Genomic DNA, 115,343 nt, shown 5'->3' on the forward strand with positions numbered 1-115,343 from the left:
AATTACTAGGTGTAGATTGTTTTGTAAAGTATGTCGAAGACTTAAATGAAGCTGTTGGAATTAAAAAAGGATTATCAAACTATGGTGTAACAGCCATAGATATTGACCAGATTGCAGATATTGCTCTTACGGATACTTGCCATTTATCAAACCCTAGAAAAGTATCAAAAGATGATTTGGTAAATATCTTGAAGGCTAGTTTATGATTAAAATAGGAATAACAGCCTGTATAATGCCACCAGATAGCACTCGTGCAACATTTTCAAAGAAAGATCTTTTCTATGTTGAGTCAGATATGGTCCATTATCTAAATACGGATAAATCAATACCGTTGATGATTCCAAATTTTAAGCAAGAAAAAGATTTACATAGATTTATAGATCAGCTTGATGCAGTTGTTATTCATGGTGGTGTTGATGTATGTCCACTTTCTTATGGAGAGGATTACCTTGATAAAGCTTTATGGCCAGGTGATAAGGTTCGTGATGACTATGAGCTAGCTGTTATAGATTATGCTTTCAAACAAGGTAAACCTATACTAGGTATTTGTCGTGGTTTTCAGCTCTTGAATGTATATTTTGGAGGTACACTTTACCAAGATATAGCTACACAGTTAGAGACACCGATAACTCATGCAAACAGACCTATTTATGATCAAAATTATCATGCTATAGAGTTTTTAGACGACAGCTTATTAGCAAATATAATTTATGCTAACAGGAGCCAAAAAGGTTTTGTAAATAGTATCCATCATCAGTCAATTAAAAAGTTAGGTGAAAACCTAAAAGTAGAAGCGATATCTCCGGAAGATAAAATCATTGAAGCCTTTAAATATGACAATGATGATAATTTTATTTATGGAGTACAATGGCATCCAGAGTTTAATCATACTTTAGGTGATAAGCTTATCGGTGCAAATTCATTACTAAAATATTTTATTTCCCAAATTTTAAAAAAATAAGCAAGGAGCAAAAATGGATATTATAAATCCTGCGACTAACAAAGTTATAACTTCACTTAAATCGGACACTAAAGATAGTGTAAATGTAAAAATACAAGAATTAAAATCAGGTCAATCTAAATGGGCAAAAACTACGCTAACTCATAGACTAGAATGTATAAAATCTTTTCGTGATGATTTACTGCAAAATATTGATAAATATGCTAATGATTTGACTCAAGAGGTAGGTAAGCCGGTATTTGAATCAGTCAATGAAATTAATGCAGCTTGCGAAAGAATAGATTTTTTTCTTAATAACTTAGAAAAAGTGCTTCAAGTTGAGAGTTTTGCTGAAGATACTGCAACAAAAGAAGAGTTAGGCTACGATCCACTTGGAGTTATTGCAAATATTTCTGCGTGGAATTATCCGTATCTAGTAGGTGTTAATGTATTTATTCCTGCAATATTATGCGGTAATGCCGTTGCATACAAACCATCAGAATACTCCGCACTAACAGGGCGAAATATCGAGCAAGCGCTTTATAACTCAAAAGTACCTCAAGATGTATTTAAATGCCTTGTAGGTGATGGTAGTGTGGGTCAAGCATTGTTGGATTCAGACTTAGATGGCTACTACTTTACTGGTAGTAAACAGACTGGGGTATATATCGCTCAACAAGTGGCTTCAAAGCTTGTACCTATTGGTTTAGAACTTGGTGGTAAAGACCCTGCCTATGTAACGCAAAATATTAGTGATGTTGATGGTGTTGCTGAAGGGTTAGTTTCAGGAGCTTTTTATAACAATGGTCAAAGCTGTTGTTCAGTTGAAAGAATATATGTGCATGAAAGTCATTATGATAAGTTTGTAAAAGCATTTGTGAAACATACACAAGAGTTGGTAGTTGGCGACCCTCAAGATTCAAATACTACAAATGGAGCAATCACTCGTTCTCAGCATTTAGCATTCTTAGAATTTCAAGTTAAAGATGCTGTTTCAAAAGGTGCTAGTCTTCTAACAGGTGGTAAAATTATAGAAGCGGATGGTAATTTCTTTGAGCCAACTGTACTTGTAGATGTAAATGAAGATATGTCTGTAATGGTTGATGAAAGCTTTGGTCCTATAATAGGTATACAAAAGGTTTCTAGTGATGAAGAGGCTGTAAAACTTATGAATGCTAGTGAATTTGGTTTAACTGCTAGCGTATTTACAGAAGATGAGTCACAGGCTAGAGATTTGATGAGAAAAATCTCTGCAGGGAATGTTTATATGAATTGCTGTGATAGAGTGTCACCTAACTTACCTTGGGCTGGTAGGAGAATGTCTGGTTTAGGGGCTTCACTTTCTAAACATGGTATCTATGCATTTACTCAAACAAAAGGTTTTCATTTTAGAAAATAATTAGATAGATACTCCAGTTTAAGTAATCAATTAATACATAAAGGATAATTTGTATGCAAAGTAACTACCAGGTTTCAATTTCTAAGTTTGTTTTTATAATGGTTGGAATGGTTATTTCAGGTCAGTACTTTGGTTGGAATAGTGGTGTAACAGCTTCATCGACAAACTCTTATATCTTAGCAGTACTTTTGTTAGTGGTATTCTTTGGTTTCTTTATATTTGGTTGTGCTATTCTTACCCACTATTTTATGGGTTCAGATAAGTCCATAACAGAGTTAGTGGGTAATGTGTTAGGTATTCGGGTCGGTATCTTTACTGGGCTAATGTGCTATTTAGAATACTGGTTTGCAACGCCTGCTATAGCAATAGCTTTTGGACTGTATTTAGAGTCATTGTTGCCATTTATACCTTATCACTTTGCGGTACTCATAGGCTTTATAATAGTTTTTATGGCAAATCTTGGTAGCTTAAAGTATGTCGCTAAAATAGAATCTATAGCAACTATTATTGCTATATTGGGTGTGTTTTGTTTTTATTATATAGGCTTTAAGCATCTTGGTGTTGTAGATAATTCTATAGTTCAAGACTCTATCTCAATGTCAGCTTTAGGCAAAGGCATAGCATTTGGAGTTTGGTTATTTTTAGGGATAGAGGGTGGTATAACACTTATGCATGCTATGAAAAATCCTAGAAAAACAGGAAAAATAGCAATTTTAATAGGCTTAATGGTTTTGTCATTGCTAGCAATATTTACAAGCGTTTTATTTATAGAGTTGGCTCCAACTAATTTGTTATTAGACTCAAACCCATTACCAGCATTAGCTCAGTACCTTGGACATAGCACTTTATTTGAAATATTAGCAGTAACTGGAATTATAGCGATACTAGCTAGCTTTAATGGGTTAACAATAGGATATAGTCAGCAATATGAACTATTGGCAAATAACTATAGGTTCAAAAATACAAAATTCTATGCAATGAATTTACCTTTGCTAGTAGCGCTAATTTGTAGTTTATCTAATGATTTATCACAAGGGTTTGTGATACTTAGTGTTTCAAGTGCAATAGTAGTTTATGCACTTGTTTGGATTAGTGTTATAAAGCTAACTTATTCATTAAAAAGATATGTTATATGCGCAAGTTATACTTTAGCGTTACCACTTTTATTAGTTGTTGGAGGTTGCACTTACTATTATGGAGCTCTAACAACTAGCATAACAATTTTTGGGATTAAGATTTTAGCAGCGTATCTGCTTGTAGTACTTATTGTTATAGCAATGTTTATAGCGTGCTTTATCTATAGAAAAAAGAGTTAGGATTTAACTGGGTTCGTTAATTTGTTTTTGCGAAACTAAGCGTTTATCTAATATAGCCATGCTACCAAAGAAGTTATTATATTGTTGTTTTACACTACCATACGGTCTTGTACCAAAATATCTATCAGGCTTAGCACTTTTTAGATTATCATCATCAATTTCTAATGAAAAGATAGTGAAACTAGATAAATTTACTCCCCTGATAGTTTTGAGTTTGTTTATTCTGTTATTAAGCTTACTAGATTGTTTCGTATCTAAAATAAGCTCATATTTAACACCATATTTATTAGCTATATTTATAGCATTCTTAATATCTTCAAATTTTGGAGAGTCTCTATCATAAGAGTAAGCAGGAAATAAAATTTTCCCTTTATTTTTGATAGTTTTCATAAACAGCTGTAATAGCTCTTTGTCTTGTTTTTCTAGTAAGACAAGATTTTTGGGATTAATATATACTGAGATTTTTTTGTCTTTTAGATTTTTAATAAAGGCTATATGAAAATCAACATTATTTATTTTTCTCTCATAAAAGGGCTCACAGTCTAAAGAAATTTCTTTTATTGAGTCATAGTATTTATTATCGTTTTTAAGTTTTTTAATGGCATTTTCTGCATTTTGTGGTTTTAATTTTACTTGATCAGATTCAATAGCACCTATATAACCATAATTATCAAAAAACAGATGACAATCCCAGTTATAATAATCACCATTTTCTTCAAAGCCTCCGATGCCACAAATAATATTTTCAGGGCTTAGAGGGCTTTTATCTAACATCTTTTTTAACTTTTTTATATCTTGTGAAGATTTACCGTGAGCATAAGCATATATTGAGATATTCTTATCATTTCCAAAGCTTTTTTTCATAGGCAAAAACATACACAATACAAAACTTATAAATAAAAATAAACTACGGGTATTTATAACGTTTTTCATTTTAGGTAGGCTCTTATACATTTTTATCAGTTTTATATTAATAGGGTAGCATTATTTTAGATATAGTGAAAATATTTAGCTTTGTACTATTCTGTAGTTTTAAGCTGTTGAAAGTTTCTGTAAAAACTTAGTTACTAATAAATAGAAAGTTTTTTTATTTAAGCATATTGGTTAAATAATCATAGCCATTTATATTAATATTAGTTATCTTTTTTAATATCATCTAATTGTTTTTTTCCTCTATATTTTATTAAAAATAGTACGGAGAAGATCTATGGTAACTATAGTAGATAGATTTTTAAATAGGAGTTGATTTTGAAAAGATATGATGTAATTGTAGTTGGTCTAGGAGCTATGGGTGCTTCAAGCTTATATCAGCTATCTAAAGAACAAGACTTAAAAATACTTGGTATAGAACAATTTGCTAAAGGCCATGAAAATGGTTCTTCACATGGAGAGACAAGGATTGTAAGGCAGGCTATTGGTGAAGGCAATGGATGTTATACTACCATGGCAAAAAGATCATATGAAATCCTTGATGAGATTGAATCTAAGTCAGGCAAAAAATTTGCAAAAAAGCAGGGACTATTGCTTTTATTTAATGATAGTTTAAAGCCTAAAGGTGGCAAAGATGATTTTCTTGCAAAAACTATACAGCAAGCGAAATTATATAATATAAACCATCAGATATATGATGAAAATCTAGTCTACCAAAAATTTCCATTCTTAGTAGAGCAACCAGAGCTTGGTAATTATTTTGAGCCAGGAGCAGCTTGTATATCTCCAGAGGATGCCATACATACACAGCTAAAGTTGGCTACTGAAAATGGTGCAAATATAAACTATCATGAAGAGGTATTAAGCTTGGTCAAGCAAGAAAATACCACCATAGTTAAAACTACAGTAGCCGAATACGAAGCTAAGCATGTAATTCTTACAGCAGGAGCATGGTTGAAGAACTTTGTTGAACCAAAATATAAAGATATTTTAAAAGCATTTGTACAAAAAATATATTGGTTCGAGGTTGAGCCAGAGTATGAGGATATTTTTGATAAAACGGGACCATTTTTAATTGGTGACCCAGTAACGAATAGTTTTATATATGCCATGCCGTCATATAATAAAGGGTTAGTGAAGTTTGGCTTTGAGGAGTTTAATGAAGAGTTTAACCTTGTAGATACTCCAATAATTGATGAAAAAGATATATCAAATATTTATAAAAATCATATTAGCCCAAATATTAAAGGTATCAAGGGGGTATGTGATAAAGCAAAAACATGCATTTATATTATAACTCCAGATTACAATTTTATCATAGATGATTTATCTCATTATGGCAATGTGACTATTATATCTGCATGCTCAGGACATGGTTTTAAACATTCTTTTTCTATAGGTGAAGCTATGGCCGATAAGGTCTGTGGTAGAAAGATGAAAATTCAGTTAGATAATTTTTCTATAGATAGATTTTAAGAGAATTTTTGAAGATTATTATAGAATGAGAGAATGATTATTATTTAATAATAACGCTTGGAAAATGATGTTTTACACACTTACCATAATCACCTTGCGTAAATGCTGAATAAGGTGTTTGATAGCCAACAAGTTTACAAGCAAAAGATTTACCTTCTGGATTTTTTGCGTTATAACTAAAATCTTGCTCCCAAAAAATATTTGTAGCTCCAGCACCTTGTGCATCAAACTGTTTCATACCTTTACAACCAAGTACTTCATCGTTACTTATGTTTACTCCTAGGTGTTTGGTAAAATTATCATAATAAGAAATACGATTTACGGATTGAGCAACTTCAACGCTACCACCACATTCAACTCCACCATTAATAATTTGAGTAGTTACACCAAAACCAGGAGTTAAACCATTTGCTTTATCTGATGCGTTTGGTTGCCAAGTACCATCAATTACATGAAGCATAGATGGTTTAGGTGGTTGAGGATATACAAAGAAAAACACAGCAGAAGCTAAGTTTAACCATGTATCAGCAACAAGCTCTGGGTTATTAAGTAGTACAGTTACATCACCATATATTGCTTGAGAGAATGGTCCGTAATTATAGTTATAGCTTAATTGTTTTGCACCTCTACCAAAGTATGACTTAAATTCACCAGTATTAAACTTACCACAAGGCCATGTTTGACCTTGCCATACATTAGGATTACATTCGCCATTATATCCTCCCAACATTGCTTCATTCCAGCCCATTTCTCTGACATGAACTAGAGCTTGACGCCATTCAGGAACATCCCAGTGAGCTGTGTGACCACCTGTTTCTTGAGCAAAATGTGCAAACATAGTTGCTAGAGATTTTTTACAGATTGCATCAGAATCTCTACCATCAGTATATGTACCACAAAATGCAGGAAACTTAGCAACAGCTTTTAAGAAATTGCTATATGTGTATTCTGGAGCTCTTTCAGGGAATAAATATTCCCAATCTTGACTAGAAACTATGCTCTCTACACGCTTAACATTTTCTGGATTATTCGGTAAACCGGGCTCTACAGCTTCTACAACCTCATTTGGGATAGTACGAATGGATTTTTTCACCTCTTTCATTACAGGTCCACTTGTGAGTTCACTTTCTTTTTGATCTAACTCAGCTTGTGTAATAGTAAATACATCACTAGGCTTAGGATTATCTGGATTAGTCGGGTCTACAGGATCTACAGGGTCAACTGGTTCATCAGATGTATGTAGGCTCCACGCTTGATCCCATGCAGTGCCTGTACCTGGAGCATAAGCCCAAGCAGCAGATGAGCACCAAGCACCAACAGCTTCTTTACATTTATATAGTTTGCCTTGGTTTTCTACAATATCACCACTTTTATATGCGTTACCTTCTTGATACAGAGGGTAATCACCACTAGGTTTAGGTGGGTCAATAGGATCTACTGGATCAGTTGGATCCACTGGGTTAATTATAGGGTCATCAGGTGTACTTGTAGAGTTGTTTCCTACACTAAAACTAGCTAAGCTAAATTCGGGTTTACTCGGTGAGAATGAAATAGTTGCTGATTGATTCGCTTTTAGTATAGTCCCTTCACCTTCTGGCCACCATTTTTCTACTGTTATTGATGTCGTGTTACTATTTTTTGAGATATGTGTCTTACCATTTAATCCCCATACACTACCTATACTTGCATTATTTGAAAGTTTGATTTTAATAGGGCTTTTCATTAAATCCATGTCTTTATCGCAACTAAACTTTACGCTACCACTCCAACCAGTCTTTACATCTTCGATTTTACAATCAGCGAATGCAACTGAGCTTAAAAGAGCTAATGTTGTTGTATAAATTATATTTAGGTTTTTCATTTTGATTCCTTATAGGTTTGCTAAAAATACTTACATTAATCGAGAACTCGATTACGATATCTATATTAATCGATATTTTAATATTTTTATGCAAGTTAAATTTAATAAGGACTATCAAAAATTACTAGGTAAGCCGTGTTTAGCTATTTATGGTAAGGGTGACCTTCAAGGATTGTGTATGCTCTATAAAGTTGTTCAGCAATTATGATTCGCACAATAGGGTGAGGGAATGTCATTTTAGAAATAGATATTTTTTCTTTAGCGATATTTTTTATACTTTGATCTATACCGTCTGGTCCACCTATTAGGATTACAACATTAGGGTTGTTAAATTTCCAATTTTGCATTTTATCAGCCAGCTCTTCAGTCGATATAACTTTTGATGCTACATCTAAAATAACAAGATGTTCATTAGGGCTCAATTTGTTTAATATGGTCTTAGCCTCTTGTTCCATCCATAGTTTTGGGTTGCCTGTCTTTGAGCGTTTAGCTATAGGTAGCTCTATAAGTTCTAAAGGTATAGATTTGCTGAGGCGTTTTTTATATTCATCATAGCCGTCAGCTACCCATTTTGGTGGTTTTTCACCTAGTGATATGATTTTTATCTTCATAATTACCTTGTAAAGCAAATTAGATTTTTATTAGAGAGTTCTTGGTTAAAACTATATCCAGCAATGTTAAATTTTTTAATATCCTCAGTAGATTCGATTTTGTTTTCTAAAATATATCTACTCATTAAACCACGGGCTTTTTTAGCGTGAATACCGATTGTTTTGAATGTACCATTTTTATCTTCTTTGAAATCAATATCAAGCCAATCAGCCTTGAGAGACTTCTTGTCAATAGCTTGGGAATATTCGTTAGAAGCTAAGTTGATTAGTGTTTTATTTTCTTGGGTGTTAAACAACTCGTTTAATTGAGCTGTAATTTTATCTTGCCAGTATTTATATAAGACTTTATCTTCTATCTTAATTTTAGTGCCCATCTCTAGCCTATAAGCTTGCATTAGATCAAGAGGGCGGATAAGTCCATATAAACCCGAAAGCATTAGTAAATGATTTTGGGCGTATTTTACTGTATCTGAGTCTAAAGAGCTTGAATCTAAACCTTTGTAAACATCACCACTAAATGTAAAAATAGCAGCCTTAGAGTTTTCTAAATCGTACTTTGCAGAGTTAAAAGAGTTATGTTTATCAAAAACTTCTGTAGCTAACTTTGGACTAATTTTCATAAGCTTTTCTATTTCTGGTATTTCATAGTGTTTTAGTTTATTGATAAGTAGCTCTATCTGATCTTTAAAGAGAGGTTGGGTAAAGTTATATTTGTCATCAATAGGTTCAAAATTTTGGCTTTTAGCGGGAGATATTACTATAATCATGATCTTAAAGAAATTTATTATTTTATTGGTTAAATAATACCAATTTATCAACAATAATGGAATTTTGATTTAGGCTATAAATGTTTTAACAGCTGATTCAACAAAAGCTATTGATTTTACCGCTAATGAAACTATAATAGTAGTTCTATACTCGCATAGCTCAGTTGGTTAGAGTACTACCTTGACATGGTAGGGGTCACTGGTTCGAATCCAGTTGTGAGTACCAATAATTCAATGTTTTCAGAGTATCTTTTTAAATGTCATAATCTCTTAAGATGTAAATAATGTAGAAAGTTTATAAGTTCTAATATATAAAGAGATATATGAAAAGCATTTATGTTATATAAATATTGTAAGTGTTTTTTTATTAAAATAGAGTATAAATAAAAAATATAATTAAGAAAAACTTTTGAGTAATCACTTTATAAATAAAGTGAAATACTAAAAGTGGTGCGGTCGGGGAGACTCGAACTCCCACAGATCTCTCCGCTGGAACCTAAATCCAGTGCGTCTACCAATTTCGCCACGACCGCAGTTTCTGGGGTGATTGATGGGGCTCGAACCCACGACAGCCGGAATCACAATCCGGGGCTCTACCAACTGAGCTACAACCACCACAACAACCCTTTATTATGGCGCGTCTGGCAGGATTCGAACCTGCTACCCTCGGCTTAGAAGGCCGATGCTCTATCCAAATGAGCTACAGACGCATCAAAAAATGGTCGGAGCAGAGGGATTTGAACCCCCGACCCTCTGGTCCCAAACCAGATGCGCTACCAAGCTGCGCTATGCTCCGACAATCTTTTAAAATGGTGGCCTGAGACGGAATCGAACCGCCGACACGAGGATTTTCAATCCTCTGCTCTACCGACTGAGCTATCAGGCCAATGTCGTATATTATACCTATACAACTGCTTTTAAGTCAACAGGTTTTTACAACAATTTTTCATCGTAAAAACTTTTACTAATCTTACCATCAGTGTAAGCGTATAAGGTTTGAGCTACTTTTGTTGATCCACTACAGATATTTCCTTCTTTATCTATAGCAATTAGGCCAACATAGTCTCCTAATTCATCACTCTCTTTTATGGATTTATTTACTGCTGACTCTAGTGACATGCCGTCTTTTACACGAGTAGAAATTTTTGCTGCCACTGATTCATTGTTTATATGCTCGCCTATGCCCGTACAAGATATTCCCATAAATTCATTTGCAAAATTACCTGCAACAGTAGGGCTATCACCAACTCTACCTGGATATTCAAAGCCTGCGCCACCTGTTGAGGTAGCAGCACATATTCTACCATTTGAATCTAGTACAACAACCCCAATTGTTCCAGTGAAGCCTTTTTTGAGCTCAAGATATTCTTTATATCTTTTTTCTGTCATAGGGTTATATTTAGGCAGTTGCATTACGTTATGAGCAAACATAGTTGCTGGCTCACCACCCAGTACACTATGATGTTGCTCCATAAGCCTATTTGCAACTTCAATAGGGTGTTGAATATTCTGAACGTTTATCACTCCAGCAAATTTTCTTCGCTGACTATCCATGATAGATGCAGACATTCTGATTTGGCCATCTTGCTGTACTCGAGATCCAGTTCCAGCATTAAAGATTTCGTTATCCTCTAGTAGCTTAGCTGCATATACAGCGGTTTTATTAGCATCATTTGTAGTTTTAAGGTAATCAAAAGCTTTATTTACTATAGGGATTAGTTGTTCATGATAGTCAGTGAATGAAGTATTCTTGTCTTCTCGAGCCCCACAGCCACCATGTATGATTATTTTTTGCATAAGAGATTTCCTTGCATTAGAGAAAGTGTATTTGAATATTTATTTAGAATTCTACGAGAGTGGTGTTTAAGTCAAACTTTTGACCTTCTAGTAGCATATGCATACGGATATCAACTAAGCTAATAGGAGCGTTGTTACGAGCATTGTGTAAAGAAGAATGCTTTAAGTGAGAAAAGTCTATTACTGTAACCATTCCAGAGCCAACCACTTCTACTATGTTATTATGATTTAAAAGAGCGGCCGTATCTTCATCAATTCCCACACCAACCATATATGGGTTATAAGAAAGTGCAGACAATAGTCTACCAAGTCTATCTCTCTGTGAAAAATGTTGATCTACAAGTAGTTTATTTGTAAGACCAAGTCCCGGTGCTAAATTTACCATGTTACAACGAGGCATAAGACCAGCTTGACCACCTGCTATCATAAATCCAGATATAAAAGCAGCACCGGCAGATGTTCCTGCAACATTAACCCCTTTAGCATTTAATCTACGAATTAGTTGAGCAATAGGTGTACCACCAAGTGTTGTTGAAAGTAAAAGTTGATTACCTCCAGTCATAAAAATCCCAGTACACTTTGAAAGAGTGTCTTGGTATTCTTTATTTGTTGTTGCTTCAAGACGACTCTCTATTTTTAAATTATGGGCTTCTTTGACCCCCATTTTTTCAAAAATATCAACATATATGTCGCCAGTGTCTGCAAGCTTAGATGCTGTTGGTATTACTGCTATAATAGCATCACTACCACCAGAAAGTTCTATGAATTTCTCTAGAACTGTTGGACTTGCAAACTTATCTTCACCACCACCAATTGGCATTATGAAGCCACGATGGTTTTTAGAAACAGGTTTAGAAGGCATTAACTCTCTCCCTTATATATTTTGTAAAATGTTAATCGCACAAAACCAATAATACTAATTAATGACTAATTTTTCTATATAAAAAAATTAATTTTGCCAATAATACTTGATGTATCCATATATATTTAATGATATTCTATTAGGCATATTTTGATATAAACTTTAATGCTTAAAGAATGAAGAACAATATAAAAGCACTTACTATTGGTGGTGCAACACTCGATACTATTATCCAGTATGAAGAGATGTTCACAATGAATATGCAAAAAAAAGATGTTACTCAATCTTATATGCTTTTAGAAGAAGGAGCTAAAGTAGAGGTTAAAGAACATAATTCATTTTCTGGTGGTGGTGCAACTAATGCTGCAGTATCTTTTAAAAAGCAAGGTATTAATGTTAGTTTTTTTGGTAAGGTTGGTAAAGATCTTGCGGGTGATAAGATTGTTGAGGAGTTAAGGGACTTTGGTATAGATACAGGAAATGTCCGATATTCGAGTAGCTACGGGACAGCAACTTCTTATGTAATTCCTACTTTGAGTGGTGATAGAACTATATTTGCATATAGAGGAGCAAATAAAGATATATTGAAAGATGATCTTCCCGAACAAGCAATTGCAGATAGTGATTTTATATACATAACCTCTTTAAGTCAGTCATCAGCAGCAAGACTTCCTGAAATTGTTGATTTAGCTACTAAAAGCGACACTAAAATAGCTATAAACCCAGGTTCTTCACAGCTTAGTATTGGTGAAAGTTTTATTAAGGAGTCTATGCCGGGTATAGATATACTTGTCTTGAACTATCAAGAAGCACAAAAACTAATGTTATCGTTATTATCTTTAGATGATGAAGATGTAGCAAAATCAAAAGATAGATTAAAAACAAGTCATGAAACTGATAATAGTGATTTTCTAAATGCTACATTTAGACTGCCAGACTTTTTTAAAATTTGTTTAGATTTAGGTGTTAGGTTGATTGTAGTAACAGATGGGTCTAATGGTGTTTATGCTGCCACTAAACAAAAAATATACCATAGTGAATCGCTTTATATTAAGAATGTTATCAATACTTTAGGCGCAGGTGATGCGTTTAGCTCAACATTTTGTGCTAGTATTTATAAAGGTTTCTCTGTGGAAGACTCTATAAAATATGCTTTAATTAACGCTAGTCATGTTATTCAGTATCCAGATGCAAAGTTTGGACTTCAAAGCTTTGAAAAACTTAATGAAATAAAGTCAAAAATGAATACTGGTTTAGATAATAAAATTACAGTATCTGACTGGTAAATCAACCGTAGGTAAATGTTTTTTTGACAGTTTGAGTTATTTTTTGATACTTTAGTGCTTAAAAAAAATGTTATACTAAAAAGTAATTCTTAAAAAATATTGTAGGTAAGATTAGTGGATTTTTGGCTGATTTTAGGAGCTCTTGTAGTATTGTGCCTATATTTGATAATAGAAAATATAGTACATAACGCAAGTATTAAGAGTATTCCTGTAAGAATACATGTTAATGGGACTCGCGGTAAATCTAGTGTTGCAAGACTTATAGCTGCTGGTGTTAGAGCAGGTGGTTATAGAACTGTTGCAAAAACCACTGGGACTTTAGCACGATATATAGATGTAGATGGTTCAGAGACGCCAGTTTTTAGAATAGGTTTTAGTAATATTGCAGAGCAAGTTAGAATTATGTTTAAGGCAAGAAAAGCTAAAGCAGACGCTATAATTATAGAATGTATGGCATTACAACCGTTATTGCAATCTTTATGTGAGCTTAAGCTTATAAAAGCTACTCACGGAGTGCTTACAAATGCTAGGCCAGATCACTTAGATGTTATGGGTCCAACAGAAAGAGATGTCGCTAAAGCTCTTGCTGGAACGGTACCTGTAAATTCTAAGTATTTTACTGCTGAAGATATTCATTTAGATTTTTTTGAATATGCTTGTAAAGATAGAGGTACTGAGCTTATTGCTGCAACTGAAGAAGATGCTAATTTAGTTTCTGATGAAGAGATTAATAGTTTCGTGTATTCAGAGTTTAAGATAAATGTTGCATTAGCTCTTAAAATCACAGATGATTTGGGGATCCCTAGAGATGTGGCGTTAAAAGGTATGTGGGCAGCCACTCCAGATCCAGGTGCTATGACAGAGTACACATTTACTGTAAATAAAAGTCAAATCAATTTTGCTAATGCTTTTGCTGCTAATGATCCAGTATCTACAAAGATGCTATGGGATAAACTTTATACAAAATACCTAAGTTGTGATAAGAAAGTATTAGTGGTGAATTGTCGTGCAGATAGAGAAGATAGATCTAAGCAAATTGCAGAAGCTATTTTAACCTGGGAAAAACCTGATTTAGTTGTGCTTATAGGTACAGGTACTGATGTGTTTGTTTCGTTCTACAAAAAATACGCTAAATCATTGGAAAAAAATATGGCCCAAACTGTTGTTTGTGAAGGGATGGAACCAATAGAAATACTTGAGAAAATGGCTTCTGCACAACCAGCCAAATCATATATGTTGGTAGGTGTTGGTAATATCAAAGATATTGGTATGGAACTTGTTGATTTTTGTGACGAAAGTCATAAACAAGAAAATAGTTTATAAAAAAATAGGAGAAAAAATGGATCCTTTAACGCTCTCGATAGGTATAGGATTAATCGTTGGATTGATTTTTGTATCATTATTAGGACTATCTACAGGTGGTATGGTTGTACCAGGGTATTTCGCATTAGAAATGGGCGCTCCTGATAGAGTAATTGTTACACTAATAATATCTATTGTTATATTTGCTATAGTAAGACTTTTATCAAAATTCATGATTATTTATGGCAGAAGAAGAATTGCTATAACAGTGTTATTGTCGTTTATACTAGGAACTTTGTGTAATACTTTTTTAGCGCAACACTTAACATCAAGCTTCTATTCTGACCAAGTACAGGTTATTGGTTATATTATCCCAGGGTTAATAGCGCTATCTATAGATAGGCAGGGTTTAATAGAGACTATAGGTTCTTTACTTATAGCTTCGATAGTTATTCGCTTGTTATTAATTGTTTTAATCGGACCACAAATAGTAGGAATTTAATATGAAATCTATATACTGGCACCGCAAGTTTTTATCGCGTTACATAATTTTATTTCTTACCGTGTTTATGCTTATATCGTTGTATATTGTTGAGAAAAATCTTGTGGTTGAAACTAAAGGCTATAATCAAAAGATTGAGGCTGCAAATACCGCAAGTACAGCTTTTAAGCTAACAAAAAAGTTTTTTGTGTCAAAAGGATATCTTTGTAAGGATATAGGAGATGTTTCTTGTACTGGGCTTATTGGTCTTTCTATGACTGAGATAACCACAGATTCTGGTGATTTATATGCAAAAAGATCATCTGTTAATCCAAATATGGCCGCTATTTTTGTTCAATGGTTAAGTGAACTTAAGCTTAAGAAAGGCGATATTGTCGCCGTACAGCAGACAGGATCTTATCCAGCTTTAGATATTGCAATGTTATCAGCTATTAAAACACTTGAGCTTAAACCTCTAATTATATTTTCTGTTGGAGCATCTCAGTTTGGTGCAAATAGACCTAGCTTTACATGGCCAGATATATACAAGCATTTAGTAAATGAAGGCTTGTTTAGCTATGATGTCTTAGGGATAACTCTAGGTGGATCAAGAGATAATGGTTATGGTATGACTCCAGCAGCTATTTTAAAAATGAATGATGCGATAAAAAGAAATGGCTATGAAACTATTAATGTTCCTTATCATTACTCAACAACATCTTCTATTAAAACTAGGATGGAGATGTATAAAAAAGCCGCTGGTGATGAAAAGATACAGGCATATGTAAATGTTGGTGGTAATATGGCATCGATAGGTTTAAAGCAGCCGAAAATTATAGCAGTTGATGATAGCAAAGGTGGTAAAAAAAGTGTGAAGAATAATGTTCTTAAGCTTCCTAGCTTCCCTTCTGGTGTAACTAAGAAGTTGCCAACAGGTTATGAAAATGTACGATCTGTGGCTGTTAATTTCTTAAAAGAAGGTGTTCCTGTTATTAATATTAGGGATATTGGGTCTTCTCTAATTAAGAAGTATGGCCTTATATATAACCCAGCGTCAGTAAGCCAACCAGGTCAAGGTGCTGCATTCTCACAAAAAAATTATAATACCAAACTAGCTATAGTATTATTAATTATTGATATTTCATTAATTATCTTTATGGCTTCTATCTCAAGAAAATATCTAATTTCTTTTAAACGCAAGTAATAATTGCTTTGCAAAAAAAATCAATTTATCATTTAAGTAAATTCACTATATTCTTGTATGATAATGTTTTGTTTTTATGAATTAAATAAACTGATTTCAAAATACCTTCCGGAAGAGGAAAGGTTGAAAATTTCAAAGGCGTTCATATTTGGTGCAGATGCGCATGAAACTCAAGTGAGAAGTTCAGGAGAGCCATATTTTACACACCCTGTAGAAGTCGCCTGTATTTTAGCTGATGTTAGAATGGATGTTGACACTATAATAGCAGCATTATTACATGATGTGGTTGAGGATACTGAATATACGGCTGATGATATTACAGAAAGATTTGGTGAGAAGGTCTCTCAACTCGTTGAAGGTGTGACCAAGCTTACGCAAATTAGACATAAAAATAGAGCCGAACAACAAGCTGAAAATTTTCGTAAGATGCTTATGTCTGTAACTAAAGATGTACGAGTGATATTTATCAAGCTTGCAGATAGACTTCATAATATGCGAACACTGGCACCTCTTAAACCAGAGAAAAAGCGTAGAGTTTCTCAAGAAACACTTGATGTGTTTGCACCTATTGCTCATAGGTTAGGTATAAATACCTTAAAGGAAGCTCTTGAAACCTTAGCCTTTGAGGGTATATACCCTTATAGATACCATATTCTTGAAGAAAAGGTTAAAAAAGTAGAAAAAAATAAGGAAAAAGTTTTCTATGAAGTTAAGCAATCTTTAGTAGATAGGTTGGATGGGCTAGTTACTGAAGACAATATCAAATCTCGTAAAAAAACCTTATATAGTATCTATAATAAAATGAAGAAAAAAGGTCTTTCATTTGAAGAGATAATGGATATGTATGCTTATAAGGTTATTGTGCCATCAAGAATCGATTGTTATGTTGCTTTAGGCAAAATACATGAGCTTTATAAGCCAGTACCTCAAAGATTTAAAGATTACATAGCAACACCAAAAGCTAATGGTTATAGATCTATCCATACTGTGGTGCTAGGTCCTTATAATATTCCTCTTGAGATACAAATCAAAACTGAGCAGATGGATCGGCAGGCAGAATATGGTATTGCAGCACATTGGAGCTATAAGATTGGAGAAAAGACTGATAAGGCAATACAAAGGTGGCTTAACAAAATTTCTGACATACAAGTTTATACTGCAAGCTCTGTAGAATTTCTAGAAAATGTAAAAACAGATATGTTTAATAGTGATGTTTTTGTATTTACACCACAAGGTGAAATTGTTGAGTTACCTAAAAATTCCACATGCATAGATTTTGCGTATTTTATTCATACAGATATTGGTAATAAGTGTATAGGTGCGAAAGTTAATCGTAAATCTGTACCTTTAAATCACAGGTTGAGTCAAGGTGATAATATTGAGATCATAACTTCAGCTATAGCTGATCCAAATCCTTCTTGGTTAAAATTTGTTGAAACTGGAAGGGCGAAAACAGCTATTAAAGACTTCTTGAAAGATCAATATAAGAATATTGATTATATAAGAGGTAGAAACATTGTTGAGGGTGAGTTAAGGCTTGCAGGGATAGAGCTAAGAAATATTCCAAGTGAAATTGTCGATGGAGCTTTGTTTAACTATGAAGGTATAGAGACTATTAATCGTTTTTATTTAGATACAGGTTTGAGTTTGATAGACCCAAATAATTTCATAGATTTTGTTACAAGATATGTGAATGATGTACAGAATTCATATAATAATTCTGAGTCTGCTAAGGTGCAGATTCGCTATGGAGATGACCCTCGTATAGCTGACTGCTGTTTGCCTTTGCCAAATGATGAGATTACTGCTATATCAAGTGCTGAAAGCGTAGTTGAAGTTCATAGAAGTAGCTGTAACGAGCTTTATGCCTCTCTAAAATCTGAGAATGTTAATAAGATAGCGGCTGATTGGTTTGTTAATGCTACTGATGAACCTAGTTTTAGAGCACGAATTGCTATTAGTTTAAAGAACATACCTGGAGCAATAGCAAAAATAACGACAAGCTTAGCAAGAGAGGGTGTCGATATTAGAAGTTTTGATATGATTATGGTAGATAATGATCTTGCTAAGTTAGCGGCTGTAGTTGTTGTTAGAAATAGGCGAGAGTTATATTTATTACTTCGTGTGATTAGAAAGCTTGATACTTGTGTAGGTGTAGAAAGGATTTTGAATAAATAATTCCTTTTTAAAAGGATCTATATCTAAAATTATACATTTGTTCGAGCATTGAATGCGTGAAGAAGTGTTTGTTGGTCAAGATATTCAAGTTCTCCACCAAATGGAACACCAAAACCTATTCTTGAGATTTTAATATTTTTACTAATCATTTGTGATATAAAGTGAGCTGTAGTTTCCCCCTCAACTGTAGGGCTTATTGCTAATATAACCTCATCTATATCTCTAGATGATATTATTTGTTGTAAAGTATCTAATTTAAGCTCATTAGGGCCTATGCCATCAAGAGGGGATATCCTACCGTTTAATACAAAATATTTGCCTTTGAATATTCCAGCATCCTCTATAGCAATCATATCAAGAATATTTTCAATAATACATAATCTTGTATTATCTCGGCTATTACTATTACATATATCACAGGTTTCTTTTTCTGTTAAAACTTGGCATTCACGACATTTAGAAATATGTTTGGTTGCATCAAGAAGTGAGTTTGCTAATGCAATCGCAGTTTCTGGAGATTTGTCTAAAAGATGTAAAGCAAGCCTTTGAGAGGACTTTTTGCCGATAGTAGGTAGCTTTCTTAATGATTCAACTACAGCTGTAATTTTTGGTGAAAAAATTATACTCATTTTAAAACGGAAATTTAACGCCATCAGGTAAGTTTATACCTGCTTCTTCAGCCATTTTCTTCATATCTGGAGAAGATGTGTTTTCCTCTACTTTTTTAACTGCACCATTTACAGCAGCAGCTATTAAGTCTTCTAGCATTTCTTTATCTTCACTCATTAAAGAATCATCGATGTTTACAGATTTCACGTCATATTTACCAGTCATCGTAATTTTAACTAGTCCAGCACCAGCTTCACCAGTAACTTCTAAGCTATCTTTTTGTTCTTGAGCTTGTTTCATTTGTTCTTGCATTTTTTGAGCTTGTTGCATCAATTTAGACATATCAAAATTCATTGTTTAATCCTTGTTTTTTATTTAAGACTTTTGTTTAAGCACTTCATATATATTATTCAATATCTGTTCACTAGCATCATTTTTCAATGCTTTTTTTGCATTATTCGAAAGGGTAGCTAGTTTGTTCGTATCTTTTACTAAAGGATTAATTATATCAAGTAGGTTATTAACATCCATTTCATTTTGTTCTAAACAAAAACTAGCATCGTGTTTCACAATATTTTGAGCGTTGAAAAACTGGTGGTTATCCGCAGCTATTGGTAGTGGAATATAGATTGCAGGTATTCCAGCTATAGCACTTTCTGAAACTGTCAAAGCACCAGCTCTACAAATTATTAAATCAGCCCACCTATAAGCTTCAGCTATATTTTCGATAAATGGTGATATCTCTTTTATGTTTGAGTCTGAAATTTCTTGGTACTTTTCTTTTGTTTTATCAAAGGTTAATGCGCCTGTTTGATGCCAAACTTTAATACTTATTCCTTCATCGGTAGCTTTAACAATAAGTTCAGGTATTATGTCATTAATTACTTTAGCTCCTTGGCTACCACCTAATATTAATAGTTTTAGCTCATTACTAAATTCTTTAGTTTCTTTGTTTAATGCTACTATATCTTTTCTTACTGGATTGCCAACAATTCTAGTTTTTTTTAGTTGTTTTTCTGTGAAGTGATTTTGAATGTCATCAATATCAAAAGCTAGGCATATTCTAGAAGCTAGTTTTGCTAATACTCTATTGGTTAAACCAATTTTTGCATTTTGTTCATGGATTATAATAGGAATACCTTTTGACTTTGCTGCTAGACAAATAGGTCCAGATGCAAACCCCCCAAAGCCAACCACAAGGTCAACTTTGATTTTTTTTAGCATTGAACGAGCTTTAATAGTATTTAATGCCAGTTTTACAGGAAAGCTTATTTTTTTCACTAAACTTTTATTCCTTATACCAGAGGACTTTATGTATTGAATATTAAATTTTTTAGGGACAATTTTAGATTCCATACTATTTGGCGTTCCAACCCAAGTAACTGTAGCACCATTTTCTGCTAGTAGTTCAGCTATTGCTATAGCAGGGTAGATATGCCCTCCAGTTCCACCAGCTGTTATAATTATATTAGTATCTTTCAAATCCATATTTTTTTATCAATTAGAGGTTATAGCAAATTAATTTTAAAGGATTTTTGTGCTATTATCTATGAGCTTATTAGAAATTACTATTTAGGAATTTTATATGTCTAAAATTAATCAAGATTGTTTGTACACAGAAACTAACGAATGGGTCTCCGTAAAGGGCGATCATGCAAGAATTGGTATTGATGATTACTCTCAAAATGAATTTGGAGAGATTGTTTTTGTTGATTTGCCAAAAATTGGTCAAGCTTATTCAAAAGAAGATGAAGTATGTGTGGTTGAGTCAGTAAAAACAGCATCAGATATTTATACTCCATTAGCAGGAGAAATTACTGCAGTAAATGATCAGCTTGAAACTAATCCTAAACTTATAAACCAATCTTGTTATGAGAGTGGTTGGCTTTTTGAGATTAAAATAGCAAATAAAGAAGAGCTAGCTACGTTGATTAAAGCTGATGATTATAAAAAGATTATTTCATAAAAAAAATACAGCACTAATAATTTGTTTATTTACCTTTTGTGCTAATACTGCTCAAGCAGAGGAGTATGTTAATTTTTGTAAAGTTTATAATCCTAAAAAAGGAATAGAATATGAAACGCATACAAAGATTACCAAAGGCTTTTGTGAATATTACTTAAAAATCTGTAACGAAAAATATAACAATAAGTGTCATGCAAAAATGAATGCTTATCAAGGGTTATATAATACCAACCCTTCCTTAGCTTTTATGCATGTTGCTTATAGAAAGGATTTTGATAAAGATTAAGTTTGAAGAATATTTAAGAAGGACCTTTTTTTATAATTTTAGTTATCTTTTATTTTACATGTAACACTGTTTAAATTACCAGATACTATGTATGTAATGTCATCTTGACCATTTGAAGGTTTAGGGCAATTAACATAATCTGAGGCACTATTACCACTAGCTTGACTAGCTTTAGACCAAGGCATGATTCTAACTTGTTCATTACTAAAGTTTATTGTACCTAAGTCTGCATACCAGCTTCGAGGTGTTACAGTGTCATTTTTATTAACTTGATAGAAAGGTATGTTTGATGAAATATCTACACTAGCATTTTTATCAACACCAGTATTTGTATCATCACTGTCATTTCCTTCAACATTAATATCAAGAGCTTTTTGCCATGCTTCTGCACCAGTCATTTCACTAGAGAAGATTAGTTTATATTGGCCTACAGGTAAGTTTTCAATCTTCCAAGCTAAGTCATATGTTGCCATAGGTTCTATCATTATATTATTTTGACGCTTAACAGCTTCACCATTTTTATTTTGTAATACTACAGAAACATTTGTTTCTTTAGAGCCGTGAGACATTATTTTCGCATTTAAGTTTAAATCCCCATTACTATCAGTAGTATACGTTTCTTTAAGATCCATTAAATGAAGCATGTTTTTTAGGTTATGATCGGCTAATTGATGAGTTATGCCTATTTCAGTAAATGGTTTGTTAGCTGTTTGGTATATTTTTAGGTCATCACTGCTATTAGCAATGCTGCCGCTAGTACTTTTAATACCAGCCATAAATTTCTCATTAAACTTGGATTTGCTAAGTTCATTAATCTTATTGGTCAAAATATTTATAATATCAGCACTAGTCATACCTTTCTCAACAGTCATTAGTTCATATTCTTGTTGTGAGTCTGGAAATATGAATAATCCAATTTTATCACCCGCAGAAAAAGAATCAGGGTTAATGTTTAGCTGACCAATTTGATCTGGGTAATTGTCATTAGGATTTACGGGTGGGTTATTTTCATCCTTACCAATCAACTTCCATGGACCATATAATTCACCAGGTTCTTGACCAGGGTTTACATACCATTTAGACTCATAAACATTTCCTTCATAGACTACGCGAATTCCACTATCTCTATATGTTTTACTAGAGTCATAGGTTGGGGTGTCACTGCTATCAGTATCCCCAGAAGATGATCCATCAGGTTTTATTATAGTGCCTGCAGGCACATCGTTAGTGAAATCAAGATCAATTAGGTTGTAGAAGCTAGCCGCGGTATCATCAACGTCCCACACTGCCATAATTACTTGATATCCTGCTCTTTGGGGCATTGTGCAAGTAAATGTTAACCCATCCATCGGTGGTTGGTTTGGAGCTACCCATGCTGGCTGAGGGTTGTAACAGTTAAGAGGAGTACTTTCAAAACTATCTCTCGTTAATAGCTTATCTGGATCCCAATTAGGCTTAGTAATATAGAACTCAAAAGTTTTTGATTTATGGTTTGCAGTAAATTGCCATTTTATGTCAAGAGGTTCTCCAGGTCTAACAGCTGTTTTAGCCCAACGAGACTGTTCTTGTTCATCAAGGGCTTCAAAACCTGTTACACCAGCACTCCCTATATTGTTGTTTAGTAAAGAAAGAGGCTCACCTGTACTACTATTGAACTGGAAGTCAGCAGCCTCCACTGACTGTGGTTCATACCTTGATCTACCGCAGTCGGTATTGTTGCCTTGTTTACACATAAAGTTTCTTGATTCTGGGCTTTCAACATAACCGTGAGAAAACGCTTGGGTTGAAGCTAACATTGCTAAACCTGTTAGTATTGTTATTTTGTTAAGTTTCATAATAGAACTCCTATTTATATTTTAAACAAAAGCAGCTAGGTACCTTAATATTCCCAACTACTAATTTCATCGTATATAATAAGAATGTAAAAACCAAATTTATTTATTTTAGAAGGTATTTTCGTTTAAAAGGGCTTAAAGCATACAAATTAATATGGAATACCTTTCATACTGTGGTATAGAAGAAGTTTTGTTTTAGTTAAAAATAATAAATATTGATTGCATGAAAATTATCTTGACAAATGGGTTTTAGGTTTTAATTTGCATAATTATATGCTATGACTATGATCTGATCTATAAGAAAAATGTTTACCGATAAGTATCAAAGACTAATTTGCAAAATTTTTAGTATCTAATATAATATCTCGGTTAATATTCAAAACTATATAAGATCTAAGCTTATGATAAAAATTACATTTCCAGATGGTTCTATGAAAGAGTTTGATAGTGGTGTTAATTCACTGCAAATAGCAAAATCAATCTCACCAGGATTAGCAAAAGTTACAGTTGCTGCTTATATTGATGATAAGCTTTGTGATGCAAAAGATGCAATTATAACTGATAGTACTTTAAAGCTAATTACTACAAAAGATGAAGAGGGACTAGAGATACTTCGTCACTCATGTGCGCATTTATTAGCTCATGCAGTAAAAGAGCTTTATCCTAGTACGGAAGTGACTATAGGCCCTGTTATTGATAATGGCTTCTTTTATGATTTTTCATTTAAAAAACCAATTGGTGAAGCAGATCTTACAACTATAGAAAAAAAGATGAAGCAATTAGCTAAAAAGGGCTCGCCTGTAAGCTATGAAACTGTATCGAAAGAAAAAGCTATCGAAATATTTAAAGCTCAAGGTGAAAACTACAAGGTTGAGATAATCGCTAGCATTCCAGATGAGAATGTAAAGATATACACACAAGATAATTTCTCAGATTTATGTAGAGGTCCGCATATTCCTAGTACTGCGGTATTAAAAGCATTTAAGCTTACTAAGTTGGCTGGTGCATATTGGCGTGGTAATTCAGATAATGAAATGCTTACTAGAATATATGGTACTTGTTGGGCTACGAAAGAAGATCTTGAAAATTACCTAACTATGCTTGAAGAAGCTGAAAAACGTGATCATCGTAAGATTGGTAAGGTTTTGGATTTATTTCATTTCCAGGAAGACTCTCCAGGGATACCATTTTGGCATGATAACGGTACTAGAATTTGGCGAGAAGTTGAAGACTATATGCGTGCTTCAAACAACAAGTATGGTTGTAGTGAAATAAGAACGCCACTAATTGCAGATTTTTCAATGTGGGAAAAGTCTGGTCATGCTGATAAGTATGCAGATAATATGTTTGCAACTAAATCAGAAAATAGAGATTTTGCAATTCGTCCAATGAATTGCCCAACTTGCGTGCAGGTTTATAACACTAAACTACATAGCTATAGAGATCTACCTGTTAGAATGGCAGAATTTGGTATAGTACATAGAAATGAGCCGTCTGGTTCGTTACATGGACTTTTACGTGTTAGAAGCTTTACTCAAGATGATGGACATGTGTTTTGTACTTCTGATCAGGTTGAAGAAGAAGTTATTATGATGGTTAAGCAGTGCTTTGAAGTCTACAGTGATTTTGGCTTTAATGATTTCTCTGTAAAGATAGCTTTACGACCTGAGCAAAGAATTGGTGAAGACGATGTTTGGGATAAGTCTGAACAAATGCTTAAAAATGCTTTAGAGGCAAATAATGTTGAGTACGATCTTTTACCAGGTGAAGGTGCTTTTTATGGCCCTAAGATTGAGTTTCATCTAAAAGATGCTATCGGCAGAAGCTGGCAGTGTGGCACGATACAGCTAGATTTCTCTATGCCTGAGAGATTAGGAGCTACTTATATTGATAAAAATGGTGACAAACAAGTTCCTGTGATGTTACATCGTGCTATAGTTGGGTCACTAGAGAGATTTATTGGAATGCTTATCGAGCATTATGCTGGAAATCTACCGTTATGGCTGGCACCTGTGCAAGTTGTTGTGGCTGGTATTAGCAATTATCAAGATGATTATTGTAAGAAAGTGCATCAAACACTTGAGAAAAGTGGCATAAGAGCTAATTTAGACTTGAGAAATGAGAAGATAGGGTTTAAAATACGAGAGCATACTCTTTCGCGTGTACCATATTTTGTAATTCTTGGTAAAAATGAAGAGGAGCAACAGATTATATCTGTAAGAAAACATAATGGCGAAACTCTAGGTCAAATGACTGTAGAGGAGTTTTGTGAGTTCTTAGATAAAGAAATTAAAAGTAAAGAATAGCAAATTTCTCAGGAGGAATATAGTTATTAAAGCAGAAAAGAAAGCACTAATTAATGATCAAATAAGAGCAAAAGAAGTGCGTCTAGTTGGAATTGAAGGGGAGCAATTAGGTATTGTTTCTCTTAACGAAGCATTAGCGTTAGCAGAAAAAGCTGGCGTTGATTTGGTTGAAATGGTAGCAAATGCTAAGCCACCAGTTTGTCGTTTGATGGACTATGGTAAATACTTATTTGATTTAGGTAAGAAAAAAGCACAAGCTAAAAAGAACCAAAAGAAGACACAGGTCAAAGAAGTAAAGCTTAGACCTGTGACTGATGTCGGGGATTACCAGGTAAAACTACGCAACCTGATAAAATTCCTAAATAACGGCGATAAAGTAAAAGTTACTCTAAGGTTTAGAGGCAGAGAGATGTCACATAAAGAATTAGGTATGGAAATGCTTAAGCGTATGGCAGCTGATGCACTAGAGCACGGAGTGGTGGAACACCAACCTAAGATGGAAGGTCGTCAGATGATAATGGTTCTAGGACCAAAGAAAAAATAACAACAATAACAGCAACAAATGCGGAGTATTTGAAAAATGCCAAAGTTAAAATCTAAGAGTGGTGCTTTAAAGCGCTTTAAAAAGACGGGCAAGGGTGGTTTTAAACATCGTTGTGCAAATCGTGCTCATATCAACACTAAAATGACAACTAAAAGAAAGCGTCATTTAAGAGGTATGAATCAAGTAGCGAAAGTTGATACAGCTAGTCTAAATCAACAAATGCCTTACGCATAGATTAACAAATTTTTAAAGTGGAGAAATAAACCATGTCAAGAGTAAAAAGAGGCGTTACGGCGCGCGCAAGACATAAGAAAGTCTTAAAACAAGCAAAAGGTTATTATGGTGCTCGTTCAAGGGTATATAGAGTAGCTAAACAAGCGGTAATTAAAGCAGGTCAATATGCTTACAGAGATCGCAAAAATAAGAAAAGAACATTTAGATCTTTATGGATTGTTCGTATTAATGCTGCAGCTAGACAACATGACATTAGCTATAGCCAATTAATTAATGGTCTTAACAAAGCTGGTGTAGAACTAGATCGTAAAGCATTAGCAGAATTAGCTGTATACAACAAAGATGCATTTGGTGCAGTTGTTGCAAAAGCAAAAGAAGCATTAGTTTAAAGAATATTTCTTAAAGAAAATCTAACAGTGAAATCTCACTATCTATTATTTATGAAAAGACTACTTTTAGTAGTCTTTTTTTGTCTTGGGCTTATATTATTTTTTATATTAGATGGTTTCAAATATTTTAACTTAAATGAGATTCAGCATATTTATTATAAAATGGTAGACTACTCGAAGCTAAATTATATTAAAGCTTTATTTATCTATATATTTTTATATATAAGTGCTGTATTTTTTTCTATACCAATAAAGCCTTTTCTTAAGATAATAGGCGGCTTGATATTTGGTTTGTGGATAGGGTTTATATCGGCATTATTTTCAGCAACAACTGGTGCAATGCTAGTATTTTTATGTGTTAAATACGGTTGGGGAAGATCTGTTGATAGTGGTAAGGTAAATTATTATTCAAAATTCAAAATCTTAGTTCAAAACCATCCTGTGAGTACTTTATTAGCATCAAGATTATTACCACTACCTTTTTTTATTCCAAACATACTAGCTGGAATCTTGCAGATTAAAAGTAGAGTGTTTTTCCTTACAACTTTAGTTGGGATTATTCCAGTTACATTTGTATATGTGTGGCTAGGTACTCATTTAGGAAAATCTTTATCTCGTGAAATTACTAACTTTATTGATTATAAGTTTGTTTTAGCATTAGGCTTGCTTGGTTTATTGGCATTATTGCCTTTAATTGGTAGAAGCTTTTTGAACAGGCAATTTAAGAAGTGATTAGAGATTTTAATAATAAATGAGTGATAGGTGTATTATTTTTTCCATTATATTTTTATTTAATAAAAATTACAGTTTTTGCTTTTTATAATTCCAAAAAAGTATTAAAATCATTAGTGTAATTATTTTAACTAACAAAAGGTTTGTGATGTCTGAAGATTTGATGATTTTTAGTGGTAATGCTTCTAAAGAATTGGCATGTGAAGTGGCAAAAGAGTTGGGAGCAACACTTGGCAATGCAACTGTCGATAAATTTAAAGATGGTGAAATTCAGGTGGTACTAAATGAAAATGTCAGAGGAAAAGATGTGTTTGTGATACAGACTACTTGTCCTCCTTCAGATAATCTTATGGAGTTAGTTCTTTTAATTGATGCATTAAAAAGATCATCAGCTGAAAGAGTTACAGCGGTGTTACCATATTTTGGTTATGCTAGACAAGATAGACGCTCAAAATCTGCAAGAGTACCTATTTCAGCTAAAGTGATAGCTAATTTACTTCAAGCTGTCGGATTAGATAGAATATTATCTGTTGATATTCATGCTGAGCAAATACAAGGATTCTTTGATATACCTTTTGATAATGCTTTTGCAACTAAGATATTCCTTGAGCATGTACGTAAAAATCCATCAAAATTTGAGAATATTAAGATTGTGTCTCCAGATATGGGTGGTGTAGTTAGAGCAAGATCTGTTGCTAAAAATTTAGGTGTAGAAATTGCTGTGGTTGATAAAAGAAGACCAAAGCCAAATGTTGCGGAAGTTATGAATATTATAGGTGATGTTGAAGGTAAGCATTGTATTTTAGTTGATGATATTATGGACACTGGTGGAACTATGTGTCAAGCAGCCAAAGCTCTTCTCGAAAAAGGAGGAGCAACTAAAATCTCAGCTTTTTGTGTACACCCTTTACTTTCAGGTGATGCTATTGAAAATATTGAAAATTCTGCGATTGATGAGCTTATAGTTACTGATTCTATAGCTCTTAAAGAAAATGCAAAAAAATGTAGCAAGATAAAAATTATATCTTTAGCTCCACTTTTAGCTCAAATTATTGAGAAAACTAACGGTGAAGAATCTGTTAGTGACATCTTCCGTACTGATGGTTTGGTTGATTAGTACTTACAAGTAATTAATTTCTACCTTGAGTTTTAGTAGTTTATTTACTACAATAGCTTAGTTAATCTAGGGTCGCATAGATTACGTAACAATAAATGTTTAAATAAAACAAGGAAATAACAATGTCAAATTTTAAATTGAAAGCGCAAAAAAGAGATGACTTAGGTACTGGTGCGAGCCGCCGCTTAAGAAAAACTGGAAGTATTCCAGCTATTATTTATGGTGGTAACAAAGAAGCTGTATCTCTAGTAATTGAGCATGATAAATTATTACACGCTACAGAAGATAAAGCGTTTTTCTCAAGTGAAATCACTTTAGATGTGGATGGTTCAGAAGAAAAAGTAATTATTAAAGCTCTTCAAAGACACCCATACAAAGTTAAGTTAGTTCATGCTGACTTTATGAGAGTATAAATCCTTTATATTTTTTAAATCTATCTATATTCTATTATTAGTACAAGTTCTTGTGCTAAAATTATTTTCATATAAATAATCAAACAGAGTGTTATGGGTACATATACCGTAATTATAGTTATAACTGTATTAATCAGTGCATCTGCATTTTTCTCAAGCTCAGAAACAGCTATGATGGCTTTAAATAAGTATAAATTAAAGCATCTTGCAAAAAATAACGACAAAGCAGCAAAGAGAAGCTTATCTTTGGTGTCTAAACCTGAAAAGTTACTTATAACGATACTAATAGGAAATACGTTTGCAAATATATTTGCAGGAACAGTTATATCTTCATATTCAGAAGATCATTTTGGAGATGTCGGGCTTTTAATATCTACGATAGTGGTAACAATGCTTGTACTTATATTTGGTGAGATTATACCTAAGTCATTTGCTGCAGTATATCCTCAAAGGCTGGCATTTCCCTTTTCATTACCATTAAAGTTTATAATGTTAGTACTATATCCAGTAACAATTATACTGAATACTATATCAACTCTTACTCTAAAAATATTTGGTATTAAGATAGAAACGGTAAATAATGAATCTTTAAATAAGGAAGAGATACATACAGTAGTACATGAATCTAATTCAAAACTTGGTGCTAAGAATAAGAATATGTTGTTGGGTGTATTAGAGCTAGATAAGATAACTGTTCAAGAAGTGATGACACATTTTAATAATATAGAATATATTGATTTAAGTAATCCAACAGATAAGATTCTATCTAGAATATCAAAGACAAAATCTATTAATTTAGTTGTGTGTGATGGTAGTATAAATAATGTTGTAGGCACGGTGAATATAAAGCAAATAAACAACCTTCTGATTTCATCGAAATCTATTACTAAAGGTAAGCTTCGTAGATTAGTTAGTCAAGCTTACTTTATTCCTGAAACAGTATCTTTACAAACACAACTGATAAATTTTCAGAAGAAGAGTAAGCGCTTTGCTATAGTTGTAGATGAATATGGTGATGTAAATGGTGTAATTACTATAGAAGATATTATGGAAGAAATTGTTGGAGAGTTTTCAGATAGGTTTGACATTCATAATAATATTAGAAAATTAGATGGTACGAGTTATCTTGTTGGAGGAAGTGCGACTCTTAGAGAGATTAATAGACACATTGGTATACAATTTAAAAGTGAGGATGCAAAAACACTTTCTGGCTTAATAATTGAAGAGATTGAAAATTTACCATCTGGTAATTGTTGCATTAGATTTGATAATACTTTATTAGAAATATTAGATATTCATGAGAATAAAATAGTCTCAATTAAGCTTAGCTTTTTATAGAATTCTTCAACTAAGAAAATATATTCTAAAATAAATATTGATACATGCTATAACTGCAATCGTTGCTCTGTTACAATTTAGATATTGAATATAAAAAAATCTGATAATGCTACAAAAAATCAGAGAAATAAAAAGAAAACTAACGAGCAGAAATTCACTTAATAACTCATATCTTAATGAGCTTGTTTCATCAATTCATCGAGCTGATATCAAGGCTACTGTATTTTCGATTTTCTGGGCAGCAGGTCCAGTAACAATTATTGCTATTTCACTGGGTTATTATTTGAGTCATGGAGTTAGAGTACCAATAGAGACAGTTTTATATTTTTCATTTTATGTATTTTTTGTAGGTCTTGTAGGTTTTGTTAGTAAATTAGTATTTGACTCTATACAGTATAGAAAAAAAGAGGCTATTCAGGAAAAGTTTTTAACTGTTATAGATGAGTCTTATAACAATCTTTTTTTATCAAAGAGGCTTAATCTTGCAAATCTTACTGATGATGTTAAAAACAATAAAATTGCTTATGATATTCTTTGTAAGTCGCACCCAACAAGTAAAGAAATTTTTTATGCCTTTGATTTACATTTTGATACAAAAATTGCTGAGTTTGTTCAAATAATTCATTTGCATAAAGAAAATGGTTTTCCAATTGATAGTCAGGCAAACCGTCATAAACTAATCAAATATTATAAAAAGATAGATACAAAGACTGACATTCCAGATATTTTGAAAATGAAATTTCTAGAAGCATTGAAGGGTGATTATGCTAGTATTAAAAAAGGTGTTGAGAGAAAGGTTGGCTTCTTAAGTAAAATTTATAATAGTTCAGGTCAACATGGGCTTTTTGATTTAGATGATGCATACCATGCAATAGCATTTTTTATTGAACTATTATCTGGTAGGAAAATCTATTATTATAAGGCTATTTCAAAGTTTGATGATGTTAAGAAAGACTATTTGTTTAAATCAATAGAGAGTTTAAGAGATAAAATCATTCAAAAATACAATCATATACAAGGAGTTCATAAACAATTATTTTTAACTGTGTCTGAGATGTTACCAAATCTAGAGTTGTGTGAAGTACTTAATATAAGTGAGGATATATCTTATAACCTAAATCTTTTAGATGAGTCATTAAAAGAGATAGGAGTTAGGTCTTTAGATAGATCTGTTAAAAAACAATTTCAACTGTCTAGATATCGCTTTCATCAAAACCTTCGCATAATAAATACACTTTTAAAGCGGTTAGACTTATTGTTAAAGCAGTGGCACTCTTTAAGTTTTGATAAAACTGAGCAAATTAATAACCATAATGTTGAGTATGAGCTAGCCTATGTTCAACTCGAAGAGAAGTCACGGATGTCTATTGCATATGATATGGCAACTTATCTTAATTATAATAATGAGTTTGAATCATCTGATGATATGATTAAATCATTTGCTCACCAGGTTGTTAAAATCATTCAAGAACCTATAAGTTTAGATCAACCATCAATACTAACAGCTATAGAGCTTTCAAGTGGCGCAAATTTAAGTAGTGTACAGCTAAATAATTCAACAAAGCAGAAACTTGATTCTACTTATAATTTATGTAAGTCTGTAAAAACAGATATCAAAGAAATTAGACAAAGGGTTAAAAAAGTGGTTATAGCTCAGTATGCTTAACTTATGTCTATAATTCTTTTATCAAGGTTGTTGGGTTGATTGCGAAACTTATGTTTTTTACATTTAAGGATTGAGCAATTTGTATAAAAATATCATCCTGTATTTCTCTAAAGTCAGCATTAAGTACATACGCAGTCATAGCATAAATTTGGATATTGACTCCTCTATCGCCAAAAGATCCTTCTGTACGGTTTCCAATTACAGTGCCTGAGGGGCATAGAGATACTAGAGTTTTCATGTTTGGATCAAGTTTTGGGTGGGACTTAAGAATTTTATAAATCTCTTCTTTAATCATAGATATGTCATCTAAATGCTTATAATCAACAGTAATGTTTTGCAAAATCCTTCTGTGAGTTCTTCTTGCAAAGTTGGTTATACAAGTATTTAAGAAAACTGAGTTTGGAATATGCATGGGGGCCGTTTCATAGCTGTCTATTTGTGTAGTAAGAGTACCAATTTTTTTAATTTTTCCTTGAAATTTTATCGATGAATTTATATCTGAAGCTACCATATCTCCCTCGGAATATTTCCGATTGAAGATAACAAATAGGCCACCAAAGAAGTTAGTTAATATAGTGCTTTGTGACAAAGTTAATCCAGCTATGGCAACACCACTAAATGCTCCTAATGCTGTAGGAGGGACTCTTAATGCTGCTAATATTAAAATAACAGATAAACATATTCCTGTTAACTCTAAAGCTTTAAATACGGCATTTATATCTCGATAGTCTTCATAACCACCTACGGTTTCTTGTTTCTTTTTTTCTATAAGCATCATTTTGCTTTTTTTAATAAATCTAAATAAGCTGATTATAATTGCAATATAAACGCAAAAATCAAAAATTTTGTCTGTATAGCTGATAACTATTTCTTTATAGTTTGGTAGTTGAACTATTACAAATAAATCAATACATGTCTTTATAAAATATACTGTAATAATAAGATAAAGTGTAAGCTTGAATGATTTTATGAAGCAAAACTTGATAGTGTTTTTATGTTTTGCTGTAAATATATGACCAATTATATATATAATGAGTCCTAGCATTAAACATATTAATAAATCTATTAGTATGATTTGGAAAGGGTGGAGATTTTGTACTCTTAATAAAATATCATTCAATGCATTCATAATTAAGCCCCTATAGATATCAGTTAGGTTTTAAGAGTTAAAATCAACAGATTTTGAATCTGGATCATCAATTACAATATTATTCATATTAGCTGTCATAGGTGGATGAGCTACGGTTGTACTTGTTGCCTTTGATGTTGTGCCAGAAGTGCTGTCAGCTGTATTAGATTTTGCTGTTTTTTGTGCGACATCACTACTATTCACTGAGGAGTTACTTTGATTATTTAAATCGTCTATATCATAGTTTACGGGAGTGTATATGATTGATGTCTTTGAGTTTTGAGGATTAGAAATACTGGAAGCAGAAAAAATATTTTTTTCAATATGTTGGTACCCTAATACACCAATAGCTACTATCAAGACCAATATTGCCAGACGGTTGAAGTAATCAAAAACCTTTAGTTTTCCATAACTAGATTTTTTATAATATAAAATGTCTAGTTTATTTAAAATAGAAATAATTTTATTTTCTTTGACCTCTAAATATTCACAGTACCTTCTAATTTGATTCTTTAGTAAGGTACTTGATGTTTCAAGTAGAGACTTACTATCGGCGTCTTCTATTAGTTTTATTGTTTCAATTGAGAGGTTTGTAGCATTAGCTACAGTATTTTGCTCAAGATCTTTAGACTCTCTAATACTTTTAATATACGATTGGAAATTAAACATGTGAAAAATTGTTATTTTAAACTTAAAGAGAATTATATAAGAAAAAGAAAGAAATTAAAATGAAGAGATTTGCGTGATTACTTAGATTTTTTCTCTTCAAGCATTTTTTCTAAGAAATGAATGTTAGTTCCACCTTCGATGAATCTTTCGTCATTAATGATCTCTTGGTGAAGAGGTATATTGGTTTTGATGCCGTTAATAACCATTTCTTCAAGAGCAGCACGCATTTTCTTCAGTGCTGTATTTCTATCGTGAGCTCTTACGATTACTTTAGCAATCATAGAGTCATAATTTGGTGGCACAGAGTAGCCAGAGTAGATATGAGAGTCTACACGTACTCTAGGGCCACCTGGAGGGTGATATACATCTATCTTACCGGCACATGGAATCATTTTCTCAGGATCTTCAGCATTTATACGACACTCTATCGCATGACCTACTATTTTGATCTCTTCTTGCTTCCAAGTTAGACCTTGACCAGCTGCTACCTTTAACTGTTCTTTAATTAAGTCAGTAGAAGTGATAGATTCAGTTACTGGATGTTCTACCTGGATTCTAGTATTCATTTCAATGAAATAAAACTCACCATTTTCAAATAAGAATTCAAAAGTACCAGCACCACGGTATTTTAAAATTTTACACGCATCTACACATCTAGCACCGATGTCTTTTCTTTGCTTTTCAGATAAACCAATTGCAGGAGCTTCCTCAATTACTTTTTGATGTCTTCTTTGAGTTGAACAATCTCTTTCAAATAAATGTACGGCATTACCTTCACCATCACCAAAAACTTGAATTTCAATATGACGAGGGTTTTCTAAGAATTTCTCCATATAAACTACATCGTTATTGAAAGCTATTCTAGCTTCACTCTTAGTTAAAGAGATTGAGCTGACTAAGTCTTCTTTTTTGCGAACGATACTCATACCACGACCACCACCACCACCAGCAGCCTTAATGATTACTGGATAACCGATTTTGTCAGCAATCTCTAAGTTAGTCTTATCATCACTTCCTAATGGTCCATCAGAGCCAGGTACACATGGTACATTAGCTTTTTTCATGTATCTGATAGCTTCTACTTTATCGCCCATTACTTCGATGCTTTCTGCACGGGGGCCAATAAATATAAAGCCGCTTTCTTCCACAGCTTTAGCGAAACCAGCATTTTCTGATAAGAAGCCATATCCAGGGTGAACAGCATCAGCATTAGTGATTTCAGCAGCTGTGATAATACTTTGGATGTTTAAATAGCTTAGGTTTGGAGCAGCAGGTCCAATACAAACAGCTTCATCAGCTAGTTTTACATGCATAAGGTCAGCATCAGCAGTTGAGTAAACAGCTACAGTTTTGATACCTAATTCTCTACATGCTCTTAAAATTCTAAGAGCAATTTCACCTCTATTGGCGATTAGTACTTTTTTAATCATGTTATATTACCTTATAAATAAAAGTTTATACTTGATTGTTAAATTGTGAATAATATTATAAAGTTTATTCAACAATAAATAGAGGTTGATCAAACTGTACTGGATCACCGTCTTTAGCTAATATCTTAACTATTTTTCCAGCTTTATCAGCTTCAATTTTATTCATTATTTTCATAGCTTCGATAATGCAAAGAGTATCGCCTTTTTTCACTTCTTGACCTGCTTTTACATAAGGGGCAGCATCTGGAGATGAGGCACCATAAAAAGTACCAACCATTGGAGATTTGATTTCTTCACCATCTACAACTTCTTCTTTAGGTGAAGCTACTGAAGGACTAGTTGTAGTTTCGCTTGAGCTTGCCACAGGTGCGGCACTAGCTATAGGTGCAGCACTAGCTACAGGTGCTGAAATTACGCTAGCAGTATTATTTTTTGTCATAAAAATACTTGAGCCACCATCTTTAACTCTGATCTCTTTGATATCGCTTGAGTTAAGTATTTCTGCTACTCTATCGATTGCTTTTAATAAATCCATTTTGTTATATACTCCTTTACTAAGTATTTTGTTTTATGTAGTTTATTGCTTCTATCAAGGCAAGCTTATAGCTATTGGCCCCAAAACCATATATACCACCATAAGCGATATCTGACAGAAGAGATCTTGTCCTAAATTCTTCTCTATTATATATATTTGAAAGATGTATTTCAATAAAAGGCTTGTTTATCGCTAAAAAAGCATCTCGGATCGCTATACTTGTATGTGTGTATGCAGCTGGATTAATAATGATAAATTTAGCGCTTGTTTGTTGGATTTTATCAATAATTTCACCTTCATGATTACTTTGGAAAAAATCTAAGGAGCAGTCAGCATCTTTACATGAGTTTTGCATCGATGATTTAATGTCTGCTAGTGAAATACTCCCATAAGTTTTAGGCTCTCTTTTGCCTAGTAGGTTTAGGTTTGGTCCATTTATAATTAAGATATCCATATTAAATATTCCTATAGCTTTTATTTGCTGTAACTTTGTAAATTTTATCGTTATCAATACAGTAGCAGCTTAGTTTTCCACCAAACACACATCCGGTATCTAAGGCAATTGAATAATCGTTATTCGTTTCACCTTTGATAGCAGCCCAATGCCCAAAGATTAATTTTTGTCCAGGTTTTAATTTTTTATGCTTTTTAGCAAACCATGGTTTATAATTTTCAGGTAAATTTTCTAAATTTGAACTATATTTGATGTTTAACTTTCCATTTTTATCAATAGTTCTCATCCTTGTGAAATAATTCAAAATACATAGCCATCTTTCTATACCTTCAAGCTCTTTATTCCATGTTATGGATTCTTCGTTAAAAAGATTAGCTAGTAGAAGCCTTCTTGTGGTGTCGTTTCGCAATACAAACTCAATTTCATTAGCTCTTTTAATCGCTTTTTTTGGTGACCATATATGAGGGATTCCAGCATGAGTAATAAAGCAGTCTTGTTCTTTAATTAGTAAATTTTGATTACAGAGCCAATCTTGAATTTGTTTTAAGTTTGATGCTTCTAAGATATTATTAAAGGTGTTTTTACTGCTGTTTGGAAGATAGTTATAGCTAATTCCTAAAAATAAGATTTCATGATTGCCGAGTACTAGCCTTGCTGAATCTCCTAAAGACATTATAAAGTTTATGGTTTTTAAAGATTCTGGACCTTTATTTATTATATCTCCTGCAAAAATAAGTTTATCTTTTGTTTTGCAAAAATCTATTTTTTTTAGTAATTGTTTTAATTCATCAAAGCAGCCTTGTACATCACCAATAACATAAGTAGCCATTTAAATCCTCTAAGTTAAAAAATTTGCTAAAGCAACAAAATCATCGACACTTAAATTTTCTGCTCTTAGTCTTGTATCTACAGGCAGTTTTTCGATATCAATATTAAGTTCTTTAAATATATCCTTTAAATTATTATGCAGAGTTTTACGCCTTTGTGCAAAGCTTTGTTTGACAATTTTTTCAAAAAACACATGATTTTTGAGTATTGGTTTGTCTGTTCTAGGTTTTAGTCTTAGAATTGCGGAGTCGACTTTAGGTTGAGGATGAAAAACTTCAGGTGGAACCTTTAAAATATTACTACATTCAAAATGGTATTGTAGTATCACAGAAATTCTTCCATACACCTTTGTGTTTGGTTTTGATGATATTCTATCAACCATCTCTTTTTGTAGCATAAAGTGAGCATCTATTATTTTGCCTTGGTGCTCAATTACCTTAAATAAGATTGGTGATGAGATGTTGTATGGTAAATTACCAACTAGCTTTAGTTTATTTTTTGAAATCTGATTAACATCAAACTTTAGGAAATCTGCATTAAATACTTTAGGAATACCATATGGTTTGCAGTTATCTAAAAGTGTATCTATTATTGAACTATCATACTCAATAACATTTACGCTATCAGATTTAAGTAGAAGATGCCTTGTTAGTGCTCCAAGACCAGGTCCAATTTCGACAACAGTATCGTCTTTTTTAATATTAGCAAGATTGACGATTTTCTGAATAATATTCTCATCTTGTAAGAAGTTTTGGCCAAGAGACTTTTTCGCTTTAGTAGTGTATTGCATGGTTTAGTATAAATCAGGTGTTTTTAGATCAGGCTCTAGAATTTCAACATATGCATCATCTTTCATTGAAGCAATCCATGTTTTATATATTTCCTGAGCCTTTTCGGAGTAAATTGCTTCTAAAGCTTTTTGCTCCATTAATTGATCTGCGGCGTTATGAATTTTAGTTTTTGTATATTTGATAATCATCCATGTTTTAGCATCAGCTTGGAAAGGTTCTGAAAGTTGCCTTTTTTTAAGAGACTTTAGTCTAGCGAAAGCTGCCATAGGCAGGGAAGGAGGACTATCCATAGTTGAAACCCAACCAAACTTACCATTTGCATGATCATAGTCTTGATTTGTTTTTTCTGCAATACTGCTAAATTTTTGACCACTTTCAATTGCTAGACGTGCTCGATCTAAGGCATTTTTAGCACCGTCATCATTCATGCTTCCATCGAGTTTTATAACTATGCCGTACACGAAGTATCTTGTTATTTTCTTACTAACCAATGGAGCTTGTTCATCAACATGATCAACATAAATCATCTGCAATGTGTGATTAATCTCAAAAGGTTGAGAAGTTTCATGGACCTGAACATTTTTAACTTTATCTTTATACATTTCAGGAATTGCATCAATAGTTACTGGGCGGCTAATTAATCCACCATTACTAGCATTAGGTGCTTGAGAGAATTGCTCAGCAACCTCTTTAAAGTCTATTAGACCTTTGTTAATAGCAGTTGCAAGCTTCTTATAGAGATTGAATTTACGATCTCTAGCTTTCTTAGATTTAGGAAGTGCTATAATCAAGTTTCTAGCTGTATAGATTTTTATAGGAGCCATTTCTTTATCAAAAGCAGCTTTATGTTTAGTAATATATTTTTTTATCTCTTCTGGTGAGACATAAACCTGTTGAGAAATAGCTCTTTGTTGAAGTTGGCTAATCATAAGCTGGTCGTGTATTCTTTCTTTATATTTATCAAAGCTCATTCCAGAAGCTTCGATGTTTAGTTTTAATGAGTCGAGACTTACACCATTTTTAGCTGCAATATCTTTTATAGCGGCTTCAGTTTGTTGTTGTGATACATTAATGTTGTTTTGTTCAGCAAGCTGTAAAAGAACATCTTGAGAAATTAAATCTTGTAAGGCTTGTCTTTTAATATCTAATGGATTTTGGTTGAATTGAGGGTTGGGATTGCTAGCTTTAAGCTTTGATACTTCTCGTTCAAGTTCAAGGTCAGTAATAGCTTTGTTGTTTACTATAGCGACAGTCTTATTTAAAAATTCTTTTTTATTTGAATTTGGTGATGTAGGTTTTGGTTTTTGTGAATCAATAGATGAATCAAAAGAATTTTGAAAGAGATTACTAGTTACATCAGTATAGCTTGTACCAATTATGCCAATGGTTAGAGTTATAAAGATGACTATTTTCTTTATCATGTTCCTGCTCCCCACTGTCCAGAAGTATAACCGTTTATTTGGTTTAAGCGGTTTGATAAATTTGAAGTATCACCAACACCACCTAAGCCTTTTAGTTCAAACTCAAGTATGTATGAGGTGGTTAAGGGGTCCAAAGCGTCAGGGTCGTTAGGAGTAGCATTAGTGAAAGCACTTGCCTGTATCAATGCTCTAATGGTCCATGATTTAGCATCATACTGAACGCCACCAAAGACATCAGCAGTTTGATTTTGTATGAAGTTATAGTTCCAAAGAGCCGCGACTCCCCAATGATCAGTAATGTTTAGTATAGTTGAGAGTGTAACGGTTTCTTGAGGTCTTGGAAGTTGCCCTTCATTGATCTGCTCTTGAGTCATACCATTCCAGTTGTTTGCAATATTGTCATAAGAAACATTGAATATGTTTTCATTATCATCTTTGTATGATAATTGATAAACCTGGTAGTCAACTTTTCCAGTCTGCATGCGATAGTTTGCCTGTGCAGAGAAGTAAATGTTTTTAATTACTTGGAATTCAAAAGAACCCATTATAGGAGAAAAGCTGTTATCAGAATACGGGTCCATTAAGTCAGTGTTGCTACAACCACTATTTCCTTGACAAAGTGTAACATTTCTATCTGCGAGGAAGAGTTGCTGACCAATTTTTGCAGATACTATTGTCGATCCGTCTTCCTGGTTTACAGTTGTTGATTCTAAAGCATAAGTAACTTGGTTAGCATTGTTAATTCTATCATGACCTGTAAATCTATTTACTTGGAACATCTGCATATATTGTTCATTTTGCAGACCAGTATCAAACAACGGTATATCTGACTGATTTTGATACGGGATATAAGTATAGAATAATCTAGGCTCAAGTGTTTGCGTGTATGAACCATCTTTTGTAGCATAATCCCTATCAAAATAAGCACCGGCATCGATGTTAAATATTGGAAGTACACTAGTAACATTACCTTTGTTAAATTTTATGGTATCAGTATTTCGACTTTGAAGTTGATAGTAACGCACAGGCACTTGTAAAGAAGGGTTTATGAAACCCCAAGTATCAGAAAAATTGCCTTGAACTTTTGGAGCTTCATAGCTACGGAAGCCATTGATATTTGTACCAACTTTAGGGACTACATCAGGGTTATTATCTATTATGCTAGCTTCCTTATAGAAATATGTATTTAGCGTTTCAATGCTTAGGCTTAATGAGTCAGATGTATAACCATCAGCATTAGCGTCAAATTTGAATTCAGGAAGTTTTGCATAAGGTCTGTTTGCAAGGTTAAGGTCGGGGTTTACAACACCGTAATCAAGTAAAGTTAAACTAGAGTCTATGTTTGAATTACCATAGTTTACATCAAATTGTCTATCTAGTAGCGTTTTAGTAACAAGGTTAACATCTCCAACTGAGAAGTCATCATAAAAGTCTTTATCGCTTACATAATCATAGCGCAAGTTGGTAGTTATACCATTTTTAAAGTTGCCAGTGTTAGTATAAGAAAAAGCACCTCTCATTTTGCCTTGTTGAAAATCAATAGGCAATATAGAACCATCAAATTCACCTTCGAAATAGTCTGTCATATATCTAAAATTAGCACTTTCCATAATACCAGACTTAGACCAAATAGTTGTACTAAGTAGTAGGTCATAGTTAGGTGCTAAGTTAAAGTAGTATGGTAATGTCACACCAAAGCCAGCACCTTCTGTGTTAGCATATTGAGGCATTAAGAAACCAGATCTTCGCTTATCATTTATAGGGTGTGATAAATAAGGTATATAAAGCACAGGAATATCTTTTATTTTGAAAAATCCATTTTTTACATATGCCATTTCTTCTTTTGTATCGATATCTATATTTTCACCACTGATTTTCCAGTCATTGTCATATGGACCACCAGAAGTTATGTATGCGTCATTAAATATAAGGTTATCAGCATCTTCTTTTTTCATACTGTTTGCATAACCTCTTAGATACCCAGAATAATGATCTTTATCATATATACGAGTGTTAGGTGTTTGACTAGGCATTCTAAAATAAATGTTTCCTGTACTATAGGTATTATCATTTAAGTTACTATCAAACTCTTTTGTTCTTAAAACAATACCTGTAGAAGGCTGTCTAGATATTACGTCTCCAGTCATCACAAGAGATCTGATTGAACTTTTGTCCGTGTTGAAGTCAACTATAGCATTATCACCGTATAACTCTTGGTCACATTGCAGTACTTCGACGTTACCTGATGCAACAAATGTTCCATCAGTGTCATACTCACCATTTTGGTAGCTTAAGTCTGTTTTCTTTGATTCACATAATGCTTTAGTGAATTGGCTATCATTATTATAATAGCCACCGACAAATGTTGAAACATCTTTGACCCAGCCCAAGTCATCAGCTAGAGCTTTTTCTCTTTCCGGTGTTTTTAACTTCTTATCAAATACATTTTTGGGTTTTTCTGGTCTTTCACAGCTCCATTTCCCATCTATGACCTTACATTGCCAATCTTCTTTAGTCAGATTTTTCTCCATAATACGTGCAGCATAAGCCTGGGTTGAGAAGCATATGGTTCCCAAGCTCACTAGCAAGTATGTATGAAGTTTTTTGATCATAGTAGTTATTAAAGACCTTTGTTAAATTGTTTGAGTTTTTGAAAATAACCGTGATATTATATCTGTATTTCGCGTATATTTCTACGGCAATATACATAAATACAAATTTTTGGATAACATAATGAATATAGAAGATTATCTTTCTGAAATCTTACAAAAGAGTTTTGCTAAACTAAATTATGCTGAGAGTTTTGCTCGGGCTGTTACATCTACAAGAGAAGGTGTAGGACATTTTCAATGCAATGGGGCGATGCCTTTAGCTAAGTTTGCTAAAAAAGCTCCAATTATAATAGCGGAAGAAATTGTGGAAAATATAGAGGACAAAACTATTTTTTCTAAGCTAGAAGTTGCAAAGCCTGGTTTTATAAATATGACATTATCTGCTGAGTTTTTAGCAAAAGTGAGTAATGATTTTTATAAGAGCGAGAAATTTGGCTTTAAAAAACCTGAAAAGCAACAAAGGGTTGTATTAGACTTTGGTGGGCCAAATGTCGCAAAGCCAATGCATGTAGGGCATATTCGTTCAGCATTACTTGGTGACTCATTACAAAAAATTTATAAGTTTTGTGATGATGATGTAACTTCTGATGTGCATCTAGGAGATTGGGGTACTCAAATGGGTATGCTTATAGAAGAAGTGAAACTCATGTTTCCAGAATTAATCTATTTTGATGAAAACTACAATGGAGAATATCCTAAAGAGTCTCCCGTAACGGTAAAGGAGTTAGCAGAAATTTATCCTCAAGCATCAAAAAGATGTAAGTCTGATATCGTTGAGATGGAGAAAGCAAGACAGGCTACTTTTGAGCTTCAACAGGGCAGAAAAGGGTATGTAGCATTATGGCAACATTTTGTGAAAATATCTGTAGAAGCTGTTAAACAAGATTTTGATTCACTTGGTATAAAGTTTGATTTATGGCTTGGCGAGAGTGATGCTGATAAATATATATCACAAATGATTGAGCATTTAAAAAAAGAGGGTTATGCACAAGAAGATGATGGTGCTTGGGTTGTGGATACTGGCCTTGAAAATATCCCACCTTTAATCTTAATAAAGCGCGATGGTGGTGTGATGTATGGAACTACTGATCTTGCTACATTATGCCAAAGAGAGAAAGATTTTAAGCCAACTAAAATTGTATATGTTGTAGATAAAAGGCAATCATTACACTTTAAGCAAGTTTTTGCAGTGGCTCATAAATCTAATATTGTTGGAAAAGAATGTCAGCTAAAGCATGTTGCATTTGGTACTGTAAATGGTAAAGATGGTAAACCATTTAAGACCCGTGAAGGTGGGGTGATGCGTTTAGCGGACTTAATTGAGCAAGCTAGAGATTGTGTTAAAAATAGGATGCCAAAAGAAGATAACCAAGAACTTATAAGTCAAATTGCGATGGCAACTATAAAATTTGGTGATTTAGTGAACGTGTACTCTAATGACTATGTTTTTGATTTAGAGAGGTTTTCTCAGTATGAAGGTAAAACAGGTCCATATCTGCTTTATACAACAGTAAGAGCAAAGTCTATTTTGCGTAAAGTTTTTGGTGATGATTGTAACCTTAGTGATGTAATCTCTAGCAACACTATAAGGGCGGCAACTACTGAGCAAGAAGAAAAGCTTCAACTGCAATTATTACAATTTCCTATTGCTGTTGCTAAAGCGTATGAAAATTCACAGCCGCATTTTATTTGTGAATATGCATATTCACTAGCGAATGCTTTTAATAAATTTTACGTAAACTCTCCAATAGCAAGCATTGAAGATGAAGATCTTAAGTCTAGCAGGGTGGCATTATGTGCTGCTACAGTAAAGGCTATGACTATAGCTACTGATTTACTGGGCATCTCGATACCAGAAAGAATGTAAGTTCAACAAGTAATAAATTTTTCTATAAACTTTTCATCTAGCGATAAATTATTTGGATGAGAACCTTTTTCTCCTTGAGGAACTTCTAGACCTTGTTCAGCATATAGGTTTTGCCAATAGTCTGATATTTTGTGAGTTTCTAGACAGTAGTAATTTAAGGTTTGCTCTTGAAAATATGGCTTACCTAAAGTTCTAGCAAAAGCCTCATGTATAAGTTCAGAGCAGTAAAGAGCTTTGTCTTGGTTGGGTAAAAAAAAGTCATTATATTTAAAGCCAATAAATGATTTAGCTTTGCTAATAATTCTTTCAAGTGTATAAGAATCTAGGTCTGTACGAGCTACTAGTTTTTTGTTTGACTTATACTTATCAAGATTTGCTTCAATAACACCTTGATAAGTAACAGCTTCAATTATTTTATTATCACCAATATATATACCGCAATGATAAAAACTAACGCCACTAAATCCAGAAGATAAAGATGAGATGTTTTCCTCTGATTCATTAGCAATAAATATCACATCACCTTTTATAAGTTTTTTGGGTTTCAAAGTACTCATAGCATTTCTTTAAGTTGAGCTTCTGTGACTATCGTGACATCAAGGTTTTGAGCTTTCTCAAGTTTACTTCCTGCATTGTCACCACAAATTAGTATATCTGTTTTTTTAGAGATACTACTTGTAACTTTTGCACCCATTGATTTTAAATCTTGGGTTAGTTGATTACGATTAAAGTCTTCAAATGTCCCTGTTATAACTATAGTTTTATCTGCAAAATTATCGTTGAGCTTTTGTTCTTTAATCTCGGGGTTAATGATCTCAATACCTGTAGCTAAAAGCTCATCAACGATAAAGTTATTTAATTCATCTTGCCAAAAATTAACAATATTAGTTGCCATGATTTCACCAATATCTTTAATCTCTATAAGCTCTTCATAATTACTTTTGCGGATATTATCTAGGTTAGAAAAATGATTTGCTAACGCTTCTGATGAAACCTCGCCAACATCTTTAATACCTATTGAAAATACAAATCTTGCAAGTGTTGGATTTTTACTTGCTTGTATAGATTCTATAACATTTTTTGAAGATTTTTCACCCATGCGTTCAAGAGATATTAGCTCATTAAAGTTAAGTTTGTAAATATCAGCAGGGTACTTAATTAGATTAGCTACGACAAGTTGCTCGATAAGTTTAGAGCCTAGTTTGTCGATGTTCATAGCTTTGCGTGATACAAAATGTTTAAGTCGCTCGGTTGTTTGAGCTTGACAGTGCCAGCCACCGGTGCATCTATAAATTGCTTGATCGTTGATGTTTTCTATACTTGAATCACAAATAGGGCAGTTAGTAGGCATTTGTATGAGAGTAGCATTATCTTTACGATACTCAGGTAAGCTCTTTACAATCTCAGGAATTACATCACCAGCTCTTCGTACTATGACTCTATCACCAATACGGACATCCTTGCGTTTGATTTCATTGATGTTGTGTAAAGTAGCATTTGAGACGATTACACCACCTACAGCAACAGGCTTTAGTCTAGCAACGGGAGTGATTGCACCAGTACGACCGACTTGGAACTCAATGTTTAAAACCTCTGACTCAACTTCTTCTGCTGGGAATTTGTATGCTATTGCCCATTTTGGTGCTCTTGCTACATAGCCTATAGCATCTTGAAGTTTTATATCGTTAACTTTAAAAACTAGACCATCAATATCGTAATCCAAATCTGCACGCATATGAGTCATTTTTTCAAGAAATTTTTCAACATCATCAAAGCTATTAGCTAAAAGAGTTTGGTCAGAAACAGTAAAACCAATATCATTTAACAATTTCATTAGTTCAAACTGAGTAGCAGGGTATTTAAAATCTTTACTAAAATAGCCAATTCCATAGCTGTAGAGTTTTAAAGGTCTTTTGGCAACCACTTTAGGGTCAAGCATTCTGATGCTTCCAGCAGCAGCGTTGCGGGGGTTAGCAAAAGTTTTTTGGTTATTTTCGGTCATATAGTTATTTAGTGAGATAAAACTTTGCTTATCTAAGATGATTTCACCACGAACCTCTAGCTCTTGTGGAGGATTTTGCATATTTAGTTTTAATGGTATATTTCGAATAGTTTTGACATTTTCTGTAACTTTTTCTCCTTGGATACCATCACCTCGTGTTACGGCATACTCAAGTTCACCATTTTTATAAACTATACTTATAGCAAGACCATCTAATTTGGGTTCACATTCTAGGCTTATGTCCTTATATTCAAGTTTTTCATAAAAGCTCCTTAGTTCATCAAGGCTGAAAACATTGGCTAAAGAAAGCATTTTCTTTTTGTGCTTGATAGTTTCAAAACCTAATAAAATGTCTCCACCAACTCTATCTAATACCGAATTTGATGGTTTGAACTGTGGATATTTAATTACAATATTTTGAAGTGTTTGAAATAGCTTATCGTAATCATTATCTGAGATGATTGGCTTATCAAGCGTATGATAAAGGTAGCTTTGCTTATGAAGAAAATCTGCTAATTTTTGAATTTCATCTTTTAGAATACTAAGCTCTAAATCATTGTAGTTTTTGTTTAAAAAATATGAGGCTTGCATAAAAGTTTGTATGTATAAGTTTATGCTAGTATTTTATACTATTGAGCTATAAATTTGAAAATAACATTTAACAGAAGAGGTGAATATTTTAGGTACTAAGCACTGAAAGTATTTTCACATGTGTTAGGCATATTATGAAGAGTTAGATTGGATGCATTTGTATTGAAGGAGCAGGTCCATAAGAACATACTACCACTTTGAGCTCCGACAAGTCTAATTAGGTCATTTGCATTTGAGAAATGCTCGGGAGATGTTTCGCTAAGGTTTATTTGAATTGTGGCGCCTGTTTGGGATGCATTAATGACAGAGATGCCCGGAGGAGTCGAGTATGTTTCTGTTTCTAAGTTTACACCACCATTTATATCATCTTGAATTTCTGCTCTTACCCCACCGGTAATATTAAATGCCTCTGTAATTGCAGCTTTTTCTTTATGGTTCGAGTAGATAGGTATAGCTACAGAAGCTAATATCGCGATGATGGCAATAACTACCATTAATTCAACTAGTGAGAATCCTTTTAGTTTGTGTATGTGAGTTTGCATAGCAATATATATTTATAAAATATTACTCTAAAGTTTATATCTAAAAAGTATATTGTGCAATTTATTTGTAATTCTAGAATGTGATAACAAATAGATAGAATATGGTCATACCCGCGGGATATCTCAAGTATATTGATAAAACCTTAAAGATTCCCATCTGCGAGGGAATGACTGCGGGTTTCAGAGATTTTATAGAAAAATGTAGGCATAAAAAAACCGCACAAGGCGGTTTGATTATTTAGATAAAGTTGCTTAAATTAAGCTATAGAGTTACAACTACCAGGAATACTAGATGCAGCTGGGCTACCAGTAACATCACAACCCCAAGTCATAGCACCAGAAACTAAAGCTGGAGTTAATCTGATAGTTGAACCTGATATAGATGTAGATGTTCTGTTAATCACACCAGCATCTGTAACAGTTGTACCTGTAGGAGCATCGTATCCAGTAGTAGATACACCAGTGATAGTATCACCAGCAGTTAAGCCAGTGTTAGCAATGTTTTCAGCTACTTGAGCTTTAACGCCACCTAGTTGAGATATTTCACTAGATACATTTGCACGAGTAGTGTAGTTAGAGTACATTGGAATTGCAACTGCCGCTAAAATTGCGATAATTGCGATTACAACCATTAACTCAACAAGTGAGAAACCTTTTTGCATTTGTTTTTTCATGATAATTTTCCTTATCTTTATATTTTGTTTTTACTTACTTATGAGTCTTAGTAAGCCGGAACTTATAACCCTAAGTAATCTTCATTATAAATAGTTTTTCATAGTGTGCAAGTTTAATTGGATAAAAAAATGATTATTTTTTAATATAAATTTCTGATTATACTAGTTTGATATACCTTATATCTATTGTAAAGTAAGCGATTGTAAATGGATGGATTTGGGAGATTTCCACTTGAGTGGAAATGACAAACTTGTGTAGTAAACAAATCATTACGACCTAACTTGAAATGTGGGTATGATAATTCAAATGTTTGTGAGGTATATGCAGGGACTGATCTATGTGTTTACTCTTTCACATGTTAGCCACCAGCAACATCTTTAGGTACATAGTCTTTTAGGTTTGTTTCTTGGATTTTAACTTTTGAGTTATATGCAAAGTTACCAGTTTTTACAAGTATAGGTCTAAGCTGTGAGTTTTCCCAAACACTGTGTTCTTTTACTGCATCGATAGAATTAAGCGTTGAGCATATTAAAGCCCAGACGAATAAATATCTGATCAGAGCAATAAAAAAAGCAAAAAAAGTGTTAGATAAACCTTCTTTCTCCTCATTTTTCTTGAAGAAAACTTTCATAATCCCAAATATAATTAAATAAGCTCCTAGTAAAACTAATATAAAAGAAACTATATAGGCAGTGTTTGGATCTTCTATAAAGTTATTAATATATGCAGATTGAATTTTCTGAGCAAGAATACCTGCTAGTGCTACAGCAAATATCATAAGTATTAATTGAATAATGTTTTTCATCAAACCTTTAACAGCAGCAAATAAGCTTATGATAAAAGTACTAAGAATGATGAAAATATCTAGAATGTTTAGACTTTGTAGGAATTCCATAGTTTTATAAATCCATTATTAACTGTTTAAGTTCTTTTAAATTACTAATACCGATAACATCAGCATTTGTTTTTTTAGTTAGCTTTGAAATATTTGCTTTTGGTACAATTATTTTCTTAAAGCCATGTTTTGTTGCCTCATTGATTCTTTCTAAGCCATAGGGGATAGGGCGAATTTCACCAGAAAGACCAACTTCACCCATTATTAGCATATTATGAGGTATTTGAATCTCTTCTAAGCTAGAGTATATAATAGCAATCACAGCTAAATCTATACTTGTTTCTGTGATTTTAATACCTCCAACCACATTGAGAAAAACATCTTTGTCATATAGATCTAGATGCATATAGCGTTGAATTACAGCTAAAATCATAGCTAGGCGATTACTATCTATACCGACACAAAGCCTTTTAGGTGGTTGATTTTGATTTTTTTCAACAACCAAAGATTGTAGTTCAACTAAAAGAGGGCGAGTACCTTCCCATACAGAGACTCTTACGCTACCAATTAGGTTTGTACGACCATTGTTTAGAAATATAGCAGATGGATTTTTGACCTCTTTCATACCTTGATCAGTCATTGCAAATACGCCAATTTCATTTACAGCACCAAAACGATTTTTTAAAGCTCGCATCATTCTGTAGCGACCATTGTCTTGTGATTCGATAAATATCACAGCGTCGACAATATGCTCAAGGACACGAGGTCCTGCAACTTCACCGGATTTGGTGACGTGACCAACTAAAAATACAGATACTTGATGCTGTTTAGCAACTTGAGTGATGTACGCAGATGATTCTCTAACTTGAGAGACACCACCAACCATTGATGAAAGTTCAGGGTTGTAAATTGTTTGGATAGAGTCAATAACTACTATCTCAGGTTTTTGAGTAACTATGTAGTTTGCTATGAGCTCTATATTAGTCTCACACATTACTAGTAATTTATCTTTAGGTAGATCAAGTCTTTCTGCTCGAAGTGCAATTTGTTCAAGAGATTCTTCACCACTTACATATAGTACTTTTTTCTCTTGAGAAAGGTATGCCATGATTTGTAGCAATATTGATGACTTACCAATTCCAGGATCACCACCAACCAAAGTTACTGAGCCCCTAACGATACCACCACCTAAAACGCGATCAAATTCTGCAATATTTGTTTGGGTGCGACTATGCTCTTTGCCTTGTATGCTACTTAATGGAGTTGCTTTAGTTACACTACCAGCAAAGCCTGACCTAGCAATAGGCTTTTTTGAAGTTTCAATTTTTACTTCTTCTATTAGAGTGTTCCATTGATTACAACTATGACATTGACCTTGCCATCTTGGAGAGCTAGCACCACATTCTTGGCAGATGAAAATAGTTTTAGATTTAGCCATTTGAGTTATTTTCCTTTATAACCAAGTAAGTATTTAGAGAGAACTCTTTCAGTCTCAGAAGCGTTTGGACCAATAAATTGAACTATGTATTTATATTGGTTTTCATTACCACTAGCACGAATGTTACGAGGAAAAACAGAAACCACTCTACCTTCACAGCCAACTTGCTCTTTTAATTCAGTTAAGGTTATTGATGCTCTAATGATATCTCCTAAGTTAAGCACTTTTGCTACAGATATTTCAAGTCCACCATCCTGTATCACTTTTACATGTTTATCATAGGCTTCTTCACGATGTTCAAAGCTATATTCAACCTCTGCTTTGATATCATCTTCACTGTAGTCTACAAAAACCTTCCCTTCAACTCGTTCTGATATATCGCTTTCTATATCACTATCAGCCTGCTCTAGTTCTTCACTTGAACCTTCTGAGGTTTCATCGTCTTCATCATCACTGAGTAAATCAGATTCTATATCTAGTCCTTCATTGTTATCAAGATCGATATCAAGTTCAATAATATTTACATCTTCATTACTTTCATCATCATTATCATCAATATCGAAATCAGGTGAAGTAGAGTCATCTAGTTCATTCTGGAAGTCATCATCGTTTAAGTTTAAGTCTTCATCATCAAGCTGATCTTTTCTTTTGTTATGATGTTTAGTTTCTCCTCCGAGCAGGCCGCCTCGACTAGATGGCTTTTTAGTAGGTTTATCTGTTTTTGAACTGGTACTTTTTTTTAAAAGATCTAATCTACTCATTATTTATGCCTTTTTAGGTAATTTTTAAATGTTCTGTAGCTGATATATATAATACTTGAAAGTATTAAAATTATAAATATAGTTAATCCTTTGTTATGACGGATCCAGTGAGTAATATCATCATGATCGACCAATTTTAGTATAGCGTTTCCAAAAAAATATCCGAGAGTAATATATATAGTTGACCAAATGAAACTGCTAATAGCATCAAGCACCACAAACTTTACTTTTTTTACATTACCTAATCCTATAATAAGAATAGTAATTGTTCTTAAACCATATAAAAACCTAACGCTTAAAATTGCCCAAGAGTCGTATTTATCAATAATTCTCAATGATCTATCTATCTTTTTTTGCCAATGAGGTTTTTTCTCAATAAACTTTCTACCTGTGAGTTTTGAAAATATAAAAACACTATTATCGTGAAATATAGCTCCAGCAGTTGCAGCTAATATAACTAAAGGATAATTAAAAAGAGTTGTAGCGGTTGTAATACCCACAATAATTAAGAATATCTCTCCCTCAATTATTACGGCTAAAGCTACAGCTAAGTAGCCCCAGTGTAAAAGAAATTGATAGAAGTCGTGTTGGCTCATATGTTTTGGTTATAAGCCTTAGATATTAAAAACTCATCAATAATAACTAAAGCAAGCATAGCTTCAGCAATAGGAACCCCACGAATACCAACACAAGGATCATGACGACCTTTAGTGATGATACTTGTGTTTTCACCATTAGTATCGATAGTTTTTCCAGTTTTTAAGATACTAGATGTCGGCTTAAAGGCTACTTTGGCGAGAATTTCCTGCCCACTTGAAATACCTCCTAATATACCTCCAGCATGGTTAGTTAAAAAACCATCTTCTTTAGTAATTTCATCACGGTGCTCACTACCTTTTTGAGCAACACAATCAAAACCATCACCTATAGATACGGCTTTTACGGCATTTATAGACATTAAAGCATGAGATATAGTGGCATCGAGTCTGTCAAATACAGGCCTACCTAACCCAGCTTCTACACCTTTTGTAACTACTGTCACCTCAGCACCGATCGAGTCTCCCTCTTTACGGATTTTGTGAATTAGATTTTCACATTTTTCAACATAGTCATTATTTGCGATAAAAAAAGAATTTTCATTGATGTTAGTCTTATCAGCAAAAGGAATCTTAAGTTCACCTATTTGAGAGCAGTAGCCATAAATTTCAATTCCAAAATGAGCCAATGCTTTTTTTGCAATTGCTCCGGCAGCTACACGCATAGCAGTTTCACGAGCAGAAGATCTGCCACCACCTCTATAGTCGCGAACCCCATATTTTTTGAAATATGTGAAATCAGCATGACCAGGACGAAATTTATCTTTTATCTCGCTATAGTCTTTTGATTTTTGATCTTGATTTTTTATAATTAGGCCTATCGGAGTACCTGTAGTCTTACCCTCAAACACCCCAGAGATAATTTTTACCTCATCGGGCTCTTTGCGTTGAGTTGTAAATTTTGATTGACCGGGTTTGCGCCTATCTAGTTCAAGTTGAATATCAGCCTCTGTGATTTCAATGTTCGCTGGACAACCATCAATAATTGCTGCAAGAGAGTCTCCATGGCTTTCGCCACAAGTAGTTACTGTAAAAAGTTTACCGAAAGTATTTCCTGACATAGTTTTGTGTAAGAGAGTATTTGTTAATTAAAATAATAACATATTTGATAGCTATTTCTTATCTACAACTATAAAAAGTTAAAACAGAGATTGTTAGAATGAATTTATGATTTTAGTAACCTCAACTGTTTTATCCCACGCAACTGCGTGACCAGATTTTTTCAATTCTTTTAAGCTATAATTTTTATTTTTTGTTTCATTGAAATAAGTTTTTGATTTTGTCTCATTCAGCATCTTGTCATCACTTGGTATAAATACAGTTGTGGGTATTTTTATATTTGAAAATTCTTTTTTCGCTTTTTTAGAGCTAAACCATCTAAGTAAAGCTTGTTGCTCTTTTTTTGCTTGGTCTTTTGATAATAATAATTTGTTTATTTTAGAATTTATAAAACGAGATTTTTCTTTCTCTAAATCTTTTGGAGAGTAGTTGTATAGGATTTGATTGAAAATCATATTATAAAGTTCTTGAGGATTCTTGATTTCATCAGGGTTAGGCCTAGGAAGCTGTATGTTGTAAGGTATAATAGGAGCTAGTAGAAAAAGGTGTTTATAGAGTTCTGGATTATCAAACACAGTTTGTAAAGCTACACCTCCACCCATCGACCATCCTAGAAGGTAAGTGTTTTTAGGTGAGTACTTTTTGACAAAAGCATTTGTGTCATCAGCTAGTGCGTTTATACTATATTTCACATCATCACAGCTTTCTTCAGTATTGAAACACCTATAATCAAGTAAATAAAGGTTATAGTTTTCACTCAGTTTTTCGATGAAATTCTTTGGCCAAAAATTTGCTGTAGTGCCACTACCAGTCAACAACACAAGATTTTTAGTTTTACCGTTGTTTTGATGGAAGTAGTGAATATAATTATCATTTATTTTGGTGGTATTACTTTGTAGACTTATTGCAAAAGTAAGCTCGGTTAAGCTAATTAAAATAACAATTGCTATGAGTATCTTTTTCATATTGTATTTTTATATCTTACTGTTCGGATAATATTTATACTATATCAACACAAATCCATTTACTATAAAAGCTATACTTTGCGGTAGAGAAACTTTTGATATAAAACAAAGCAGATTGTGAATGAACAAACTATAAGATTTATATGTATTACAATATTATCCGTAATAATTAAACTACTAGCAAGTTCGCAGAGTATTGCTACAAGAGATAGAGCTATAAATAGTAAACTATAACCATCACATCTTTTTTGCTTGATGTTTTTATGTATCTGAGGACCCCATATTGCAAAGTTAAATGCTAACTCTATAACTATAGATGTTTGAGGTACTAGGGAGCTTTTAGATCTGATAGCTAAAAATGCAATAGATAGTAACATCGCATACATAAGGTTGATAACGGGATTCATATTGCGATTGTTTAGTGAAATTTGAAGTTGTTGTATAGTTAAACAAGTACAGTAGATAAGGGGAATTAGTATAAATGCCCAATGTGCATCATTATGGAATTCTTGCACCAAGTCGCATAGTACTATAAATAACATACCAAACTGTGTGAGGATGCTTATATTTACTAAGCTATTTTTGTTTATCAAATTATGTATTATTTGAGGTAAAAACTGTATTGCATATATAAATAGTGATATTTGGAGTAAAGTCTCGCCGTATTGTTGCATTGGTTTAGGAGGAATCTTTATAACTTTCAATAAATATATAAGAATATTAGGTTAAAAAAGCTAGCTTATCAATGTTTAATTAGATTTTATTTTTATGAGGAGGTTTCTTTATTATCGAATAAATATAAGTATTCTCCATAGCCATCCTTTTTCATATCTTCTTTAGGTATAAAACGTAAGGATGCTGAATTCATGCAGTAGCGTTTGCCAGTAGGTTTTGGACCATCATTAAATACATGTCCAAGATGAGAGTCGCCGTATTTTGAATTAACTTCAGTTCTAGTCATAAACCAACTACTGTCTTTATTTAATTTTATAAACTTAGAATCTATCGGCTTAGAAAAACTAGGCCAGCCTGTACCAGACTCGTACTTATCAGTTGAGCTAAATAAAGGCTCTCCTGAGACTATATCCACATAAATTCCTTGCTTATGATTATCCCAATACTTGTTATGAAATGCTCTTTCAGTGCCATCATTTTGTGTAATAGAGTACTCAAGTTTGGAAAGTTTTTTAATATTTTCTTCTTTGTTAAAATCTTGCCAAGGTTCAGTATTACAATATGCAAAAACTGGTAAAAGGGTTGTTAAAATAAGAAGTTTTTTCATAATTTATCCTTAGAGTTGATTAGCTTAAGCTACTTAGAGCTTGTTTCACACCATCAGCATAAGTTGTACAGATTTTCTCAAAATGAGCTAATTGCCTTTCTACTATATGCTTAGGTACACCTTGCATAGATTCAGCTATATTCATAAATAAACGCGATTTTTGGTCATTATCAAAAAGCTCATATAATGCTCTAGGCTGGCTATAATCATCATTACCTATTCTATGGTTATAGTAGTCTGCATCGCCATTTATTCTTAGTGGAGGTTCTCTGTACTTATCATCTTCAGAAGCTCCATTAAAACTATTTGGCTCATAGTAAGCATCACAATTCTTAGCAAAATTATCAAAAAATCTCATCGAACCATCTTTGTGATAATGATGTACAGGACATCTAGGAGCATTTACAGGTAGAGCCTCATAATGAGTGCCTAATCTATATCTATGTGCATCAGCATAAGAGAAGATTCTAGCTTGAAGCATCTTGTCTGGTGAAAAACCTATACCAGGGACTATATTTGAAGGGCTAAATGCTGCTTGCTCAATCTCGGCGAAATAGTTATCAGGGTTACGATTTAACTCTAGCTCACCAACATCTATCATTGGATACTCATCGTGAGGCCATACTTTTGTTAAGTCGAATGGGTTATAGCTGGTTTTATCAGCATCTTCTTCAGGCATTATTTGTACTTGAACAGACCATTTTGGGTATTTACCTGATTCAATAGTATAAAAAAGAGACTCTTGATAACCTTCACGAGTTTTTCCAATAACTTTTTCTGCTTCTTGGTTTGTATAGTGCTCATGGCCTTGCTGGGTTTTAAAGTGCCATTTTACCCAGTAGCGTTTGTTATCATCACTAATTAGACTAAGAGTGTGAGAACCATAGCCGTTCATGTGTATAGGTGTCTTAGGGCAACCACGATCAGAAAAAAGAATTGTAAGTTGGTGTAGTGATTCAGGACTTAGTGACCAAAAATCCCAAGCAGCTGTAGAGCTTCTTAGGTTTGTTTTCGGATGGCGTTTTTGAGTGTGAATAAAATCAGGAAATTTTTTAGGGTCACGCACAAAAAATACAGGAGTATTATTTCCAACCAAATCCCAGTTTCCTTCTTCAGTATAGAATTTTAAAGCGAAGCCCCGTACATCGCGTTCGTTATCGGCAGCTCCAAGCTCACCGGCAACAGTAGAAAAGCGTAATAAAACTTCAGTTTCTTTATTTGGCTGTAAAAATTTAGCTTTAGAGTATTTGCTAATGTCTGGATTTGTAACTTTGAAAGTACCATAAGCTCCCCAGCCTTTAGCATGAACAACGCGTTCAGGTATTCTTTCACGGTTTTGGTGAGCTAGTTTTTCTATTAATTGATAATCTTGTAATAATACAGGGCCTCTTTCACCAGCAGTTAATGAGTTCTGGTTATCTGCTATTGGACATCCTGCAGAAGTAGTCATAGTAGTTTTTTTAGACATAATTAGCTCCTTAGTTTGAGTAGTTAAATTTAAACTATCTAATTTCATTCTACAGAGCTAGCTGACTAATGAAAAGGAAAATGCATAATATTGTTTTTATAGTGTTAGTAAAGAAAACTTATATAACTAATAGGTTCAGTATAACAAATAAATTTAGACGTTTATGATAGTACTTTTATCGGAATGCACCAAAGAGTTAACAGGGTGAAGATAGAGTAATTTATGATAGTATTACTGATATAATAGGAGCTTTCATCGTTTAGTTAGAAGATATATGATTTAACATTAGTGTCACCTTTTAAAGTAGTAAAAATTATCACAGAGGGAATACTCTAGTAATTAATAAACCTCACAACGGTTTCTGCCATTATTTTTTGCTTTGTATAGAGCTTTGTCAGCATAATGAAGACATTCATTAATATCTTTTGAATCATTGCTATCAGCTATACCACAACTTATAGTGTAGTTGATTTGATTACCATCAAAGTTAACACATTGCTTTTCAACACTTTTACGCAACCGTTCAGCAACTTTTAAAGCATCCTCCTTATTAGACTCTACAATCATTAAAGTAAATTCTTCGCCACCATATCTAACACCACTATCATCATCACGGCAATATTTTTTAATAACTTTTGCAATATTTTTAATTACCTCATCACCGTGGGCGTGCGAGTATGTATCATTAATTTTTTTAAATAAATCTATATCCATCATCACTAAAGCATAATCTTGTAGATTTTCATTATGTCTATTATAGCTCTTAGTAATAGACTCAAAACCTCGTCTATTAAATAGACCAGTAAGACAATCTCTCTCAGCAACTTTTTTTTGTGCTATTTCAGATTCTTTTAGTTTAGTTACATCAACATGCATGCCTGCAAAATGTGTCACCTCATCTCTGAAGCCAAGATTAAGAGGGAAAATTGATAAATCTACCCAATATTTTTCGCCATTTTTTTTGTAATTAAGGATTGTTGTTTTTATCGCTTTATTCTTTTTTATGGCTTGTTTTAAAGCAAATAAGCGTCTTTTATCAGTATCTTTGCCATGAAGTATTTTTGGAGTATTTCCAACAATCTCTTTTTTTGTGTAGCCAGTTAATTTTTCAAAATAATCATTAACATAAATTATTTTAGGGCCATCTAATTTTGGGTCGCTCTTCGCAGTTGTAATCATTACGGCATTAGTAGCATTATCAACAATTTGTTGAAATGGTAGCCTGTATTTATCTGTAACATCTATAAATGTGATAACTATTCTTCCATGATCAGAGTAAGCTTTTGTCCAAATCCAAACATTTGATTGTCCTTCAGGATACTCTATTCCCAATAACATCTCACATTTTTCTTTATTAGTATTGCGGATAATACTAGATGGGAGTTGATCCTTATCGAGATTTTCTCCACTTGCATCAACTATTTCCCAGTTAAATTGATGGAATTTTTTACTAACCAAATCCTCACGATCTACTTTTAATATATCGCAAGCAGACTCATTAGCATAAATAATAGAAGTGTCTGGTCCGTAAACCACCACACCTGAACTGATATTCTCTAATAACTTACTTATACATAGATGTTTCATGATTCAGTATTTTGTCCTATAAACACTAATGTTAAGTTATCAATATACTTTATATTAAAAATAACATAATCTAGTAATCATTGCTATAGCCTCATAAGCTAAATAGTAGCTAAAAAATACTTGGTAAAGTGGGAATCTATCAAATAGTACAAAGATTTTTATTTCAGATATAAGGATAACTAATTTTTAATAAAAACCTTTTACACCGTTATTTTCTTTTAAACCTTGAAGATATGAGCATAGCAGCTAGTACACCAATTACAATTATTGCTATCATAATAGTAGCTAGAGCATTTATTTCTGGAGTTGGTCCATTTTTTACAGTTGAATAAATATACATCGGCAGAGTAGGGTTGTCACTACCAGCAACAAATTCTGTAACAACTAAATCATCAATAGATAGTGTAAACGTTAGTAAAGCAGACGTTATGAGAGCAGGTAATAGTTGAGGTATCATTATAGTGAAAAATGTTTTTATAGGTCCTGCACCAAGGTCTAAAGCAGCTTCTTCAAGAGATACATCAACACTAGCTATGCGTGACTGCATTACAATAGTTACGTAAGCTGTACACATCGTAACATGAGCTATAACTACTGTTGTAGTTCCTCGCTCTGTTGGCCAACCGATAAACTGCCCTAAAGCAGAAAACATCAGTAAGAATGCAACACCTAGTATAATATCTGGTAATACCAATGGGGTAGCAACTAGCCCATATAAAAAACTTCGACTTCTAAAAAAATGAAACCTAGTAATAGCATAAGCAACAATAGTTCCTAAAAAAGTGGAAATAACCGCAGTAATAGTTGCTATTTTGAGGCTTGTAATAGTTGCATTAATGATGTCTGTATCGTGAATTGCTTCATGATACCAGTTAAAAGTAAACCCACCCCATAGATTGATAATCTCTGAATCACTAAATGAAAATAATACAAGTATTACTAATGGGATATATAAAAATACTAAGCCAAACATAAGCATAATATTACTAAATGAGAATTTTTTCATACCAGCTCCTTATATAAAAGTTTTTTTGACTTGAATTCGTTGCATCCATAATATTGGTAGTGCCAATATCATGATTAATACTACAGAAATTGCTGCAGCCATGCCCCAGTTGTTTGAGGTAAAAAACTCTTCCCAAATAATATTACCAATCATTAGAGAATTCATACCCCCCATAATTTGTGGAACGACAACCTCACCAACAGCTGGGATAAATATCAACAAACTGCCGGCTATAAGCCCTGGCATAGAAAGTGGTAGAGTGATTTTGAAAAATGAATTTATAGGTTTTGAGCCTAAATCTTCGGCAGCTTCATAGAGAGTAGGGTCTATCTTTATAAGAGTGCTATATAGTGGTAAAACTAAAAAAGGTAGATAACAATAAACCATCCCAAGATACATTGAAAAATCATTATAAAGTAAAGCCATGCTCGGTAGTCCTATACTCATAAGAAACTCATTAAAAGTATGATTTCCAAGTAAGGTAACCCAAGCATAAGTTCTAAGTAGGAAAGAGGTCCAATAGGGGATTACAATTAAAATTAAAAAAAATAGCTGAGTTTTCTTTTGTGCTCGTGATAAAGCTAGTGCCATAGGATAGCCAATCAGTATACACAATATAGTTGTTACAACAGCGATTTTTAGGGAGTTAAAAAGAGCTATAAATATAATGTTGTAATGGATAAGTTCAAGATAGTTTCTAAGGTATAGCGTAAAGTGGACAGTACTATTACTATAATCAAAAAGAGGAGTGACAGGAGGAGTACCATCAGCAGGTAGAGTAAAGCTTATACTGATAACAAATATAAATGGGATTAGCAGAAATACTACAAACCAGGTCATTGGAACTAAATAAACTAGCCTGTGTCTAAGGCTTTTCTGTAAGTTTTGCATTATGAATATAGCACCATAATGTTTTGTGACTCCCAGCTTAGGTAGACTTCATCTTCCCATGTCGGATTATCAGCATTTCTCTCGACATTAAAATCAGTAGCTTTAACAATAATATTGTTAGCTGTACGTACATGATAAGTTGAAAGCCCACCAAGATATGCAATATCTTCAACTTTTCCTTTTATACAGTTAATTGGGTTTTGTGGGTTATAGTCTTGCGGTTTTTCTTTGCTAATAGTTATTTTTTCAGGTCTTATACCAACCCATATTTCTTGGTCTTCGACAGCTTCAATTTTTCTTTCCAATACAAAAGAAGTGTTTGCTTGGTTAGAAATGATAACGCTTCGACTCTGAGATATTTGCTCAACTTTGCCTTCAAAAATGGCACTTTTACCAATAAAATTTGCTACAAAACGACTTTTAGGAAATTCATAAATCTCATTAGGTGGACTAACTTGCTCTAGCCAACCATCACTCATAATGCCAATACGAGTTGACATAGTCATTGCTTCCTCTTGATCATGAGTTACCATAATAAAAGTACTACCAGTTTGCTCTTGAATGTCTACAAGCTCAAACTGCATTTGATCACGTAAGTTTTTATCTAGAGCAGATAGTGGCTCATCTAATAAAATTAGTTTAGGCCTTTTTGCAAGACATCTTGCTAAAGCTACTCTTTGGCGTTGTCCACCAGATAGCTGGTGAGGTTTTCTTTTTTCAAGATGATCCATTTTGATAATTTTAAGAGCAGAATCTGTAGCTTTTTCGATATCTTCTTTTCTTAGGGATTTTTCTTGTTTAAGTCCAAACATGATGTTTTGCTTTATATTCATGTGTGGAAATAGAGCATACGATTGAAACATCATATTTACAGGTCTTTTGTATGGAGGAATATTTGACATATCGACACCATCAATGATAATTTTACCATCAGTAGGTTTTTCAAATCCTGCTAACATTCTAAGTAGGGTGCTTTTACCACTACCAGAACCACCTAAAAGTGAGAAAAATTCCTTAGAGTAAACATCAAGATTTACAGTATCTACAGCTACATGACCATCTTCAAATTGCTTAGATAAATTCTTAATGGAGACAATAGGTTTTTTAGATATATTACTCATAATTTAAGAGCCGATATTTTTATATAAAAAAGATTCTTAATAATAAGCAATTTTTAACTAGAAAAAAAGTAAAAGTTGAGGTGATTAGATTATAATTTCAGTTATAAAGAACTATCAAATACACTGTTCATTTTTTTAGAGGCAAAGAAGTATATTGCAGCAATAACAGCAGTTAAAACTGATAGCCCTACAAATAGGTTTGTATATAGTTGATTTGTACCTAAGGCAGTGATTTCATGAGAATTCAGTTGATTACCTATAGTATAGTTTGCCATATATCCAGAGGCAATCACACCTACAGCCACACTCACAAAGAAGTAACCTGTAAATAAACCTTGGTGTTTAGGTTCGATAAGTTTACCTACTAAAGCGTAATTTGTAGCATTGATTTGAACCTCACCACCACCGACTATAAGTAACATTACTATAGGTATGATAAGACTTACCATACCATCATTGCCTGAAACTAAAATCCCAAAAGGAATTATTAAAAAAGCAAGTACATAAAATATTAAGCCTCTAATTATACTTGTGGTTGGATATACAGCTTTATTTAAATCATTCTTTTTAGCAATTATCTTAGCAAGTATTATACCAAACACGATAACACCAACAGTTTCAAAAGAATTTACAAAAGCCGGAGAAAGATGGATGCCTAGTATCGTTTTTGTAGTGTTATACTCTACAAAGTTTTCTATCGCGGAAGTTTGCATACCTAGTACAAAAGCAGTTATCATGCCTGCTGATGCTAATGCTAAAAAGACTAAAATTCTTGAGCGATAAATTCCATCTTGCTTTAATGCTAAACGAATTAGGTAGATTAAAACTATAAAAAATACAGAAACAATCAGGTCAACTCCGTATTCAGGGTTTTTAATTAGTGTTAATGAAAAAGCAAGACAAATAATAATAATTGCCGGCATTACAGCAAAACGAATTTTTTTCTTAGAAAAAACTTTAGAAAAGTAAGTGTCGTGATCTTTGACATTTTTAAAGTTTATAAGTTGTAAAATAGAAGCAATTATAAGTAAAACAGAAGCAATATAAAAAGCAATATTATATGCAGAATAGCTTTGTAGCACTCCAGAAAGCACAAAACAGCATAAGAACCCAAAGTTCATAGCAGTATAGTTAACAGAAAATGCCATTTCTCTTCTAGTGTCATTTGCATCAAAAAGTTGAGTAAGCATCATGTTTAAGCAGCTAGTATTTAGACCAGCCCCTGTAATGAATATAGCTAAACCAATAACAATAGCGTCATAATCGTGAGGCATAGCTATTAAAACCATACTAACAGCTTGTAATATAAGGCTTGTTAAAAACAATCCTCTGAAACTAAAATAGCGTCCACCTAGAGCACCTCCTAAAAAATGTAATAAAAAGTTTAAGGCAAAAAAGCTTGCTGTTAGAGTGTTTGCTTCTACTTTAGTAAAACCTGCTTCACTACTAAGATAGAAATTTAACATTCCGATTAGAATTGCATAACCAGCTAGAGATAAAACTTGAATAATGTGTATTTGAACTACGCCTTTAGGCATAGTCTTTATATAGTTTGTCATTAATAAGTTGAATATTTTTTATATGAAAAGAGCATTATAAGCTAAAATGCTCTGATTACATAGTATTTAGGGAAAAAGTTAGAGTTATTTTGATTATGTTGTATGTAGTCTTTTAAACACACTATTTATTTTTTTTGATATTAAGAAGAATATAATGGTTAGTACAATAGCAATGACTGCCAAAGATATAAAAATATTTGAATACATTGGATTAGTACCAAGTGCTGTAATGTGTTTAGCACTAATTTCATTACCAATAGCGTAGTTTGAAACAGGCCCTGAAATAATAATACCGACAGCTACATTCACGAATAAATATCCAGTAAACATCCCCTGATGAATAGGTTTGATTAAGTCGCCAACTAAAGCATAGCTTGTTGCGTTCACATGAATCTCACCAGCTGCAACTATTACGAGTAATAGAATGGGAAATATTACATTAACAGTGCCAGTATCTTTATTAGCAAGCATTATACCTAAAGGGATCATTAAAAATGCTACGATATATAGTCCTATTCCTCGAGTTATAAGGCTTCCTGGAGCTAAAGTAGTACCATTCTCAAGTCTTCTTTTTGCAAATATTGCTAGTAGAAAACCAAAAACGATTACGCCTAAGGTTTCAAAAATATTTACAGTAGCGGGTTGCATTGTGATACCAAATAGTGATTTGTTAGTGTTAAATTCAACAAAATTTTCTAAAGCTGAGCTTTGCATTCCTTGTACAAAAGCAAAAACCATACAAGCAGAGCTTAGTATCATAAATGCAAATATTCTCTCTCGATATTCTGGAGTTTGTTTTAAAGCAGTATAAACAAGGTATATTATAATCATCACAAAGACACTGATGACTAAGAAACTACCGTACTCTGGATTTTTAATTAAAAATATTGAAAAAATAAAACAAGCCAAAATAACAGCAGGAGCTGAGAAATATCTAGCTATAGATTTTGAAAACTGATTATGGAAATAAGTGTCTTTGTCTTCAACATTTTTAAAATTAAATAGATGAAGAACTATGCTGAAAGCTAAACATCCTGCAGCAGTATAAAATGCGATAGTATAAGCACCATAACTTTGGATAATTCCTGAAAGCAAAAAGCTTCCTGCAAAGCCTATATTCATACAACTATAGTTTATCGAAAAAGCAACTCGCCTATTGCGATCCTTTGATTTAAACAGTTGGGTAAGCATCATGTTTAGGCAACTAACATTTAAACCAGCACCTGTTATAAACAAAGCCATACCATAGATTATAATTGTTTGATGATGCTCGGCAATCATAAACATACTTACAACCTGTAACGCTACACTAATTAAAAATAAACCTCTAAAACTAAAAAATTTACCACCTAAGGCACCACCTAAAAAATGAAGTAGGAAGTTAAGGGCAAAAAAACTCGCCGTAAGAGTGTTAGCCTCCGTCTTCGTGAAACCACCATGGTCTGTTAGATAGAAGTTAAGTAACCCCATTAAAACAGCATATCCGACAGTTGAGAATATTTGGATTATATTTATTTGAAGAACACCTTTTGGCATTTCTTTGTAATTTATCATAGGTATTTATGCTAAAAATATTTTTATAGTTTGTATAATATAAACAAAGCACACAATACTAACAACATTTTTAATATGAAAAACATAATTTTTGATTTTGATTCAACTCTTATAAAGGGAGAGTCTCTAGAGTTGATACTTGAACCACTACTTAAAAATAGCCCAGAAAAAATTCAAGAAATAGAAAAAATTACAAATCTTGGTATGCAAGGGGAGCTTGATTTTAGAGAATCTTTAGAGCAAAGGTTAGCTATAGCAAGTCCAACTAAAGCTAGTATAGAAGCTTTCAGTAAAGAATACTGTCCTAGCTTACTAACTAGAGGTATGGAAGACTTTGTCAAAGAACTTCATAGTAAAGGCTATAAAATTTGGATATTTAGTGGAGGTTTAACTGAGAGCATAGCCCCGTTTGCAAAAGCTTTAAAAATTCCACGCAAGAATATTTATGCTGTAGAAGTTAATTGGAACGAAGATGGTAGCTTTAAGTCACTTGATAATTCTAATGGTGCTTGTGATTCAAAGTTAGTAGCATTTGAAAAGGCTAAAGAATTATTGCAAGGTGAGGTTATAGCTGTAGGAGATGGATTTACAGATTATCAACTATTTGAAGCAGGTTTTGCAGATAAGTTTATAGCCTATACAGAGCATGTTGAGCGTACTAATGTGGTTGAAAAAGCTGAGAGTATCGCTATGGATGTAGGTGTTTTGAAGTATATTTTAAATCGAAGCTAGAACAATTACTATTTAATGCAAATTATATCATCCAAAGGATAAAAAGCTAAAGCATCATCTGACTGCGTTAGAACTTTACTACCATAGCTACTGCTATGCTAATAAACCCTGCCTTGCATCTAAGACTTTATCTTCTTGCTCAAATTTATGTTTGGTGCGTAACATCAGTATTTAACCTAAAATAATCTCCTCATTTAAACTTCTCATTTTTCTAATTACATATTTTATTTAAATATTTGTTATATACCCCATCAGGGTATATAATCGTTTTTAGATTTAAGTCAAAAGGATCATTTAAGATGCACCCATGTCATACAAAACATTTAGGAAAACTAAATAGAGTCTCTGGTCAGGTAGAGGCTGTTAAACGAATGGTTAACGAAAATAAATACTGTGTTGATATCATGACACAAATAAAGGCAGCTAGAAGTGCCTTAAAAGCTATAGAGCTATCTATTTTAGAAACGCATATGAAGTCTTGCCTTGAAGAGTGTCAAAATAATCAAGAGTTACATCAAGTTAAGATTACAGAAATTATAAACCTTCTAAAAAAATATGAATAAAGGAGAGCTAGCTATGGGTAAGAATAATAAAACCACATCAAAAAAAGCAACTATTTACCGAATGGTTACTGATAAAAATATTTGCCCTTATGGCATAAAGGCGAAAGATTTATTAAAGCGCAATGGCTATGAGGTTACAGATAATCATTTAAAAAATAGAGAAGAAACTGATACTTTTAAAGAAAAGTATGGTGTTAAAACTACACCTCAGACTTTTATTGATAATAAAAGGGTGGGTGGTTATGATGATCTTTTAGCATTTTTAGGAGAAAATAAACCTAAAAAAGAAACAACATATACGCCTGTCATAGCAGTTTTTGTAATTGCTTTATTGATGGCTATTTCTACTAATTATACATTTACTGATACAGTGACAATAGGTTCTGTAATAAAGCTGTTTATGGGGTTTAGTATAGCTATCTTAGCAATGCTAAAGCTTCAGGATTTAAATAGCTTTTCAATGCAGTTTATTACTTATGATTTAGTTGCTATGCGATGGGTGCGTTATGCTTATATTTATGCTTTTGCAGAGGCTTTTGTAGGGTTAGGGATAATAGCTAACATTTTCACTCTAGTAGCAGCTACGATAGCAATAATTATAGGTTTAATTGGAGCAATATCTGTATTTAAAGCTGTATATCTTGAAAAGCGTGAGCTTAAATGTGCTTGTGTTGGTGGAGGCAGTAGTGTACCACTAGGATTTTTATCCTTAACTGAAAACATAATGATGATAATTATGGGTGTTTGGATGTTTTGGAGTTATCTTGGTTAACTGATGAGTTTTATATACAATGAAAAATAAAAAAACAATATCGAGTATATTGTTGCTATTGATGGTTTTTATATCAGTATATATATACTATAGCGAAAATACTGTAGTAGAGTTGCTTGTTACAAATAAAACCATAGATATTAATGGCAAAGAAACTACTGTAAATACAGTTATTCAACCAGATGGCACATGGGGATATTATGGTACTGTAGGTGATGATTTTAATGTAAAAGTTAAAAATGGTTTAAAAAAGCCTACAGTGCTACATTGGCATGGTTTATTATTGCCAAATAAGTATGATGGTACTGAACTTAACCAACCATATATTAAACCAAATTCTTCTTATAGTTATGATTTTAAGCTAATCCATAGCGGAACATTTTGGATGCATTCACATTATGGTTTTCAAGAGCAGAATTTTGTAGAGGCGCCATTTATAGTTTATCCAAGAGGATATGATGCTACCAATGATGTAGTTGTTATGTTCCAAGGTTTTAGCTTTAAACAGCCAGAAGCTATAATGAAAGATTTAAAACATAGTGATGACAGTAATATGCATATGCATGGCACCCATAAAATGGCTATGGTGATGGATAAAGATGCGAAGCCTGATTTAAATGATGTTTCATATGATGCTTTTTTAACAAACTATCGAACTGCAAAGAGCCCTGAAATCAAGCATGTTGTAGCAGGTCAAATCTATCGTTTGAGATTTCTTAACGGTTCATCATCGACTAATTTTTGGATAAACCTAGGTAAATTAAAAGGAACTGCCATAGCTGTAGATGGTCAAAATATCAAACCTTTTGAAGGCAACAAGTTCCAGTTAGCAATAGCTCAAAGAATGGATATACAAGTACAGATACCTAAAAATGGAGTTTTTCCTATAGTAGGTCAAGTTGAGGGTGAAAAGTATCAAACAGGAATAGTCTTAACGACAATTAATGATAAAAACTTAACTATCCCAGCAGAAGCGAAAGTTGACTCAAAACCTTTTAATTATGCTCAGTTAAAAAAGCTTCACTCAGCAAAAGATAGTCTAGCATTGGGAAGTATAGAAAAAACTATAGATTTAAAATTGACTGGAAATATGAAGGACTATGTTTGGCAAATAAATGGTCAAACTTGGCCGGATGTTTCACCTATTGAATTAAAGTTTGATAAAACTTATGAGTTTAAAATTCAGAATGAAACAGGTATGTCTCACCCCATACATATCCATGGGCATGTATTTAAGGTAGTCAAAGTCAATGGTAAGTCAATAGATGACGGTGTAATAAGAGACACAGTCTATGTAGAGCCTAAATCAAGCATAACTATAGCAATGAAAGCAAACGCTAAAGGTAAATGGTTTATCCATTGCCATATGCTTTATCATATGCATTCTGGAATGATGACCTTTATTGAAACTAAAAGTGCGTGAGATTTATGGTAGGTATTTACCAATAGCTATTATCAGTATACTACAGTTAAGTATAAACTTTCTTTGAGGCAAATATGGCGATTTGCATTATGTTTGATATCACTTCAGCGACATTAATTTTTTCTATTAAGAACCACAGAATGGATATATGAGATAGCTAAAATCAAAATCCCAATAGAACCACTAAACCATTCTGGGATAGGTATAAATATTTTTAACAATAATATACAAGCTAAAAAACCTATTGCATAGTGAGCACCATGCTCAAGATAGATGTATTTACCTAGGGTTTTCTTTTCTACAAACATTATAGTTAAAGATCTTATAAACATCGCACCAATACCAAGACCAATCATTATAATAATTATATTCGTTGTAATTGCAAAAGCACCAACCACACCATCAAAACTAAAAGAAGCATCAATTATTTCAAGGTAAACAAAACCCATAAACCCATTTCTAACAATAGTTCCAGAATTAATGTTAGAGTTGCCAAAGAAAGAATTTAATATTCCAATGCTTTCATGAGTTATTATTCCTAGTAAGAAAGCTAAAGCAATTGATCCTTGAGTTTCATTATGGACATTACTAATAATTATTATGCCAATTAAAATAGCAAGATAGATATAACCACCATCATAGTTACGTATTTTTCTTATTATGAAGTTGTTTTCAATAATAGGGATCCAATGATGTTCAGTGTTTTCACTTAAAAAGAAGTTTAGGAAAACTAATAATAAGAAGCTCCCACCAAAACTACAGATATAAGGCATAGCATTTTCAAGTATAGTCTCGTATTGATTAGGATGATGAAGAGCTAAGTTTATAACATCGTTAAAACCAATATCACCTGCTATGCTTACTAAAAATATAGGAAAAACAAATCTCATACCAAATACAGCTATAGGTAGTCCAATAAAGATAAATATTTTTTGCCAAATTTTAGGCATTTGCCCAAGAATTTTGGCATTGATGATAGCATTATCAAAACTAAGAGATATCTCTAGTAAGGCTAGTATTAATAACGAATAAACAGTTGCGACAATATCATTAGGGTATAAAAATGCTCCAATAAGAACTCCTAATATCGTGACAATAAAAGATCCGTAGAAGTATTTCAAAGTTTTCATTGTTTAATTATAGATATGTTTTATAACGCTTAGATTTTAACATATAATAGCTATAGTTTTAGATTTTTGAGAAAGAGACTAATGTCAGTAGCATTATATACACTTATATTTTTAGGAATTTGTTTTTTTACATGGCGCAATTTTATGAAAAATAAAGAGTATACGATAGGTATAGCTGAAAGATCTGCTAAAAAGCATAATATTGAAATGCTAGATGATACTGTTTGCCTACGTAAGATAAGTGTAAAAATTGAGTTTAAAAAGCTAGTTTTTTATAGGGTGTATTCATTTGATTATAATACAGCAATTAGCGATGATAGATATCGTGCTTATATAGTGCTTAAAAATGGTAAATTTGATGAGCTGATTATGTCAGAATTTGAAAAAGCAGATTTAGAGAGAGAGAATGTGGTTGCCGAACAGACGGAACAAGAGAATGAAAAGCCACAAAGGCGTGCTGCTAATAATATTATAAGTTTTGAGGACTAAATAAATGATACACCTTCACCAACTACCTAACCTACCTGGGAAAAACTATAGTTGCAGTCCTTTTTGCGTCAAGCTTGAATTGTACTTAAAAGCTATAGATATCCCCTATAATAACAATTTTAGTTTAGAGTTAAATAAATCGCCAACAGGTAAAATGCCTTTTATTGAAACACAAGGCAAAAAAATCGCTGATAGTAATATCATTATAAAATATTTAGAACAAGTAAATGATCAATCATTAGATAGTCATTTAAGCTGTCAGCAGAGCGCGATAAGTTTAGCTTTTATGAGACTATGTGAAGATAGTTTGTATTGGGTAGCTGTTTATAGTCGCTGGGTAGATGTTGATAATAAATCTTGGAAAAAAGAGTTTATGGCATCGGCAAAATTACCAAAGATGATGTCAGGTATTGTTTACAATGCTGCTAAGAGAAATATTGCAAGGCAATTAAAAGCATCAGGAATACTAGTACTTTCACAACGAGAAATATATGCTAAGGCTGAGCAAGATTTAAAGGCTTTAGCTGATTTTTTAGATGGCAGGAAGCATTTCTTTAATGATAATATTTCGCTGCTTGATATAACAGTTTATAGCTTTATCGTGCAATTGTTAGATGATAATTGTAGTAAGAAAATTCAGTCGATTTTAGAAGGGTTGAACTTTAGCAGTTTTATAGATAGTATGAGAGAGTTTTCAAGATTTGAGAAATGATTTATGAATGCAAATATATTAGAAGTAAACACAAAAACTTTAAGAAAAAATATATCTATTATAAAAGCATATACCCAAACTAAATTTTGCTTTCCTGTTAAAGCAAATGCTTATGGGCATGGTCTAGATATTATTGTGAAAAATTCTTATGATTTAGTAGATTATTTTGCTGTTGCCTGTTTATCAGAAGCTATACAGGTTTATAGTGCTTGTAATGAAAAGCCGATCCTAGTGTTTGGAAGGGTGGAGTATGATGATATATCAAAAGTATTGGATTGTGACTTTATATATAGCATACACAGTATAGAAGATATACGATCTCTATCAAAAATCGCAAAAGAGTCATCAATCAAGATCAAAGTTCATATAAATATAAATACTGGTATGAATCGGATGGGAGTTGGTTTCGATGGTTACAAAGAGGTAATAGATAAAGCATATAACTCCCAGCATATTGAGCTTTTAGGTGTTTATAGTCATTTTGCCTGTGCAGATGATAAAAATCATCCTTTTAATCTTCAGCAAAATCAGAGATTTAAAGAGGTTGTAGCATACACAAAAAGTATAAAGGAAAATGTTATTTGCCATCTGACTAATTCTTATGGATTGGTTGGTCAGGCAGATGTTTGCTACGATATGGTAAGGCCTGGTATTTTAAGTTATGGTTTTTTGCCAGAGTTTGAAGTTGATGATATAGTTAAAGAAATTCAACCAATAGCTAGATTAACTTCTGAAATAATAAAAATTATTAGTCTTAATGACGGTGACAGTGTTGGTTATTCTTTATTACACAAGGGATTCGAAGGAGAGTATATCGCAACTATCCCTATAGGTTATGGAGATGGTTTTTTTAGAGCGTTAGGAGGTAAAGGTTTTGTTACTATTGATGAAGATACATATCCTATAGTCGGTAAAATGAGTATGGATGCTATGGCTATTTCATTGGGCAGTAACCATAAAAGCTTGAGAGTTGGTAATCAAGTTGAGATTATTTCAAATAACCCTAGCTTACCAAATAGCGCAAAAAGTATCGCGAAATTACTAAATACTATAGAGTATGATGTCGCTGCAACTCTTAATGAAAGGATAGTTCGTATAGGCTTATAAAAAGGCTTAAAATCTTTACATTTCAAATTTTTATTACTAGAATCATTGTACTAAAAAAAATACATTACTAAAAATTTTATGATAAATACGAGATTAAGTATTACTAGTCTTATTGCTATAGGTATAGGAAGTATAATGGGTTCAGGCTGGATGTTTTCAGCTCAATATACCTCTGAATATGCTGGACCAGCCTCAATTTTTTCATGGATAATTGGTGCAGGATTAATGATTTTTATTGCATTAACTTTTGCAGAGAGTGCCTCTATAGTTCCTGTTCAAGGCTCAACTTCTCGTATTCCACATATTACACATGGTACGCTAGTAAGTTATATATTCGCATGGATTACTTGGATCTCATACCTTGTTTTAGCTCCTATTGAAGTTCAAGCTGTAATACAATATGTAGCTGTTTTTTACCCTAGTTTAATTGACCAAAATAATAGTGGCGCTCTTACAACTCAAGGTATACCTGTTGCGATGGCGTTATTATTCATATTTTGTGCATTGAATTTTTATTCACTTAAATGGCTAGTAAAGATAAATAACATTGTTACTGTACTTAAAGTTTTAGTGCCTATAATAATTGCTGTATCTTTGATTGCTATGTGTTTTGTGCTACCAGAGCTTGTAAGCAGAGGGATTGATAGTGATTTACAGTTTGCACCATTTGGTTTGAATGGCGTATTGGCAGCTGTTTCACTTGGGGGGATTGGTTATGCGTTTGTGGGCTTTAAAACTATTGTAGAACTTGCAGGAAATACTAAAAATCCAGCAAAAGCTATACCTATTGCAACTATAAGTACTATTGTTATTTGTTTATTTGTGTTTCTGATATTACAAGTAGCATATTTATTAGTTATATCAAAGTATGTTCATAATAATGTATGGGATTTAAATACTATTACTGAAGGTGAGAGTTCAAGTTTTGGTGCTTTTGCTGTTATGGCTCAGTACTTTGGTCAAACTTGGATGATGTACTTTTTGTATTTCGGTGCAATTTTATTTCCATTAATGGCGGGACTTTTATACTTTTGTGTAGCATTAAATTCATTAAACGCTATGGTGAAAAATGGTTACATGCCAAAGGTTTTAAATAAGGTTAATCCATTAGTTAATAAACCTATTAATGCAGTAGTTCTAAACTTCCTTATAGCATTGATAATGTTTGCCCCATTTCCTGGTTGGAAGACAATGACAGCCTTTTTGACTTCTTTGATTTCTATAACATATATTACTGGTGCTACATCAACTATGGCGATGAGATATCGTTTGCCAGATATTCACCGACCATTTAGGCTGAAATTTGTTGGTTTAGTTTCTGTTGTTGGGATATTTGCTTCTACACTCGTTTTTTTATGGAGTGGTTGGGACATAGTTTCCAAATCAGGTATTGCTATATTTATTGCTATAGCGTTATTAGGACTTTATAGAAAGTTTGGAGCAGATAAGGACGAACATATATCATGGAATGTAAAAGAGTCTATCTGGTTTTGGTTTTATATAATTGCTGTATCAATAGTATCATATTTAAGTGATTTTGGTGGAATTGCTGCTTTTGATTTTTATCAGGCAGCAGGAGTCTTGTTTATCATCAGTGTGATTACAGCATTATTAGCTAGAAATTATTGCCTTCCAGCTGAGCAAATGCAAAAAGGTATCGACGATGCTTTAGCATCTTGTCATTTCAATAGAAAAGTAAATTTCACTAAGAGTGATAAATAAGTTCTTATAACCTTTAAATATTAAATGCTTTATTAAAAGCTTTTGATAATGATATTACTATTAAACCTATTATAATAGCGCTAACAGCAAGGTAGAGGTAAACATCAAAGAAGGCTTTTGCTTGAATAACTAAATCGCTTGTAACACTTTTTTTATCTGTAAATGTTGCAACATATCCTGCTAAAAAGTTACTAATTCCAGATTTAATGCCCCAAACTCCAAATAGTAATGCTGCTATATCTGTAGGGGCTATCTTACTAATAGCAGCAAGTCCTGTTGGACTACAGCATAGCTCTCCGACTGTTACTAGTACAATACCAAGTACTATGAAGAGTAAAGGTGCTAAACTTCCATGCATAGCAGTAAAAGCAGCAAACCCAAACACTCCCATAGCAGAACCTGTTATGATTATTCCTAGTCCCATTTTTATAAATACAGATATATTCCACTTATTCCAAATAAACGCAAATAATGGTGATAAACATACAATAGATATATTGTTGATAACATTTATATTTGCTGCAGAGATTTTCATCCCAAACAAATGCAAATCAACAAAACGCTTATTAAATAAAACTAGGCTTGTCGCTGTTTGTTCAAATAAGACCCAAAAAAACATTATTACAATAGATATTATAACAACAGCAGATATTGATTTTATATAAACCTGACCACCTTTATAGCCTCTATAAGTAAGGTAGCCTAATGCTAGAATGCTTAAGCTGTATAGTATATAGGCAGTGTTGCTAGCATTGTTAATTAGATAAGCAAAAACTACACCTGCACAAATAGTTAAGACTAGTGTTATAAGTTTTGTTTTGCTTGTTGGGTCTATATGATCTTGTGGCACTAGGTTTTTATGTTGACCAATAGTTAATATTAGTAAGCCTAGAGCCATCCCTCCAGCAGCAGTTATAAAACCTGCATGCCAACCTAAGTATAATGCGATTAAAGGCACAGAAAGAGTTGCTAATGCACCACCTAAATTTACACACATGTAAAAAAGGGTATATCCACTGTCTTTAAGTTCTTCTTTGCCCTGATATAATTCACCAATATTTACGTTCATTGCTGATTTAAAGAAGCCTGTACCAACTACAACAAACCCAAGACCTAAAAAAAATGACACATCAAGAGATAATAGCAAATGACCAATAAGTATAGTGATGCAGCCATACTTTACACTACGAGTATGACCAAGATATACATCAGACACATAACCACCTATAAGCGGAGCCATATATACAAATGCTACATAACTACCATAAGTAAGATAGGCTTTAGTATCACTCATGCCATAAAATTCGCTTGTGAGATAGAGAATAAGTATAGCTCTCATTCCGTAGTAGCTAAATCGCTCCCATATTTCAATACCGCATAAAACCCATAAACCTTTAGGATGTTTTTTGAGATAATTAAGCATAATAAATTATTTTTATTTAAATATTTTGTCAATATTATTTATAAAGATGCTGAAAGTAAATGCTTTTTGGTATTTGTCAAAAAGTATATTGAAAAGTAAAAAAGTAAGTTTTATTTTTTTTAAGCTATAGAATTATCTTTTTTATTAAAGATATGCTTGTTTTGTAGAGGTTTGATTTTAATAAAATATAAAAAACTGTATTATTGTATTAAAATTTATTACTGTTAATTTTACTATATGATAAAAATATCGTTTCAAGGTGAGCATGGAGCTTATTCTGAACAGGCAATTACTAGCTTTCTTAATTCTAACTCTATAACAGATTTTCAAACAGTACCTTGTTTGAGTTTTTATAATGCTATAGAAGCTACTATAAAAAAACAAACAGATTTTGTAATTATCCCAGTTGAAAATTCATTAGCAGGATCTGTTGTACCAGCTTATGATGAGCTAATAAAAAGCAACCTCAAAGTAAAAGCAGAGATTATTTTAAAAATACAGCACTGTTTAATGGGACTACCTAATGCGGATTTAAGTAAGATAGAAAGTGTAATTTCACATCCACAAGCGTTATCTCAATGTTCAAATAGTCTAAAGAAATTAAAACTTGAACCAGAGGCTTTTGCTGATACTGCTGGAGCAGCTAAGTATATTTTTGAGAAAAAAAGCAAAAATCATCTCGCTATAGCAGGAAAACTTGCTGCAGAGACTTATGACTTAGAAATTATTCAAAGTGAGTTTGAAGATGAGCATTTTAATTATACGCGTTTCTTAGTAATGGGAAGAGAAGATATTATTGATGTTAAAAAAGATAATAAAAAAACAACAATTATATTTTCTGTAGAAGATAAAGCTAATGCCTTAGTTGAAATTTTAAGTATATTTGGTGAATATGATATAAATCTGACAAAAATAGAATCAAGACCATCGCGAGATAGAGCTTGGGATTATCTGTTTTTTATAGATTTTGAAGGCTATGAAGATGATGATAAAATCCAGTTAGCATTATTGAAAATCCTTAAAAAGAGTACATTTTTGAGGGTTTTAGGATCTTATGAAACATATCAGTATGAGTAGGTTAAAATGAAAAAATATTTTATAGCTTTTGTATTATGTGCTATTTCTCTATTTGGGTTTGCTGAAGATGATATTACGGTTTTATCTTTGAACGATTTTCATGGACAGGTTGAACCACATAAAGATATGGTTGGAGCAGCTAAGATAGCAACTTTTGTAAAAGGTTATCGAAAAACACATCCGAATTTAGTAGTTGTAGCGGCTGGTGATAATTATCAAGGTACAGCAATTTCAAATATTTCTCATGGTGATGTAGTCAATGATTTTTTTGATTATATAGGTGTAAAATATTCAGCTGTTGGTAATCATGATTTTGACTATGGGCAAAAATGGTTTAAACATTGGTATAAAAGTAGTGATGTAAGGTTTTTAGCTGCTAATATTAGTTATGTAAATGATTCTTTAACAGGGTATGTTAAAAGACTTTTCTCTGGTGATAATTCGTTAGACTATATAAAACCATTTGGTTATGAGACTTTTAAAAATGGAAAGACTATATATTTTATTGGGCTGTCAACATTAGAGACTCCTAAAACCACAGCAGAGAAACATATATCAAACCTTCATTTTACTAATCCTGTTTATGCTGCAAATAAGTGGATTAGGTATATTCGTAACTATAAAGAGCATAATTTACCAAAACCAGATACTATAGTTCTTTTAACGCATATTCCTACAGAACAAGTTGATAACAATATTCTTTATAAAAAAAATAGTGCGTTAGGCAATCAGTCTGAGATATATGCTGTTGTAAATGGGGTTAAGGGTATTACAGCTGTTTTGACTGGGCATAGCCATGAGTTTGTTAATGGTTTCAAAAATAACATCGCCGTAGAGCAAGGTGAAAGCCAAGGTAAAGATATAAGCGTGCTTCACTATGATTGTCATACAACAGATGTCTGTAAAGTAACACCAGAAGTTATAAATCTTGCTAAGGTAACTAAAGATCTCGCGGATGATAAAGAAGTAAATGCTATTATTGAAAAATATAATTCTAGTGTTAAGGATGAGCTTGAGAAAGTTATTACAACAGCACCTAATCCACTTTCTGATAAAACACAAGATGGCCACTATAATGTTCCATTAACATATACTTTAGCAAATATAATGAAGCTAGATACTTCTAGCGATGTTGCTTTATTAAATACTCATGGTGTGCGTAGATCTCTACCTAGTGGTAAAATAACTTATAGTATGATTTATGAAACAATGCCTTTTGATAACATGGTCGTTACGATGGATATTAAAGGTGCAAACTTGCTAAACTTAATTAAGCATAGTTTACAGTTTATTGGTGAAGAGCAGAGTGGTATTTTTGCTGGAGTTAAAATAGCTCTTAATAAAGATAACTCAGTTAACAGCATCATGATAAACAACAAACCTTTAGACAAAAATAAATACTATAAATTAGCAACCATTGATTTTCTTGTTAGTGGTGGTGATGGTTTTGTTTTCAAAGGTTTTAAAAATTATAAGGACACAAGTATTCCTATTAGAGAAGTTATTGTTAGCTATTGGCAGGGTGAAACGGCCAATATAGCAAAAGGTTGGCAAAATGTAATCTTTGAAGGTTAGATATTTTGGATAATATAAATATTACATACCGAAAAGTTAAAAATCTTAAAATATCTATAGCAAATGATGGAGCTATAAATATAACTTCACCTTTAGGCGTCAAAGAATCGCAAATATATGATTTGATTGAGTCTAAGAAAAAATGGATTGAAAAACATCAGCAAAGACTCTCTAAAAATTCTAAATATGATTACTCAAAATACACATTAGAAGAGGGTAGTATTGTTTATTTTTTAGGGCGTGAATATAAAGTTAGGTTAATTGAATCAAAGCAAAATGTAGTAACTGAATCAGAAGATGCTATTTTATTCTATGTAAATCCAAGTGTGATAGGCAATCAACAGTTTAAGCTTCAGCTTTTAGAAGAGTTTTATCGAGATAGAGCTGATATTATATTAAACAACCTGATGGCTAAATATCTTAAAATCACAAACCAAGAGATAGAAAGAGTAACTATAAAAAAGACTAAGACTCGTTGGGGTTCGTGTAATTATGTTAAGAAGACTATTAATTTAAATTTTGACTTAGTTCTTCGTGATATAGAGGCTATTGAATATGTCATTCTTCATGAAATAGCTCATCTAACACACCCCAATCATTCAAAAGAATTTTATAATTATGTTGAGAGCTATATGCTTGATTGGAAATCTCGAGAAAAAAGGCTAAAATGAAAACATAAGATTTATATCTTTTACCCATTTAAATTTTAATATAATTTTGGAGAAATCATGGAAAGTACTTTTGAGCTTTTTTCTATAGGTGTTGGTCCGTCCTCATCACATACAATTGGTCCTATGCGAGCTGGTTGTGATTTCGTTAACTTAAATAAAGAACACTTATCTAAAACTACTAGAATACAGATCGACTTATATGGTTCATTGGCCTTAACTGGTAAAGGACATAAAACTGATTATGCGGTAGTTTTAGGGGTGATGGGTTTTTTGCCAGAGTCAGTAGATATTAAGTTAGCTAAAAAGCTTTATGGGAATTGTTTAACTAATGAAAAATTAGATTTAAATCAAGAGTATGAGATAGGCTTTAACTATAGTCATGATTTGATTTTTCATTATGATGAGTTTTTACCGGAACATGCAAATGGCATGAGGTTCTCTATATTTAATAATGATAAATTACTTGCTAGTAAGGAGTATTTTTCAATTGGTGGTGGTTTTATAGTTGATAAAAGTCATATTAAAAAAGATGAAGTTCCAACAGAAGTGGTTTGTAATAAGCCATTTAAATTTGCAAGTATGGAGGATTTGCGTCATTTGTGTATACAAGCAGATCAAAGTATAGATCAGATAATGTTTGAAAACGAAAAAGTTGCTTATGGTGAAGAGCAGTCGTTAGAAAAACTAGCTCAGATATGGCAAGTTATGGAAACATCAATAGAAAGGGGATTAACTTGCCCAGAAGCAACTCTCCCAGGTGGTTTGAAGGTGCGTAAGAGAGCTCCGAGTATGATTGGAAAACTTAAGAGTAAAAGTGTAGATAAAAGTGATTTTAATTATTTAAATGCTTATGCAATAGCTGTAAATGAGCAAAATGCTTGTGGTGAAAGAGTAGTTACTGCTCCAACAAATGGAGCGGCTGGAGTTATTCCTGCAGTTTTGAAATATTATATTGAAAATAATGAATTCTATAATGCTACAGAAAAGAAAAAAGCGATTAATAAATATTTGTTAATAACTGCTGCAATCGGTGTTTTATATAAGTCTGGAGCGTCTATATCCGCCGCAGAGGTTGGCTGTCAAGGAGAGGTAGGGGTAGCTTGTTCTATGGCAGCAGCAGGGTATTGTGCTCTTTTAGGAGGTGATCTTGATGCTATAGAGGCGGCAGCTGAAATAGGTATGGAGCATAATCTAGGACTTACTTGTGATCCTATAGGTGGACTTGTTCAAATTCCTTGTATTGAACGAAATGCAATGGGTGCTGTTCAAGCAATAAATGCTGCGAAACTAGCATATCTTGATAGTGGTGAAAAACGCTTTGTGGGTTTAGATTATGTGATAAAGGTAATGCTCCAAACAGGCCGTGATATGAATAGTAAATATAAAGAAACATCTTTGGGTGGACTAGCTGTAAATGTTCCAGTTTGTTAGATGTATTAATTAAACTAGTATCTATCTTTTTAATATTATAAAATTAGTTATCGTAATTACTTTATATGCACAAATGATAAAAAAATATTTTGCTCCAATAGTTATAGCTTTGGTTATTATTGGGTATTTTTTGTTTCTTAATTTCTTGCAGCCGTTAAGAGCCGATGATTTTGGGCGAGCTTGCACAGATGTTTTATCTAAAGGTTTAATAATGCTTGTACACTCAATACAAGCAGATTATGGTGGCTGGACTGGTAGAGTTTCTGCTCAAGGACTAATATATTTGTTACTAAGCAAAAAATATATTTTAGTATCAACATTTATTGTAAATATAGTTAATGCTATTTCATTTTATGTCTTTATGGTGCTTTCATTTAAAATAGTATCATCAAATAAGCTAAAGCTATTATCAAAAGATTTTCTATTATTTGCATTTTTCTTTATTTTTATCTTTTATCAAACAGGATTTATTGCAAATGTAATATGGAAGACAGGGGCTATCCAGTATTTTTGGGGTATTACTCTACTCGTTGTTTTATATTATGTAGCTATTGAAAAAAATAGAGAAAGCTTAATACTTGGTTTGTTGGTTGGGTCGTTGATTGGCTTATATAATGAAATTTTTGTGTGTGTTACAGTTTTATTATGTTTAGCGTATTTCTTTGAAAGATGGGTTTATAAAGAGTGTATATCAGATACGATTATTGCTTATTTTGTTTCTTGTTCAATAGGTGGATGCATCTTGATAGCGGCTCCAGGTAACTATGCTAGATTAGATTACTTATCTGCAGGAGATGGGCATACATCTATACTTTCAAGTATTACTAATTTGCTAGAGCAAATTATAATGCAACCTCAATATACACTTATTATGATGTTGATGTTAGGAGCATTTTTAATACTGATTTTTACTAATAAAGAAATTAAAAAAATTAGAGCTTTGATTTATTCATTAACTTTAATTATTTCAATATTTGTTTTAGTACCTGTTGCTAAATCTTATAATCTAAATCAGAGAGTTTTACTTATCTATTACGCATTGTTTTTTATTGCTGCATTTAAACAGTTTTACAAGCATGATAGTAGTTTTGTTAATACGCTATACTCATGTTTAAAGAAACTTAGTTGGTTATTTGCTATTTTATTACTTGTACAATTGTTTTTAATATCAAGTACTTATATTTACTTTTATAAGTTTGAGCAAAGTCGAAATCAGATGGTTGAACAATACCGTAACCAAGGTGAGAGAAATCCAGTACTACCTAACTTAGCCACATATATGGGAGCTAATGTGTTTTTAGATGATATTACTTCAGATAAGCAAATATATAATAATAAAGCATATGCTGAGTTTTATGGTTTTGATAGTGTAACTGGTGAACATTAGTTTATTTAATGTATGATTTTAAAAAGTTTTAGGGAATTGTTTGTTGTGAAACAAAATAGTAAAAATGTAGATATTAGAAATATAGATAGTTCAAATGAAGCTCATTTTGTAATAAAAGTCTTAGCATTATCAGTTTTTGTAGTGTGTTTTTTTGTGATAGTGGCAATATACACATATGTTTTTGCTAGAATCCAAAATAGTACGATATTTTTTAAGTTTTTAGATGTTATCGGGATTCCTCAATTATCTCCAATATTGTCTTTTTTATGGCTATTATCAATTCCAGTTTTGCTTGTTTGTCTTTTTGCGTTATTTAAGGCAATTTGGTTTAAAAGAATCTTTAGCTTTAAATGATAATATTTTATTCGTTTATAGGATGTGTGTTTAAATGAAGAAATTAAGCTTTATATTCCTAAGTGCTTTGATAGTAGGTTTTTTTCTGCTTTTAAACTATCTTCAGCCGTTAAGAGCAGATGATTTTGGCCGAGCATATAGTGATGTGCTTGTGAAAGGTCTTGATATTTATTTTAGAGCTATAGCTTCAAATTATATACACTGGACTGGCCGTATATCAGCACAAGCATTAGTTTATTTGTTATTAAGTAAAAAGTATATTACTGAGTCAGTATTTGCTATTAATTTTATAAATGCGATAAGTTTCTATTTGTTCATAGTATTTTCATTTAAGTCAGTAACTCTCGATAAAATCAAAATTATTTCTAAAGATTTTTTAATATATCTTTTCTTCTTTATATTTGTGTTTTATCAAACTGGTTTTATTGCAAATGTGATGTGGAAAACAGCTGCTATACAATACTTTTGGGGTATTACGCTACTTACAATATTTTACTATTTCTCAATAATTAAAAAACAGCAAAATATTTTGTTCGCTATCTTTACAGGATTTTTTATAGGATTGTATAATGAGGTTTTTGTTGGGTTTTCAATTGTTATATGTTTTGCTTATTTTTTAGATAAATTACTAATAAAAGGGAGCATTAGTAAAAATATTATATATTATTTTGTTTCTTGTGTGATTGGAGGGGTTATCCTAGTCATTGCTCCAGGGAATTATGCACGATTTGATTCAATGTCTAGTGATCATAATTTGTCTATATTTATGAATCTTATAAACTTGATCTCTCAAATACTGATGACTCCTGTTAATACAGCAGTATTGCTAATATTAGTGGTTATTTTTATTGGTTTGATTTTCACTAATAATGGCGTTAAAAAATCTAGAGCTTGGATCTATACATTAGCTTGTATAGCAACTTTTTTTGTTTTAACTCCTATTGCAAAGACTTATGAATTAAATCAACGAGTATTTCTAATTTATTATGCTTTTTTCTTCATTGCAACTTTTCAACAGTTTTATAACCATAGCAGTATTTTTGTAGAAAAATTAAATAATGCTTTTAAGAGTGTTAGGTTTGTTTTTTTAGTATTATTGTTAATTCAGCTATACATTATGACAAGTGTTTATTTTACTATTTATAAATTTGAAGTAGAGCGTAATCAGCAGGTTGCAATGTGTTTGCAAAACAATGTTGAAAACCCTACTTTTCCAATACTTCCTGAATCAGTATCTGCAACTATATTTTTAGATGATATTACACCAGATGAAAACAGCTATAATAATAGAGCTTTTGCGCTTTTTTATGGATTTAAAAGTGTTCGAGGAAAGCCATTTATGTGATTTTTACTTGTATAGTAAATAAAATAAAATAATGATTTTTATTCTATGTTAGAATACTCAGATTAATTATTATAATAATTTCCACTTTAGAAATGAGTAGGTTAAGAGCTAAAAGACTTAAACTTAGCAATCAGTCTGGGATGTCACTGATTGAAACTACTATTTCTTCAGGCATTTTATTGTTTATATTGTCTTCATCTTTTCTGATAATTAATACAACTGTTAGTACATCATCTGTTGTAGAAAGAAAAGTAGAGTTATCTCAACGTCTAGATGCCAAAGTTGATAGGTATTTAGTTACTGGAAGGTTTAATGCAGTACCAGTTGAGTCAGATGAATTTGAGCAAGTTAAATCCTCAAACCCTAAAATTGCTAAATTTGAAGCAAAAGATAAAGACTTTAATGTCAAAATATCGAGAGAAGTTTTGAAGGTGTGAATTTGAAAAAACTTTTATACTTTATAAAAAATGTTTAAAATTAATAGGTTACAAAAGGGTATAACTCTTGTAGAGATTCTTGTCGCTATGACTGTATCTGCTATAGTTATGACTATGGCTGTAAGCATTTTTTTATCTTCAAAGAAGAATTATCAACATACTAAAACCGTAGCACAGAATGATGTTAAAGTTTTAAATACCCAAGAATTATTATATAACGCTATAACAAATGCAGGACTGTCTTGTAAGTATGGTACGCAAACACAAAGATATATAAATAGAACTACAGAAAACCTTAATGATTTAAATTTTGCAGTAAATAAATCAGCTGTTAGGTTTGGTGATATTGCTAGTATTGGGAGCTATTTAAAATATACACTACCAGTAAAATCTCAAGGGCTACTTTATCAAGAGGATAGTGATTATGTTATGGTTAAAAATGAGTCATTGTCTGCAAGTTTGGAATCTAAACCTACTAGTTACACGCTTAATGTTGACAATACATTAGAGCCTGCTGCAAATGATTTCTTAGCCATATGCAATGATGATGAGATAGATATTGTCAAGGCAACTGCTTCGAATAATAACCAGATAAAGTTAGCGGCAGCACCATTGGGAGATTATCATAGAGGTGATTATGTAGGAAAGTTTGCAGTAAACATATTTTATATAGCAGATACTGGAGAAAAAGATAAGCTTGGGCATACTATAGAAGGGCTTTTTTTATACACTAAAAATGGTTCAGGTTTAGCTAATAGTCAGCTGTTGATATCAGGAGTTTCTAATTTAAAGGTCAGCTTTGCAAATACTTATCGTAATAAGTTGAGGTGGAAGCAAATATATAATACTACTGATCTTGAAGATGGTGATTCATCAGCTTTACGGATAACTTTTAAAATAAAGGGTAAAAAGTTTGAAAAAGTTATATTACTTAAATAGCAAAACTATTAAAATGTCTGGTTTATCTTTGGTATCAACAATGATATTTGCTTTTGTACTATTAGTTACTGTGTCAAGTTTAGTCTATATATTTAGATTTAATCTTTTAAGTATTGAAAGTTTGTTAGATAACGACAGTACAACTAAAGTACAAGAGCAATATATTAATGAGATAAAATCTTCTAAAAAAATATCTATAGGCTCTAAAAAAATTGGTGATTATAAATTTGATAATGAGCTGATATCTCAAGAAGATATTTTTTCAAATAAAATGGTTGATATAAGTCTGTATCATGCCAAATCAACTGCTGTAAATGAAAAAATTCTTCATAGTGTGTATTTAAAGGATAAGTTAATCTCAAAGAGTAACCTTCTATTTAATAAACCACCAAAGCATTCAATGCTTAATTATGGTTCCAAATATGTACCTATAAATGTACCATTTGTCGCTATAGGAAGAATGGGTGATAGTGAACGGTTACACCGATTAAAAAATGGAGATATTTTAGACAAAAACTCTGGCTACTTGGGTTTTATAGAAAAGGATTATGATTGGCTTTTATTATCTGTAAACAATCATACAAAGCTTATAAACTTAAGTAATCTTGATATAGAAAAAGGTAGCTATAAGGTTAAAATCGGTTGGAATTTAGTTAAAGGTCATTGGCAAATGCTGATGAGTATATATGATAATAAGAATATCTATATATTTAAAACATCTTTAGAAAAAATCATTGATAATATTGATAATAGTCTTTTAGACCTATCAACGCCTATAGCAGAAATTAATCAAATTAATGATATTAAAGATCTGACTTGGTATTATCCTAAAAATAATGGCTCGCCAAGTTTGGCTATAGTTTCACCATCTCATGACAGTGAAGGTAATTTATCTGTGAAAGTATATAGTGTTGACTACAATCAAGAGAAGAGACAATATGTTTCTAACTTAAAAGATACTTTAAATGGTATTGGTAAATATGATTACAATACTGTTCATATTAAGGCATTAGACCCTGATTTTATATTAGCAAAAAGCTCTTTAGTGATAAGTGCGGGTAAAAAATTAATTATTTATGAAGCTTTAAAAGGTAGTGCAGATATTTCTAAATACTATATAAAGCTTGAGGATGTTAGCATAGGTGAGCCTATAATTATAAAAAAGGATAAGTATCATTATTATGTTATTACTTATGGAGGAGATAGTTACTATCAGTATACTTATACAAAAGATACGGATATTCTAAGTAAAGTGAAACCAAAAGTTTTTGAAGATGAAAAAATTTATAATATCAAAGTAGTTTATGGGCTCAAGTTTATTATTACAAAAGATAATCTGTATATTGATAATTCTATGAATAAGCAGTTGAGTAAGTTTGAAATATAGGCCCGGAGGTTGAAGTGTTAAAATTATTTTGTTACTTTTGTATGGTTTTAACTTTGTTATTTAACTTTGCCTATGCTGAAGACTTTGTTCAATGTCATATTTCTGAGTATACCAATGGTTATGATGGGAAATTAAGTTTTAAATGTGATAATGAGATTTCTTTATCCGAAAATAAAGTAGTATTTTATATAGTAGGTGATGCAAAGCTTGATAATATAAGACTTTATGGAGTTAAAGTTAAATATAAAGAAGATGAAATAACTAAGGGATTAAGTAAAATATCTGTAAACTTGGTTACAAAAGGTGTATTTGTTGATAGTGATTATATTGTAAATAAAAATAATACTGTTAATTTGAAGCTTATATTTTCTGGAGATAGTAACCCTAAATATAAGGTATTATGGGGAGGAGTAGTTAAAAATTCATATAAACAACGAAAGCCTCAAAAAAGAAATATACAAATCTATCAGGGTTTAGATGGTAAAGTCTATTTTTATGAAAATGGATTAAAATGTGCTATTGAAAATGACTGTGATGATAAGGTCTATATAGATGAGAATTGCCAGGATAATAAAAATTGTAATAAATTTGATAATAATTATAAAAACAAAAAAAAATATGGGTTGGTTTATTAACGCTTTAAACCAACACCTTATCGATTAATAGGAAGTATATGTATAAAAGAAGTAATAAGTCTAGTTTCTGTATAATAGTGTTTTTATTCTGCTATTTCTTTTTCCTGAATTATTGTCAGCCACTAACTATGGATGATCTTTCAAGAGCTGTAAATGATACTTTAGCTAATCATAGTTTTTTTTCATGGTTATATAAAGATTACATCGGTTGGACAGGTAGAATGTCAGCTCAAGCGCTTGTTTATATTTTATTCTCTAAAATTTATGCTACATGGTCAATACTTATAATAAATGTTTTAAACTCGATAGCATTAAGCGTTTTTATGATTTTTAGTTTTAAGCTCGTTACACGAGATAGATATAGTATTGGGTCTAAAGATTTTGTTTTTTATGCATTTTTGTTTATGTTGATGTTTGGACATACTGGATTTATCGGTGAAGCAATTTGGAAAACAGTTGCGATACAATATTTCTGGGGATTTACACTACTTACAGTATTATTCTATTATTTACTAGTAAAAGAAGAAGACTATAGAGTTATTAGCTTACTAGTTGGTTTATTTATTGGTTTATATAATGAACAGTTTGTTGGTGTGTTAATGATATTGTGTATGTCATATTTTTTTGAAAGATATTTAGTAAAAAATAGAATTAATATAGGAGTGATTTTTTTTGCGATAGGCTGTTTTATTGGAGGATTGATTTTAGTTGCAGCTCCAGGAAATTATGTACGCATGGTACAGATAGACCCTGAGCATACTGTATCGCTATTGGCCCAGCTTAAAAATTTTTATAGTACCTATAAGTACAGTGTTTGGCCTAATACAAGTGATGTTACATGGTTATTTGTTGCATTTATGGCCTTAGCATTGACTAATCAAAAAAATTTTAAGAAAAGTATATTTATATATGCTTTAGCTTTAGCTTTTAGTTTGATGGTAATGTTTCCTGTTATTCAAGGTTACGGTCTTTTAATAAGACTTATGTTAATTTATTATGTGATATTTTTCCTTGCTGTTTTATATCAATTTTATGACAGTGATAATGAACTAATAGAGAAAGCACATTTTTTTATTAGGAAGCTATATATTTTGCCATTAATAGGTTTAGTTATTGTCTTCTCATTATTAGCGAGTACATATTTCTCATTATATAAGTTTCACTTACAAGAACAGAGTTTAATACATCAATATCAGGCTAAAAATATTGAAAACATTATAATGCCTGCATTTGAAGAGCCGAATGCTCAAAACTTTGGTATAACATATGGAGGTATTTCTTGTGATATAAATAATCCAAATAATAAGGTATTTGCTGAGTATTATGGTTTTAAAACAGTTAAAGCTGAGAACTGTTGATTCAATATGTTTGAATGCTTAATACTCTTTTTTTATGCTAAAAAACCGTTGCAAAATATTCAAAGATAAGTATAATACTTATCAACGACTGGAGAAATGGCAGAGTGGTCGAATGCGGCGGTCTTGAAAACCGTTGACTGTAACAGGTCCGGGGGTTCGAATCCCTCTTTCTCCGCCACATTGAAGCTCTTAGAAATAAGGGCTTTTTTTATGCCTAAATTTTCTCGTTACTATTTTAAATTTATTCATCCACACTCCTTAATTGATATATACTTATAGGCTGTATATAACAATTAAATCAAAGTTTAGGAAATTCTATGGAATTAGATATTAAATATCATGTTACAGAAAACCTTTTTAGGTCTTTTTGGGTAGATTTATTACAGCGAGAGCTGGCAAATAAAGATTTGGATAGCCATCAAATTATTGAAGTAGATGGTACTCCAGTACTGTATCTTGATGAGTTTGATATCGAAATAGAGCTGATTTCTAATACTCAAAACAGATCGATGAAGCTAAGACTTGGAGATTATACATATGAAACTTTGGTGGAACAGTATCTTAAAGCAAGTGGTCTAGAATCTATTTCTTCTGAACAAGAGTGTCCATTTATAACAGAAGCTACATTTACTATAAGAGATTTGAAGAAGGGCACAAGATTTTTCGCGATAGTTAAAAAGTATAGAGGGATTTAATCTTTAGTTTGTTCTTTTAGAAAATGATGACTAAGTATTGCTAAGATAGACATAATTAGTACCGTTATCATTAATACTGATGTGCTAATACCAAATAGTTTGCCTATAAACGAAGCACATAATCCAGAAAAGCCTATCTGAGCAAAACCAACCAATCCAGATGCTACACCAGATTTTTCTTTAAATATATTTATGGCTGATGCGATCCCTAATGGTAGTACTATACCATTTGATATCGAAACTATAGACATAGGTATTATTATTTCAAAAGCATGATTCATATTAGATGATAAGTTGAATATAAAAAATAATAATCCACCATATAGAAATGAAAATAGTCCAATATAAAAAACTTTTTCATTGCCTAAAGTATTCATTAGCTTCTTACCGATTAGATTCCCAATATAAATCATTATTGCTAATGGGATATAAAAATATCCAATAGTATGTTGAGAATAACCCATTTCATCAAATAAAAATGTAGATTGAGATAAGTATGTGAACCATGCACCATAGACTAAGCAAACAGGAATAACATAACTTAGAAAAGCTGTATTTGATATCAGTAATGGATAGCTGTGGAAAATATGGAATAATTTTTTAGGTTCTCTATTTAAGTTTGTTTCTTTAAGAAAGAAGAAGCTTATAATTAACAAAATAATGCCATAAATTGCAACAAATTCAAAAGTTGCTTGCCATCCAAAAAATGTAGCTATATATCCTCCAATTAATGGAGCTATGGCAGGAGAAATTGCAACAATAGGATAGATAATATTGTATATATTTGTAGCCTCTTTAAGACTAAATTGATCACTTATAGTAGCTCTACCTACAACTAACCCTGTTGATGCTCCAATTGCTTGTATAAACCTAAAAACAATTAGAGTTTGTATTGAGCTTGAAAAACTACAACATATAGAAGCGATAACATATATAAGAAAGCCTATTAAAAGTATTTTACGTCTACCATAGATGTCAGATAAAAAACCTACAAATATTTGAGATATCGCTAACCCAAACAAATAAACACCTAAAGTAAGCTGAAGAGAAGAATCTGTTGTTGATAATGCTTCAGATAAGCTCGGCATAGCAGGTAAATATATATCAGATGCTAATAATCCCATACTACTCATCATCGCTAAGATTATCATATATCTGATAAAATCTTTTTTGTCATTAGCTATCATTTTTATTTAATACCTTCTAAGTCGATAGCTAACAGACTATTTGCAACTTTAGGAAATCCTGCCAAGGGAATTACTAGCAGTAAAGTTTCAATTATCATCTTTCTAGATGCTCCTAAATTAATAGCACCCTCTAAATGACATTGTACTTGAGCTTGACAGTCACCAAGAGTACAACATACAGCTATAGTGATTAACTCTTTAGTTAGCATGGATATATCTGCATCTCTAGCAAAAATACTTTCATAAGCAAAGTCAAAAGTAAATTTTGAAAAATCAGGGGCTACTTTAGATAATCTATCAATTAATTGTTCTCCTAAATGTTTGCTATGAAGTTGATCAAATAATTCCCTGCCATTTTTACTATAACTTTTTGTATCAATCAGCTCTTTGAAGCTAGCTGATGATTTGGTTGGGGTAAAATTTTTGATGTTAAATTCAGCGATATCATTTATATAAAAAGGATCATTAACGATATAATCATTAACATCTTTAATATCTATCGTTGAGATAATAAACCCTCCAGCTCTATCATTATACGGACCAGATGCTAGAATTAAATCTCTATCATAAAAGCTAGTTAGATACTCCATGTGAGAATCTCTATATTGGTCTACAACTTCTAAACTTGTTTTATATTTAACTTCTATTAATACCATTTCATTATTCCTTGTGTTAATGGATTAGAATTTAATAGAAATATTACAGTGATTCTTGTATAGTGTTAATAACTAAAATATAGAAACACTGATATTGAAAAAGAATCAATGAAAATTGAAATACTACATTATAAAATATTTGATAAGTTAGCACATACATTGAATTTTCGTAAAACTGCTAAAGAGTTAAACTTATCTATCTCTATTGTTTCTAAGAAAATAAAAGAATTAGAAAATTATTATAGCTCGAAACTTTTTTATAGAACCACAAGGTCAGTTTTATTAACTGAAATGGGACAAAATATACTGCCTAGAATCAAAGAACTCATTTTACTTGAAGAGCAGATTAAACAAGATTTGGATAGTAGTTATCAGTTTGTAGGTAACCTAAAGGTAGGCGTACCATTCTCATATTTTGAGTCTATCTTAGATAGAGTAAGGGCATACACAACAAATAATGAAAATGTTTATATTGACTGGAAAATAGGTAACTATTTGGGTAGTTTGTATGAAGAAAATTTTGATGCTGTAATATTTTGTGGCTCTCTTCCTCATGGCGATTTTTATGCAAAAAAAATTGGTGAATGGAGAAAGGTTGTATGTGCATCGCCCAACTTTCTAAAAGAGAATGAAATACCACAAAAACCAGAGGAGTTAGAAAAATATCCTTGCTTAGATCATTCTGAAAATTTCAAATCTACTTGGGGATTATTAGGTGAGGAATATAGTATAAATTTAAAACAAAAATGTTCTTTTTCTAGCTTACTAACAAAAATGGCTATTAACTCTTTCGGTATAGTTTATTTACCATCGTTTACTGTTGAAAGCTATATCAAACAAGGTTTGTTAGTAGAGATTTTAGAAGAATATACTTCTAAGAAATTTGATATATACCTAATATCTAAAACACCATTTTCAGAAAATAGAAAAGCTCAAGAAATATTGAGTATGCTTAGTAGCTAGCTTTTAAACTAGTCTGTATGATCAGAAATAGTTGTTGGTATTAGAAGGTTTTAGTCGTTGTATAGAGTTATTATTTAGTGTTGGAAAGTGATTATTATTAACGATAGAGTAGTTTTTTAGAGGGAAATATAATAAGCTCTAGTTAGTTTGTTTATATTGTTCTCTATATGTTGAAAAAGAAATACCATATATTTGTAAAAACAACGATTAAGGCAATATTTTTAATTATTTGTATATTTGCATGTTATGCCTATATTTCTCCTTTTGTATCAGCACAATACTTAACTACTAAAGAGTCTAAGAGTAAAGTATATCAATCATTAGATATGTTAACTCCTAAGAAACTTGCTGACTTAAATAGCAAAAATCCTCAAAACTTATTCAAAGGTTACTACTACAAATCTTTAGCATTATGGATGGGCTTCCATAATTATTATTTTGACTTGATCAACAGTAGTTATCATGAAATTGTACAACCCAATGATTATACAAAAAATGCACAAAATTTAAAAATAGATAAAATGCTCATAACATTAATACAAACAGATTTTAAATGGAGTGATATACCTGAAAAAGTGACAGGCGATGAGCTAACTCTTACATTAGGGAATGATAATAAACATACTTTTTATTTGAAGAAAAAAAGCAACGGGAACTGGTACTTTACAGAGAGAAACTTCGACTCGCCTGAAACTATTAAAACAATGCAACAATTTTTAAAACAAAAAAATACTAGAATCGATAATATCCATACTACATCTACTCCTATACTTTCTTATATAAACTTTATATTTGGTGTTAATCATGTCTATGGGTTTAATATCGAAGATAGTATGGAAACGATGATAACCGATTGGATACCCAAAGAAATTCGTGATGACTATAGCTTATTTACGGCATTTAGTATGCTTAAGGTATTTGAATATAGTAAAACTAAAGTAAGCAGTATACCTGGGGGACTTGAGGCAGGTAATGATTTAGTTATGGTGTATAGATCACCTATATCAACTATGAGTGTTTATTTGTCTCTTTTAAAAGACAAGCATGATGATAAATATAAGTGGGTGTTTACAGAAGATGCTCAGAAAGATGCTATAAGCATTTTATTGTATGACTTACCTAATGATATGCCTAGAGACTCTTTTACTTATAATATTCGTTATACTATATGGGAAAACATACCAATAATGCTATCTAAATATGGTATGAACTCATATATAGTAATTTTAGCGTTAGTATCATTAATATTGTTATATGTTAGTTACAAGTTAATAAAACTAATATCTAGAGCTATTCTGAGAACCTTAGGTGTTTTTTACTTTAATTATGATAAAAAAAGTTATAAAACAATAAGTACCGCAATTTCACTATCAATCTCAACATATATATCATCTTTTCTGTTTTTTAATGGAGCTATAATATCTTTAGATATAGCTTATTATTTTGATTTCTTTTTTAGAATTAGTTATGGCATCATAATGATGTTTCTATTCATCGAAATTATAAACCTAGTTTGTTTATTTGCCTCTAACTCATATGAAAAGCACATGAGCGAAGATAAGGCTGCTAGGTTTTCTTTTGCACTAACAATAGTAAATAAAATAGTTAATCTTGTTATAATTTTAGTAGTATCAGGGGTTATAGTTCAAGAGCTAGGCATTGATATGGTGCATTTCTTAACTGCTCTTGGTATTGGTGGTATTGCTATAGCATTAGCAGGAAAAGATACTATTGAAAATCTATTTGGTTCTATTATGTTAGCAATTGAAAGACCTATAAAAATTGGTGACTGGGTAGTAGTAGAAGACAAAGAAGGTACTGTAGAGCAAATAGGCTTAAGAAGTACAACAATCAGAACATTTAAAGATTCAGCACTGATAATACCTAACTATACTTTTATTAATTCAAAAATAAACAATATGGGTGAAAGAACATATAGAAGGTATAAAACCATGGTTGAGTTAGAAGAATCAACACCAGCTTATCTGATAAAAGAGTATAAAAATAGATTGGATGATTTGGTCAAGAGTACTGAATATATGCGACAAGAAAAATATCATATTAGAGTAAATGAACTAACACCAGTTTCCGTGAGTATTTTAATATATGTGTTTTTCATTTCTAAAGATTGGGGTGAAGAGCTTAAACAACGAGAAGATTTTATAATTAAAATGTTAGAAATTGCAGAAGAGATAGGTATTAAGTTTGCCTCTACTGAGAGAGTTCAATTTAAACCTATGGATGATAGCTCAAAGTAGTTAAATTTTTTAGAGAATGTGTTTATCAATTATTTGTGGTTTGATAAAAAGTTATCTATATTCACAGTTGTTGAAATTCTAGCTAAGTTTTCTAGACTTGCTTCATGAGCTTCTTGAGTCGCAGCATTGCAAGCATCAGCTATCACGGTAACTTTATAATCACGATCATGAAGTTCTCTAACAGTAGATTCAACAACAAAGCTTGTAGAGACACCGCAAATTATTACTTCAGAAATATCATTACTTCGTAAAATAACTTCTAAATTAGTACCATATAAAGCACTAACTCGGTGTTTTGTGATAATTATGTCATTGGCTTGTACATCCATATCTTTATGAAAATCTGTAGCCCATGTATCAAGCTCTAGTACTTTGTATTCTGGAGCTTGCTTAAACATTGGTGAAATCTTAGAGCATTCATTATAGTTCTTACTAAACCCTACCTTTACATGAGCAATAGTGATATTTTTTTTTCTCGCCCAAGCTATAAGCTGATTAGCTTTTTCTATAGTTTTATCATCTTTTATGCGTTGAGCATTATGAGCACCAAAAGCACCTTTGTCATCAACTATTTCATTTATGAAGTCAGCGATTATTACTATTTTATTCATTTTATTTTCCTATGTTTTTTTATTTTTTAACGATTGATAATATGCTTGCTAAGCATACTATCACAACACCTAATATCTCAGAATAGCTCAAACTAATATAATACATATATGAGTCTAGAATAACTGCTACTATCACAGAAAAATACATTCCTGGAGCTATAAATGATGGATCTTTTGTATACTTAAAAGCTTTAACTCTAAATATTTGAGAGCTAATGCTTAAAACTATGATTGTTATACACGACCATGTAATAATTGGTTGAGTTAGTATGCTGTCAAAGCTTGCTAAAGATGGTTTGTTTAGTGGTAAGAAAATAATCATCAAGATACCTATAAATGTATATATCCATAGATTTATAATAAATATATTTTCTTTTTTACTGGCATCATGTAAGACAACTTGGGAAGCAGCATTGAGTATTCCTGAGAAAAGGGCGCATAAAGCAAATAAATTAATACCAGACCCTGTGCCTAAAATTAGATAGATACCAAAGAAGCTAAATAGTATGCAAATAAAGCTATAATAACTAATTTTTCTTTTGAAAAATATAAAGTTAATTACAGGTATAAATAGTGGGCTAGTATTAAATAAAAGTATCGTTATTAGTAGAGAACCTTTGCTAAGGCTTATAAAAAATAGTATCTGAGCAAATAATCCTAAACATACTCTTATGTATACAGATCTCCAATTAAATGGAGTAATTTTTTTGAATGATGAAATACACACAATCCACCACATTAAAATTGACCCACCAACAAAGCAAATGAACATAGTAAAATAAATACCATCAATGTTCATTAAAAATTTTCTTGCTAGCGAACCAAAGGTGATCATTGTTGCAGAAAGTATCATTAAAGACATGCTTACAATATTATTTATAGAGGTCATCATTTAACTAGGTAACTAAAACTTACATGGATAATATAGCTATTGAGTTAATTAGTAAAACGCTTTATTCTTACATAGTATGTTAGCTATACTTACATGCTATGATTAAAAGAAATGATTTACCACCACTAAACTCCCTCCCAGTTTTTATTGCTGTAATGAGAACTAAAAGTTATACAAAGGCTGCAGAAAAACTTTTTATGACACATTCAGCTGTTAGCCAGTCTATAAAAAAGCTTGAATGTTTTCTTGATATAAAACTATTTTTAACAAGCAAGAAGAGGCTTGAGACTACTCAGGCTGCAGAAAAATATTATGCAAAAATAGAGCCTTTAATGACCGAAATATATAATTCAACAAATGTATTAAAAGAGTGCCAATCTAAAAAAATAACTATTAACTGTATGACAACTTTATGTGCAAATTGGTTAATACCTAAACTTGATAGTGTTATGGAGGCTTTAGAAGATACAGATATTCAGCTTACAACACTAGGTAAACATGTTGATTTTGATAATGATGATGTGGATATAAGCATAGAATACGGCTTTAAAGAAGAGTTTGAGGGACTTAATAAGTACAAGCTTGCTGAAGGTGAGCTAATACTAGTGTGTAATAATAAAAATATTGGTAAATCCTGCTTGGAGATTATTTCTCAGCAAAAACTTATTTATGTTGATGATAGAATTAGGATTGATGATTTTAATTATTGGTGTCAGCATAATGGGATAAATATTAAGTCAAACAAAAAGATAGTATTTAAGAGTTCGCTTCAAGCTATCAAGGCTTGTTTTTCAGGTATAGGTTTTTTTGTGACAGATAAGTTACTAATTGAAGAGCATATTAAAAATGGTTTTTTATATATACCAGAACAAAAAAGTTATTTAACAGGTAAGTCATATTATCTACTTTCTAAAAATGATCAGTCACATTTATTTCAAAAAATAAAAAAATTATTAGTAAGCTTTCTAAATGAAAAGACTATTATGTAGTTAAGCAAAGTAGTCTAGAGAAGTGTTGAAAACATCATTTAATTTGATCAAACCAGTAAATAAATTTGAAGGCTTCATGTTTTAGTAAGTATTTATTAGAAGTTACATACCTAATTAGAAAATTCTTTTTGTAAACAAACATGTATAAACTTAACAAATTCTTGCTCTAGATTGTTACGGACCCCTATGTTTCTAATCAAATAAAAAACTGTTTCATCAAAGTAAAATTCTTCTAAGATAGATTCTATTTCTTCGCTATCGCGTATAAATATGTTTAGAGTGTTAATAATGAATTCACATTTCGTTGTTAGGCTAATATCATACATCGCATTATTAAGAAATAAAGTTGGTTTTATACAGACTTCTTCCTTGGTTTGACTATATTCTGAAATACCAATTAAAGCTTCTCGACATTTATTATCATCAGCAATCCCCACAATTTTATGATTTTTTAAATCCTTAATAGATTTTGGCATGCCTTTTTCACTAATATATTTTTTAGAAGCATAAAGTTTATTCTTTGCTTTAACTAATGTTTGTACTGTGCAATTTTGAGCTAAAGGTGGTTTTGATGTAATGGCTAAATCTAAGTCATTTTTCACTAAATCATTTACCTTTGAAATATAAGTAAATATCAGTTTTACATTTGGATAACGAGTGTAGAAGTTATTTAGTTTGTTTACGATAATATTATCGAAAAAAAGTTTTGGTACTCCTATTTTCAACGTTCCTTCAACTTCCTTAGAGGTATTGATGAGTCTTTGAAGAGCCTCGTTTGCTTGTACTTCTATATTATTAAAACTTTCATATACAGCTTTTCCGTCGACTGTCATCTCAATCAAGCCTCGAGAATTTCTTTTTATAAGTTTAGTATTTATGGATTCTTCTAAATTTTGGATTCTACGAGATACCGTACTTTGCGAAACATTAATTTGTTTAGCAAGCTCTGTAAAGGTTCCAATATTTATAAGTTTTATAAAAAGAAAGATATCGTCATAATTCATGCTATTTCCTATTTATGCATAAGAGCTATGTATTTTTTGCTACAGACAGGTTAATACTACTACAAGTATACTAACAGTGTAAGTTAAACATTAGATAAAGTGAAAATTAAACACTAGAGGTATATAAAATGAAAAAATTAGTATCAAAAATCTTAATTAGTACGATTGGATTAGCAGTAGCTACACCATCTTTTGCATGCTCAGAATTAAATCATGATTTTGGTGAAAAATTAGGAGTATATTCTGCTAGAACTATGGATTCATTCATAAATCTCAAGCCAAGTTTAACTGTCTACCCAAGAGGTACTAAAGAGAGTAGCCACCTTATAAGAAATCCTCTTAACTGGACAGATAAATATGGATATGTTTCTGTAGATGAGACAAACTTATATAAGTTAACAGCTGAAGGCATTAATGAGAAAGGGCTAACTGCACATTTACTATACTCTGGTTCAATGAAGCAACCTCAAAGAGATGTTGACAAGAAAGGAATTAATGGTTTGGCTTGGATTAGGTACGCACTCGGCAACTATGCAACGGTTCAAGAAGTTATCGATGGGTTATCAGAATATCAGATATATACTCCAAAAGTAGAAGTTAATAATAAAAAAGTAACTTTACCTATACATTTTTCTATAGAAGATGCTGCAGGAAATAGTGCGGTTATAGAGTATACAAATGGTAAGCTGACTGTAAATAAAGGAGCTAAAGTCATGACAAATGAACCTAGTTTTGAAGACCAGGAAACAAACCTAAGTAACGCTAAAAAAGATGGTGTATTTAATATAGATATAATTCCAGGTGGTGCAAAATCAGAGAATCGATTCGTTAGAGCAAGTTTCATTAGTGAGAATCTTCCAGATGCATTTACTAGGCAAGAAGCTGTAAACTATATGTTTTCTGCTGCTGACTCATTATCTGTACCTTTTGTGAAAGATTATGATAAAGAAAGTTTTGACTCTGGAAGCTTACAAGATAAGTGGCCAACTCAATGGAAAAGTGTTATTTCAATGAAAAATAAAAGGCTATATTTATCGGATGTACTCGTCGGTAATAGAGTGTATGTGGACTTAAATGAAGCAAATTTAAATAAAGGACAACCTGTTAAGACTATTTCAATAATGAATGATAATTTAACAGGAGATATTACAAATAAAATGGTTGTAGAAAAATAAGTAAAACTCTTAGCTATAATTTTCTAAAAATTCTTTTCTAAATTCATCAAACCTTTCTTCTTCTATTGCTTGACGAATATCTTTCATTAGCTTCTGATAATAATAAAGGTTATGAATAGTATTTAATCTTGAACCTAATATCTCCTTAGTCTTATCTAAATGGTGTAAATAACTTCTACTGAAGTTTTTACAAGTATAACAGTCGCAGTTTGGATCAAGAGCGGTAGTATCTTCTTTGAATTTTGAATTACGAATGCGAATAGTACCTTCAGATGTGAAAATATGGCCATTACGAGCGTTTCGTGATGGCATAACACAGTCAAACATATCCACACCTCTGTAAACTGCCTCAACTAGGTCTTTAGGAGTACCCACGCCCATTAAGTATCTTGGTTTGTCTTCAGGCATTTGATGAGCTGTATGGTCTAGTATTTTTATCATTTCATCTTTTGGTTCACCGACAGAAAGACCACCAATTGCGAATCCATCAAAATCAATCTCTTTTAACTTCTCTAAAGACTTATCTCGCAAGTGCTCATACATCCCTCCTTGGATAATTCCAAATAATGCTGACGGATTATCTCCATGAGCATCTTTTGATCTTTGAGCCCAGCGCATAGAAAGCTCCATAGAATCTTTAGCTTCTTTTTCAGTAGCAGGGTAAGGGGTACACTCATCAAAGCACATAACTATATCTGAGCCTAAATCTCTTTGGACTTGCATAGATATTTCAGGAGACAAAAACACTTTAGAACCGTTTATAGGTGATTTAAAAGTAACTCCATCTTCTGTGAGTTTACGCATTTTACCTAGACTAAAAACTTGAAATCCTCCTGAGTCAGTAAGGATAGGTTTATCCCAACCATTAAAATCATGAAGAGTACCGTGTTTTTTTATAATTTCTGTCCCTGGGCGTAACCATAAGTGAAATGTATTCCCTAAAATTATATCAGCCCCCATTTCTTTTAACTCTGCTGGACTAAGTGATTTAACAGCACCGTAAGTACCTACTGGCATAAATGCAGGTGTTTGTATGTCACCTCTTGGAAAACTGATTTTACCTCTACGGGCTTTACCTTCTGTTTTAAGAAGGTCAAATTTCATTACTGTCATGTTTTATCCTTGTAAGATAGCTTGAGTATCATACTAACTATTAAAGTGGATTCTTACTCAAGATAGATAATAAGTGTTTATATTTGTTGGGAGGTATTATACATAATTTGAATTATAAATGGAGTATAAACTAGAGGTGTTATGGATTTTGAGTGCTTATGCAGAGAGATAAATTAAATCGCATCACCCATTTGGAACATTGGCATATACATACTTACTACTAGGAAACCAACTACACCACCTAATACAACCATAATGATAGGCTCTAGCATTGAACTTAAACCTTCTACTAAAGTATCTACTTCTTCTTGGTATACACGGTTAAGATTGCCAAGCATTGTTTCTAGAGCTCCTGACTCTTCACCAACGGCAATCATTTGCTCTACCAAGAATGGGAAATTTCCAGTTTCAACAATAGCTTCTTTAAATGATGCACCTTCACTGATACTTTTTTTAATATCCAATGCTGACTGATCATATTTTGCATTACCTGTAGCAAGTGCGACCATGTCTAGGGCACGGGTTAGACTCATACCAGATTGAACTGTAATCTCCAAAGTACTTGAAAATCTCGCTAGGGCGGACTTAAACATTACTTCACCAATAATAGGAACTTTAAGCATAAAATGATCTTGATATACTTGGATTTTTGGGTATTTGAATTTTAAAGATTTAAATGCAGTTATGGATATAAATATGACTAGTATTATCTTCCACCAAGATTCTTGCATGAAATTAGAGGCATTCACGGTAAGCTGGGTTATCGCAGGAAGCTCCTTTCCTGAATTTATAAACATAGCTGAGAAAGCTGGGACCGCAAATGTAAGTAATATACCAGTTACACCCGCGGCAATTACACACACAACAACAGGGTATGACATTGCTTTTTTAACTTTCTTTTTAATGCTTTGTAAAGCTTCTCTTTGGTCTGCGATTTTGTTAAGCATTAAATCTAGGTTACCTGATTCTTCACCGGCTGTAATCAAACCAACATAAAGTTTGTCAAAAAGCTTAGGGAAGCGTAATAATGCTTTAGAGAATGATTCTCCACCTTCAATTGCTTGTTTTATCTGGATAGCTGTAATTTTTAACTTAGGGTGCTTACGGATACCCATGATAAATACTTCAAAGGATTTAATGATTGGGATACCAGCTTTTACCATTGTGGCAAGCTGCCTAGTCATCTCTGTAACATCTTGATAAGACACTTTTTTCGGCATCAAATCTTTGGGTTGCTTCTTTAGTTTTATGCTTGAGTAACCTTTTTGTCTAAGTATAATATCTGCTTTTTCTTTTGTATCAGCATCAATTTGACCAGATGTTTTTTTTCCGCTTTTTAGTTTGGCTTTATAATTCCAACCTATAATTGTGATTGCGCTTTTATCTTTACTACCAAATAACATAATAATTTTTCCTTTAACTTATACGGTAAGCTTCCGCCATAGATGTAAGACCTTCAGCAACTCTAACTAGGGCTGACTGTCTTACAGAAGCAACATTTTCTTTTTGAGCTTGCTGGGCTATTTCCATTGTATTTTTATCTTCTAAGATCATCTTAGCAATCTCTCTTGATACGGGCATTACTTCATATAAACCCACACGACCTTTATAGCCTTTAAAGCAACGAGGGCAACCTTTAGGATTGGGCTTATAAATTTTTGCTTTTTTGATTTTACTCATTGTAGTTTCAAAAGTGGACAATATTTCTTCAGTCATGCCGCTATCATCAACTAGCATACTAAATTGAGTGTCCGTATCTTCTAGCTTACATTTTTGGCAAAGTTTACGGGTTAGTCGTTGCGCTATAATTAAGGTTACAGAAGTAGCAATATTATATCTTGGCAAACCCATATCCACTAGTCTATTTAGTGTTTCTGGAGCACTGTTTGTATGTAGCGTTGACATAACTAAGTGACCTGTTTGAGATGCTTTAATACCAATAGATCCAGTTTCGATATCCCTGATCTCACCAACCATGATTATATCTGGATCTTGTCTTAAGAATGATTTTAATGCAGCAGCAAAAGTCAAACCTTGCTTGTTGTTTACACTCACCTGATTTATACCACTAACAGCTAGCTCAACAGGGTCTTCCGCTGTGGAAATATTTCTTTCAGGCTTATTAAGAATGTTTATCCCTGTATATAGTGTAACAGTTTTACCTGAACCTGTGGGCCCGGTAACTAATACCATTCCTTGAGGTTCATTGATTGCTTTAAGATAGATTTTTTTTTGGTGCTCAGAAAAACCTAAAGCTTCAATAGGTATCTGAGTAGAGCTTGAATCGATGATACGCAGTACAACTTTTTCACCGAAGTTAATGGGGCAAGTACTTACACGAAAGTCGATAGCTTTTTCTCTAGAGAGTGAAATTTTGAATTTACCATCTTGAGGAATTCTTTTTTCTGCGATATCTAGCGAAGACATAATCTTTAAACGCGAAATTACTTTTGGTCCTAGGTTTTTTTTAGTATTAAAAGTTTCTATTAAAAGTCCATCTATACGATATCTTATGCGAAAGTTTTTTTCATAAGGTTCAAAGTGTATATCCGAAGCTCCTTTTTGAATGGCATCAACAATAGTGTTGTTAATAAATCTGATAATTGGTGCTTCATCGTCATCGCCACTACCAATTAGAGCATCACCTTCACGATCACCTTCATCGACAAATTCCATGTCGATATCAACATTATCCATTTGATCATCAAGAGATGATTCTTCATTGCTTTTGCCTTCATCTTTTAAGTATTCATCAAACTCTTCTATTTTTCCTTTGAGTGTGTTCAATTCAGCAACAATTGCGGTAAAAGGTCGATTATATTTTTGCCTTAACTCCCGTATAATTTCCTGGCTTTCAATGGCATTCGCTACAGCAATATATGTAACTTGTTTTTTTATGAAAAGCGGTAAGCAATATTTTTTCCTACAAAAATCACCTTCAAATAAATCTATTGGCAGATGCTTTACGGCAATTGTCGAAAGATCTATGTATTGTAAACGCAGAAGAGTTGCAGACTCAATCATAAACTTTCTGCTGTCTATGATCTCGTGGTCTACTATATAATTTAAAAAGCCTTCTTTAACTATAGCTTTGTCCAAGCTGACTTCTTCTAACTGCTCTTTTGTAATTAACTTACGGTGCAATAATAAAGAGGCAAGCTTTTTACATATATGGGGATTATTGACCATTTAGCGCATAATATCGTAAGTAAAACTACGAGAAATTATAGCATATTTGGATATGTTTTTAAAAAACAAAAAAATTTAAAATATTGGCTTATGTATTCTTTTTTTTTGTGCTTGTTGATGTATAATCGGTTTAATTTGATAACCTTAGGTTTTTGTACATGAATATCGATCGGTTTATTTCTCACCGTGGCGCAAATACAGAGTATGTTGAAAATACAATACAGTCTTTCCAAATAGCAAAAGATTTTGGGTTTAAGTGGTTTGAAATAGATGTTCAAATGAGTTTAGATGGTGGACTTTTTTTATTTCATGATAATGATCTCAAAAGACTTGCAGGTTTAGATTTAAAACCAACTGATCTAACAATAGCACAGTTGAAAGAAATAGATGTTTTTCATACGGCATCAGATACAACAGATAAAATCCCAACTTTAAAAGAATATTTGGATTGGGCACAGCAGCAGGGTGTTTATACAAATATTGAATTGAAGATTTCAAAAAATGCTAATATTAAATATGCAGAAAATTTAGTTGTAGCAGTTATTAATCTTCTAAATGAATATGAGGGTATTAATGAAAGTATTTTTATTTCTAGCTTTAATAAAATTGCAATGAAAGAGCTTAAAAGATATAAAAAATATAAAAAAGGTAAGCTTTTTGAAATGATAAGTTGGCCAAAAGATTTTGATTACCTTGATACGGAACTTTATAAAAGATATAAAGAAAATGATTACCTTGCGATTATTATTAATTATGATTGCCTAAATAGAAAGAGAGTGCAATACCTTAAAAATAAGTTTGGTAAAGTTTTTGTTTTTTCAGTTTACACGGATTATGAGGTGAAAAAACTTCTAGATTGGGGTGTGGATGCTATGTTTGTTGATAAAAAAGAACAGTTAAAAATTACTCTTTAATGTGATTTCTCAATAGCTTTTCAGTTTTTTCTATAATGCTATCACTATGTGGGCAATTGTAAGGATAGAAGTATTTTAGCTCTATAAACCCACTATCTAATCTATACTTAAATGTAACAAAACTGTACTCAAGTTTTATTTCCTCAAGAATTTCGGCTAAAAAGCTCTCTCCAATATTATAAACATTCCAGCTTTTACGAGTTATTCGTTTTTTAATTTGTGTGGATTCTAACGCATTTTCAAACATGGGGATACACTCTCGAGGAGGGCCGGGAAATACGAGGATTTTGCGATTCTTGTTACTTGTAAACTCAAACCCGTTTGCTGTACCAGTTATGTTTCTTAATATTCTGGAGTTTTTTGGAAATAATGCCTGCTTACGAGTACCATGAGTTATCTTGCCATATTTATCAAGCATTCTTTTTTCTAGTATAAGCCAGGATTTTTCATCTAATACTAGCTGTGTCTTATAGTGTTTAGCAACTGCTTGGGATGTTAAGTCATCTTCAGTTGGGCCAAGACCACCAACTATTACTATATTTTTGTGTGATTGTTCTAGAAAGCTTAAAGATTCCGAAATATCTTCTAAATCATCTTTGCAAGATATATGGAATCCAACTTCAAAACCTTTTTCTATTAAGGTCTTTGCAAACTGTGGTGTGTTAGTATTTGTTATGTCGCCATCTGTAATCTCATCACCGATAGCGATAAACCCATAATCATATTTCATATATTTACCTTTTATTAAAATCTTTTTAATCTAGTCGTGATTTTGACTATTTTTTCTAGTATTATGAATAGTTAGTATTATATTACTATTTCAATAAGTTTAAATCAAAGGAGTCTCGATGAGAATACTATCTACTAATGTTTATGTTGGACCAAATGTCTACGCAGGTTTTCCTGTAATAAGAAATGTTATTGATCTTGGAGTACTTGAAAAGTGGCCATCAGCTAAAATAGGTACTGACTTTATTGAAGGTTTAATTGATAGTCTACCTGGTTTGCAAGAGCATGGTTGTTCATATCGTAGTGAAGGTGGTTTTATTCGTCGTTTAAGAGAAGATGAAGGCACTTGGATGGGACACATTTGGGAGCATGTGATTTTAGAGCTTCAATGTGTAGCTGGTAGTGATGTTACATTTGGTAGAACTCGCTCAGCTGATGAAGTTGGTCAGTACAACATGGTTTATGAATATAAGCAAAAAGATGTTGGTTTACGAGCTATGGAATTAGCAAGAGATCTACTTCTTTCACTTTTACCTGCTGAACTAAAAAAAGAAGTTGGTTTTACTGATGATGAATTTGATTTTGAGCATGAGAAAGTTAGGTTTATAAAATTTGCACAAAGTAAAGAATTTGGACCAAGTACAGCATCATTAGTAGAAGCTGCGAAGAAAAGAGATATTCCGTACTTACGCCTAAATAATCATTCTTTAGTACAGTTTGGCTATGGTAAGCATCAGCAGAGGATACAAGCAACAATTACAAGTCAAACTACGCATATTGCAGTTGAAATGTCTTGTGATAAAGAGCAAACTAATAAAGTTCTAGGTGGTTTAGGTCTTCCAGTACCAAAACAAAGAATGATCAGAACTGAAGAGGGTGCTTTGCGTGCGGCTAAAATTTTAGGTTTTCCACTTGTTGTTAAGCCTTTAGATGGAAATCATGGTCGTGGTATCTCTATAAATCTAAACTCTATGGAAGAAATTAAAGAAGCATTTGTTGAAGCAAATAAGGTTTCAAGATATGTATTAGTTGAGCAATATGCTACTGGTTTTGACCATAGAATGCTTGTGGTTAATGGTAAGCTTGTTGCAGTTGCTAAAAGAGTACCTGGCCATGTTGTTGGTGATGGTAAGCATACGATTGAACAACTTGTTGATATCGTAAATGAAGATCCTCGCCGTGGTGTAGGACATGAAAAGGTTTTAACAAGATTGGAGCTTGATTATCAAGCTACTAGCTTACTTAATGCAGCAGGTTTCGATAAAGATACTGTTTTAGATAATGATGAGATATTTTATCTTCGTTCAACTGCAAACCTTTCAACAGGCGGAACAGCCGTTGATGTGACAGATATAGTCCATCCTGATAATAGAGATATGGCTGAAAGAGCAATAAAAGCGGTTGGTCTTGATGTTGGTGGTGTGGATTTCTTGATTGATGATATTACAGAGTCTTACCATGAAATTGGTGGCGCAATCTGTGAAGTAAATGCTGCTCCTGGTTTTAGAATGCATGTAGCTCCTAGTGAAGGTAAGTCTCGTGATGTAGCGGGTGCTGTTGTTGATATGCTTTTCCCACAAGAGCTTGGCAATGCTAGAATCCCAATTATGGCGATTACAGGTACAAATGGTAAAACTACAACTTCTCGTATGGTTTCTCATATGTGGAAAAATGCTGGTAAAGTGGTTGGTTTGACTACTACAGATGGTGTTTATATTAATGGTAAACTTACCGTTGCAGGTGATACTACAGGTCCTGCTTCTGCTCAAATGGTTTTAAAAGACCCATCTGTTGAAATGGCGGTTTTAGAGACAGCTCGCGGCGGTATTTTAAGAAGCGGTATGGGTTATGATTACTGTAATGTTGGTGCATGTTTAAATATTTCTTCTGATCACTTAGGTTTAAAGGGAGTAAATACTCTTGATGATTTAGCTAAAGTTAAAAGTGTAGTTGTTGAGGCGGCTAAAGATGTTGCTGTACTAAATGCGGATGATCCTCATGTATTGAAGATGTCTGCTAAAGTAACTGCTAAAAATATTTTTTACGTAACAATGAACCCAGAGCATGCATTAGTGAAAGAGCATATTCGTGCTGGTGGTAAAGCTTGTATTATTGAGAAAGGTGTTAATGGAGATATGATTACTATTTTTGATAGTAAAATACATATTCCAGTACTTTGGACTCACTTGATTCCAGCAACTATGGAAGGTAAAGCGATTCATAATGTACAAAACTCAATGTTTGCGATAGCAATAGCATATAGTACTGGTATGGGTTTAGATGATATTCGTGATGGTTTAAGAACATTTGTAACATCTTTCTACCAAGCTCCTGGGCGTATGAATTGGTTTGAAGAGCATCCCTTTAAAGTACTTATGGACTATGCCCATAACCCAGCTGCAATCAGTCTTGTTAGCCAAATGGTTGGCAATATGGAATTTAGTGGTAAGAAGATATGTGTAATAGCATCTCCTGGTGATAGACGTGATCAAGATGTATACGAGGTTGCTCAAGCAGCGGCTCCTTACTTTGATCACTTTATATGCAAAAGAGATGATACTCTAAGAGGTAGAGCTCCGGATGAAATTCCAGCAATGCTTAAAAAAGCTCTTATAGAGGCTGGAGTAAACTCAAACAATATTGAAACAATTCAATCTGAAGCAGAAGCTGTAGATCATGCTTTATCAATTGCTAAAGAAGGTGATTTAGTTGCAATATTTGCAGATAAGCTTAAACGAACTTGGAAGCAAATTATTTATTTGAATAAAGATAAAGATGCTGTTGAAGAAAAACAAAAAACTAAAAAGCAAGAGCCTTTCTCAGCGACAATGATAGCTCAAGACCCTAGTTTATCTCAAGAAATATCTGATGTTATAAAAGGTGGTATTTTTTCTGATGAAAGTGGTGTTAGAGTCGTTTATCATGATGATGAAGAAAATGATTAACATTGGGAGATAATTATATGATTCCTGAAGGTTATTCACGAAGATTAGTCGGCCCAAACCTTTTTTTTAAAGAGACGGGTACAGTTTTAGATATTCCTCTTATTGATGATAGAGAAAAGCTTACAAAGCTTTTTAATCAAGAAGCTTATAGAATATTACCAGAACTTGGTTGGACTGAAATTAAGCTCGAGCATAAGTTTTTTAACAATGGTGTTCGTTTTGCTATGACTGCACCTGTTGATATTACTATGCCAGCTTGTGATGTAATAGACTTTATCTGGGCATCTGTAAGGCAGTTTGTCGAAGAAGGTAGTTATAAAACTATTGAAGAAGCTAAAAGCGAGTTAATGGATTTCATTAATGAAGATCAAAATCTAAAATATCGCAAACTTCATGAGCTAGCTAAATCTAAAGGTTTCAATGCTTTTAGAGATAAAGATACTGCTTTTGTTGGTTCAGGTACGGGCTGTTATGAGTTTGATTTAATTAATGATGAAATTGATAATATCGATTGGTCTAAAGTTTATGATATACCTGCTGTAATAGTTACAGGAACTAATGGTAAAACTACAACTGTTAGGCTAACAGACTATATTTGTAGATATGCAGGTAAACTAACAGGCTATACTTCAACTGATTGGGTTAAAGTAAATAATGAGCTTGTTGATGAAGGTGATTATTCTGGACCTACAGGTCATCAGTTTGTGTTGACTAACAAAGATGTTGAAATAGCTCTTTTAGAGTCTGCTCGTGGTGGACTTTTGAAGCGTGGTTTAATCGAGAGTTATGTTAATGCTGCTGCTGTTACTAATGTATCTGCTGATCATTTAGGTGAAGATGGTATTGAGACTGTTGCAGAGCTAGCTGAAGCGAAATCTATAGTATTTCGTACAGTTGGAGAAAATTCTCATGCTGTCATAAATCTTGATAACTCATATATGAAGACTAAGTTTGACGAGTTAAATTGCCGTAAGATAGTGGTTACTCAAAATCCTCAAGATCATGATATGGATTATTATTTGGCTAATAGTGATTATGCAAGTGTTGTTGAGAATGGAGAGTTTATATGGATTGAAAAGGGCGTTAAAAAATCTCTTTTAAAAGTGGTTGATGCACCTCTAACTGTTAAAGGTTTTGCTAAGCATAATATTGAAAATGCACTAGTTGCTATAGCTTTATCATTCAAATTAGGCATTAGTTTTGAAAGTATTTCAAATGCTCTTAAGAGTTATGAAAATGATCCTAAAGAGAATAGAGGTAGAGCTAATGTGTTTGAATGGGATAATAAGGTTGCTGTAGTTGATTATGCTCATAATGAAGCAGGTATGGAATCATTATTATCGATGATGAAAGCCTACGATAAAGGTGGCAAAACATACTTGATGATAGGTACTACTGGTGATAGAAGATATCTAATATCACCAATTAATGACATAATCATGAAGCATGATGTAGACTTTATAGTACTTAAAGAGACTGCTTCTTATCTGCGTGGAGCAGAACCTTTAGAGTTGCCATTCTTAACTAAAAAAGATCTTGAGAAGAAAGGTTTTGATCTAGCTAACACATACATATCATGTGGTGAGCTTGAAGGTGTAGAGTACATCGTTGAGAGACTACAAGATAATGATGTCGCTATACTTTGCTGTCAAGCAGAGGTAGAGGTTGTGATTGATTATTTTGAGAAGCTATGCAAATAATTTTATTAAAAAACATAAGAGTAAACCCAATTTAGTCTTAATTCTTCAAATGTATTATTCCTAATCTTTTAAGTTACTATCTGCCCTGGCATAGATCTGAGCCTAAGCTTAAAAGGGGTATTAACTATTTCTCTAATTGTAAGATTGTCAACAGCAGGCTATAATTAATCTAAGATTTAGTTTTTAGCTAAGTGAAATATTTGATGGTTTAGATTATATGTCTTTAACCATCATAATTGAGATAAATAATTACCCTTGTCAAAATAAAGTTAGTAGAAGTTTAATAATAGTTAGGAAAATGTATTTATGAACAAAGAAATTGAACTACAAAAAGAGATGGGCCCTAACTGGTTTGCTTCTGTAATGGGTACTGGAATCATCGCAAATGCTGCTGTTGGCTTACCATTTATTGGAAAAGATTTGACAGGTTTTGCAACTGTTATTTGGTTAATTGCATTTGCTATGCTTATTTTTATGACTATAGTAAAAGGCTATCAAACAATAACAAAGCCACACATTATCAAACGCCAATTTAATGATCCAATAATGTCTCAATTTTTTGGTGCACCTCCTATGGCATTTCTAACAGTTGCAGGTGGTACATTATTATTAGGACCTGCGCTTTTTGGTCAAGATTTAGCACTTGATATTGCATGGCCACTTTTTTGGATTGGTACTATTAGTGGAGTTGTTACAGCAGTTATTATTCCATACCGTTTGTTCACTTATAATGAAGTTCATGAAGATGCAGCATTTGGTGGTTGGTTAATGCCTGTTGTCCCACCAATGGTATCAGCAACTATTGGTTCAATGTTTCTTAAATATATGGAAAATGGAGATGCTCAACAGACACTGCTTTATGGTATGTATGCTTGCTTTGGTCTTAGTTTAGTAGCTTCACTTATAATTATAACTTTGATCTGGAGCCGTTTATCTCACTCAGGCACATCAGGTAGTGCACGAGTTCCCACTCTATGGATTGTTTTAGGTCCACTAGGGCAGTCAATTACAGCAGCGGGTGCTTTGGGTACCGCAGCTTTGTTCACTGTTAGTGAACCTATAGCAACAGGTATGAATGTGATGGCAATTCTTTATGGAGTACCCGTTTGGGGATTTGCTATGTTGTGGTTCTTTATTGCTTCTTTACTTACTTTAAGAGCATTAAAAAGAAAGATGCCATTTGCACTCACTTGGTGGGCGTTTACATTCCCAGTTGGTACATGTGTGACAGGTACAACACAGTTAGCGCTACATACTCATTTACCATTTTTCCAATGGGCTGCAATTAGCTCATTTATATTCTTGATTTTTGCGTGGAGTATAGCAGCTATAGGTACAATTAAAGGTATAAGAACTGGTAAAGTACTATATAATCCAACCTCTGTTGTTCATGTCAAAGCAAAGAAGAAATAGAGTAGTATAAATACATAATAATGAGATACTATAGTTATTCATACAAAGATGGAGATTCTTCTCCTAAATATTAGAGAAACCTCAAAGCCAATCATAAAGATAGCAGCATTCAATCTAGATTGATCAATAGTTTCTTGAGTTTATCAAACAAACTGTATGAGCAGCTATACCTTCTTTTCTGCCTACAAAGCCAAGTTTTTCAGTAGTAGTAGCTTTGATGTTTATTTGGTTTATTTCAATTTCTAATATGTTTGCCAAACAGCTTTTCATGTTTTCAATATGAGGTAACATCTTAGGTGCTTGAGCAACGATAGTGCAGTCGAGATTATTTACTTGACAGTTTTTATCATCAAGCATTTTTTTGATTTCAGCTAAGAAAAATTTACTGTCTGTATTTTTAAACTGAGCATCAGTATCTGGAAAGTGTCTACCAATATCACCAAGAGCTAAAGCACCTAGTATAGCATCACACATTGCATGGATTAGCACATCACCATCAGAGTGAGCTTCAAGCCCAAGATGGTAGGGTATCTCAATTCCACCAATGGTTATATTTTGCTTTGCATCAGTAAATTTATGGACATCATAGCCATGACCGATTCTAAACATATAAGCTCCTATAAAACTACAGGAAAGCCGTTTGCTATCCAACCTTCTTTGATGCCACCAGCCATAGAGTAAACATTACTATAGCCCATTTTCTGAAGGTTTACACCAGCAAGTAGTGACCTATAGCCAGAACCACAATATAGATAGATATTTTGCTCTTTGTTTGGAATTAAGCTTTCAATTTTTACTTCTAGTTGACCTTTGCTAAGATGAGTAGCTCCAGCTATATGTGAGTGAGCAAACTCTGAATCTTCACGCACATCAATTAGTACTCCATCAAGTTTGTTTTCATCAAACATAGTTTTGATTTCACTAGGGCTAATTTCAGGAACTTGCTCATGTGCTTCTGCTATTAATCTAGCGTATTCAGTAGGGTAGAAGTCCTCAGGCTTTGAGATTGGAAAATTGTTTGTATTCCAAGCTCGCCATCCACCATCTACAGAAATAGTATTTGTATAGCCCATCTCTTGTAAAAGGTCAGCAACTAAAGCAGACCTAAAACCACCACCGCAGTAGAAGTACATTTTTTGATTTTTGTTAGGAATCATTTGTTCTATTCTACACTCAATTAAGCCTTTACTTAGGTGGATAGCATTTGGAATAAATCCATTTGCAAACTCTGACTCTTCACGAGTATCTATAAGTAGCCCATCAAGAGTGTTTGATTTATTCATTTCCTGAATATCGTTTACTGTGCATTCTTGTATGCGTGTTTTAGCATCGTTGACTAAATTTAAAAACTCATTGTTGTGCTGCATAACTGCTCCTTATTTTGAAAGTGGTTTTAGAAATTTTACCAAGCTGCAATAGCTGCATCATTTGGATAGTATTTATCGGCTACTTTTTTAATCTGAGGGTTGTTTAGTGCTTTAACATATTCTTTTAGTTTAGGGTTATTCTTTTGATCTTTATTTACCGCGATTACATTTGCAAAAGGTGAATCTTTAGGTTCAACAAATAAGGCATCCTTAAGTGTAAGTCCAGCTTTTTCTATGTAGTCATTATTAACAATACCAACATCTACATCGCCTAGGTTATTCGGGATTTGATCTGCTTGAAGAGCAATAATTTTTAGTTTTTTAGGATTGCTAGCTATACTATCAGGAGTTGCCTGCCATGTGATACCATCTTTAAGTTTTATAATTCCCATATCTTGCATAATCATTAAAGCACGCCCTTGGTTAGTAGGGTCATTAGGGATAGCAATTGTTGCACCATTAGGTATTTCATCAATTTTGTTGTATTTTTTAGAAAACACCCCCATTGGATATAAGAATGTCTTACCTATAGGTACTATGTCGTAACCAAACTGCTTGTTTTGATCTTCTAAGAATGGGATATGTTGAAATACATTAGCTTGAAGCTCATTATCATTTAATGCTCTATTGGGGATATTGTAATCACCAAACGTTACAAGTTTTACATCAAGATTGTATTTTTCTTTAGCAATTTTCTTACCAAGTTTCATAATAGCATCCTGAGGAGGACTTGTTATATAACCAACTGTAATTTGGTTTACATTTGTAGCAGCAGAGTGATTTGAATAAACCTGAATACCACAAGCAAATACTAATAAGGCACTTACAAGCCATAATGAAGTTAACTTTTTAGTAGATATAAGATAGTTACCAAATGATTGTGTGATCTGTACAAGTATAACAAGCATAACCACACCACCTAAAAGTAGGGTGTAATTACCATAGTTATATCCTTTGAAGTAGGTTAGGTCTCCTAAACCACCACCGCCAACTATACCAGCCATAGCAGAAAAACCAATTAAGGAAATACAAGTCAAAGTTGCAGCATCTATTAGTAAAGCTTTTGACTCAGGAAGTAGTACTTTAAATATAATCTGACAACGAGTAGCCCCCATAGATTTTGCAGCTTCAATAAGTCCATTATCAACTTCGCGTAATGCTGATTCTGTAAGACGCGCATAAAACGGTAAGGCAGCGATTGCTAGAGGCACAATTGAAGCAGTAGTTCCAATTGTAGTGCCGACTATAAGCCTTGTAAGAGGGTATAACAATATCAGTAATATAATATAAGGAATACTTCTTGTGATATTTATTACAATACTAAATGACTTATTAAACCCTTTAATAAGTAGGTTTTTACTATCTTGGGTCACATATAGTAATATTCCTAAAATAATCCCACCAACTACTGCTACTACAGTAGCTATGAAAACCATATATATAGTTTCCCATGTTGATTGTGCAATCAAGCCAAGCTCATGAAGATTAAATATTGTTTGCATAGCCTAACACCTTTAAATTTACATCTTGTTTAGAAAGAAAACTAAGAGCGTTTTCCCAATCTTGTCTTTCACCTGTTATATGACAAATTGCTATACCAACAATTTGCCCTTGAATTGTTTCAATATTTGCCTGAATAATACTAGCTGATGCATTAAATTGACGCGAAATCTCAGCTATAATTGGCATTTTACCTTTATCACCATAAAATGTCAGTTGTACCAAGGGGTAGATATTATCATGGCTATAAGGGTTATCAATCATTATTTTTGCTATATAATCAGGCACTTTAGTATGGATACTTGTTTCTACAAAAGACTTAGTAACATCAGCCTTAGGGTCTAAAAACACATCAAGAGTTTTTCCCATTTCACTAATTTGACCGTTGTCAATAATTGCTACTCTATCACAGATATTTCTCACAACATCCATTTCATGGGTTATAAGGACTATAGTCAAGCCAAGTTCTTTATTTAGCCTTTTTAGTAAAGCTAATATTTGTTTTGTAGAAGTAGGGTCTAAAGCAGAAGTTGCTTCATCTGATAGTAGAACCAAAGGGTTTAGAGCTAGAGATCTTGCAATAGCTACTTTTTGTTTTTGTCCTCCACTTAGCTCTTGCGGGTATGCGTTTGCCTTATTTGGAAGCTCAACTAAATCAAGTAATTCATGGACGCGCTTTTTTATTTCAGCTTTTGAAACACCTTGTATTTCTAGAGGTAAAGAAACATTTTCAAACACAGTTCGTGATGAAAGTAGATTGAAATGTTGAAAGATCATCGAGACTTTTTTACGGAATGCTCTAAGCTGCTTTGGTGATTTTTTAGTGATATTTTCATCAGCAATAAATATAGAACCATCTGTTGGTTCTTCAAGCAGATTTAGACATCTTAGAAGTGAACTTTTGCCAGCTCCACTATGTCCGATTATACCAAATATTTCACCTTGATTAATTTCAAGGTTAATATTGTCGAGTACTAAATTACTAACATTATCTGTACGGTACTCTTTTTTTAAATTTTTGATTTGTATCATTTATTTCGCCTTAGCTTTGTCGCCGATTTTACTTTCTTGACCACTAATTAGTCTTTGGATATTGCCTTTATGTTTAACTAGTATCATGATTGCAATAATTAAAAATGGAGCAGCAATCTGCAAGTTAGCCATAAATATAACAGATATACTTGCTACAACTGTTGCAACTAATGCAGCTAACGAGGAGTATTTTGTAATAACTGCAACACACAGCCATGTGATTACAAATATTAATCCTAAAATGAAGCTAAAACCAAATAATGTACCAATCAAAGTAGCAACACCTTTTCCTCCCTTAAATCCAAAGAATATTGGGAAAACATGGCCTAATATCGCATAAAGAGCAGTACAAGCTATTATGAACTCATTTGCAGTAAGCATTTTTGCGATAATAACAGGTGCTAGCCCTTTTAAAATATCAAAGACTAGTGTAATAGCAGCAGGTACTTTACCACCAATACGAAGAACATTTGTTGTGCCAGGATTACCTGAACCAATACTTCTAGGGGATGGTAGTCTAAAGATGTAACAAACAATAATCGCACTATTGATTGATCCTAAGAGATAAGCGAATATTAACAAGCTAAGGTTTAAATAGTTCATCGGTATTATATTTATAATTTGAATATGTAGGCTTATTATACTTTGAGAGAGCTTTTTTTGAAATAAAAGATTAGCTATTTAATTTAATTGTTGTGAAGTGTTTTACAATGGGGGCGCTATTCTTTATTATTGTACATTAAAGATTTTACTAGTGTTTTTTTAAAAAAGAGAAAAAGTATAAAGATGAGTATGAGTTTAGGGTTTAGTTTTATGAGTGTTATTTGGAATATCTAAACTATTTTAGATACTCTTCTTTTGCCTCCTTTACTCTTTATAAAACTTCCAAAAACCTTTTTCTTAATGACTAAAAATATTACAGAGATACCCAAAGGTTGGTCATGCATCAAGATATTAATGTACAAACAATAGATAGGTCAAAGCAATTAATAATTGTTAATCCTAATAGTTGGGATAGTGTCAAAGCTAAGATGTCATATTTTGACAAAGATAAAAATAATGATTGGATTATTGTAAAAAAAAATATTGATGTAGTAATTGGTAAAAAAGGTTTAGCTCCCACAGAAAGTTTTGAATATAGTAAATTAGCGAATAAAACTGAAGGAGATAGTAAAACTCCTGCAGGAGTTTTTAAAATAGGTAAAACTTTTGGCTTTGAAGATTCTGATTTATCAAATTATGTACAGGTTAAAACAGGTATAGAGTGTATAGATGACAGTAGTTCTAAATACTATAATGATATAATAAACACTTCAAAATATACTAAAGATTGGCAATCATCCGAGCATATGGTAAAAGTGCCTCAATATAAGTATGGTATTGAACTGCTTTATAACCACAATCCGGCCGAAGCAAAAAAAGGATCATGTATATTTATGCATATCTGGAAATCACCTAGTACTGGAACAGAAGGTTGTACAGCGATGGCAGAAACTGATATTAAAAATTTACAAAGCTGGATAGAGTCCTCTAAAAACCCTGTAATAGTTCAGCTAACATCTAAAAGCTATGAGCAAGTTAAAGCACAATGGCATTTACCAAACTTATCTTAAATCATAAGGAATAAAATGAATAAATTCAAAATATTTGATAGTAAACAGTTAGTTAAATTTGCAGATTCTGGAATTACCACACCATGTTACATCTATGATAAAAATATTTTAGATGAGACTTTTGACACTGCCAAAAAAGCTGTTGATAAACATTTTGCAAATGCAGTCATACATTATGCTATTAAAGCGAACCATAGTACTGAAATTATAAGCTATGCTAAAAAGTACGGTATGGGTATAGATTGTGTAAGTGGTGGTGAAGTTCAAAGAGCTTTAAACGAAGGAGTACTACCAAGTCATATAGTTTTTGCTGGAGTTGGTAAAGCAGACTGGGAGATCGAACTAGCTTTAGATGCAGACATCTTTGCATTTAACTGTGAGTCTATAGAAGAAATTCAAATAATAAATAAATTTGCAGAAGCTAAGAAGAAAAAAGCAAATATATGCATAAGAGTAAACCCTGATATAGATGCTCAAACGCACCATTATATTAGTACGGGACAGTTTGATGATAAGTTCGGTATATCTTTTGATATGGTTGAAGAGTTTATATCTAAAGAGGCTTCTACACTCAAAAACATAAACATTATTGGATTACATTATCATGTAGGTTCACAAATTTTAAACTTAAATGTGTTTAATGATTTAGCAGCTACTGTAAATAATCATCTTGAGAGCTTGTTTGATAGAGGCGTAGAAGTTAAACATATAAATTTTGGCGGAGGGCTTGGGATTAATTATGCTAATCCAAAAGAAAACCCTATAGTAGATTTCGATGAGTTTTTTAGAAATATTGCCACAGACTTTAAGTTTAAAGATACGATGGCTGTTCATTTTGAGCTTGGTAGATCTTTAGTGGCTCAGTCTGGAATACTTTTGAGTAAGGTTTTATTTACTAAAACCACAGGAAATACCGATTTTGTGATTCTAGATGCTGGAATGACTGAGCTTCTGCGACCAGCTCTTTATCAAGCACAACACAAGATAGTAGCTTTGACTAACTTTGAAAATGAACAAGAAAAACAACCATACCATATAGTTGGACCTATTTGTGAGTCAAGTGATGTTTTTGCAAAGCACTATCCACTACCTAGATCAAAAAGAGGTGATTTAGTGGCTATATATTCAGCAGGTGCTTATGGAAAGGTTTTGGCGAGTGAGTATAATCTTCGTCCAACCGTTAAAGAATACTTTATTTAAAGGGTTTAAAATTTAT

107 protein-coding genes, 7 tRNA genes and 1 pseudogene (2 of these 115 cut by a window edge) are annotated in these 115,343 nt (G+C 32.5%); 56 read left to right on the top strand and 59 right to left on the bottom strand.

What is annotated here, in order from left to right; all coding sequences use genetic code 11:
• The 4 genes in view from FLM55_RS08530 to FLM55_RS08545 are tightly spaced (at most 53 nt apart) and all read left to right on the top strand, a layout consistent with a single transcriptional unit that may run on beyond the window.
• A protein-coding gene (locus FLM55_RS08530) for an iron-containing alcohol dehydrogenase (protein ID WP_178948877.1) crosses the window boundary here: on the top strand, positions 1-206 show its 3' portion. The gene continues 925 nt to the left of window position 1, outside the view; the window shows 206 of its 1,131 coding nt (coding positions 926-1,131); the start codon falls outside the window, past its left edge; the stop codon is at positions 204-206.
• Positions 203-961, top strand: coding sequence for a gamma-glutamyl-gamma-aminobutyrate hydrolase family protein (locus FLM55_RS08535; RefSeq protein WP_178948878.1), 759 nt, complete (start codon positions 203-205; stop codon positions 959-961). The genes FLM55_RS08530 and FLM55_RS08535 overlap by 4 nt, the downstream gene beginning before the upstream one ends.
• Positions 962-974: 13 nt before the next feature.
• A complete protein-coding gene (locus FLM55_RS08540) occupies positions 975-2,339 on the top strand; it encodes an aldehyde dehydrogenase family protein (RefSeq protein ID WP_178948879.1) in 1,365 nt (454 codons plus the stop codon).
• Between the two features lie 53 nt (positions 2,340-2,392).
• Positions 2,393-3,655 (top strand): hypothetical protein, encoded by a 1,263-nt coding sequence (locus tag FLM55_RS08545; protein ID WP_178948880.1) that lies wholly within the window; start codon positions 2,393-2,395, stop codon positions 3,653-3,655.
• Between the two features lie 3 nt (positions 3,656-3,658).
• Here FLM55_RS08545 and FLM55_RS08550 read toward each other — a convergent pair whose 3' ends face one another.
• Positions 3,659-4,519, bottom strand: coding sequence for a hypothetical protein (locus FLM55_RS08550; RefSeq protein ID WP_178948881.1), 861 nt, complete (start codon positions 4,517-4,519; stop codon positions 3,659-3,661).
• Between the two features lie 384 nt (positions 4,520-4,903).
• On the opposite strand from FLM55_RS08550, the gene solA reads away from it, so the two are divergent.
• Positions 4,904-6,061: an N-methyl-L-tryptophan oxidase gene (gene solA / locus FLM55_RS08555; RefSeq protein ID WP_178948882.1), complete on the top strand. Its 1,158-nt coding sequence runs from the start codon at positions 4,904-4,906 to the stop codon at positions 6,059-6,061.
• Positions 6,062-6,101: 40 nt separating this feature from the next.
• On the opposite strand, the gene FLM55_RS08560 is transcribed toward solA, so the two are convergent.
• The 3 genes from FLM55_RS08560 to yaaA form a co-directional block, all read right to left on the bottom strand.
• A complete protein-coding gene (locus tag FLM55_RS08560) occupies positions 6,102-7,922 on the bottom strand; it encodes a chitinase (RefSeq protein WP_178948883.1) in 1,821 nt (606 codons plus the stop codon).
• Positions 7,923-8,065: 143 nt separating this feature from the next.
• Positions 8,066-8,533: a 23S rRNA (pseudouridine(1915)-N(3))-methyltransferase RlmH gene (gene rlmH / locus FLM55_RS08565; protein ID WP_178948884.1), complete on the bottom strand. Its 468-nt coding sequence runs from the start codon at positions 8,531-8,533 to the stop codon at positions 8,066-8,068.
• Between the two features lie 2 nt (positions 8,534-8,535).
• Positions 8,536-9,300, bottom strand: coding sequence for a peroxide stress protein YaaA (yaaA, locus tag FLM55_RS08570; protein WP_178948885.1), 765 nt, complete (start codon positions 9,298-9,300; stop codon positions 8,536-8,538).
• Between the two features lie 149 nt (positions 9,301-9,449).
• On the opposite strand from yaaA, the gene FLM55_RS08575 reads away from it, so the two are divergent.
• Positions 9,450-9,526, top strand: a tRNA-Val gene (locus FLM55_RS08575).
• A 222-nt stretch (positions 9,527-9,748) separates the two neighbouring features.
• Here FLM55_RS08575 and FLM55_RS08580 read toward each other — a convergent pair.
• The 7 genes from FLM55_RS08580 to FLM55_RS08610 form a co-directional block, all read right to left on the bottom strand.
• Positions 9,749-9,833, bottom strand: a tRNA-Leu gene (locus FLM55_RS08580).
• Positions 9,834-9,839: 6 nt separating this feature from the next.
• Positions 9,840-9,915: transfer RNA gene (locus FLM55_RS08585), tRNA-His, on the bottom strand.
• Between the two features lie 18 nt (positions 9,916-9,933).
• Positions 9,934-10,010: transfer RNA gene (locus tag FLM55_RS08590), tRNA-Arg, on the bottom strand.
• Positions 10,011-10,019: 9 nt separating this feature from the next.
• Positions 10,020-10,096 (bottom strand) — tRNA-Pro (locus FLM55_RS08595).
• A 14-nt stretch (positions 10,097-10,110) separates the two neighbouring features.
• Positions 10,111-10,186, bottom strand: a tRNA-Phe gene (locus FLM55_RS08600).
• Between the two features lie 47 nt (positions 10,187-10,233).
• The gene (locus FLM55_RS08605) at positions 10,234-11,097 is read right to left on the bottom strand and encodes an isoaspartyl peptidase/L-asparaginase (RefSeq protein ID WP_178948886.1); all 864 of its coding nucleotides are present in this window, start codon (positions 11,095-11,097) and stop codon (positions 10,234-10,236) included.
• Between the two features lie 43 nt (positions 11,098-11,140).
• The gene (locus FLM55_RS08610) at positions 11,141-11,959 is read right to left on the bottom strand and encodes a cyanophycinase (protein ID WP_112870324.1); all 819 of its coding nucleotides are present in this window, start codon (positions 11,957-11,959) and stop codon (positions 11,141-11,143) included.
• 176 nt (positions 11,960-12,135) lie between these two features.
• Between FLM55_RS08610 and FLM55_RS08615 the strand changes: the two genes are divergently transcribed.
• The 5 genes from FLM55_RS08615 to FLM55_RS08635 all read left to right on the top strand — a co-directional run bounded on the left by FLM55_RS08615 (position 12,136) and on the right by FLM55_RS08635 (position 18,410).
• Positions 12,136-13,245, top strand: a complete 1,110-nt coding sequence (locus tag FLM55_RS08615; RefSeq protein ID WP_178948887.1) for a carbohydrate kinase family protein — start codon at positions 12,136-12,138, stop codon at positions 13,243-13,245.
• A 114-nt stretch (positions 13,246-13,359) separates the two neighbouring features.
• Positions 13,360-14,568, top strand: a complete 1,209-nt coding sequence (pgsB, locus tag FLM55_RS08620) for a poly-gamma-glutamate synthase PgsB (protein WP_178948888.1) — start codon at positions 13,360-13,362, stop codon at positions 14,566-14,568.
• A gap of 16 nt (positions 14,569-14,584) precedes the next feature.
• Complete coding sequence (gene pgsC, locus FLM55_RS08625; RefSeq protein ID WP_178948889.1) at positions 14,585-15,049, top strand: poly-gamma-glutamate biosynthesis protein PgsC; 465 nt, start codon at positions 14,585-14,587, stop codon at positions 15,047-15,049.
• Position 15,050: 1 nt separating this feature from the next.
• Positions 15,051-16,232, top strand: coding sequence for a poly-gamma-glutamate system protein (gene pgsW, locus FLM55_RS08630; protein ID WP_178948890.1), 1,182 nt, complete (start codon positions 15,051-15,053; stop codon positions 16,230-16,232).
• Positions 16,233-16,295: 63 nt separating this feature from the next.
• Complete coding sequence (locus FLM55_RS08635) at positions 16,296-18,410, top strand: bifunctional (p)ppGpp synthetase/guanosine-3',5'-bis(diphosphate) 3'-pyrophosphohydrolase (protein ID WP_178948891.1); 2,115 nt, start codon at positions 16,296-16,298, stop codon at positions 18,408-18,410.
• A gap of 29 nt (positions 18,411-18,439) precedes the next feature.
• On the opposite strand, the gene recR is transcribed toward FLM55_RS08635, so the two are convergent.
• From recR to murG, 3 genes are read right to left on the bottom strand one after another with little or no spacing between them, the layout of a single operon-like run.
• On the bottom strand, positions 18,440-19,039 hold the full coding sequence (gene recR, locus FLM55_RS08640; protein WP_178948892.1) for a recombination mediator RecR: 600 nt from the start codon (positions 19,037-19,039) through the stop codon (positions 18,440-18,442).
• Between the two features lies 1 nt (position 19,040).
• Positions 19,041-19,373 carry a YbaB/EbfC family nucleoid-associated protein gene (locus FLM55_RS08645; RefSeq protein WP_112870318.1) on the bottom strand — a complete coding sequence of 111 codons (333 nt, stop codon included), beginning with the start codon at positions 19,371-19,373 and terminating at the stop codon, positions 19,041-19,043.
• A gap of 21 nt (positions 19,374-19,394) precedes the next feature.
• Positions 19,395-20,507 carry an undecaprenyldiphospho-muramoylpentapeptide beta-N-acetylglucosaminyltransferase gene (murG, locus tag FLM55_RS08650; RefSeq protein ID WP_178948893.1) on the bottom strand — a complete coding sequence of 371 codons (1,113 nt, stop codon included), beginning with the start codon at positions 20,505-20,507 and terminating at the stop codon, positions 19,395-19,397.
• Positions 20,508-20,604: 97 nt separating this feature from the next.
• On the opposite strand from murG, the gene gcvH reads away from it, so the two are divergent.
• Both gcvH and FLM55_RS08660 read left to right on the top strand, forming a co-directional pair.
• Positions 20,605-20,985 (top strand): glycine cleavage system protein GcvH, encoded by a 381-nt coding sequence (gene gcvH / locus FLM55_RS08655; protein ID WP_112870316.1) that lies wholly within the window; start codon positions 20,605-20,607, stop codon positions 20,983-20,985.
• Positions 20,960-21,271, top strand: a complete 312-nt coding sequence (locus FLM55_RS08660) for a hypothetical protein (protein ID WP_178948894.1) — start codon at positions 20,960-20,962, stop codon at positions 21,269-21,271. Before gcvH ends, FLM55_RS08660 begins: the two co-directional genes overlap by 26 nt.
• Before the next feature lie 38 nt (positions 21,272-21,309).
• Here FLM55_RS08660 and FLM55_RS08665 read toward each other — a convergent pair whose 3' ends face one another.
• Positions 21,310-23,106, bottom strand: coding sequence for a lytic polysaccharide monooxygenase (locus FLM55_RS08665; protein ID WP_178948895.1), 1,797 nt, complete (start codon positions 23,104-23,106; stop codon positions 21,310-21,312).
• A 401-nt stretch (positions 23,107-23,507) separates the two neighbouring features.
• On the opposite strand from FLM55_RS08665, the gene thrS reads away from it, so the two are divergent.
• The 9 genes from thrS (at position 23,508) to FLM55_RS08710 (ending at position 31,845) form a co-directional block, all read left to right on the top strand.
• Complete coding sequence (thrS, locus tag FLM55_RS08670; RefSeq protein ID WP_178948896.1) at positions 23,508-25,412, top strand: threonine--tRNA ligase; 1,905 nt, start codon at positions 23,508-23,510, stop codon at positions 25,410-25,412.
• Positions 25,413-25,431: 19 nt separating this feature from the next.
• Positions 25,432-25,956, top strand: a complete 525-nt coding sequence (gene infC / locus FLM55_RS08675; protein ID WP_174208890.1) for a translation initiation factor IF-3 — start codon at positions 25,432-25,434, stop codon at positions 25,954-25,956.
• 36 nt (positions 25,957-25,992) lie between these two features.
• Complete coding sequence (gene rpmI, locus FLM55_RS08680; protein WP_112870312.1) at positions 25,993-26,190, top strand: 50S ribosomal protein L35; 198 nt, start codon at positions 25,993-25,995, stop codon at positions 26,188-26,190.
• Positions 26,191-26,222: 32 nt separating this feature from the next.
• Entirely contained in the window at positions 26,223-26,579 is a 357-nt protein-coding gene (gene rplT, locus FLM55_RS08685; RefSeq protein ID WP_112870311.1) for a 50S ribosomal protein L20, read from the top strand.
• Between the two features lie 51 nt (positions 26,580-26,630).
• Positions 26,631-27,311 (top strand): TVP38/TMEM64 family protein, encoded by a 681-nt coding sequence (locus tag FLM55_RS08690; protein WP_178948897.1) that lies wholly within the window; start codon positions 26,631-26,633, stop codon positions 27,309-27,311.
• A 148-nt stretch (positions 27,312-27,459) separates the two neighbouring features.
• Positions 27,460-28,428: a ribose-phosphate pyrophosphokinase gene (locus FLM55_RS08695; protein ID WP_112870309.1), complete on the top strand. Its 969-nt coding sequence runs from the start codon at positions 27,460-27,462 to the stop codon at positions 28,426-28,428.
• A 122-nt stretch (positions 28,429-28,550) separates the two neighbouring features.
• Positions 28,551-28,841 carry a 50S ribosomal protein L25 gene (gene rplY / locus FLM55_RS08700; RefSeq protein ID WP_112870308.1) on the top strand — a complete coding sequence of 97 codons (291 nt, stop codon included), beginning with the start codon at positions 28,551-28,553 and terminating at the stop codon, positions 28,839-28,841.
• Between the two features lie 93 nt (positions 28,842-28,934).
• Complete coding sequence (locus FLM55_RS08705) at positions 28,935-30,179, top strand: HlyC/CorC family transporter (RefSeq protein ID WP_178948898.1); 1,245 nt, start codon at positions 28,935-28,937, stop codon at positions 30,177-30,179.
• Between the two features lie 106 nt (positions 30,180-30,285).
• Positions 30,286-31,845 (top strand): hypothetical protein, encoded by a 1,560-nt coding sequence (locus FLM55_RS08710; protein ID WP_178948899.1) that lies wholly within the window; start codon positions 30,286-30,288, stop codon positions 31,843-31,845.
• Between the two features lie 7 nt (positions 31,846-31,852).
• On the opposite strand, the gene FLM55_RS08715 is transcribed toward FLM55_RS08710, so the two are convergent.
• From FLM55_RS08715 to FLM55_RS08755, 9 genes are all read right to left on the bottom strand, one after another.
• On the bottom strand, positions 31,853-32,974 hold the full coding sequence (locus tag FLM55_RS08715; protein ID WP_178948900.1) for a mechanosensitive ion channel family protein: 1,122 nt from the start codon (positions 32,972-32,974) through the stop codon (positions 31,853-31,855).
• Between the two features lie 30 nt (positions 32,975-33,004).
• Entirely contained in the window at positions 33,005-33,643 is a 639-nt protein-coding gene (locus FLM55_RS08720; RefSeq protein ID WP_178948901.1) for a RodZ family helix-turn-helix domain-containing protein, read from the bottom strand.
• Positions 33,644-33,720: 77 nt separating this feature from the next.
• On the bottom strand, positions 33,721-35,073 hold the full coding sequence (gene accC, locus FLM55_RS08725; protein WP_178948902.1) for an acetyl-CoA carboxylase biotin carboxylase subunit: 1,353 nt from the start codon (positions 35,071-35,073) through the stop codon (positions 33,721-33,723).
• A 64-nt stretch (positions 35,074-35,137) separates the two neighbouring features.
• The gene (gene accB / locus FLM55_RS08730; RefSeq protein WP_112870302.1) at positions 35,138-35,608 is read right to left on the bottom strand and encodes an acetyl-CoA carboxylase biotin carboxyl carrier protein; all 471 of its coding nucleotides are present in this window, start codon (positions 35,606-35,608) and stop codon (positions 35,138-35,140) included.
• A gap of 19 nt (positions 35,609-35,627) precedes the next feature.
• Positions 35,628-36,062 (bottom strand): type II 3-dehydroquinate dehydratase, encoded by a 435-nt coding sequence (gene aroQ, locus FLM55_RS08735; RefSeq protein ID WP_112870301.1) that lies wholly within the window; start codon positions 36,060-36,062, stop codon positions 35,628-35,630.
• Position 36,063: 1 nt separating this feature from the next.
• The gene (locus FLM55_RS08740; protein ID WP_178948903.1) at positions 36,064-36,891 is read right to left on the bottom strand and encodes a symmetrical bis(5'-nucleosyl)-tetraphosphatase; all 828 of its coding nucleotides are present in this window, start codon (positions 36,889-36,891) and stop codon (positions 36,064-36,066) included.
• Positions 36,892-36,900: 9 nt separating this feature from the next.
• The gene (rsmA, locus tag FLM55_RS08745; RefSeq protein ID WP_178948904.1) at positions 36,901-37,680 is read right to left on the bottom strand and encodes a 16S rRNA (adenine(1518)-N(6)/adenine(1519)-N(6))-dimethyltransferase RsmA; all 780 of its coding nucleotides are present in this window, start codon (positions 37,678-37,680) and stop codon (positions 36,901-36,903) included.
• Between the two features lie 3 nt (positions 37,681-37,683).
• On the bottom strand, positions 37,684-39,102 hold the full coding sequence (locus FLM55_RS08750; protein WP_178948905.1) for a SurA N-terminal domain-containing protein: 1,419 nt from the start codon (positions 39,100-39,102) through the stop codon (positions 37,684-37,686).
• On the bottom strand, positions 39,099-41,714 hold the full coding sequence (locus FLM55_RS08755; protein WP_178948906.1) for an LPS-assembly protein LptD: 2,616 nt from the start codon (positions 41,712-41,714) through the stop codon (positions 39,099-39,101). Before FLM55_RS08755 ends, FLM55_RS08750 begins: the two co-directional genes overlap by 4 nt.
• A gap of 121 nt (positions 41,715-41,835) precedes the next feature.
• Here FLM55_RS08755 and argS point away from each other — a divergent pair, with 121 nt between their 5' ends.
• Entirely contained in the window at positions 41,836-43,581 is a 1,746-nt protein-coding gene (argS, locus tag FLM55_RS08760; RefSeq protein WP_178948907.1) for an arginine--tRNA ligase, read from the top strand.
• Between the two features lie 2 nt (positions 43,582-43,583).
• Here the strand turns inward: argS and FLM55_RS08765 are convergent, their stop codons facing one another.
• The 19 genes from FLM55_RS08765 to FLM55_RS08855 form a co-directional block, all read right to left on the bottom strand.
• The gene (locus FLM55_RS08765; protein ID WP_178948908.1) at positions 43,584-44,138 is read right to left on the bottom strand and encodes a YiiX/YebB-like N1pC/P60 family cysteine hydrolase; all 555 of its coding nucleotides are present in this window, start codon (positions 44,136-44,138) and stop codon (positions 43,584-43,586) included.
• Positions 44,135-46,174 carry an NAD-dependent DNA ligase LigA gene (ligA, locus tag FLM55_RS08770; RefSeq protein ID WP_178948909.1) on the bottom strand — a complete coding sequence of 680 codons (2,040 nt, stop codon included), beginning with the start codon at positions 46,172-46,174 and terminating at the stop codon, positions 44,135-44,137. The genes FLM55_RS08765 and ligA overlap by 4 nt, the downstream gene beginning before the upstream one ends.
• 95 nt (positions 46,175-46,269) lie before the next feature.
• Positions 46,270-46,716, bottom strand: a complete 447-nt coding sequence (locus FLM55_RS08775; RefSeq protein ID WP_178948910.1) for a prepilin-type N-terminal cleavage/methylation domain-containing protein — start codon at positions 46,714-46,716, stop codon at positions 46,270-46,272.
• Between the two features lie 257 nt (positions 46,717-46,973).
• Positions 46,974-47,390, bottom strand: coding sequence for a prepilin-type N-terminal cleavage/methylation domain-containing protein (locus FLM55_RS08780; protein WP_178948911.1), 417 nt, complete (start codon positions 47,388-47,390; stop codon positions 46,974-46,976).
• A gap of 359 nt (positions 47,391-47,749) precedes the next feature.
• Positions 47,750-48,286 carry a CvpA family protein gene (locus FLM55_RS08785; RefSeq protein ID WP_178948912.1) on the bottom strand — a complete coding sequence of 179 codons (537 nt, stop codon included), beginning with the start codon at positions 48,284-48,286 and terminating at the stop codon, positions 47,750-47,752.
• 4 nt (positions 48,287-48,290) lie between these two features.
• A complete protein-coding gene (gene radA, locus FLM55_RS08790; protein ID WP_178948913.1) occupies positions 48,291-49,664 on the bottom strand; it encodes a DNA repair protein RadA in 1,374 nt (457 codons plus the stop codon).
• Between the two features lie 5 nt (positions 49,665-49,669).
• Positions 49,670-50,425, bottom strand: a complete 756-nt coding sequence (locus tag FLM55_RS08795) for a PilZ domain-containing protein (RefSeq protein ID WP_178948914.1) — start codon at positions 50,423-50,425, stop codon at positions 49,670-49,672.
• Positions 50,425-51,021, bottom strand: a complete 597-nt coding sequence (locus tag FLM55_RS08800) for a DedA family protein (protein ID WP_178948915.1) — start codon at positions 51,019-51,021, stop codon at positions 50,425-50,427. Before FLM55_RS08800 ends, FLM55_RS08795 begins: the two co-directional genes overlap by 1 nt.
• Complete coding sequence (aroC, locus tag FLM55_RS08805; protein ID WP_178948916.1) at positions 51,018-52,082, bottom strand: chorismate synthase; 1,065 nt, start codon at positions 52,080-52,082, stop codon at positions 51,018-51,020. Before aroC ends, FLM55_RS08800 begins: the two co-directional genes overlap by 4 nt.
• 93 nt (positions 52,083-52,175) lie before the next feature.
• Complete coding sequence (locus FLM55_RS08810) at positions 52,176-53,045, bottom strand: alpha/beta fold hydrolase (RefSeq protein WP_178948917.1); 870 nt, start codon at positions 53,043-53,045, stop codon at positions 52,176-52,178.
• 71 nt (positions 53,046-53,116) lie between these two features.
• Positions 53,117-53,749 carry a PQ-loop domain-containing transporter gene (locus FLM55_RS08815; RefSeq protein WP_178948918.1) on the bottom strand — a complete coding sequence of 211 codons (633 nt, stop codon included), beginning with the start codon at positions 53,747-53,749 and terminating at the stop codon, positions 53,117-53,119.
• Positions 53,750-53,811: 62 nt separating this feature from the next.
• A complete protein-coding gene (gene msrB, locus FLM55_RS08820; RefSeq protein ID WP_178948919.1) occupies positions 53,812-54,327 on the bottom strand; it encodes a peptide-methionine (R)-S-oxide reductase MsrB in 516 nt (171 codons plus the stop codon).
• Between the two features lie 19 nt (positions 54,328-54,346).
• Complete coding sequence (locus FLM55_RS08825) at positions 54,347-55,795, bottom strand: catalase (RefSeq protein ID WP_178948920.1); 1,449 nt, start codon at positions 55,793-55,795, stop codon at positions 54,347-54,349.
• Positions 55,796-56,134: 339 nt separating this feature from the next.
• A complete protein-coding gene (locus FLM55_RS08830; RefSeq protein ID WP_178948921.1) occupies positions 56,135-57,382 on the bottom strand; it encodes a sensor domain-containing diguanylate cyclase in 1,248 nt (415 codons plus the stop codon).
• Between the two features lie 208 nt (positions 57,383-57,590).
• Entirely contained in the window at positions 57,591-58,388 is a 798-nt protein-coding gene (locus FLM55_RS08835) for an ABC transporter permease (protein WP_178948922.1), read from the bottom strand.
• Positions 58,389-58,397: 9 nt separating this feature from the next.
• Entirely contained in the window at positions 58,398-59,279 is an 882-nt protein-coding gene (locus FLM55_RS08840; RefSeq protein WP_178948923.1) for an ABC transporter permease, read from the bottom strand.
• Entirely contained in the window at positions 59,279-60,400 is a 1,122-nt protein-coding gene (locus FLM55_RS08845) for an ABC transporter ATP-binding protein (RefSeq protein WP_178948924.1), read from the bottom strand. The genes FLM55_RS08840 and FLM55_RS08845 overlap by 1 nt, the downstream gene beginning before the upstream one ends.
• A gap of 101 nt (positions 60,401-60,501) precedes the next feature.
• A complete protein-coding gene (locus FLM55_RS08850) occupies positions 60,502-61,959 on the bottom strand; it encodes an MFS transporter (protein ID WP_178948925.1) in 1,458 nt (485 codons plus the stop codon).
• Positions 61,960-62,052: 93 nt separating this feature from the next.
• Positions 62,053-63,513 (bottom strand): MFS transporter, encoded by a 1,461-nt coding sequence (locus tag FLM55_RS08855; protein WP_178948926.1) that lies wholly within the window; start codon positions 63,511-63,513, stop codon positions 62,053-62,055.
• A 75-nt stretch (positions 63,514-63,588) separates the two neighbouring features.
• Here FLM55_RS08855 and FLM55_RS08860 point away from each other — a divergent pair, with 75 nt between their 5' ends.
• The 4 genes from FLM55_RS08860 (at position 63,589) to FLM55_RS08875 (ending at position 67,003) form a co-directional block, all read left to right on the top strand.
• On the top strand, positions 63,589-64,245 hold the full coding sequence (locus FLM55_RS08860) for an HAD-IB family phosphatase (protein ID WP_178948927.1): 657 nt from the start codon (positions 63,589-63,591) through the stop codon (positions 64,243-64,245).
• Between the two features lie 299 nt (positions 64,246-64,544).
• Positions 64,545-64,808 (top strand): metal-sensitive transcriptional regulator, encoded by a 264-nt coding sequence (locus FLM55_RS08865; protein ID WP_112870276.1) that lies wholly within the window; start codon positions 64,545-64,547, stop codon positions 64,806-64,808.
• Positions 64,809-64,821: 13 nt separating this feature from the next.
• Positions 64,822-65,580, top strand: a complete 759-nt coding sequence (locus FLM55_RS08870) for a glutaredoxin (protein ID WP_256868873.1) — start codon at positions 64,822-64,824, stop codon at positions 65,578-65,580.
• A gap of 19 nt (positions 65,581-65,599) precedes the next feature.
• Positions 65,600-67,003 carry a multicopper oxidase family protein gene (locus tag FLM55_RS08875; RefSeq protein WP_178948928.1) on the top strand — a complete coding sequence of 468 codons (1,404 nt, stop codon included), beginning with the start codon at positions 65,600-65,602 and terminating at the stop codon, positions 67,001-67,003.
• 113 nt (positions 67,004-67,116) lie between these two features.
• Here the strand turns inward: FLM55_RS08875 and FLM55_RS08880 are convergent, their stop codons facing one another.
• The gene (locus tag FLM55_RS08880; RefSeq protein ID WP_178948929.1) at positions 67,117-68,133 is read right to left on the bottom strand and encodes a DUF475 domain-containing protein; all 1,017 of its coding nucleotides are present in this window, start codon (positions 68,131-68,133) and stop codon (positions 67,117-67,119) included.
• Positions 68,134-68,214: 81 nt separating this feature from the next.
• Here FLM55_RS08880 and FLM55_RS08885 point away from each other — a divergent pair, with 81 nt between their 5' ends.
• From FLM55_RS08885 to FLM55_RS08900, 4 genes are all read left to right on the top strand, one after another.
• Complete coding sequence (locus tag FLM55_RS08885) at positions 68,215-68,622, top strand: DUF3301 domain-containing protein (protein WP_178948930.1); 408 nt, start codon at positions 68,215-68,217, stop codon at positions 68,620-68,622.
• Positions 68,623-68,626: 4 nt separating this feature from the next.
• Entirely contained in the window at positions 68,627-69,334 is a 708-nt protein-coding gene (locus FLM55_RS08890) for a glutathione S-transferase family protein (RefSeq protein WP_178948931.1), read from the top strand.
• Between the two features lie 3 nt (positions 69,335-69,337).
• On the top strand, positions 69,338-70,441 hold the full coding sequence (gene alr / locus FLM55_RS08895; protein ID WP_178948932.1) for an alanine racemase: 1,104 nt from the start codon (positions 69,338-69,340) through the stop codon (positions 70,439-70,441).
• Between the two features lie 78 nt (positions 70,442-70,519).
• Positions 70,520-72,163 carry an APC family permease gene (locus tag FLM55_RS08900; RefSeq protein ID WP_178948933.1) on the top strand — a complete coding sequence of 548 codons (1,644 nt, stop codon included), beginning with the start codon at positions 70,520-70,522 and terminating at the stop codon, positions 72,161-72,163.
• A 13-nt stretch (positions 72,164-72,176) separates the two neighbouring features.
• Here FLM55_RS08900 and FLM55_RS08905 read toward each other — a convergent pair whose 3' ends face one another.
• Entirely contained in the window at positions 72,177-73,586 is a 1,410-nt protein-coding gene (locus FLM55_RS08905; protein ID WP_178948934.1) for a peptide MFS transporter, read from the bottom strand.
• A 237-nt stretch (positions 73,587-73,823) separates the two neighbouring features.
• Here FLM55_RS08905 and pheA point away from each other — a divergent pair, with 237 nt between their 5' ends.
• From pheA to FLM55_RS08975, 14 genes are all read left to right on the top strand, one after another.
• Entirely contained in the window at positions 73,824-74,663 is an 840-nt protein-coding gene (gene pheA / locus FLM55_RS08910; protein ID WP_178948935.1) for a prephenate dehydratase, read from the top strand.
• 6 nt (positions 74,664-74,669) lie between these two features.
• The gene (locus tag FLM55_RS08915; RefSeq protein ID WP_178948936.1) at positions 74,670-76,238 is read left to right on the top strand and encodes a bifunctional UDP-sugar hydrolase/5'-nucleotidase; all 1,569 of its coding nucleotides are present in this window, start codon (positions 74,670-74,672) and stop codon (positions 76,236-76,238) included.
• A 5-nt stretch (positions 76,239-76,243) separates the two neighbouring features.
• Complete coding sequence (locus FLM55_RS08920) at positions 76,244-76,909, top strand: SprT family zinc-dependent metalloprotease (RefSeq protein ID WP_256868874.1); 666 nt, start codon at positions 76,244-76,246, stop codon at positions 76,907-76,909.
• 57 nt (positions 76,910-76,966) lie between these two features.
• The gene (locus FLM55_RS08925; RefSeq protein ID WP_178948937.1) at positions 76,967-78,340 is read left to right on the top strand and encodes an L-serine ammonia-lyase; all 1,374 of its coding nucleotides are present in this window, start codon (positions 76,967-76,969) and stop codon (positions 78,338-78,340) included.
• 73 nt (positions 78,341-78,413) lie between these two features.
• Positions 78,414-79,727, top strand: coding sequence for a DUF6056 family protein (locus FLM55_RS08930; protein ID WP_178948938.1), 1,314 nt, complete (start codon positions 78,414-78,416; stop codon positions 79,725-79,727).
• Between the two features lie 45 nt (positions 79,728-79,772).
• A complete protein-coding gene (locus tag FLM55_RS08935; RefSeq protein WP_256868875.1) occupies positions 79,773-80,081 on the top strand; it encodes a hypothetical protein in 309 nt (102 codons plus the stop codon).
• 34 nt (positions 80,082-80,115) lie between these two features.
• A complete protein-coding gene (locus tag FLM55_RS08940) occupies positions 80,116-81,426 on the top strand; it encodes a DUF6056 family protein (RefSeq protein ID WP_178948939.1) in 1,311 nt (436 codons plus the stop codon).
• A 92-nt stretch (positions 81,427-81,518) separates the two neighbouring features.
• The gene (locus tag FLM55_RS08945; RefSeq protein WP_178948940.1) at positions 81,519-81,863 is read left to right on the top strand and encodes a type II secretion system protein J; all 345 of its coding nucleotides are present in this window, start codon (positions 81,519-81,521) and stop codon (positions 81,861-81,863) included.
• A 30-nt stretch (positions 81,864-81,893) separates the two neighbouring features.
• Complete coding sequence (locus FLM55_RS08950) at positions 81,894-82,802, top strand: PilW family protein (protein ID WP_178948941.1); 909 nt, start codon at positions 81,894-81,896, stop codon at positions 82,800-82,802.
• Entirely contained in the window at positions 82,777-84,189 is a 1,413-nt protein-coding gene (locus tag FLM55_RS08955; RefSeq protein ID WP_178948942.1) for a hypothetical protein, read from the top strand. Before FLM55_RS08950 ends, FLM55_RS08955 begins: the two co-directional genes overlap by 26 nt.
• Before the next feature lie 14 nt (positions 84,190-84,203).
• Complete coding sequence (locus FLM55_RS08960; RefSeq protein ID WP_178948943.1) at positions 84,204-84,824, top strand: hypothetical protein; 621 nt, start codon at positions 84,204-84,206, stop codon at positions 84,822-84,824.
• Between the two features lie 38 nt (positions 84,825-84,862).
• Positions 84,863-86,182: a DUF6056 family protein gene (locus FLM55_RS08965; RefSeq protein ID WP_178948944.1), complete on the top strand. Its 1,320-nt coding sequence runs from the start codon at positions 84,863-84,865 to the stop codon at positions 86,180-86,182.
• Positions 86,183-86,272: 90 nt separating this feature from the next.
• Positions 86,273-86,360, top strand: a tRNA-Ser gene (locus FLM55_RS08970).
• 139 nt (positions 86,361-86,499) lie between these two features.
• Positions 86,500-86,877, top strand: coding sequence for a hypothetical protein (locus FLM55_RS08975; protein ID WP_178948945.1), 378 nt, complete (start codon positions 86,500-86,502; stop codon positions 86,875-86,877).
• Here FLM55_RS08975 and FLM55_RS08980 read toward each other — a convergent pair.
• The gene (locus FLM55_RS08980; protein ID WP_178948946.1) at positions 86,874-88,064 is read right to left on the bottom strand and encodes a multidrug effflux MFS transporter; all 1,191 of its coding nucleotides are present in this window, start codon (positions 88,062-88,064) and stop codon (positions 86,874-86,876) included. The two genes, FLM55_RS08975 and FLM55_RS08980, sit on opposite strands and share 4 nt — an antisense overlap.
• A gap of 2 nt (positions 88,065-88,066) precedes the next feature.
• Positions 88,067-88,720, bottom strand: a complete 654-nt coding sequence (locus FLM55_RS08985) for a carboxymuconolactone decarboxylase family protein (protein ID WP_178948947.1) — start codon at positions 88,718-88,720, stop codon at positions 88,067-88,069.
• Positions 88,721-88,828: 108 nt separating this feature from the next.
• Between FLM55_RS08985 and FLM55_RS08990 the strand changes: the two genes are divergently transcribed.
• Positions 88,829-89,683 carry a LysR family transcriptional regulator gene (locus FLM55_RS08990; protein WP_178948948.1) on the top strand — a complete coding sequence of 285 codons (855 nt, stop codon included), beginning with the start codon at positions 88,829-88,831 and terminating at the stop codon, positions 89,681-89,683.
• A gap of 167 nt (positions 89,684-89,850) precedes the next feature.
• Complete coding sequence (locus FLM55_RS08995; RefSeq protein WP_178948949.1) at positions 89,851-91,941, top strand: mechanosensitive ion channel family protein; 2,091 nt, start codon at positions 89,851-89,853, stop codon at positions 91,939-91,941.
• 29 nt (positions 91,942-91,970) lie between these two features.
• Here FLM55_RS08995 and FLM55_RS09000 read toward each other — a convergent pair whose 3' ends face one another.
• Together FLM55_RS09000 and FLM55_RS09005 are read right to left on the bottom strand one after the other, a co-directional pair.
• A complete protein-coding gene (locus FLM55_RS09000) occupies positions 91,971-92,552 on the bottom strand; it encodes a cysteine hydrolase family protein (protein ID WP_178948950.1) in 582 nt (193 codons plus the stop codon).
• Positions 92,553-92,571: 19 nt separating this feature from the next.
• On the bottom strand, positions 92,572-93,441 hold the full coding sequence (locus FLM55_RS09005) for a DMT family transporter (protein WP_178949103.1): 870 nt from the start codon (positions 93,439-93,441) through the stop codon (positions 92,572-92,574).
• Positions 93,442-93,542: 101 nt separating this feature from the next.
• Here FLM55_RS09005 and FLM55_RS09010 point away from each other — a divergent pair, with 101 nt between their 5' ends.
• The gene (locus FLM55_RS09010; RefSeq protein WP_178948951.1) at positions 93,543-94,433 is read left to right on the top strand and encodes a LysR family transcriptional regulator; all 891 of its coding nucleotides are present in this window, start codon (positions 93,543-93,545) and stop codon (positions 94,431-94,433) included.
• Positions 94,434-94,543: 110 nt separating this feature from the next.
• Here the strand turns inward: FLM55_RS09010 and FLM55_RS09015 are convergent, their stop codons facing one another.
• Positions 94,544-95,437, bottom strand: a complete 894-nt coding sequence (locus FLM55_RS09015; RefSeq protein WP_178948952.1) for a LysR family transcriptional regulator — start codon at positions 95,435-95,437, stop codon at positions 94,544-94,546.
• A 128-nt stretch (positions 95,438-95,565) separates the two neighbouring features.
• Here FLM55_RS09015 and FLM55_RS09020 point away from each other — a divergent pair, with 128 nt between their 5' ends.
• The gene (locus FLM55_RS09020; protein ID WP_178948953.1) at positions 95,566-96,612 is read left to right on the top strand and encodes a linear amide C-N hydrolase; all 1,047 of its coding nucleotides are present in this window, start codon (positions 95,566-95,568) and stop codon (positions 96,610-96,612) included.
• Between the two features lie 9 nt (positions 96,613-96,621).
• Here FLM55_RS09020 and tgt read toward each other — a convergent pair whose 3' ends face one another.
• From tgt to pilB, 3 genes are all read right to left on the bottom strand, one after another.
• Complete coding sequence (gene tgt / locus FLM55_RS09025) at positions 96,622-97,725, bottom strand: tRNA guanosine(34) transglycosylase Tgt (RefSeq protein WP_178948954.1); 1,104 nt, start codon at positions 97,723-97,725, stop codon at positions 96,622-96,624.
• 173 nt (positions 97,726-97,898) lie between these two features.
• Complete coding sequence (locus FLM55_RS09030; protein ID WP_178948955.1) at positions 97,899-99,128, bottom strand: type II secretion system F family protein; 1,230 nt, start codon at positions 99,126-99,128, stop codon at positions 97,899-97,901.
• Positions 99,129-99,141: 13 nt separating this feature from the next.
• Positions 99,142-100,914: a type IV-A pilus assembly ATPase PilB gene (gene pilB, locus FLM55_RS09035; RefSeq protein WP_178948956.1), complete on the bottom strand. Its 1,773-nt coding sequence runs from the start codon at positions 100,912-100,914 to the stop codon at positions 99,142-99,144.
• Between the two features lie 158 nt (positions 100,915-101,072).
• Between pilB and FLM55_RS09040 the strand changes: the two genes are divergently transcribed.
• Positions 101,073-101,828 (top strand): glycerophosphodiester phosphodiesterase family protein, encoded by a 756-nt coding sequence (locus tag FLM55_RS09040; protein ID WP_178948957.1) that lies wholly within the window; start codon positions 101,073-101,075, stop codon positions 101,826-101,828.
• Here FLM55_RS09040 and FLM55_RS09045 read toward each other — a convergent pair.
• Positions 101,818-102,558 carry a molybdopterin-binding protein gene (locus FLM55_RS09045; RefSeq protein ID WP_178948958.1) on the bottom strand — a complete coding sequence of 247 codons (741 nt, stop codon included), beginning with the start codon at positions 102,556-102,558 and terminating at the stop codon, positions 101,818-101,820. The genes FLM55_RS09040 and FLM55_RS09045 overlap by 11 nt on opposite strands.
• A 118-nt stretch (positions 102,559-102,676) precedes the next feature.
• Here FLM55_RS09045 and cphA point away from each other — a divergent pair, with 118 nt between their 5' ends.
• The 3 genes from cphA (at position 102,677) to FLM55_RS09060 (ending at position 108,615) form a co-directional block, all read left to right on the top strand.
• Complete coding sequence (cphA, locus tag FLM55_RS09050; RefSeq protein ID WP_178948959.1) at positions 102,677-105,502, top strand: cyanophycin synthetase; 2,826 nt, start codon at positions 102,677-102,679, stop codon at positions 105,500-105,502.
• A gap of 17 nt (positions 105,503-105,519) precedes the next feature.
• On the top strand, positions 105,520-107,202 hold the full coding sequence (locus FLM55_RS09055) for a Mur ligase family protein (protein WP_178948960.1): 1,683 nt from the start codon (positions 105,520-105,522) through the stop codon (positions 107,200-107,202).
• 306 nt (positions 107,203-107,508) lie between these two features.
• Positions 107,509-108,615, top strand: coding sequence for a TDT family transporter (locus tag FLM55_RS09060; protein WP_178948961.1), 1,107 nt, complete (start codon positions 107,509-107,511; stop codon positions 108,613-108,615).
• A gap of 123 nt (positions 108,616-108,738) precedes the next feature.
• Here the strand turns inward: FLM55_RS09060 and ispF are convergent, their stop codons facing one another.
• The 5 genes and pseudogenes from ispF to plsY form a co-directional block, all read right to left on the bottom strand.
• Complete coding sequence (gene ispF / locus FLM55_RS09065) at positions 108,739-109,224, bottom strand: 2-C-methyl-D-erythritol 2,4-cyclodiphosphate synthase (protein WP_178948962.1); 486 nt, start codon at positions 109,222-109,224, stop codon at positions 108,739-108,741.
• An 8-nt stretch (positions 109,225-109,232) separates the two neighbouring features.
• Positions 109,233-109,982: a rhodanese-like domain-containing protein gene (locus FLM55_RS09070; RefSeq protein ID WP_178948963.1), complete on the bottom strand. Its 750-nt coding sequence runs from the start codon at positions 109,980-109,982 to the stop codon at positions 109,233-109,235.
• Positions 109,983-110,017: 35 nt separating this feature from the next.
• Positions 110,018-111,484 (bottom strand): MetQ/NlpA family ABC transporter substrate-binding protein, encoded by a 1,467-nt coding sequence (locus FLM55_RS09075; RefSeq protein WP_178948964.1) that lies wholly within the window; start codon positions 111,482-111,484, stop codon positions 110,018-110,020.
• Positions 111,468-112,514 (bottom strand): methionine ABC transporter ATP-binding protein, encoded by a 1,047-nt coding sequence (locus FLM55_RS09080; protein ID WP_178948965.1) that lies wholly within the window; start codon positions 112,512-112,514, stop codon positions 111,468-111,470. The genes FLM55_RS09075 and FLM55_RS09080 overlap by 17 nt, the downstream gene beginning before the upstream one ends.
• Positions 112,471-113,117 (bottom strand): annotated as a pseudogene (gene plsY / locus FLM55_RS09085) (glycerol-3-phosphate 1-O-acyltransferase PlsY). Before plsY ends, FLM55_RS09080 begins: the two are co-directional and overlap by 44 nt.
• A gap of 428 nt (positions 113,118-113,545) precedes the next feature.
• On the opposite strand from plsY, the gene FLM55_RS09090 reads away from it, so the two are divergent.
• The 3 genes in view from FLM55_RS09090 to FLM55_RS09100 are tightly spaced (at most 15 nt apart) and all read left to right on the top strand, a layout consistent with a single transcriptional unit that may run on beyond the window.
• Positions 113,546-114,127 (top strand): L,D-transpeptidase family protein, encoded by a 582-nt coding sequence (locus FLM55_RS09090; protein ID WP_373193984.1) that lies wholly within the window; start codon positions 113,546-113,548, stop codon positions 114,125-114,127.
• Positions 114,128-114,142: 15 nt separating this feature from the next.
• The gene (gene lysA, locus FLM55_RS09095; RefSeq protein ID WP_178948968.1) at positions 114,143-115,327 is read left to right on the top strand and encodes a diaminopimelate decarboxylase; all 1,185 of its coding nucleotides are present in this window, start codon (positions 114,143-114,145) and stop codon (positions 115,325-115,327) included.
• A 14-nt stretch (positions 115,328-115,341) separates the two neighbouring features.
• Positions 115,342-115,343: a 2-nt sliver of an APC family permease gene (locus FLM55_RS09100; RefSeq protein ID WP_178948969.1), read on the top strand. It continues 1,402 nt past the right edge of the window; a 2-nt sliver of its 1,404-nt coding sequence is all that appears in the window; its start codon straddles the right edge of the window (only 2 of its three bases are visible, at positions 115,342-115,343); its stop codon lies beyond the right edge, outside the window.

It is taken from the genome of Francisella sp. Scap27, from assembly GCF_013394105.1.
Classification (GTDB): Bacteria; Pseudomonadota; Gammaproteobacteria; order Francisellales; family Francisellaceae; genus Francisella; species Francisella adeliensis.

Bases quoted from the DNA above. Each gene is read 5' to 3' on its own strand.
- FLM55_RS08535 (WP_178948878.1), top strand. From the start codon at position 203: ATGATTAAAATAGGAATAACAGCCTGTATAATGCCACCAGATAGCACT.
- FLM55_RS08540 (WP_178948879.1), top strand. From the start codon at position 975: ATGGATATTATAAATCCTGCGACTAACAAAGTTATAACTTCACTTAAA.
- FLM55_RS08545 (WP_178948880.1), top strand. From the start codon at position 2,393: ATGCAAAGTAACTACCAGGTTTCAATTTCTAAGTTTGTTTTTATAATG.
- FLM55_RS08550 (WP_178948881.1), bottom strand. From the start codon at position 4,519: ATGAAAAAAAGCTTTGGAAATGATAAGAATATCTCAATATATGCTTAT.
- FLM55_RS08560 (WP_178948883.1), bottom strand. From the start codon at position 7,922: ATGAAAAACCTAAATATAATTTATACAACAACATTAGCTCTTTTAAGC.
- rlmH (WP_178948884.1), bottom strand. From the start codon at position 8,533: ATGAAGATAAAAATCATATCACTAGGTGAAAAACCACCAAAATGGGTA.
- yaaA (WP_178948885.1), bottom strand. From the start codon at position 9,300: ATGATTATAGTAATATCTCCCGCTAAAAGCCAAAATTTTGAACCTATT.
- FLM55_RS08605 (WP_178948886.1), bottom strand. From the start codon at position 11,097: ATGCAAAAAATAATCATACATGGTGGCTGTGGGGCTCGAGAAGACAAG.
- FLM55_RS08610 (WP_112870324.1), bottom strand. From the start codon at position 11,959: ATGCCTTCTAAACCTGTTTCTAAAAACCATCGTGGCTTCATAATGCCA.
- FLM55_RS08615 (WP_178948887.1), top strand. From the start codon at position 12,136: ATGAAGAACAATATAAAAGCACTTACTATTGGTGGTGCAACACTCGAT.
- pgsC (WP_178948889.1), top strand. From the start codon at position 14,585: ATGGATCCTTTAACGCTCTCGATAGGTATAGGATTAATCGTTGGATTG.
- pgsW (WP_178948890.1), top strand. From the start codon at position 15,051: ATGAAATCTATATACTGGCACCGCAAGTTTTTATCGCGTTACATAATT.
- FLM55_RS08635 (WP_178948891.1), top strand. From the start codon at position 16,296: ATGTTTTGTTTTTATGAATTAAATAAACTGATTTCAAAATACCTTCCG.
- recR (WP_178948892.1), bottom strand. From the start codon at position 19,039: ATGAGTATAATTTTTTCACCAAAAATTACAGCTGTAGTTGAATCATTA.
- FLM55_RS08645 (WP_112870318.1), bottom strand. From the start codon at position 19,373: ATGAATTTTGATATGTCTAAATTGATGCAACAAGCTCAAAAAATGCAA.
- murG (WP_178948893.1), bottom strand. From the start codon at position 20,507: ATGGATTTGAAAGATACTAATATAATTATAACAGCTGGTGGAACTGGA.
- gcvH (WP_112870316.1), top strand. From the start codon at position 20,605: ATGTCTAAAATTAATCAAGATTGTTTGTACACAGAAACTAACGAATGG.
- FLM55_RS08660 (WP_178948894.1), top strand. From the start codon at position 20,960: ATGATTATAAAAAGATTATTTCATAAAAAAAATACAGCACTAATAATT.
- FLM55_RS08665 (WP_178948895.1), bottom strand. From the start codon at position 23,106: ATGAAACTTAACAAAATAACAATACTAACAGGTTTAGCAATGTTAGCT.
- thrS (WP_178948896.1), top strand. From the start codon at position 23,508: ATGATAAAAATTACATTTCCAGATGGTTCTATGAAAGAGTTTGATAGT.
- rpmI (WP_112870312.1), top strand. From the start codon at position 25,993: ATGCCAAAGTTAAAATCTAAGAGTGGTGCTTTAAAGCGCTTTAAAAAG.
- rplT (WP_112870311.1), top strand. From the start codon at position 26,223: ATGTCAAGAGTAAAAAGAGGCGTTACGGCGCGCGCAAGACATAAGAAA.
- FLM55_RS08690 (WP_178948897.1), top strand. From the start codon at position 26,631: ATGAAAAGACTACTTTTAGTAGTCTTTTTTTGTCTTGGGCTTATATTA.
- FLM55_RS08695 (WP_112870309.1), top strand. From the start codon at position 27,460: ATGTCTGAAGATTTGATGATTTTTAGTGGTAATGCTTCTAAAGAATTG.
- rplY (WP_112870308.1), top strand. From the start codon at position 28,551: ATGTCAAATTTTAAATTGAAAGCGCAAAAAAGAGATGACTTAGGTACT.
- FLM55_RS08705 (WP_178948898.1), top strand. From the start codon at position 28,935: ATGGGTACATATACCGTAATTATAGTTATAACTGTATTAATCAGTGCA.
- FLM55_RS08710 (WP_178948899.1), top strand. From the start codon at position 30,286: ATGCTACAAAAAATCAGAGAAATAAAAAGAAAACTAACGAGCAGAAAT.
- FLM55_RS08715 (WP_178948900.1), bottom strand. From the start codon at position 32,974: ATGAATGCATTGAATGATATTTTATTAAGAGTACAAAATCTCCACCCT.
- FLM55_RS08720 (WP_178948901.1), bottom strand. From the start codon at position 33,643: ATGTTTAATTTCCAATCGTATATTAAAAGTATTAGAGAGTCTAAAGAT.
- accC (WP_178948902.1), bottom strand. From the start codon at position 35,073: ATGATTAAAAAAGTACTAATCGCCAATAGAGGTGAAATTGCTCTTAGA.
- accB (WP_112870302.1), bottom strand. From the start codon at position 35,608: ATGGATTTATTAAAAGCAATCGATAGAGTAGCAGAAATACTTAACTCA.
- aroQ (WP_112870301.1), bottom strand. From the start codon at position 36,062: ATGGATATCTTAATTATAAATGGACCAAACCTAAACCTACTAGGCAAA.
- FLM55_RS08740 (WP_178948903.1), bottom strand. From the start codon at position 36,891: ATGGCTACTTATGTTATTGGTGATGTACAAGGCTGCTTTGATGAATTA.
- rsmA (WP_178948904.1), bottom strand. From the start codon at position 37,680: ATGCAATACACTACTAAAGCGAAAAAGTCTCTTGGCCAAAACTTCTTA.
- FLM55_RS08750 (WP_178948905.1), bottom strand. From the start codon at position 39,102: ATGATAAAGAAAATAGTCATCTTTATAACTCTAACCATTGGCATAATT.
- FLM55_RS08755 (WP_178948906.1), bottom strand. From the start codon at position 41,714: ATGATCAAAAAACTTCATACATACTTGCTAGTGAGCTTGGGAACCATA.
- argS (WP_178948907.1), top strand. From the start codon at position 41,836: ATGAATATAGAAGATTATCTTTCTGAAATCTTACAAAAGAGTTTTGCT.
- FLM55_RS08765 (WP_178948908.1), bottom strand. From the start codon at position 44,138: ATGAGTACTTTGAAACCCAAAAAACTTATAAAAGGTGATGTGATATTT.
- ligA (WP_178948909.1), bottom strand. From the start codon at position 46,174: ATGCAAGCCTCATATTTTTTAAACAAAAACTACAATGATTTAGAGCTT.
- FLM55_RS08775 (WP_178948910.1), bottom strand. From the start codon at position 46,716: ATGCAAACTCACATACACAAACTAAAAGGATTCTCACTAGTTGAATTA.
- FLM55_RS08780 (WP_178948911.1), bottom strand. From the start codon at position 47,390: ATGAAAAAACAAATGCAAAAAGGTTTCTCACTTGTTGAGTTAATGGTT.
- FLM55_RS08785 (WP_178948912.1), bottom strand. From the start codon at position 48,286: ATGGAATTCCTACAAAGTCTAAACATTCTAGATATTTTCATCATTCTT.
- radA (WP_178948913.1), bottom strand. From the start codon at position 49,664: ATGGCTAAATCTAAAACTATTTTCATCTGCCAAGAATGTGGTGCTAGC.
- FLM55_RS08795 (WP_178948914.1), bottom strand. From the start codon at position 50,425: ATGAGTAGATTAGATCTTTTAAAAAAAAGTACCAGTTCAAAAACAGAT.
- FLM55_RS08800 (WP_178948915.1), bottom strand. From the start codon at position 51,021: ATGAGCCAACACGACTTCTATCAATTTCTTTTACACTGGGGCTACTTA.
- aroC (WP_178948916.1), bottom strand. From the start codon at position 52,082: ATGTCAGGAAATACTTTCGGTAAACTTTTTACAGTAACTACTTGTGGC.
- FLM55_RS08810 (WP_178948917.1), bottom strand. From the start codon at position 53,045: ATGAAAAAGATACTCATAGCAATTGTTATTTTAATTAGCTTAACCGAG.
- msrB (WP_178948919.1), bottom strand. From the start codon at position 54,327: ATGAAAAAACTTCTTATTTTAACAACCCTTTTACCAGTTTTTGCATAT.
- FLM55_RS08825 (WP_178948920.1), bottom strand. From the start codon at position 55,795: ATGTCTAAAAAAACTACTATGACTACTTCTGCAGGATGTCCAATAGCA.
- FLM55_RS08830 (WP_178948921.1), bottom strand. From the start codon at position 57,382: ATGAAACATCTATGTATAAGTAAGTTATTAGAGAATATCAGTTCAGGT.
- FLM55_RS08835 (WP_178948922.1), bottom strand. From the start codon at position 58,388: ATGAAAAAATTCTCATTTAGTAATATTATGCTTATGTTTGGCTTAGTA.
- FLM55_RS08840 (WP_178948923.1), bottom strand. From the start codon at position 59,279: ATGCAAAACTTACAGAAAAGCCTTAGACACAGGCTAGTTTATTTAGTT.
- FLM55_RS08845 (WP_178948924.1), bottom strand. From the start codon at position 60,400: ATGAGTAATATATCTAAAAAACCTATTGTCTCCATTAAGAATTTATCT.
- FLM55_RS08850 (WP_178948925.1), bottom strand. From the start codon at position 61,959: ATGACAAACTATATAAAGACTATGCCTAAAGGCGTAGTTCAAATACAC.
- FLM55_RS08855 (WP_178948926.1), bottom strand. From the start codon at position 63,513: ATGATAAATTACAAAGAAATGCCAAAAGGTGTTCTTCAAATAAATATA.
- FLM55_RS08860 (WP_178948927.1), top strand. From the start codon at position 63,589: ATGAAAAACATAATTTTTGATTTTGATTCAACTCTTATAAAGGGAGAG.
- FLM55_RS08865 (WP_112870276.1), top strand. From the start codon at position 64,545: ATGCACCCATGTCATACAAAACATTTAGGAAAACTAAATAGAGTCTCT.
- FLM55_RS08870 (WP_256868873.1), top strand. From the start codon at position 64,822: ATGGGTAAGAATAATAAAACCACATCAAAAAAAGCAACTATTTACCGA.
- FLM55_RS08875 (WP_178948928.1), top strand. From the start codon at position 65,600: ATGAAAAATAAAAAAACAATATCGAGTATATTGTTGCTATTGATGGTT.
- FLM55_RS08880 (WP_178948929.1), bottom strand. From the start codon at position 68,133: ATGAAAACTTTGAAATACTTCTACGGATCTTTTATTGTCACGATATTA.
- FLM55_RS08885 (WP_178948930.1), top strand. From the start codon at position 68,215: ATGTCAGTAGCATTATATACACTTATATTTTTAGGAATTTGTTTTTTT.
- FLM55_RS08890 (WP_178948931.1), top strand. From the start codon at position 68,627: ATGATACACCTTCACCAACTACCTAACCTACCTGGGAAAAACTATAGT.
- alr (WP_178948932.1), top strand. From the start codon at position 69,338: ATGAATGCAAATATATTAGAAGTAAACACAAAAACTTTAAGAAAAAAT.
- FLM55_RS08900 (WP_178948933.1), top strand. From the start codon at position 70,520: ATGATAAATACGAGATTAAGTATTACTAGTCTTATTGCTATAGGTATA.
- FLM55_RS08905 (WP_178948934.1), bottom strand. From the start codon at position 73,586: ATGCTTAATTATCTCAAAAAACATCCTAAAGGTTTATGGGTTTTATGC.
- pheA (WP_178948935.1), top strand. From the start codon at position 73,824: ATGATAAAAATATCGTTTCAAGGTGAGCATGGAGCTTATTCTGAACAG.
- FLM55_RS08915 (WP_178948936.1), top strand. From the start codon at position 74,670: ATGAAAAAATATTTTATAGCTTTTGTATTATGTGCTATTTCTCTATTT.
- FLM55_RS08925 (WP_178948937.1), top strand. From the start codon at position 76,967: ATGGAAAGTACTTTTGAGCTTTTTTCTATAGGTGTTGGTCCGTCCTCA.
- FLM55_RS08930 (WP_178948938.1), top strand. From the start codon at position 78,414: ATGATAAAAAAATATTTTGCTCCAATAGTTATAGCTTTGGTTATTATT.
- FLM55_RS08940 (WP_178948939.1), top strand. From the start codon at position 80,116: ATGAAGAAATTAAGCTTTATATTCCTAAGTGCTTTGATAGTAGGTTTT.
- FLM55_RS08945 (WP_178948940.1), top strand. From the start codon at position 81,519: ATGAGTAGGTTAAGAGCTAAAAGACTTAAACTTAGCAATCAGTCTGGG.
- FLM55_RS08950 (WP_178948941.1), top strand. From the start codon at position 81,894: ATGTTTAAAATTAATAGGTTACAAAAGGGTATAACTCTTGTAGAGATT.
- FLM55_RS08965 (WP_178948944.1), top strand. From the start codon at position 84,863: ATGTATAAAAGAAGTAATAAGTCTAGTTTCTGTATAATAGTGTTTTTA.
- FLM55_RS08975 (WP_178948945.1), top strand. From the start codon at position 86,500: ATGGAATTAGATATTAAATATCATGTTACAGAAAACCTTTTTAGGTCT.
- FLM55_RS08980 (WP_178948946.1), bottom strand. From the start codon at position 88,064: ATGATAGCTAATGACAAAAAAGATTTTATCAGATATATGATAATCTTA.
- FLM55_RS08985 (WP_178948947.1), bottom strand. From the start codon at position 88,720: ATGGTATTAATAGAAGTTAAATATAAAACAAGTTTAGAAGTTGTAGAC.
- FLM55_RS08990 (WP_178948948.1), top strand. From the start codon at position 88,829: ATGAAAATTGAAATACTACATTATAAAATATTTGATAAGTTAGCACAT.
- FLM55_RS08995 (WP_178948949.1), top strand. From the start codon at position 89,851: ATGTTGAAAAAGAAATACCATATATTTGTAAAAACAACGATTAAGGCA.
- FLM55_RS09000 (WP_178948950.1), bottom strand. From the start codon at position 92,552: ATGAATAAAATAGTAATAATCGCTGACTTCATAAATGAAATAGTTGAT.
- FLM55_RS09005 (WP_178949103.1), bottom strand. From the start codon at position 93,441: ATGACCTCTATAAATAATATTGTAAGCATGTCTTTAATGATACTTTCT.
- FLM55_RS09010 (WP_178948951.1), top strand. From the start codon at position 93,543: ATGATTAAAAGAAATGATTTACCACCACTAAACTCCCTCCCAGTTTTT.
- FLM55_RS09015 (WP_178948952.1), bottom strand. From the start codon at position 95,437: ATGAATTATGACGATATCTTTCTTTTTATAAAACTTATAAATATTGGA.
- FLM55_RS09020 (WP_178948953.1), top strand. From the start codon at position 95,566: ATGAAAAAATTAGTATCAAAAATCTTAATTAGTACGATTGGATTAGCA.
- tgt (WP_178948954.1), bottom strand. From the start codon at position 97,725: ATGACAGTAATGAAATTTGACCTTCTTAAAACAGAAGGTAAAGCCCGT.
- FLM55_RS09030 (WP_178948955.1), bottom strand. From the start codon at position 99,128: ATGTTATTTGGTAGTAAAGATAAAAGCGCAATCACAATTATAGGTTGG.
- pilB (WP_178948956.1), bottom strand. From the start codon at position 100,914: ATGGTCAATAATCCCCATATATGTAAAAAGCTTGCCTCTTTATTATTG.
- FLM55_RS09040 (WP_178948957.1), top strand. From the start codon at position 101,073: ATGAATATCGATCGGTTTATTTCTCACCGTGGCGCAAATACAGAGTAT.
- FLM55_RS09045 (WP_178948958.1), bottom strand. From the start codon at position 102,558: ATGAAATATGATTATGGGTTTATCGCTATCGGTGATGAGATTACAGAT.
- cphA (WP_178948959.1), top strand. From the start codon at position 102,677: ATGAGAATACTATCTACTAATGTTTATGTTGGACCAAATGTCTACGCA.
- FLM55_RS09055 (WP_178948960.1), top strand. From the start codon at position 105,520: ATGATTCCTGAAGGTTATTCACGAAGATTAGTCGGCCCAAACCTTTTT.
- FLM55_RS09060 (WP_178948961.1), top strand. From the start codon at position 107,509: ATGAACAAAGAAATTGAACTACAAAAAGAGATGGGCCCTAACTGGTTT.
- ispF (WP_178948962.1), bottom strand. From the start codon at position 109,224: ATGTTTAGAATCGGTCATGGCTATGATGTCCATAAATTTACTGATGCA.
- FLM55_RS09070 (WP_178948963.1), bottom strand. From the start codon at position 109,982: ATGCAGCACAACAATGAGTTTTTAAATTTAGTCAACGATGCTAAAACA.
- FLM55_RS09075 (WP_178948964.1), bottom strand. From the start codon at position 111,484: ATGCAAACAATATTTAATCTTCATGAGCTTGGCTTGATTGCACAATCA.
- FLM55_RS09080 (WP_178948965.1), bottom strand. From the start codon at position 112,514: ATGATACAAATCAAAAATTTAAAAAAAGAGTACCGTACAGATAATGTT.
- FLM55_RS09090 (WP_373193984.1), top strand. From the start codon at position 113,546: ATGTCATATTTTGACAAAGATAAAAATAATGATTGGATTATTGTAAAA.
- lysA (WP_178948968.1), top strand. From the start codon at position 114,143: ATGAATAAATTCAAAATATTTGATAGTAAACAGTTAGTTAAATTTGCA.